This is a genomic window from Lachnospiraceae bacterium GAM79, assembly GCA_020735665.1.
Taxonomy (GTDB): Bacteria; Bacillota; Clostridia; order Lachnospirales; family Lachnospiraceae; genus Coprococcus.
Genome location: CP085928.1, coordinates 2,725,937 through 2,841,279 on the forward strand (window position 1 = coordinate 2,725,937; position 115,343 = coordinate 2,841,279).

The 115,343-nt window shown below is 40.9% G+C and carries 94 protein-coding genes and 1 other annotated feature (1 of these 95 cut by a window edge); of the genes, 81 read left to right on the forward strand and 13 right to left on the reverse strand.

Annotated features, from left to right (window positions below):
• Positions 1-66, forward strand: partial view of a GHKL domain-containing protein gene (locus tag LK416_12200; protein UEA74404.1) — the end only. It extends 1,065 nt beyond the left edge of the window; only the last 66 of its 1,131 coding nucleotides appear in the window; its start codon lies beyond the left edge, outside the window; the stop codon is at positions 64-66.
• Positions 67-345: 279 nt separating this feature from the next.
• On the opposite strand, the gene LK416_12205 is transcribed toward LK416_12200, so the two are convergent.
• The gene (locus LK416_12205) at positions 346-1,125 is read right to left on the reverse strand and encodes a YlmH/Sll1252 family protein (protein ID UEA74405.1); all 780 of its coding nucleotides are present in this window, start codon (positions 1,123-1,125) and stop codon (positions 346-348) included.
• 1,117 nt (positions 1,126-2,242) lie between these two features.
• Here LK416_12205 and LK416_12210 point away from each other — a divergent pair.
• Together LK416_12210 and LK416_12215 are read left to right on the forward strand one after the other, a co-directional pair.
• Complete coding sequence (locus LK416_12210; protein UEA74406.1) at positions 2,243-2,482, forward strand: hypothetical protein; 240 nt, start codon at positions 2,243-2,245, stop codon at positions 2,480-2,482.
• A gap of 574 nt (positions 2,483-3,056) precedes the next feature.
• Positions 3,057-4,463: a hypothetical protein gene (locus LK416_12215; GenBank protein UEA74407.1), complete on the forward strand. Its 1,407-nt coding sequence runs from the start codon at positions 3,057-3,059 to the stop codon at positions 4,461-4,463.
• Positions 4,464-4,489: 26 nt separating this feature from the next.
• Here LK416_12215 and LK416_12220 read toward each other — a convergent pair whose 3' ends face one another.
• A complete protein-coding gene (locus LK416_12220) occupies positions 4,490-5,311 on the reverse strand; it encodes a MerR family transcriptional regulator (GenBank protein ID UEA74408.1) in 822 nt (273 codons plus the stop codon).
• A 110-nt stretch (positions 5,312-5,421) separates the two neighbouring features.
• Here LK416_12220 and LK416_12225 point away from each other — a divergent pair, with 110 nt between their 5' ends.
• Both LK416_12225 and LK416_12230 read left to right on the forward strand, forming a co-directional pair.
• Complete coding sequence (locus LK416_12225; protein UEA74409.1) at positions 5,422-6,762, forward strand: MATE family efflux transporter; 1,341 nt, start codon at positions 5,422-5,424, stop codon at positions 6,760-6,762.
• Between the two features lie 157 nt (positions 6,763-6,919).
• Positions 6,920-8,293 carry a YARHG domain-containing protein gene (locus tag LK416_12230; protein UEA74410.1) on the forward strand — a complete coding sequence of 458 codons (1,374 nt, stop codon included), beginning with the start codon at positions 6,920-6,922 and terminating at the stop codon, positions 8,291-8,293.
• Here the strand turns inward: LK416_12230 and LK416_12235 are convergent.
• Positions 8,259-9,050 (reverse strand): arginase family protein, encoded by a 792-nt coding sequence (locus tag LK416_12235; GenBank protein UEA74411.1) that lies wholly within the window; start codon positions 9,048-9,050, stop codon positions 8,259-8,261. The two genes, LK416_12230 and LK416_12235, sit on opposite strands and share 35 nt — an antisense overlap.
• Positions 9,051-9,417: 367 nt before the next feature.
• On the opposite strand from LK416_12235, the gene LK416_12240 reads away from it, so the two are divergent.
• The 5 genes from LK416_12240 (at position 9,418) to LK416_12260 (ending at position 16,527) form a co-directional block, all read left to right on the forward strand.
• Positions 9,418-10,776: an AAA family ATPase gene (locus LK416_12240; GenBank protein ID UEA74412.1), complete on the forward strand. Its 1,359-nt coding sequence runs from the start codon at positions 9,418-9,420 to the stop codon at positions 10,774-10,776.
• An 88-nt stretch (positions 10,777-10,864) separates the two neighbouring features.
• Entirely contained in the window at positions 10,865-11,134 is a 270-nt protein-coding gene (spoIIID, locus tag LK416_12245) for a sporulation transcriptional regulator SpoIIID (GenBank protein UEA74413.1), read from the forward strand.
• A 208-nt stretch (positions 11,135-11,342) separates the two neighbouring features.
• The gene (locus LK416_12250; protein ID UEA74414.1) at positions 11,343-12,743 is read left to right on the forward strand and encodes a DUF6034 family protein; all 1,401 of its coding nucleotides are present in this window, start codon (positions 11,343-11,345) and stop codon (positions 12,741-12,743) included.
• Positions 12,744-13,768: 1,025 nt separating this feature from the next.
• Positions 13,769-14,821, forward strand: a complete 1,053-nt coding sequence (locus tag LK416_12255) for a DNA repair exonuclease (protein UEA74415.1) — start codon at positions 13,769-13,771, stop codon at positions 14,819-14,821.
• A gap of 2 nt (positions 14,822-14,823) precedes the next feature.
• The gene (locus tag LK416_12260) at positions 14,824-16,527 is read left to right on the forward strand and encodes an AAA family ATPase (GenBank protein ID UEA74416.1); all 1,704 of its coding nucleotides are present in this window, start codon (positions 14,824-14,826) and stop codon (positions 16,525-16,527) included.
• 264 nt (positions 16,528-16,791) lie between these two features.
• Here the strand turns inward: LK416_12260 and LK416_12265 are convergent, their stop codons facing one another.
• From LK416_12265 to murC, 5 genes are all read right to left on the reverse strand, one after another.
• Complete coding sequence (locus LK416_12265; GenBank protein UEA74417.1) at positions 16,792-17,775, reverse strand: PD-(D/E)XK nuclease family transposase; 984 nt, start codon at positions 17,773-17,775, stop codon at positions 16,792-16,794.
• A gap of 510 nt (positions 17,776-18,285) precedes the next feature.
• Complete coding sequence (locus tag LK416_12270) at positions 18,286-19,482, reverse strand: ribose-phosphate pyrophosphokinase (protein ID UEA74418.1); 1,197 nt, start codon at positions 19,480-19,482, stop codon at positions 18,286-18,288.
• A gap of 99 nt (positions 19,483-19,581) precedes the next feature.
• Complete coding sequence (locus tag LK416_12275; GenBank protein UEA74419.1) at positions 19,582-20,586, reverse strand: ATP-binding protein; 1,005 nt, start codon at positions 20,584-20,586, stop codon at positions 19,582-19,584.
• A gap of 20 nt (positions 20,587-20,606) precedes the next feature.
• Positions 20,607-21,770, reverse strand: a complete 1,164-nt coding sequence (locus tag LK416_12280; protein UEA74420.1) for a DnaD domain protein — start codon at positions 21,768-21,770, stop codon at positions 20,607-20,609.
• 300 nt (positions 21,771-22,070) lie between these two features.
• Positions 22,071-23,453, reverse strand: a complete 1,383-nt coding sequence (murC, locus tag LK416_12285; protein UEA74421.1) for a UDP-N-acetylmuramate--L-alanine ligase — start codon at positions 23,451-23,453, stop codon at positions 22,071-22,073.
• Positions 23,454-23,841: 388 nt separating this feature from the next.
• Between murC and LK416_12290 the strand changes: the two genes are divergently transcribed.
• The 16 genes from LK416_12290 to LK416_12365 all read left to right on the forward strand — a co-directional run bounded on the left by LK416_12290 (position 23,842) and on the right by LK416_12365 (position 45,529).
• Positions 23,842-24,606: a YwaF family protein gene (locus LK416_12290; GenBank protein UEA74422.1), complete on the forward strand. Its 765-nt coding sequence runs from the start codon at positions 23,842-23,844 to the stop codon at positions 24,604-24,606.
• 82 nt (positions 24,607-24,688) lie between these two features.
• Positions 24,689-26,140, forward strand: coding sequence for a 4Fe-4S dicluster domain-containing protein (locus tag LK416_12295; GenBank protein ID UEA74423.1), 1,452 nt, complete (start codon positions 24,689-24,691; stop codon positions 26,138-26,140).
• 168 nt (positions 26,141-26,308) lie between these two features.
• Positions 26,309-27,664 carry an ArsB/NhaD family transporter gene (locus tag LK416_12300; protein UEA74424.1) on the forward strand — a complete coding sequence of 452 codons (1,356 nt, stop codon included), beginning with the start codon at positions 26,309-26,311 and terminating at the stop codon, positions 27,662-27,664.
• A 426-nt stretch (positions 27,665-28,090) separates the two neighbouring features.
• On the forward strand, positions 28,091-29,764 hold the full coding sequence (locus LK416_12305; GenBank protein ID UEA74425.1) for an AMP-binding protein: 1,674 nt from the start codon (positions 28,091-28,093) through the stop codon (positions 29,762-29,764).
• 89 nt (positions 29,765-29,853) lie between these two features.
• On the forward strand, positions 29,854-30,300 hold the full coding sequence (locus tag LK416_12310; protein ID UEA74426.1) for an acyl-CoA thioesterase: 447 nt from the start codon (positions 29,854-29,856) through the stop codon (positions 30,298-30,300).
• A gap of 564 nt (positions 30,301-30,864) precedes the next feature.
• Positions 30,865-32,922: a fibronectin type III domain-containing protein gene (locus LK416_12315; protein UEA74427.1), complete on the forward strand. Its 2,058-nt coding sequence runs from the start codon at positions 30,865-30,867 to the stop codon at positions 32,920-32,922.
• The gene (locus LK416_12320) at positions 32,909-33,895 is read left to right on the forward strand and encodes a DUF4430 domain-containing protein (GenBank protein UEA74428.1); all 987 of its coding nucleotides are present in this window, start codon (positions 32,909-32,911) and stop codon (positions 33,893-33,895) included. Before LK416_12315 ends, LK416_12320 begins: the two co-directional genes overlap by 14 nt.
• A gap of 86 nt (positions 33,896-33,981) precedes the next feature.
• Positions 33,982-34,920: an energy-coupling factor transporter transmembrane protein EcfT gene (locus LK416_12325; GenBank protein UEA74429.1), complete on the forward strand. Its 939-nt coding sequence runs from the start codon at positions 33,982-33,984 to the stop codon at positions 34,918-34,920.
• An 18-nt stretch (positions 34,921-34,938) separates the two neighbouring features.
• Positions 34,939-37,722, forward strand: coding sequence for an ATP-binding cassette domain-containing protein (locus LK416_12330; GenBank protein UEA74430.1), 2,784 nt, complete (start codon positions 34,939-34,941; stop codon positions 37,720-37,722).
• On the forward strand, positions 37,715-38,401 hold the full coding sequence (locus LK416_12335; protein UEA74431.1) for a YkgJ family cysteine cluster protein: 687 nt from the start codon (positions 37,715-37,717) through the stop codon (positions 38,399-38,401). Before LK416_12330 ends, LK416_12335 begins: the two co-directional genes overlap by 8 nt.
• A 34-nt stretch (positions 38,402-38,435) precedes the next feature.
• Complete coding sequence (locus tag LK416_12340) at positions 38,436-41,801, forward strand: response regulator (GenBank protein ID UEA74432.1); 3,366 nt, start codon at positions 38,436-38,438, stop codon at positions 41,799-41,801.
• A complete protein-coding gene (locus tag LK416_12345; protein ID UEA74433.1) occupies positions 41,801-42,184 on the forward strand; it encodes a response regulator in 384 nt (127 codons plus the stop codon). Before LK416_12340 ends, LK416_12345 begins: the two co-directional genes overlap by 1 nt.
• A 13-nt stretch (positions 42,185-42,197) precedes the next feature.
• Complete coding sequence (gene ybaK / locus LK416_12350; protein ID UEA74434.1) at positions 42,198-42,677, forward strand: Cys-tRNA(Pro) deacylase; 480 nt, start codon at positions 42,198-42,200, stop codon at positions 42,675-42,677.
• Positions 42,678-42,691: 14 nt separating this feature from the next.
• Positions 42,692-44,026 (forward strand): glycosyltransferase, encoded by a 1,335-nt coding sequence (locus tag LK416_12355; GenBank protein UEA74435.1) that lies wholly within the window; start codon positions 42,692-42,694, stop codon positions 44,024-44,026.
• Positions 44,027-44,273: 247 nt separating this feature from the next.
• The gene (locus tag LK416_12360; protein UEA74436.1) at positions 44,274-44,456 is read left to right on the forward strand and encodes a hypothetical protein; all 183 of its coding nucleotides are present in this window, start codon (positions 44,274-44,276) and stop codon (positions 44,454-44,456) included.
• 170 nt (positions 44,457-44,626) lie between these two features.
• Entirely contained in the window at positions 44,627-45,529 is a 903-nt protein-coding gene (locus LK416_12365) for a serine O-acetyltransferase (protein ID UEA74437.1), read from the forward strand.
• Positions 45,530-45,977: 448 nt separating this feature from the next.
• Here the strand turns inward: LK416_12365 and LK416_12370 are convergent, their stop codons facing one another.
• The 4 genes from LK416_12370 to spoVT form a co-directional block, all read right to left on the reverse strand.
• On the reverse strand, positions 45,978-46,217 hold the full coding sequence (locus tag LK416_12370) for an RNA-binding S4 domain-containing protein (GenBank protein ID UEA74438.1): 240 nt from the start codon (positions 46,215-46,217) through the stop codon (positions 45,978-45,980).
• A 69-nt stretch (positions 46,218-46,286) separates the two neighbouring features.
• The gene (locus LK416_12375; protein ID UEA74439.1) at positions 46,287-46,745 is read right to left on the reverse strand and encodes a ferritin-like domain-containing protein; all 459 of its coding nucleotides are present in this window, start codon (positions 46,743-46,745) and stop codon (positions 46,287-46,289) included.
• A gap of 197 nt (positions 46,746-46,942) precedes the next feature.
• Positions 46,943-47,215 (reverse strand): HU family DNA-binding protein, encoded by a 273-nt coding sequence (locus tag LK416_12380; GenBank protein ID UEA74440.1) that lies wholly within the window; start codon positions 47,213-47,215, stop codon positions 46,943-46,945.
• A 187-nt stretch (positions 47,216-47,402) separates the two neighbouring features.
• A complete protein-coding gene (gene spoVT, locus LK416_12385; protein ID UEA74441.1) occupies positions 47,403-47,948 on the reverse strand; it encodes a stage V sporulation protein T in 546 nt (181 codons plus the stop codon).
• A 396-nt stretch (positions 47,949-48,344) separates the two neighbouring features.
• Here spoVT and LK416_12390 point away from each other — a divergent pair, with 396 nt between their 5' ends.
• From LK416_12390 to tuf, 46 genes are all read left to right on the forward strand, one after another.
• Positions 48,345-48,623, forward strand: a complete 279-nt coding sequence (locus tag LK416_12390) for a YabP/YqfC family sporulation protein (protein UEA74442.1) — start codon at positions 48,345-48,347, stop codon at positions 48,621-48,623.
• Positions 48,623-49,003, forward strand: a complete 381-nt coding sequence (locus LK416_12395; protein ID UEA74443.1) for a spore cortex biosynthesis protein YabQ — start codon at positions 48,623-48,625, stop codon at positions 49,001-49,003. The genes LK416_12390 and LK416_12395 overlap by 1 nt, the downstream gene beginning before the upstream one ends.
• An 86-nt stretch (positions 49,004-49,089) precedes the next feature.
• The gene (locus tag LK416_12400; GenBank protein UEA74444.1) at positions 49,090-49,389 is read left to right on the forward strand and encodes a septum formation initiator family protein; all 300 of its coding nucleotides are present in this window, start codon (positions 49,090-49,092) and stop codon (positions 49,387-49,389) included.
• Positions 49,390-49,519: 130 nt separating this feature from the next.
• Positions 49,520-51,589 carry a SpoIIE family protein phosphatase gene (locus tag LK416_12405; protein ID UEA74445.1) on the forward strand — a complete coding sequence of 690 codons (2,070 nt, stop codon included), beginning with the start codon at positions 49,520-49,522 and terminating at the stop codon, positions 51,587-51,589.
• 211 nt (positions 51,590-51,800) lie between these two features.
• Positions 51,801-53,258 carry a tRNA lysidine(34) synthetase TilS gene (gene tilS, locus LK416_12410; protein ID UEA74446.1) on the forward strand — a complete coding sequence of 486 codons (1,458 nt, stop codon included), beginning with the start codon at positions 51,801-51,803 and terminating at the stop codon, positions 53,256-53,258.
• Positions 53,227-53,748, forward strand: a complete 522-nt coding sequence (gene hpt / locus LK416_12415) for a hypoxanthine phosphoribosyltransferase (GenBank protein ID UEA74447.1) — start codon at positions 53,227-53,229, stop codon at positions 53,746-53,748. Before tilS ends, hpt begins: the two co-directional genes overlap by 32 nt.
• Before the next feature lie 49 nt (positions 53,749-53,797).
• Complete coding sequence (gene ftsH / locus LK416_12420; GenBank protein UEA74448.1) at positions 53,798-55,720, forward strand: ATP-dependent zinc metalloprotease FtsH; 1,923 nt, start codon at positions 53,798-53,800, stop codon at positions 55,718-55,720.
• Positions 55,721-56,603: 883 nt separating this feature from the next.
• The gene (locus tag LK416_12425) at positions 56,604-58,709 is read left to right on the forward strand and encodes a glycoside hydrolase family 13 protein (protein ID UEA74449.1); all 2,106 of its coding nucleotides are present in this window, start codon (positions 56,604-56,606) and stop codon (positions 58,707-58,709) included.
• 16 nt (positions 58,710-58,725) lie between these two features.
• The gene (locus tag LK416_12430) at positions 58,726-59,763 is read left to right on the forward strand and encodes a HAMP domain-containing histidine kinase (GenBank protein UEA74450.1); all 1,038 of its coding nucleotides are present in this window, start codon (positions 58,726-58,728) and stop codon (positions 59,761-59,763) included.
• A gap of 52 nt (positions 59,764-59,815) precedes the next feature.
• On the forward strand, positions 59,816-62,986 hold the full coding sequence (locus tag LK416_12435) for a hypothetical protein (GenBank protein ID UEA74451.1): 3,171 nt from the start codon (positions 59,816-59,818) through the stop codon (positions 62,984-62,986).
• Entirely contained in the window at positions 62,987-66,844 is a 3,858-nt protein-coding gene (locus tag LK416_12440) for a hypothetical protein (GenBank protein ID UEA74452.1), read from the forward strand.
• Between the two features lie 14 nt (positions 66,845-66,858).
• Entirely contained in the window at positions 66,859-67,371 is a 513-nt protein-coding gene (locus LK416_12445) for a hypothetical protein (GenBank protein UEA74453.1), read from the forward strand.
• A gap of 184 nt (positions 67,372-67,555) precedes the next feature.
• The gene (locus LK416_12450; protein UEA74454.1) at positions 67,556-68,065 is read left to right on the forward strand and encodes a hypothetical protein; all 510 of its coding nucleotides are present in this window, start codon (positions 67,556-67,558) and stop codon (positions 68,063-68,065) included.
• A 156-nt stretch (positions 68,066-68,221) separates the two neighbouring features.
• Positions 68,222-68,821 (forward strand): hypothetical protein, encoded by a 600-nt coding sequence (locus LK416_12455; GenBank protein UEA74455.1) that lies wholly within the window; start codon positions 68,222-68,224, stop codon positions 68,819-68,821.
• 334 nt (positions 68,822-69,155) lie between these two features.
• Positions 69,156-69,314, forward strand: coding sequence for an SMI1/KNR4 family protein (locus LK416_12460; protein UEA75919.1), 159 nt, complete (start codon positions 69,156-69,158; stop codon positions 69,312-69,314).
• A gap of 36 nt (positions 69,315-69,350) precedes the next feature.
• Positions 69,351-69,863 (forward strand): hypothetical protein, encoded by a 513-nt coding sequence (locus LK416_12465; protein ID UEA74456.1) that lies wholly within the window; start codon positions 69,351-69,353, stop codon positions 69,861-69,863.
• Between the two features lie 180 nt (positions 69,864-70,043).
• On the forward strand, positions 70,044-70,553 hold the full coding sequence (locus LK416_12470) for a hypothetical protein (protein ID UEA74457.1): 510 nt from the start codon (positions 70,044-70,046) through the stop codon (positions 70,551-70,553).
• A 62-nt stretch (positions 70,554-70,615) separates the two neighbouring features.
• Positions 70,616-70,774, forward strand: a complete 159-nt coding sequence (locus tag LK416_12475; GenBank protein UEA74458.1) for a hypothetical protein — start codon at positions 70,616-70,618, stop codon at positions 70,772-70,774.
• Between the two features lie 112 nt (positions 70,775-70,886).
• On the forward strand, positions 70,887-71,213 hold the full coding sequence (locus LK416_12480; GenBank protein ID UEA74459.1) for a hypothetical protein: 327 nt from the start codon (positions 70,887-70,889) through the stop codon (positions 71,211-71,213).
• Positions 71,214-71,321: 108 nt separating this feature from the next.
• On the forward strand, positions 71,322-71,834 hold the full coding sequence (locus tag LK416_12485; GenBank protein ID UEA74460.1) for a hypothetical protein: 513 nt from the start codon (positions 71,322-71,324) through the stop codon (positions 71,832-71,834).
• 144 nt (positions 71,835-71,978) lie between these two features.
• Positions 71,979-72,563 carry a hypothetical protein gene (locus LK416_12490; GenBank protein UEA74461.1) on the forward strand — a complete coding sequence of 195 codons (585 nt, stop codon included), beginning with the start codon at positions 71,979-71,981 and terminating at the stop codon, positions 72,561-72,563.
• Positions 72,564-72,593: 30 nt separating this feature from the next.
• Positions 72,594-73,100 (forward strand): hypothetical protein, encoded by a 507-nt coding sequence (locus tag LK416_12495; GenBank protein UEA74462.1) that lies wholly within the window; start codon positions 72,594-72,596, stop codon positions 73,098-73,100.
• 36 nt (positions 73,101-73,136) lie between these two features.
• Positions 73,137-73,373, forward strand: coding sequence for a hypothetical protein (locus LK416_12500; protein UEA74463.1), 237 nt, complete (start codon positions 73,137-73,139; stop codon positions 73,371-73,373).
• Between the two features lie 143 nt (positions 73,374-73,516).
• Positions 73,517-75,946, forward strand: coding sequence for an ABC transporter permease (locus tag LK416_12505; GenBank protein UEA74464.1), 2,430 nt, complete (start codon positions 73,517-73,519; stop codon positions 75,944-75,946).
• A gap of 62 nt (positions 75,947-76,008) precedes the next feature.
• The gene (locus LK416_12510) at positions 76,009-78,471 is read left to right on the forward strand and encodes an ABC transporter permease (GenBank protein UEA74465.1); all 2,463 of its coding nucleotides are present in this window, start codon (positions 76,009-76,011) and stop codon (positions 78,469-78,471) included.
• Positions 78,472-78,616: 145 nt separating this feature from the next.
• Entirely contained in the window at positions 78,617-79,294 is a 678-nt protein-coding gene (locus tag LK416_12515) for an ABC transporter ATP-binding protein (GenBank protein ID UEA74466.1), read from the forward strand.
• A gap of 2 nt (positions 79,295-79,296) precedes the next feature.
• Entirely contained in the window at positions 79,297-80,217 is a 921-nt protein-coding gene (locus tag LK416_12520) for a hypothetical protein (protein ID UEA74467.1), read from the forward strand.
• Complete coding sequence (locus tag LK416_12525; GenBank protein UEA74468.1) at positions 80,218-81,501, forward strand: ABC transporter permease; 1,284 nt, start codon at positions 80,218-80,220, stop codon at positions 81,499-81,501.
• Positions 81,502-81,619: 118 nt separating this feature from the next.
• On the forward strand, positions 81,620-81,853 hold the full coding sequence (acpP, locus tag LK416_12530) for an acyl carrier protein (protein ID UEA74469.1): 234 nt from the start codon (positions 81,620-81,622) through the stop codon (positions 81,851-81,853).
• A 397-nt stretch (positions 81,854-82,250) separates the two neighbouring features.
• Positions 82,251-83,174 (forward strand): ACP S-malonyltransferase, encoded by a 924-nt coding sequence (fabD, locus tag LK416_12535; protein UEA74470.1) that lies wholly within the window; start codon positions 82,251-82,253, stop codon positions 83,172-83,174.
• On the forward strand, positions 83,167-83,907 hold the full coding sequence (gene fabG / locus LK416_12540; protein ID UEA74471.1) for a 3-oxoacyl-[acyl-carrier-protein] reductase: 741 nt from the start codon (positions 83,167-83,169) through the stop codon (positions 83,905-83,907). The genes fabD and fabG overlap by 8 nt, the downstream gene beginning before the upstream one ends.
• Before the next feature lie 502 nt (positions 83,908-84,409).
• Positions 84,410-85,477 carry a hypothetical protein gene (locus LK416_12545; protein UEA74472.1) on the forward strand — a complete coding sequence of 356 codons (1,068 nt, stop codon included), beginning with the start codon at positions 84,410-84,412 and terminating at the stop codon, positions 85,475-85,477.
• Positions 85,478-85,512: 35 nt separating this feature from the next.
• The gene (locus LK416_12550) at positions 85,513-87,711 is read left to right on the forward strand and encodes an ABC transporter substrate-binding protein (protein ID UEA74473.1); all 2,199 of its coding nucleotides are present in this window, start codon (positions 85,513-85,515) and stop codon (positions 87,709-87,711) included.
• Between the two features lie 3 nt (positions 87,712-87,714).
• A complete protein-coding gene (locus LK416_12555; GenBank protein UEA74474.1) occupies positions 87,715-89,610 on the forward strand; it encodes a fibronectin type III domain-containing protein in 1,896 nt (631 codons plus the stop codon).
• Positions 89,611-89,685: 75 nt separating this feature from the next.
• The gene (locus LK416_12560; GenBank protein UEA74475.1) at positions 89,686-90,534 is read left to right on the forward strand and encodes a hypothetical protein; all 849 of its coding nucleotides are present in this window, start codon (positions 89,686-89,688) and stop codon (positions 90,532-90,534) included.
• 278 nt (positions 90,535-90,812) lie between these two features.
• Positions 90,813-91,823, forward strand: coding sequence for a MotA/TolQ/ExbB proton channel family protein (locus LK416_12565; protein UEA74476.1), 1,011 nt, complete (start codon positions 90,813-90,815; stop codon positions 91,821-91,823).
• A 3-nt stretch (positions 91,824-91,826) separates the two neighbouring features.
• A complete protein-coding gene (locus LK416_12570) occupies positions 91,827-92,582 on the forward strand; it encodes an OmpA family protein (GenBank protein UEA74477.1) in 756 nt (251 codons plus the stop codon).
• 202 nt (positions 92,583-92,784) lie between these two features.
• Complete coding sequence (gene fabF / locus LK416_12575; protein ID UEA74478.1) at positions 92,785-94,020, forward strand: beta-ketoacyl-ACP synthase II; 1,236 nt, start codon at positions 92,785-92,787, stop codon at positions 94,018-94,020.
• 152 nt (positions 94,021-94,172) lie between these two features.
• Positions 94,173-94,310: a sequence feature (ribosomal protein L10 leader region), on the forward strand.
• Positions 94,311-94,365: 55 nt separating this feature from the next.
• The gene (gene rplJ / locus LK416_12580; protein ID UEA74479.1) at positions 94,366-94,854 is read left to right on the forward strand and encodes a 50S ribosomal protein L10; all 489 of its coding nucleotides are present in this window, start codon (positions 94,366-94,368) and stop codon (positions 94,852-94,854) included.
• An 84-nt stretch (positions 94,855-94,938) separates the two neighbouring features.
• Entirely contained in the window at positions 94,939-95,304 is a 366-nt protein-coding gene (gene rplL, locus LK416_12585) for a 50S ribosomal protein L7/L12 (GenBank protein ID UEA74480.1), read from the forward strand.
• 450 nt (positions 95,305-95,754) lie between these two features.
• Positions 95,755-99,594, forward strand: a complete 3,840-nt coding sequence (locus tag LK416_12590) for a DNA-directed RNA polymerase subunit beta (protein UEA74481.1) — start codon at positions 95,755-95,757, stop codon at positions 99,592-99,594.
• Between the two features lie 17 nt (positions 99,595-99,611).
• Positions 99,612-103,376: a DNA-directed RNA polymerase subunit beta' gene (rpoC, locus tag LK416_12595; protein UEA74482.1), complete on the forward strand. Its 3,765-nt coding sequence runs from the start codon at positions 99,612-99,614 to the stop codon at positions 103,374-103,376.
• Positions 103,377-103,487: 111 nt separating this feature from the next.
• Positions 103,488-103,910: a 30S ribosomal protein S12 gene (rpsL, locus tag LK416_12600; GenBank protein ID UEA74483.1), complete on the forward strand. Its 423-nt coding sequence runs from the start codon at positions 103,488-103,490 to the stop codon at positions 103,908-103,910.
• Between the two features lie 188 nt (positions 103,911-104,098).
• Positions 104,099-104,569 (forward strand): 30S ribosomal protein S7, encoded by a 471-nt coding sequence (gene rpsG, locus LK416_12605; protein UEA74484.1) that lies wholly within the window; start codon positions 104,099-104,101, stop codon positions 104,567-104,569.
• A gap of 39 nt (positions 104,570-104,608) precedes the next feature.
• Complete coding sequence (gene fusA, locus LK416_12610) at positions 104,609-106,726, forward strand: elongation factor G (protein ID UEA74485.1); 2,118 nt, start codon at positions 104,609-104,611, stop codon at positions 106,724-106,726.
• Positions 106,727-106,935: 209 nt separating this feature from the next.
• Positions 106,936-108,123 carry an elongation factor Tu gene (gene tuf / locus LK416_12615; protein ID UEA74486.1) on the forward strand — a complete coding sequence of 396 codons (1,188 nt, stop codon included), beginning with the start codon at positions 106,936-106,938 and terminating at the stop codon, positions 108,121-108,123.
• Between the two features lie 201 nt (positions 108,124-108,324).
• Here the strand turns inward: tuf and LK416_12620 are convergent, their stop codons facing one another.
• Positions 108,325-108,939: a helix-turn-helix domain-containing protein gene (locus LK416_12620; protein ID UEA74487.1), complete on the reverse strand. Its 615-nt coding sequence runs from the start codon at positions 108,937-108,939 to the stop codon at positions 108,325-108,327.
• 159 nt (positions 108,940-109,098) lie between these two features.
• Between LK416_12620 and LK416_12625 the strand changes: the two genes are divergently transcribed.
• From LK416_12625 to LK416_12665, 9 genes are all read left to right on the forward strand, one after another.
• On the forward strand, positions 109,099-109,293 hold the full coding sequence (locus LK416_12625) for a DNA-binding protein (GenBank protein ID UEA74488.1): 195 nt from the start codon (positions 109,099-109,101) through the stop codon (positions 109,291-109,293).
• Between the two features lie 14 nt (positions 109,294-109,307).
• Complete coding sequence (locus LK416_12630) at positions 109,308-110,525, forward strand: site-specific integrase (GenBank protein ID UEA74489.1); 1,218 nt, start codon at positions 109,308-109,310, stop codon at positions 110,523-110,525.
• The gene (locus LK416_12635) at positions 110,497-111,498 is read left to right on the forward strand and encodes an AAA family ATPase (protein UEA74490.1); all 1,002 of its coding nucleotides are present in this window, start codon (positions 110,497-110,499) and stop codon (positions 111,496-111,498) included. Before LK416_12630 ends, LK416_12635 begins: the two co-directional genes overlap by 29 nt.
• 127 nt (positions 111,499-111,625) lie before the next feature.
• Entirely contained in the window at positions 111,626-111,847 is a 222-nt protein-coding gene (locus LK416_12640; protein ID UEA75920.1) for a complexin-2, read from the forward strand.
• Positions 111,848-111,997: 150 nt separating this feature from the next.
• Positions 111,998-112,225, forward strand: a complete 228-nt coding sequence (locus tag LK416_12645; protein ID UEA75921.1) for a DUF5348 domain-containing protein — start codon at positions 111,998-112,000, stop codon at positions 112,223-112,225.
• Between the two features lie 199 nt (positions 112,226-112,424).
• Positions 112,425-113,843 (forward strand): plasmid recombination protein, encoded by a 1,419-nt coding sequence (locus tag LK416_12650; GenBank protein ID UEA74491.1) that lies wholly within the window; start codon positions 112,425-112,427, stop codon positions 113,841-113,843.
• 4 nt (positions 113,844-113,847) lie between these two features.
• Positions 113,848-114,222 (forward strand): TnpV protein, encoded by a 375-nt coding sequence (locus tag LK416_12655; protein ID UEA74492.1) that lies wholly within the window; start codon positions 113,848-113,850, stop codon positions 114,220-114,222.
• 263 nt (positions 114,223-114,485) lie between these two features.
• Positions 114,486-114,902, forward strand: a complete 417-nt coding sequence (locus LK416_12660; protein UEA74493.1) for a YjdF family protein — start codon at positions 114,486-114,488, stop codon at positions 114,900-114,902.
• A gap of 52 nt (positions 114,903-114,954) precedes the next feature.
• A complete protein-coding gene (locus LK416_12665; protein UEA74494.1) occupies positions 114,955-115,332 on the forward strand; it encodes an SdpI family protein in 378 nt (125 codons plus the stop codon).
• Positions 115,333-115,343: the final 11 nt, after the last annotated feature.

Genomic DNA, 115,343 nt, shown 5'->3' on the forward strand with positions numbered 1-115,343 from the left:
AAAAGGACGAATTGCGAGTACATAGTAATGATAATTTTGGAGCTTACTTACCAAAAGTTACATTGAGACATACCATTTATTACATTTGTGATAAAAATGCTCCTTTTTTGTGTATAGTGTGGGTGTCGGCAGATATGAAAGGCTGTCGAAGAAAACAGATGAAAAGGAGGGTAGCGAGACATATACAGATAACAGCTGTCGGACATTTGTAATTCCGGTATTCAGGCGCCGGATGCGGGAAGATAAGAATGGATTTGACAGGATGTAAAATTAAAAATTCATAAGATGTCAAAATGGGCAGTACAGGCTGTGTTATACGGACTGTACTGCTTATTATATATGTGTCTACACATATCTTTCCAGAGTGATGTAGATGCGTCCTTTCCGTGTCTCTTTGCCACAGCCTTTATAGATGAATTTGCCGTAGCCGCGGATGGAGAAAGTGTCGTCCGGTTTTAGTGTGTAACTGTTATTTTCAAGAACACGGTTGTTGAGAAAGACTTTTTTCTCCCGAAACAGGATAACGGTCTGGCTTCTGGATAACTTGGTAACAGCTGCAATCACAGCGTCGATTCGCTCGGATGCAGCGATGCATTGACATTCTTCAAGAGTAGAGGTGATGTCAGGTAGATCTGAGTCCGGACATGGGATACAGCGCACGGATGTATGTTTAATGCGGGTCAGATTCTCGGAAATATAGTCAGCGATAGAAGACACACAGAAGACATAGGCTGTGTTTCGGATGCCGCTTCTGGATGATGCTTTCATGATGATATCTCCGGTCATCTCACGTTCAATACCAAGATTCATCAGAGAGCCAAGGACATCACGATGAGATAATTCATCTGAGAATTTGTCCATCAATGGAGTAATTTGTAAAATCGTGATAGGAAAGGGCAAATCATAACCTGTTGTGTCCTCGGAACCGAATCGTATCATTACGCGGTCGCAGCCGTCTCTTCCTCCGAAAATCTCATATGGAATATGAGAAATATCCGGTAGCATACTATAAAAAATATCCAGGTCGGATGCAGACAAAAAATTAGTAAATGTGTAAATGTTCTTTTGGTAGGCTTTGTTTGCCAGATCATTTAAATGACCCTGTAATAAGAAATCGGTGTTCATGCTGCTGTTCCTCCTGTTCCGGTGTGACGTGTGCTTTGAATTCTATGTAGAATGATAAAATTATTGGGTATATTTGTAAAGAGAGATTTGTAGAGAGAATCTTAACTTTTTAAAATTATTCTTGACAAAACAGAATGAAACGTATATATTGTGTAAAGCGTCTGGCGCGATAGAAGAGGATTCCGAACACGGGGTCAGTAAGATTGTGACAGACGTCTTAATTTTGCATAGTATAAAGTTCGAAGAACGGGGAGCTCAGAGTTGAGCTCCTTTTTTCGATTGCTAAAAAACTTTTTGACGAAATTCTATGCCGGATAGATATTGTTAAAATAAAAAAGAAAACGCTACGCGATACATATATTCAAAAATTTTTTAAAAATGGCATTTTTCACAATAAATTCACAAAAAATCGGATGCGCCGGGTCGTTAAATGTCGAAAAACGTCGTACGCAAAATGAAAGTGCTGTGATTGAATTTGATTGAATAAGTAAAGAAGTAGTAAATTTAACAAAACAAGACAGGCAGAATCGGTCAAAATAATCATAAATATTTCATTTTTAGTAAAATTTGTGCAAAAAGAACCATAAAACCCGGAAAACTTTATTTATTATGCAATATTTACAAATATGAAATGATTTGTTATCATAGCACCATAAGAGATGGACAGGAAATAAAAACGAACATCTTGAAAGAAGTTACTACAGTGTAGTAAGTAAAAAAAAGACAATTACTTAACATTTGAATAGATATGATGGAGGATTCCCAATGCACGAATTCGTATAATCCCTATATTACGATGTAATGTACCCCATAACCCCCAAACCCCCCCAAACCCCCCCTTTTTGGAATCCTCCATGACCTCTCCTTTAAGAATGAGCCTCAGTATTAATTACTGGGGCTCAAGCCCTTTCTATAATTAATTTCCCTAAAAATTTTTATTTATGATGTTTCTATACATAATTTCAATTTCCCCCAGGTTTTTATTTATGTTTAATTGATACAGCAGACGGAATGGTATAAATCGCTCTCTGGATGTCGATACTCTTTTATAAAGAAAGGAAACTGGAATGGCTTATATGCATGGTAGTTTCTTTTTGCATGAAAAGAGGAATGGGATATGTTATTTAATAGAAGAAACAGGACTGCAGATCAGGAATATCCGGGGATGCGCCAAAGCCGGAAGCATGGTGTGGATAAGAAGCGTCATTTGGGTAAACAGAAGAGCGTGGATGCGGTTCAGGCAGAGCTGATGGAGCATTATCAAGATTATATGGAAGAATTTGCGGATGAGCTGTCGGCGTTTGGGGTTGTGCAGGAGATGGAGAAGGACCGGGAGATGTTGGAGGATGAGCAGTAGTCCACCGGAATCCGTCAGAATCTACCAGAACCTCAACAGAGCTACACCGGAGTCCCGCCTTTGCTATTGTAGATGTCATGTTCGTACGGATACCTCATCTAGCTGCTCATCCCCTTGTAATTCATGCATTCGATTTCCTATAAAATACACCTGCCTGATTCGCATACGTTCCTGCGCAAACTCGCCTTCGGCTCAAACATGCGCCCACATATGCTGGCAAGCTGTATTTTATAACGGAAATCTTATTAATATTTATTACCGATGACAGACAGAGGGACATACATATGGAGAAATTATAAACATTCTATCAGCAGCAAGGACGGGATTCCGGTACAGTCTTTGATGAGATCATGATGTAGTTTTGATGGAATACTAGTTGAGCTTTGGACATATCGTGAGATTTTAAGGCTTGCTTAATTTGAAAATACATGTATAACATATCATATAGAAATACTAGGAAATAAAAGCGATGAAACAGGAATGGATGGAGAATGAGAAAATAAACAGCGAGATAAACTGGGACAGAGCGAGAAGGTTTTATAGGATATGATAAAGTTACAAAGGAGACGAAGATATGGCAAAGTTGATCACACCGGAGATTTTTCAGAAGAATACAGCAGAAGATTATTTAAAAGCGGCGATTGATACGGCGGAATGGATCGATACGTTGGCGATTAAGACGGAATATGGAAGAATCTGGCAGGCGTTGCCGGAAGGACAGGATGGATATCGGGAGGATGTTCCGTTATTTACGCCGAAGAGTATGTATGACGGTTCGGCAGGTATTGGTATTTTCTTTATTCGGCTGTATGAAGCAACCGGAGACACACGCTGGCTGACTGAGGCGGAGGAAGCGGCGGCGCATATCATTGCAACGAAGGTTGGAGTGGAATGGTATCAGACGACGCTTCATTCAGAAGTAAAGGGTATTATTCCGGTTCCGGGCTGGGCGGCAGGCCCTTATAATGGTCCGGTTGGTGAGGCATATTTCCTTGAAGACCTGTATCAGGTGACAGGAAAACAGGAATATCGGGATTATGTATTATATGTTGCGGATGTCCTGCTTGAAGCAGCAGTAACCGATGAGAGAGGACTGCATTGGAGTGATCAGGAGGATATCACCGCAGATGGCGGATTTATCGTATTCTTAGATATCCTTTATCGTAAGACCGGTATCAGGAAATATCTGGATACCGCATGTGCGGCTGCAGACCGGATCGCACAGGATGCCCTTCCTGCGCCAAATGGTGGAAAGTTCTGGAAGCTGCTTGATCTGTCGATGATCGATTTTGAGAAGGATACGACATTCCCGAACTGGTCACATGGAACGACTGGAACGGCATGGATGTTCGCAGCCTTATATCAGGATACAAAGAAAGAGGAATATCTGGAGCTGGCAAAGGAAGGCCTTACATACGCAATGAATATCGCAGTTGGAGATGAGACCGGACGACTGATCCCATATCAGGATCATCCGGTAACAGGTCCGACATATGACAAATATTACCTCAGTACATGTCATGGCCCGGTTGGAAGTACGCTGGCATTTCGTGAATTATATGAGATTACCGGAGAGGAGATCTACCGGAACTGGACGATCGAATTATCGCGTGGTATCGTCCGTGCCGGTGCGCCGGAGAAACATTCCTGGGGCTTCTGGAACTGCCAGTGCCAGTGCTGTGGAACAGCAGGTATTCTGGAGCATTTTGCTGCCATGTATGAATATACCGGGGAGAAAGAGTTCTATGATTATATGATCCGTACTGCTGATGTAATGCTTTCCGATTCAGATCACCGGACACCGGGACTCCGTACCTGGTATGACAGTTGGTGGAGAACGATCCCGACCAGAGTTGTCAGTTATCCGGGACTGTATGTCGGTGTGGCAGGCTGTGCATCCTCGCTGCTCCGTACCTATGCGGCGCTGACAGGTAAGAAGCTGACTAACCTGTACGAATATCATTTCTTTGAGAAGTTTTAAGCGGAACCCTTATATAAAAATGTAGATCATGCTTCTATGGCTACAGTGATCTCGGTAATGTAGTCTTGCGGGTCTTCGGCAGTGAAGCTGTCTATAACATTGTGCTCCAGATATTCAGAGGAAGTATGTATGTTGTGCTCATGTTTAAAGGTCATCAGGCGGTCGTAAGTATCGCCGATCGTATCCCAGTGACCGGTGTGGTAGGCGGTGAGATATTTTCCTGCAGGCAAGGTATGGACAGGAAGCCCGTAAGGCTTGTTATCTAACAACAGGGCGACATTATCATAGACAGCGTACTTATCTGATTCGATATGGGAAGCATGCTGGAAATATGCCATATCATAATCATTTTTAAAAGTAGAACCGACCGTTAGCAGAAGATTGATCAGGTCATCGGTTTTTCGATACAGTTCAGCATCTGTAGCGGTTGGTGCTTCTGCATAGAGATAGTAGCGTTCCGGGAAGTCAGCAATAAAGATGGCTGTCGGATCGATCTGCATAGCGAAATGGATCTTGCTCTTTTGCTGCGAGATCCATTTTTCCATGGAGCGTAATTTGGCAATCTCTGTATTGATCTGATGTTCACGTTCTTCTAATATATGGAGCATCTTTGCCGGATCACGGTTGGCAAGCTGCTGTTTGATCTCTTTTAACGGCATACCTAGGTCTTTTAATAGAAGGATGGTGTCAAGAATCTCAGTCTGATAGATCGAATAATAGCGGTAACCATTTGGCTGGGTGAGCTCCGGCTGAAATAAACCGATCTCATCATAATGAAACAGGGTTTCTTTTGTTATTCGCATGATCCTGGCGAACTCGCCGGTCGTCATATATATCTTTTTATTCATTTGAATTTCCTTTCATTTTCAAAATTACACTTGACTATAGGGTTACCCTATAGTATATGCTTGGCTTTGTCAATTAGAAAAGTGTTATAAAACGGAGAGGACTTGTTAAAATGGGTAAATCATTAAATCGTCGCATTACGCCATGGTCGCTGCTGAGTTTTGCGGCACCGTCAATCATCATGATGGTATTTATGTCGTTGTATACAATCGTGGATGGTATCTTTGTATCCCGATTTGTCGGAAGTAATGCATTATCATCGTTAAATATCGTATATCCCGTAGTAAATGTGGCAATCGCCATTGCCATGATGCTGGCATCGGGTGGAAATGCGATCATTAGCAAATATCTTGGAGAGGAAAATAAAAAGAGAGCATGTGAGAGCCTGACTCAGTTTGTCACGGTATGTATTCTGGTCAGTCTTGTGATCGTGGTGATCAGTCAGGTGTTCCTGACAGAGATATCCAGACTGCTGGGTTCCAATGAAGTGCTTCTGGCAGACTGTAAAAGTTATCTGGGAATGGTGAGCTTATTCATTCCTGCCTGTATGCTGCAAACGTTGTTTCAGATGTATCTGGTCACAGCGGGACGGCCAACGATGGGCTTGCTGCTTATGATCGGTGCAGGTATTGTAAATGCTGTTCTTGATTACGTATTGATCGTGATCTGTGATATGGGAGTTGCAGGTGCGGCACTTGCAACAGGAATCGGTCAGTGCATTCCCGCGATTGCCGGACTTGTATTTTTCATGTTCTCCAAAGGTGAGCTTCGGTTTACCGGATTCAAGCTTTCCTTGCGGGAGCTTGGACATGCCTGCTATAACGGTTCTTCAGAGATGGTATCAGAGCTTTCAAATTCTGTTGTAACGGTATTGTTCAATCTTGTTCTGATGCGGCTTGCAGGAGAAGCCGGAGTTGCGGCTATCTCAATTCTGCTGTATGGACAATTTTTATTCAATGCATTCTATTTGGGATTTACAATCGGGATCAGTCCGATCGTTGGGTTCCAGTATGGCGCAAAGGATAAGAAAAAACTTCGGAGTATTTATAAGATTGCGTTCCTTTTTGTGGCGGTATCGGCGGTTATTCTGACGGTTATTGCAGAGGTGCTTGCGACCTGGATCATTACGGTATTCACACATGACCCGGCAACATTTGAACTGGCGGAGATCGGATTCAAGATTTTTGCGATCAATTTCCTGTTCAGCGGGTTGAATATTACATCCTCCGGCTTCTTCACTGCCCTTTCAAATGGTAAGGTGTCGGCGATCATTTCATTCAGCCGGACATTTATCTTTACGGTGTTAAGTCTTCTGATCCTGCCGCATTTCCTTAAGATCTATGGAGCGTGGCTGGCTGTACCGATCGCGGAAGCGGTGACGCTTCTTGTGACTGTGCCGTTTCATAAGGTGTATTTTATTGGCAAGGGGGAGAAGAATTATTTGAGAGGATAGATGAATTCTTTTAGACAGTTGCTTTTTAGATTCGTATTGGTATTGTAGTTGATTCAGCATAATCTTTACACGCGGTTCCGATTCTGTTATAAATAAACTTGGAGAATTCAAATGGAATTTGAATGGTTGACTATATATGGAAGGGACAGGTGAAAATATGTTTTGTAGTAATTGTGGATGTGAATTACAGGATGGTTGGTCGGTGTGTCCGAATTGTGGTATGCGGATAGAAGAAGAGGGGCGGACTTCACAGATGAATGTGGGAACGAATCAATATGATCCGAATTCAGTACAGATGCAGGGGCAACCTTTACGATCGCAACCGCCACAGAAACCATCTTCGGGTGGTTTATCGGGATGGAAGAAATGGTTGTTGATCGTTGTGGGGATTGCTGTATTAACAGTGATTGTAGGATTTGTGGTTTATAAAGTCGAAAGCAAGTTATCTGATAATAGAAGAGATGCAGATAAGACTGTAGAGACCACGGAAGCGACGGAGCAGGAAGATACGCAGGTATCAACCGGGCAGGATACAGAAGTGACAACAGAGAGTGTAGTATCGGAGGAGTCAGATGATACGAAAGCGCCATATTCGGCAGATATGGTTGTAGATTCGAATATTTCTACCCAGGTTCAGTGTGAGGGCTATACGGCAGTATATCATTTACCTCATATCAATTATGAGGGAGATGCGTGTGGCAATGTGAATGAGCAGATCGAGAAGCTTGGAAAAAATTATATGAATGAGGATGGAAATGTCTGTATAGGAATCGGCTATAAATGGGCTGTGTATGGAGACATATTATCTCTGCTGGTATCGGTTGATTTTGACTGGGATGCGACGGAATACACGATCTACAACATCAATCTGAAAAAGGATGTCATGTTATCAGAGGACGATCTGCTTGGAGCAGTAAATCTGGATATTTCGGCATATGAAAGCGCGGTAAGAAATGCGTTGGATCAGTATTTCTGGTCATTATATGGCGAAGATAATAAATCAGATGAGGCGTTGAATGAGACTTATAATCAGACAATCGCAGATTCAAATATCAAGGATGCAGTACCTTATATCAATAAAGATGGCGTATTATGTGTCTCAGCGAAGATTTATTCTATCGCAGGTGCCAATTACTATTATCATATGGTAGAGGTACAGGAGCTTGAAGATTCCTGTACATTCAGCGGAGAAAGTGCAGAGTATGATTCAAATGCAAATGTAGATTACAGTGCAAATGAAATTCAGACTTCAGATGACTATATTCTGCCAAACAGTGATTCGGAATACATATCGGACAGTGATCTGGATGGTCTGACAGCAGATGAATGTCGTCTTGCGCTCAATGAAATATATGCTCGTCACGGAAGAAAGTTTAATGATCCGGATTACCGGGCATATTTCAATTCCAAGAGCTGGTACAATGGAACAATCGATCCGGATGATTTTGACGATACCGCTTTATTTAATAAATATGAGATTGCAAATAGAGACTATATCATCGACTATGAGAAGCGGATGGGATATAAGTAGAAATATGCGATCGGATGAAGTCCGCCAATTCATGATTTATCCGTTCGTTCTTTTCTTCGGCTTCCATATATTCCGGTAGTGGCAGATCCGGCTGACATTCACCGCAGATGTCGATGCCGCATATGGTTTCACGGCTTAAGATAATGCCAAGCAGATGTTCCAACATGTCAAGCGTCATGTTACCCTGATTCCAGTTGGTTTCCGTGAAACGAGTGGAGAGAACATCTTTATCAATAGAAATATAAAATGGAACACCTGAAAGGATGTCAGTTGATTTCCTTTGGGCAGTTCCATTTTTTAATTCTTCAGCGGAAAAAGTCAGAAGGCGATCTTTGCGTATCGCATCAATCTGAGAAATATCGGTTGCATCCGGTCCGATCAGAATTAACTGCTTCAGATTCGGATTCTGATCCAGAACAAGACCCGCCCAATCGCCACAGCTCATCATTTCGTTAACGAGTGGCTGCTGCATATCTGTATGGTGGTCGAATACTACGAGCGAGAATGGTTGTTTGATCTGGTCGGTGGTTATCTTTGTTATATAATGAAAATTTCCGGAATCAATAAAATGAATACCTTTAGTGCCATACGGCATGATTCGTTTCTGAATCTCGGCAGCAGCTTCATCTGAACAATACAGATCACAGCCATTGATGTCAGAGCAGTCGATCCAGTGAAACTGCGAGTTGTTCTTCATATTTTCATCACAGTATACATGTGTAAAATCCAGAATGTAGTTTTTTGGTTTGTTGTTCATTATCAAAACTTCTTTCTTCAATGCATTCCGCAAAATCAGCACCCTTGCAAGCAAGCGATTTTGCGTTCATTATATCGTGAGCATAGCTCGCTCAATGCATTCGAAAAATCGCCCTTGCAAGCAAGCGATTTTTCATCATTATATCATGTGCTTCGCACATTCTATGCATTCCGCAAAATCAGCATCCTTGCGAGCAAATAATTTTGCGTTCATTATATCATGGTTCATAAATAATGTACAAACCTTGTATAAACGGACAAAAATATAAAAATAACCTTGTATAAACGGACAAAAATGCAAAAATAACCTTGTATAAACGGACGAAGATATGGCATAATATATATGAAAATATGAAAGAAGGTGTAGAATGAGAAGAAAAATAAAAAATGATATTTTGAATTTTTTGAATCAGGATGCAAAAAAGAAGGCTTTGCTTGTTACTGGAGCCAGACAGATCGGTAAAACATATATAATTAGAGAATGTATAAAGGAAACCACAGCTTCTTTTGTTGAAATCAATTTTATTGAGAATAAAGAGGCAAAAAAATTATTTTCGGATTTTAAAAATACACGCGATTTTTTGCTCAGATTATCGGCATTTACAGAAGGTGAATTAATAAAAGGTGAAACGATTATTTTTTTGGATGAGGTACAGGAGTGTAAGGAGATAGTTACGGCGATAAAATTTTTGGTTGAAGAAGGAAATTATAAATATGTATTAAGTGGTTCTCTTCTTGGTGTTGAATTAAAGGATATTCGATCAATTCCTGTCGGATATTTGCAGGTTATAGAAATGTATCCTATGGATTTTGAAGAGTTCTGTATGGCAAACAATGTGAGCCAACGGATATTGGACTCATTAAAGGATTGCTTTATAAACAAAAAAGTCGTAGATGAAGTTGTACATGAAAAAATGTTGGAATTATTTCGCTTATATTTGATCGTTGGCGGAATGCCAGAGGTGGTTAAGCAATATATTGATACAAATAATCTTCAGAATGTTATTGATTTGCAAAGCCAGATTATAATGCAATATAAAAAAGATATTGCTAAGTATGATCCGGAAAGCAAGTTATATTTGGAAGACATATTTGATCTGATTCCAAGTGAATTGAACAATAAGAATAAACGATTTATTATGAAAAATCTTAATGAAAATTTTAAGCTTTCCAGATATGAGAATAGTTTTATATGGCTGAAGGATGCAGGGGTTGCGCTTCCGGTATTTTGTATATCGGAACCCATGTTACCGTTGCTTATATCCAAATCGACTAATTTATTTAAGTTGTTTCTTGCAGATGTAGGACTTCTTACAGCCATGTATGCAAATGGAATTCAAAAGAAAATGTTGATGAATGAGCTCAATATAAATTATGGTGCAATATATGAAAATGTTGTTGCACAGGAGTTAAAATGTCATGGATTTAATTTGTTTTATTATAACAATAATCGATCTGGAGAATTAGATTTTATTATCGAATATGAAGATTGCGTATTGCCTATTGAGATAAAATCAGGAAAAGATTATGAAAGACATGTGGCTCTTAATAATTGCATGAAAAATCCTAGATATAATATTCATGAGGCGTTTGTTTTCTGTAATGGTAATGTAAATAAAAAAGACAATATTATATATTATCCTATTTATATGGTAACATTTTTGAATAAGGAAAAAAAACTGGGAGATATGCTATATAAGCTTGATCTAAGCGCATTAATAGAATAAAAATAATTCTATGTTCATTCCATCAGATAGACATACACAAAAATTCCTCTGCATACATTGTAAAAATGAGATTTGCAGGGGAATTTTTTTGAGAGATTATATTGAAGAAAGAGCAGAAGAAATTGGACAATATATCGTGGAAAGCGGAGCGACTGTCCGGCAGACGGCAAAGAAATTCGGAGTAAGTAAAAGTACGGTACATAAAGATGTGACGGAACGGCTGGTGAAGATCAATCCATTTCTGGCGGCAAGGATCCGGGTCGTTTTGGATGTGAATAAAGCAGAGCGGCACATCAGGGGAGGAATGGCAACGAAAGAGAAATATCTGCATGAACGGGAAGAACAAGAGGTGCAATGAATAAAAATATTTGCATAGATCGGTATAAGGCGAAAAGATATGGAGTCAGAAGATGACATGATGACGCAGAGAGGCAATTTGAAAAAGATTGCTTCTCTTTTTTAGTTTACTTGTGTTATCAGATGAGATTGGTTAAAATGAAAAATAGATATAACGAGGAGAATGTACGAGAATAAGGGGTAAAAGATAGTTAACGGAGGCGATTACAATGAGACAGAAGTTATGGAGAAAGAAAAAGTTTGTGGTAATGGCAGCGGCATTTGCATGTATTGCAGCCTTGTCCGCGTGTGGAAAAAAGGATACCGATTATAATGTGGATGTAGGTAATGGAGATGGCGGAAGCGTTCAGAGTAAATATAGTATTCCGGAATCGTGTGATACCACATTTGACGCAGGATCGACCGGGCTTAAAGAGATCCGGTTGACAGATTCGGATATTACTGTGCCGAATACCGGTGCAATGTATGTAGCTCCGGTAAAGATGAAAGAGATCGATCCGGAATATCGAAAAAATCTGGTAGAAAAGTTATTTGACACAGATAAGGGTGTCTATGTCTATTATGATATGGAGAATATGGACAAGCTGTCAAAGGAGGATATTCAGGAATATATCGATCTGTACGAGCAGCAGAAAAAGGCAGATCCGTCAAATGCAGCGAATTATGATTCGGATATTGACCGTATGAACCGTTTGCTGCAAACGACATCAAAGCAGAGAGAAAATGCGGGAGATTATTCCGCAGATGAATATATGGGGACAGTTGGTGATCTGGAATACAGAATAAGTTTTCCTCAGGAAGGGGAAAATGATACTCTTTTTCGGATAAAGGAAGATCTTCTGCAGTATCGTCCGATGGAAGGTGCGACCGGTGTATTCACATCCAGCCTGGAAGAATACAATACCGGCTTGGGTGATGAATATGGAGAGTTGGAATCGGATATTAATGAATGTTCACTGTCGGTAGATGAGGCAAGGCAGATTGCTGAAGAATTTCTGTCAAAGATTGGCGGATCGGATGTGATTTTACAGAGTGAATCGGATCTGTGCTGGCTGTATCGGAACGATGGTTCGTCTGACCAGAATCTGCCGACGGTTGTAGATGGATATTCATTTGAATACATAAGATCGGTTATGGATCAGCCAGTGTCGGATGTAGCAGTCTGGACTGCTGATAATCTTCGTCAGGCAAATGGATTTGTGAATGTTCCGATCGAGAAATATACGATTCAGGTAGATGCAAATGGTGTGCTCGATGCTCTATGGAACAGTTATCTGGAAGCCGATGGTAGTGCGCAGGTGGTGGAGTTGTTATCCTTTGATGAGATGCTTAAGAAAGCAAATGAGTCGATAGCAGCGTATTATACCAAATATCCGACAGCATATAAGCAGATTGCATTTAACGATATTACGTTGTCTTACTATCTGAAACAGAAGGAAGATGGAAGCGGATTTGAATATGTTCCGGCTTGGATTCTTGCGGAATACGAAGACCCTGCAGATCACGAACTTCCGGAGCAGGTTGTAATTCTGGATGCCAGAGATGGCTCTGCCATCGACCTGATGAAGCTCGCCGAAGCAGTTGGTGGCATTTCCGGTGCAACCGACTGACTTTCTGAAAATTAAAAATTGCTCGATCAATGCCCGGTAGTTGGTGTTACATTAACGTGTTCCGGTTTCTATTCGGTTCGCACACTTATTTGCCAGCAGTCGCCCTAACTCGTCTTTACGGACTCAGACAAGGGCTTGGTGCTGGCAGGTAGTGCGAACCTCATTGCGAAATCCTCACAATGTTATTGTAATACCAACTACCGGGCATATTTTCGACCAATTTTTAATGTCTGCTAAACCAGCACCCGCATTCGCTGACAATATACACCTCCTGACGAAATGCTCGCTATGTTGCTGCAGAATAGACCATTGATATACAGCAGTCGCTAAACACAGTTGATAAAAGGTGCCTGATTGCCGGTTGGGTATATGGTGTTCCGTTAACATTCGGCGAGATTTTGTAATGAGGTTTGCACTAGCTGCCAGTACTAAGCCCTTGTTTGAACCCGTGAGGGTGAGTTAGGGCGGCTGCTGGCAAATCAGCGTGCGAACCGAATAAAAATCAAGTCGAGTTAATGGAATATCATATAGTCAACCGGCAATCAGGCAATTTTGTATTATGGGAAAGTTGAATGTCCATCGTGTATCGTAGTCTGTCCTGTAACAACATAGCGAGCATTTCGTAGAGAGGGACATACTGCCAGTGAATGTGGGTGCTTGTTTGAGCCTAGAGGACGAGTTAGCACAGGAGCATGAACGGATTGGGTATAGGCTGGAAGGCGAGGAATATTTCATTGTCAAGCCTGCCCTATCTCCATTACAAACGTTGGTGTAGATTTCGTAATGAGATTTGCACTAGCCGCCAGCATCAAGCCCTTGTCTGAGTCCGTAGGACGAGTTTGGGCGACTGCTGGCAAATAGGCGTGCGAATCGAATAGAAATCGAACCAAGTTAGTAGTGGAGATAGGACAGGCTTGATAATGGAATATCCATAATTCCATTGCCAATCAGGGGGCAGGTGGGGTATAATCAAGGGTAAGTTGCCAGAGGTTTTTCTGGTTGAGAAACAGAAAAGGGGTCATCCTATGAGATTTATTCATATTGCGGACGTCCATCTGGGCGCCGTTCCTGACAAAGATAAAAGCTGGAGCAAAGAGCGGGCAGACGAGATCGAATCAACATTTGACCGCCTTTTGACTGTGGCAGAAGAAAGAAAAGTAGAATTGCTGCTGATCGCCGGTGATCTGTTCCATGCACCGCCATCTCTGCAGGAGTTGAAAAGTCTGGACTACAAGCTGTCAAAGCTTACAAATACAAGAACCGTTATGATTGCAGGAAATCATGATTATATCGGAAAAGGTTCACCGGCGGAGAGTTATGAATTTACATCAAATACAGTGTTGATGCCGGCAGATACTTTTAGTAATGCATATCTGGATGATATCAATGTCTGTGTGACCGGATTCAGTTTTGGACAGGTAGAATACACAGAGGATGTCTATGCAGATATCATGCCGCAGATGAAGGATGCGATTAATATTCTGCTGGCGCATGGCGGAGACGAGAAGCACATACCGATCAATTTCAGACGGATGGCAGAAGCAGGATTTGACTACTGTGCACTCGGACATATCCACAAGCCGAAGCATATCGTGAAGAACAAAATGGCATATCCTGGTTCGCTGGAGCCTCTTGATCGGACGGAAACCGGTCGACATGGTTTCATTTACGGACAGATCAAGGATGGCGAGACGAAGATCCGCTGGGAGCCATTTAACTGTCGGAGTTATATTAATCTTGGATTTGCCGTGAAACCGGAATACAGCGGAGCAAAGATTCTGGATGTTCTTGCAAAGCAGATGGAGAGTATGGGTACTCAGAACATTTATCGAATCATCCTGTCGGGTCACATGGCAAATGGATTGAAGCTGGATTTTTCCGGTCTGATGCGGAATTACAGGATCTATGAGATTGTAGACAATACGTTGTGCGAGTATGATCTGGATAAATTGTATCTGGATAATGAAGATAACCTTCTCGGACAGTTTATTGATCGATTTGCGGAAGCAGATGACGAGATCAGCAAACGTGCCCTGAAATACGGAGTAGAAGCAATACTTGCAACTGGAGATAAGTAAACATGTATATAAATAAGCTGTTATTAAAGGAATTTGGAAAATTTAATAATAAAGAAATTCGGCTTAAAAAAGGTTTGAATCTGATCTATGGTGCAAATGAATCCGGAAAGACGACTGTAAAAGAATTTATCGTTGGTATGTTGTATGGAATTGATAAGACCAGAGGTATCGGTGCGCGACTTGATAATTATGAACTTCGCAAGCCGGTAAATGGCGGTGGGTATTCCGGAAAAGCATATGCGGTAACAGATGAAAAAAGCTATCTTCTGGAGCGGAACTTTCTTCGCACCAGTAAGAATGCGACGCTGACGGAGATTGATACCGGAAAGGAAGTCCAGCTTAAGAATCAGAATTCTTATAAGGGCATCTTGTTTGATGTGGATAAGAGCACCTATACAAATACTCTCTGTATCGGAGAGCATGGTGCAGCACCCGGCAAAGAACTGGCAGAGGATCTCGGGAATTATGTGGTGAATCTGACAACGACCCGAAATGCCGATATTGATAAGACAGAAGCGATCCGTTATCTGAAAAACGAGAGACGGAAATTTGAAAATAAAAAACTGGCGGCGGAGATCGATCAGTTAGGGGAACAAATGGATGCATTGGGTGATGTAGACGGTGATCTGGAAGCGATTCGGGAAGAACGTCGTGAAGAGCTGGATGCATATAATATGGAGATTGCCCGCCTGAAACGAGAAGCAAGACAGCTTGTAAATGAAAAGGATGCCGCTATTCCGGATGAGGACGAGGATCGAACCAGAAGCCATATCTTCCTTGATGTAGAAGCTCTTGACGATGAGGAAGACGAGAAAAAGAATCGGCCAAAGGAAAAGAAGAAGTTAACAGATAATATTTTGATCATTATGTTGACCGGTGTATTGGTTGTTGCAGCTGTTGTACTTGCTGTTCATCTTTTGAATTTCCAGAAAGCGATTCAGCAGTTATTTACAATCTGCACGATTGCATTTGTCGCAGTTACGATCATTGATGGTTTATTCCGAAAAGGATTCTTCGATGGACCGGATGTCGTACCGGATGAAAAGGAATTTGACCAGATGATTTATGAGCTTGGACGTGCAACAGAATCGAGAACGGTAAGAATCGAGATTGACCGGAATTTTCAGGAGGCGCATGACGCAAAACTTGAGTTATTGAAGTTCAAAGAGCATGATGCCATGGCAAAACGTGATTCCTATTATGAATTAAAAGGAAAACGTGACGAGCTTCAGAAACGATTCGAGGTCTTGGAGAAGGAACAGAAAGCGATCGATCTGGCGATCCAGACCATCAATGATATATCGGTTGATATTTACAATGATTTTGGCGGACAGTTAAACGAGAATATCTCGGAGATCGTCAGTATCATTACAGATGGCAAATATAATGACGTGAAGCTGGATGAGAACATGCACATTTCAGTATTTGACGACGATCATTATATGCCGATCGAATTCTTAAGCAGCGGAACGATCGAGCAGATCTATCTGGCTGTCCGGCTGTGCATTGCAGGGCTTCTCTGCAAAGACCGTATGCCGATCATTGTAGACGATATCTTTACAACTTATGATGAACATCGCCTGAAAAATGCGCTCTATTGCATGAGCCGTATTGATACTGACCAGATCATTATATTCACATCAAATAATGCCATTGGGGATATGTTGGATGATCTTTCTATGGAATATAATTATGTGGAGTTGTAAATGAATAACAGAATAAATGTAAAAAACCCCTGCCGGTTTCTGAGTCTATGATGGTGGGGATTGAAACATCAGTGGAACTTTCGTTATGAGGTTTGCACTAGCTGTCAGCACCAAGCCCATGTTTGAGCCTGATAAGGCGAGTTTGGGCGACTGCTGACAAATGTGCGTGCGAACCGAATAGAAAGTGCAACGTGTTTCAATCCCCGCCATCATAGACTTGGAAACCGGCAGGGGTTTTGTTATATTCTATGGGAGTAAGAACTGCTATTTCTTTAACGCTGCAAGCTGAGCCTTTAGTGAGGCAATCTCTGCACTCATTTCAGAGACTGTAGCATCCTTTTCGGCTAGAGTAGCGCTCATTTTAGATACTACTGCATCTTTTTCAGATAAAGCGGTGACTGCTTCATCACGTTCTTTTTTCAATTCATCGATCATGTAATTGACTGTATTTTCATCCAATTTTCGTAATGCTTCAGAAAACATGGTAACAACCTCCTCCGGGTGATACAGATATTCTGACATATCCATGCAGATAGTCTCCATCCATGGATAGTCGGATATCAGTGCTGCAAGGTCATCCATGGTAGTTGCCGTTAACAGGGATAACCATGCGTTAAGTTCGTTGATATCTTTAGAATACTTACTTTTTCGGAAGACGTCAAGGGCAACGACATAGTATTCCTGTAGAAGACGAAGGTCGATCCCGGTATCAAATGCTGCTTTTCCGTGATGCAGATAAATGTCAGCCAGGTCGGCAGTTTTACATTCTTTCGGGCTGTTTTCAAACATTACGATCGTATAAACGGTTTTCAGATCCTGATAGGTGAATGTACTTCCCTTTTCCCCTTTTACTCTGGTGTACTGGCGGAGCAGAAGATCAGCAGAGTAGCAGGACATCCGCTCACCGGGGAATGTATATGGGATTTTTTGAATTTCGACATTTGCGATTGAACCATCTTCTAATTGAACAATGATATCCAGAAGTAGGAGAGAGGTTGATGGCAGCATACTGTCTTCATTTGACAGGATACACTTCACGGTTACATTTGTACCGATAATACTGCTGATCAGTCGTGATAATCGTTCCGGGTATACATCCGGGTTAAATAGCTTCTTAAAAAATGGATCATAGGTTAATGGCAGACTTTTCTTTCCTTCCATGAATTCGAGAAAGCGCGATTTCCATTTGTCAGGCCAGTTCAGATATGTCCGGTAAACGATGGATTCTTCTTTAATTCTAATAGACATTCATCGTTGGTTCGGGATGGGAAAAGCTGTTTAATATTTGTAATAGAAGACTTTGACCTGTTACATTCTGATGTGTTTACGATATTATTGTTTTTATTTTCATTGTACATAAATTTATTTCCTCTTAATTTCCGGCGCCTTTTTTGTCGACAAGGTCAGCTTACCAGAAATAAAAAGAAAAAGTTCATAAATGTAATAAATGGTATGTCTGGATGTAACAATTTGCACTTTTTACAAATAATTCCAACTGGAATTATTGACAAAAACCATGCTCATAACACAAAACCCCCGCTTGCTTTCATCTCTATCGTAGGTAGGAATTGAAACATCAGTGGAACTTTCGTTATGAGATTTGCACTAGCTGTCAGCACTAAGCCCATGTTTGAGCCTGATAAGGCGAGTTTGGGCGACTGCTGACAAATAGGCGTGCAAATCGAATAGAAAGTGCAACGCGTTTCAAATCCTACCTACGATAGAGCTGGAAGTAAGCGGGGTTTGGGCTTTTATTAATTACATCTCATAATTATCTGAGATGGTATGTTTTTCTTTATACTCAGCGATACGCGCGTTGATTCGCTCAGCAGGATCTAACAACTCGCTGATAGAAGCATCATGATTCAAGTGATCAATGATCAGAGCGATGTATTTGCTCATATCGGCTGACTCGTACCAGTCTTTCTTGAACAGGTCAGGCATCTGGTAGGTCAGGTTAGTTGTGATGACCTTCTCGATCAGACCTTCTTCATGACACTTGTCGAATACGTCAAGACCCTTTGTAAAGAGACCAAAAGTAGCGATACAGTAAACACGTTTTGCTTTTCTCTGCTTTAACTGTCTTGCAACATCAATCATGCTTTCGCCGGAGGCAATCATATCATCAATGATGATAACATCCTTGCCCTCAACAGAATCACCGAGAAATTCATGAGCAACGATCGGATTTCTTCCATCAACAACGCGTGAGTAGTCACGGCGTTTGTAGAACATTCCGACATCTACACCTAACAGGTTTGCGAAGTAGATTGCTCTGTGCATAGCACCTTCATCTGGGGAGATGACCATCATGTGGTTGTTGTCGATCTCAAGATCCGGTGTAGTACGAAGCAAAGTCTTGATGAACTGGTAGGTTGGACGTACATTTTCAAATCCACTCTTAGGGATGGCATTTACGACACGAGGATCGTGTGCATCAAATGTCACAATATTGTCAACACCATAAGACTTTAATTCCTGAAGCATAACGGCACAGTCAAGAGATTCTCTGGAAGAACGCTTGTGCTGGCGGCTCTCATAAAGGAATGGCATAATTACTGTGATCTTTTTTGGTTTATCAGTCATAGCGGCGATCAGTCGTTTTAAATCTGCATAATGGTCATCCGGAGACATACGCTGTGGCTGGCCGGCCATCATATAAGTACAGCTGTAGTTGCCGACATCAACCATAATGTAGATATCTTTACCACGAACGGATTCATTTAGAACACCCTTTGCCTCACCGGAACCGAAACGTGGACAATCGGCACTGATCAGGTAAGTATCAGCTTCATAACCGTGGAAGACAATGTTGTCTTTGTGTACATTGTCTCTGTTAGCTCTCCATTTTACGAGATAATGATCAACCTTTTCACCAAGGCCTGTACAACTTTTGTGAGCAACGATTCCGAGACTGCCCACGGGTATGGTTTCTAATTTGCTATCGTCTGGCATGATAAATATCCTCCATAATCTTATAGTGTAATGATCCGATACTTTATAGTGTAAGTATCATTGATAGTATATATGCAAATGCAGAAGACTGCAATGGCATCAATTAGAAGATTTATTCTGAATCATATCTTTTCGTTTCGTATAACGGATATTGGTTCCGTAGAGCTGCAACACTTTGAAGTCGCCAATAATCCTCGACATGATTCTTTCGGTATACCGGTCGGAAAGCTCCCGCATACTCAGGTTCGTAGAGATAAGAGTAGCAAGAGAACGATTATTCCGCATATTAATGATCTCAAATAACTGAGAATTGACAAATGTATTTGGCACTTCCGTACCGAGGTCATCAATGATCAGAAGTTCACAATTATATATATAATCGTAAAGTGCCATGTTTTCTTTTTCACGCACATTACCCATTATAATGCCTGATAAAATATTTTCAAATAAATTTATTGAAGTCAGATAAAGAACTGTATGTCCTTTGTCCAGTAATGCTTTTGCAATGCAGTTGGAAAGAAAAGTTTTTCCAAGTCCTGTTTCACCATAGATCAGAACGCCAGGATGGGATTTTTCAAAATGTTCCACATAGTCTTTACAAGCTGCCAGTGTATTCGATGCATTCTCGTATGGCGTATGTTTGTGAATGCCATCCGGTTCTTTCGAGTAGTAGGTAAGTGAAAATGTGGAGAAATTCTCTTGTTCGAGAATCTTGCGGATCGTGGACTGATTGTATAATTCATCAATGATCTGCTGCGTCATGCATTTGCATGGCTTTCCATCCAGATAGCCCGTATCCTTACAGAGAGGACAGTCATAGATGGGTTCCAGATAATTCTCAGGGTATCCGTGCTGCTTCAGAAGTAATCTCTTTTTATCAGCCAGAGCTTTATTCCGGCGGGAGATGTCGCCCGTATCGACAGTTATTTTGCGGATTCGGTTCCTTGCTGCCTGGATAGAAGAGCTTGCAATCTTCTGATCGATCTCTTTGATTTCCGGAATTCTGTTATATACTTCATTTCTTCGGGTATCTGTCAGATTCGCATTTTCCAGTCGCTTTCGCTGCAGACCCGACAGTATACTATCATAATCTATATTCTTCATAATGTGTATATTTACCTTCGTTATCGAGAATTTATTTCATCAAGAAACAATTGCTCCATTTCATCAAGGGCTGATGACATATCCTTCTGCTGGAAAGAATTAAATGCATTTGGCTTGACAGTATATTGGTTTGCTTTCTGTGATGATTTTTTCTTATCCTCATGGAACTGGTTACTTGCTTTTTCGATATCATCAATGGACTTAACGCCCTGCTTTTTCCAACGCTTTAAGATTCCGTTTACATATGCAAATGTAACATCGTTTGGATGCTGTGCGATTCCCCTGTTGCAGGCTTCTATAATAATAGGAAGATCAAAGCCCATTTCTTTATTCCAGGAGTCCATCCACGCGATCTCGCCTGTGGTAGGGGCTTTACGGTTGATTCCAAGAGCCTTGAATACCGCACGGTAAAGGGGAGTCCCGTTTTCGGCGGCTTCTTTTGCTTCATCCAGAGTATGAATGCCTGCCTTATACCAGTTCTTTGCGATGCCCTCCGCGTACCGCAGATCTAATTTATCGATGCTGACACAGTATTCGATCAGGTATTCCATTACTTCTGTGGAAAATCCAAGCTGGTCATGTATATAGATCAGAATTTCTATGTCATTTACTGATAATTCTTTTCGGAAATAAGTCTCTGCCTCAAAGATAACATCGGCAAATGCATCGTCTGCCTTTGCCTTTGCTACCAGAGCGGCAGAATATGGCTGCTTTTCAGGAAATTCAGAGGTCGGCTTCTGAATTACATTCGCATTTGGTACTGTTACTGCTGTATGTACCGGTTCACTGAATGGAGGAGCAGTAGGAGTGACTGCTTTCTTTTCAGGGAACTTTAATAATGAAATGCTGTCAAGAGACAGAGAGGCATCATCCGTTTTCTTGTCCTTTTCATGTAGAGGAAGCAGCGTTATTCCTGTCAGATGACCGGAAGCATCATATTCCAGCCGCAGTACATCTTCGCTGATCCAGTACCGGATCGCACGGCAGATATCTTTTTCCGTAAGGTTAAAATGATCTGCAATACCGGCAACCGAGACCGGAGATTTGGAAGACATCAGTCTGACAAGATATAGATAGACTTTGACAAATTCGCCATTTGCGTCGGTCATGTAATAATCGATAAAATGATTTGATATCAGGGAAAATGTTTCCTTTGATTCTGTTGAAATTGTAATGTAGTCCATGGTAACTTTTCCCGCCTTTCATTGAAAAAAACTTCTATTACTTAAGAAGCGTTCACATTATAGCATGAGTTTTTTAAAAAGCAAATAGAACAAATAGTCGGTTAGAAAAATGAACAAAGATGTTGATTTTGTGGATAATGTGGAAAAGATGATCGATCGAATATTATTTAATACCATATTTTTGAAAAAGTGGGTAACTTCGGTACTTTCCGGTATATATCAGGTAAAATTTATGTAAACAAACAAATAGAGCCAAATGAGGAAAAGTCGCTCATTTGGCTCTGTGGATAATGTGGATAATTATTTTTTAATAAGCTCATTGCCGATAGAATCGACATTTCCGGCTCCCATAGTTATCAACAAATCATTTTTTTTGCAATTTTTTAATAAATAATTTTCAATGTCTGTAAAGGATGGCAGATAGAACGCATCTGTACCATAGGAAGCGATCTTTTCTGCAAGCTGCTTCGAGGATACAAGACCTGTGTCTTTCTCTCTGGCTGCATAGATGTCAGCAACGATGACATGGTCACAGACACTTAAGACTTTTGCAAAGTCATCGAAAAGTGCGTAAGTTCTGCTGTAGGTATGTGGTTGGAATACACACCATAATTCATGGTAATCGGTATTCTTTGCAGCAGCAAGGGTTGCAGCGATTTCCGTCGGATGATGTGCATAGTCATCCATGACCTTTACATTGTCAAGGATCGTTCCCTTGTATTCGAATCTTCGCTCTGCACCTTTGCAATGAAGCAGACCGGCTTTGATCGCATCGATGTCGATGCCGAGTTCTGTTGCAGCAGCAATAGCAGACAAGGAATTGTATACATTATGCTTTCCGAATACATGAAGTGTGATGTCTGTAATATTTTCCCCGTCGATCACGAGGGTATAGGTAGGACGACCGAATTCATCAAAACGGATATTTGCGGCGCTGTAATGATTCTTTGGGTCTTCACCGAAGGTGATAACCTGACATTTCAGATCTCTTGTTACCGTATCAAAATATTTCATATCACCATTTACAATTACCTTTCCGTTTTCAGGTGTCTTTGTTGCAAACGTATGGAATGATTCAGCAATCTCTTCAATACCACTGAAGAAATCCAAATGATCCGCATCGACATTTAAGATAATACTGATATATGGTGAAAATGCATGAAAACTGTTTGTATACTCGCAGGCTTCTGTTACAAAGTAATCAGAAGAACCTACACGGATATTTCCGCCGATATCATCAATGATTCCACCGACAGAGATTGTCGGATCAACATCAGCTTCTAACATAATATAAGAAAGCATGGCGGTTGTGGTTGTTTTGCCGTGTGTTCCGCTGACGGCGACAGAGTATTTGTAATTGGTCATAATCTGACCCAGAAGCTGTGCTCTTGTCAGCATTGGGATATTTTTAGCTTTTGCAGCCTGAAATTCTTCATTGTCCGGATGGATAGCTGCTGTATAGACGACAAGGTCGATCTGATCTGTAATGTTGCTTGCGGTCTGTCCGATGTTGATCAGAGCGCCCATGTCCGAAAGTTTATCTGTCATATTGGATGCTTTCATATCAGAACCGGTAACTTTGAACCCCTCTTTTATAAGGATCTCTGCAAGACCGCTCATGCTGATACCGCCGATTCCCATAAAATGTACATTTATTGGATGATTAAAATCAATTTTATACATGATGTTTCGCCTTCCTGAAAAGAATATTTGTGAGTATTATAGCATAGATAAAAAAGGAGTGGATTATTTTTTCATAAAAATTGAAAAGTTCAGAATTTAGTGTGCGATGCGGACAAAATGAAAACGAAAAATAGAAAATTATACGGTATCATGTCAAATATAGGCAGATTTCCGTGATTATTAACAGAAATTTGTCGCTTTTTTTGACATGAAAAACATAAATAGTTCACAAATCGTTCATGAAATGTTCACATATATACTGTAACATACATCATGAAAGCTTTTCATATATTTGAATCCTTTCCCCCCTCATTTGGAGCCACCATTTTGGTGGCTCTTTTCTTTTTATTATCGGATGAAAAGCATTATTTATGGAGATGATAATGGTATGTTTGGAGATTTTTTTCGATATTGGGATGAACTGCCGCAAGATGGTGGTTTTCAATTATTTGGATGGATTCATATAGGCTGGCTGGTTGGAATTATATTTGTATGTATAGTGACCGGTTATTATTATAGAAAGGCAGATGCTGCTGTTCAGGACAGAATCCTGAAAATACTGACGGGGATATGTCTGTGTCTGGAATTAGGTAAGGATCTTTATCTTATACTGATCGGGGAGATGGGGATATCATATCTTCCGTTTGAGATGTGCGGACTGGCGATTTTTGTGGAACTGGGATTTGCATTTTTCCACCGGGAATTTCTGGGAGAAATTATGTGCGTGATCAGTATGCCCGGTGCAATGGCAGCACTGTTATTTCCAGACTGGACCAGATATCCGTTATTTAATTATATGCACATTAACACTTTTCTGATACATGGGTTGTTGGTTCTTGTTCCGGTTCTTGTTCTGACATCCGGCAGATACAGACCTTCTATAAAAAGAATCTGGCAGATCTTTTTGTTTTTGTTTACGGTTGTTCCTTCTGTCTATGTTATAAACAGGATCTGGGGCTGTAATTTTATGTTCCTTTGTTACCCATCCAATGGTTCTCCGTTTCTGTCTGTCTATCTGCAGCATGGCTATGTTCCATATTTGATCATATATGCCGTTACAGTCATTCTTTGTATTTTGGTTATATATGGAATACTGGACAAAATCGCTTCCTTTTGTGGTAAAAATGTGGTATACATTAATAGGAAGAATTAGTTGAGAAAAAAGTCATAATAAAAGAAAATATGCGCAGAAAGAACTGTGTATACGGAAGATAGAATACGGAGAATGAGAAAAAATGATAACAAACGATGCGACGCTTTTAAAAGTAAAACATGAAGTATTGTATGAAGTTGCCAAGCTTGCGTATGCCGGACGATTGGAGGAAGAAAGAGACAGTCTTCCTTATAAGATGGTTCCGGGACCGCAGCCGGCGTTTAGATGTTGTATCTACAGGGAACGTGAGGTTATCAGACAGAGAATCCGGCTTGCGGAAGGTAAAGCACCGGGTGCTGAAGATGACGGAAATATCGTACAGGTCATTAATTCTGCCTGTGAAGGATGTCCGATTTCCAGATATGTAGTAACAGATAACTGTCAGAAGTGTATGGGCAAAGCCTGTCAGGCGGCTTGTCGGTTTGGAGCGATCAGCATGGGACGAGATAAGTCCTATATTGATCCATCTAAATGTAAAGAGTGTGGACAGTGTGCAAAAGCCTGTCCTTATAATGCGATCGCAGATCTGGTACGACCTTGCATGAAGAGCTGCCCTGTGGATGCGATCTCGGTGGCCGATAATGGTACCGGTATTGCTGTGATCAATCAAGACAAATGCATCCAGTGTGGATCTTGCGTCCACAAATGCCCGTTTGGCGCGATCGGTTCTAAGACATTTATCGTGGATATCATTAAGAAGATGCGTTCGGATATTAAGGTATTTGCCATGCTTGCACCTGCAACGATCGGTCAGTTTGGTGCAGATATTACGATGGCAAGCTGGAGAACCGCTTTGAAGAAGATTGGTTTTTATGATGTTGTGGATGTATCACTTGGAGCAGATATGACTGCCATGAGTGAGGCAAAGGAATGGATCGAAGCCAAGGAGAAGGGTGAGAAGAAGACAACCTCCTGTTGTCCGGCATTTAAGAACTATATAGAGAAGCATTTTCCGACATTAAAGGATGCGATCTCAGAGACAGTATCACCGATGTGTGCTGTATCCCGTTATATAAAGGAGAAATTCCCGGGGGCAGTTACTGTATTTATCGGACCATGTATTGCGAAGAAAGCCGAATCCATGTCAGGAGAAAAGGATACTGCGGATTATGCACTGACTTATGGTGAGATTCGTGCGATGCTCCGTGCAAAAGGGGTAAAGCTGGAGCCGGAAGAAGATACGGATGATCAGGGCAGTATCTATGGTAAGAAATTTGCAAATGCAGGTGGTGTAACCGCAGCAGTTCTTGAAAGTATGAAAGAACTTGGCTGTACCGGCGATGTATCCGTATGCAAATGCAGTGGCATAACCGAATGCAAGAAAGCATTGACGCTGATGAAGGTCGGAAGACTTCCGGAAGACTTCATCGAAGGTATGGTATGTGAAGGGGGCTGTGTCGGTGGACCATCAAGACATCGTGATCCGAATCTTGCAATGCGGGACAGGAACGCAGCACTTGCGAAATCGTCGGATATATTGATCAAGGACAATCTGGACAAACAGAATGCAGAGTCGGTTGACATGATCCGTTAGTTATAAGAAGGTGATCGTAATATCGGATGAGGGGTCTTTCGATATTACAGGGAAAAGCAGAAACTATTAACAACAAAAGAAAATAAAGAAGAAAGTAAGAAAATTAAATGTCGCCAGACGAAACATAAAATAAGCCCGGCGGCATTTTTTTCGATGGAGGTTACACTCATGGTAGCACAGATTTTGGCACTTGCCATTTTTGTAGTTATGTTTGGATTGATCATATCCGAAAAATTTGAGCGCCATGTTATCACATTGGTATGTGGACTGGCAACACTTGTTCTGGTATTTGGTGTAGCAATGCACAGCATGGATGCGATACTTGAAACATTAAATATCAGAAACATTTTTACACTTTCGTTCTGGTATGAGGCAGGAGCCTCATCCGAGAGTACGGGTGGTATCAACTGGGCCACGATTATCTTTCTTGCGGGAATGATGGTTATGGTAGAAGGTATGGCAAAGGCGGGTTTCTTTCGCTGGCTATGTATGACGATCGCGAAAGCCGTTCGGTATAGGGTCATTCCGATATTTATTACATTCATGATCATGTCATTTGTCCTTGCTATGTTCATTGACAGTATCACGGTTATCCTGTTCTTAGCAGCAGTTACGGTGGAACTGGCGCAGCTTCTGGACTTTAATCCGATTCCGCTGATCCTGTCTGAGATCTTCTGCGCAAATCTGGGTGGATCGGCAACAATGTGTGGTGATCCTCCAAATATCATTGTCGGAACATCCCTTCGGTATTCGTTCTTCGATTTTATTACAAATACCGGCCTGATGGCGGTACTTTCACTGGTGGTTATTATTTTTTACTTTTATTTTTGTTTCAGGAAAGAACTCACTGCATCTTCGGCGTCACAGACTTCGGAGAAAGATCATCCATCACCGGTATCTGCGATCACGGATAAACGGGCATTTGCCATTAGCTGTGTGATCTTTTTATGTGCGGTTACCTTACTTATCACACATGCACAGACCGGACTGACAGTTGCATTTATCGGTCTGTTTATAGCAATACTGGTTCTTCTGACATCAGGAAAGAATATCGGACATATTTTAAAAAATGTAGATTATAAGACGATCCTTTTCTTTATTGGTCTGTTTGTTGTAGTCGGCGGTCTGGAGCAGACCGGTATTCTGGAACTGGCAGCCGGATTTATCGGGAAGGTAAGCCATGGAAATGCCAAGGTAATGATAGCCATTATTATCTGGGTATCCGCGATCGCAAGTGCATTTGTAGATAATATTCCATTTGCCGCAACCATGATCCCGGTTATCAAGACTCTGGCAGCATCGACAGGTGTGAATCTCTCGGTTCTTGCATGGACACTGGCAATGGGTACAGATATCGGTGGAAGTGCGACTCCAATCGGGGCATCGGCAAATGTTGTCGGAATGTCGATCGCGGCAAAAGAAGGTCATCCGATCTCTTGGGGCAAATATTGTAAGGTATCGGCTCCGGCATCCGTTATCGTTATTCTGATCTCGATGGTCTGCATCTATCTGCGATATTTCTAAATTATAATAAAGGTGGAATATAACTGCAACCAGCTAATTATATATTGACATTACCAAAGATTTCGTAATGAGATGCATAGTGCCAGTAAATACGAGTGCCTGTTTGAGTCCGAAGGACGAGTTGGCACAGGAGTATTTACGAATCAGGCATATGCAGCGAATAGAAATCGACGTAAGTCAATATATAATTAGCTGGTTGTAGTTATAATTCCCCCGTTTTTTGTAAAAATGAAATGCAAAAAACTGTTGACAGATAAGTGAAATATGGTACTATAGGTAAAGTGGTTTTTAAAACTACGTTTGAAGTTAACGAAAAACTTGGAATAAAGTCTGGAAAAACCGAGAACGAAGTTGCAAAAACGTGAAAAAAGGAAACACATTTTCATTATATAGATCAGATCATTATTTTACGGAGGAACAGACAGTATGATAACAGAGTTAAAACCGGAAGAAGGAATTGCCGGAAAGTTTGTCAAGACAGCATTTGATGAGAATGGTGTATTAAGCAAGATTGAATTTACAAATGATGAGACCTTTAATTTTGCATTTGATGTAGTGGATGCATTAGCAGAAAAGACACCAGATAAGACAGCATTGATCTATGTGTCCAGAGATAAGGAAGAAAAGAAGTTTACATTTAAAGAGATCAAAGAGTATTCCAATATGGCAGCAAATTATTATAAGAGCCTTGGCATCAAGAAGGGCGACAGAGTGCTGCTTGTATTAAAGCGCCATTATCAGTTCTGGTTTACGATCCTTGCACTTCACAAGATTGGAGCAGTAGCAATTCCTGCAACCAATATCTTAAAGGTAGAAGATTACAGATACAGAATTGAAGCTGCAAATGTAAAGGCTGTTGTATGTACAGCTGATGACAAGATTCCGGATGCAATGGCAGCCATCGATCCGGATGATAAGGTGATCAAGGTTATCGTAAATGGTGAGAGAGAGCATTTCCATCCATTTGATAAAGATATCCTTTCATTCAGCAAAGAATTTGCACGTCCGACAGGTGAAGATACAGTCTATGCACATGATACCATGATCATCATGTTCACATCAGGAACAACCAAGCATCCAAAGATGGTAGCACATAATCATCTGTATGCACTTGGACATTATATTACAGCAAGATATTGGCATAACGTAAAGACGGATGGTATTCATTTTACAGTATCCGATACCGGCTGGGGTAAGGCTCTCTGGGGCAAGCTCTATGGTCAGTGGTTATGTGAGACCTGTATCTTTGTTTATGATTTTGATGTATTCAGTGCAGACAATATCATGAAGCTTGTAGAACAGTACAAGATCACAACCTTCTGTGCGCCACCAACCCTTTACAGAATCCTTGTTAAGATGGATCTAAGCAAATACGACCTTTCCGCACTGACTTACTGCACAACCGCAGGAGAAGCCCTGAATCCGGAAGTATTCTATAAATTCAAAGAGATGACAGGATTTACGATCTTTGAAGGCTTTGGTCAGACAGAGACTACACTTGCGATCGGAAATCTGAAAAATACAACACCGAGACCGGGTTCCATGGGTAAGGCAAGCCCACTCTATGATGTTCACATTATGAGACCGGACGGAACACTTGCTGATGTAGATGAGACCGGAGAGATCGTTATTAAGATTGCAGATGGCGAGCCATATGGTCTGTTCTCTACTTATAATAATAATGAGGAAATGACAAAAGAAGTTAAGCACGATGGTTATTACCACATGGGTGATACCGCATATATGGACAAGGATGGATATTTCTGGTTCGTAGGCCGTGTGGATGATATCATCAAGGTTGCCGGATACCGTGTTGGACCTTTTGAGATTGAAAATGAGATTATGAAGATCCCATATGTTCTGGAATGTGCAGTTACAGCTATACCGGATGGAACCAGAGGACAGGCGATCAAGGCAACGATCGTTCTGACAGAAGGAACGGTTGGCGATGATAATCTGAAGAAAGAGCTGAAGCGTTATTTCAAGGAGAATATGGCGAGCTACAAACGTCCTCGTGTGATCGAATTTGTCGATGAGATGCCAAAGACGATCAGTGGTAAGGTAAGACGTGTAGAGATCAAAGAGAAAGACTGGAAATAAGTCCGGACGATTATCTGCCGGGACAGTTGACAGGCAGATGAAATGACACAGCCTGTGAGAAGCAGGCAGGAAATGGAGATGTTCATAAAATGATAGATATGGAAATTAAGCCATATGAGCGTATGGTTTATTACTATGAAACTGACAGAATGGGAATCGTTCATCATTCCAACTATATCAGATGGTTTGAGGAAGCGAGACTGGACTGGATGAAGCAAGTTGGATGGGATTACAAGACCATCGAGGACGACAATATTATTATTCCGGTATTGTCAGTATCAGCGGAATATAAGACTATGTCCAGATATGGAGATAACGTTGTGATCTATGTAAAGCTTGCAGAGTACACAGGCGTCCGTATTGGATTTTCCTATGAAGTACATGACAAGAAGACCGGAGAGCTTCGGTGCGTCGGCACATCCTGCCATTGTTTGTTGGATGAGAAGAACAAGCCGGTGTTCATGCGGAAACGTTATCCGGAGAAGGATGCGTTCTTCAAGGAACTCATGAAGCAGCAGGCTGAAGAGAATGCGTAAATTACACAATGTAACAAGGGGATAGTCAATATCCATTTTACAGCACACTTGCGTTCGTGTCTCACGTAACGGTACTAAATTCACCGCAGGGGCGGTTCATTAAGGACCGACGTGAGACAAGGTCTGTAAAACGGATATTGACTATCCTCTTTTGTTATATTGTGTAATTTTATTTTGCTGAGCAGTACTGTAAAATGCCCGCACCGTGATCAGATCATTTCTTTATGCAGAACACTTGCGTTCTGTGTCTCACGTAGCGGTACTAAATTCACCGCAGGGCGGTTCATTAAGGGCCGACGTGAAAATAGAACGAAAGTGCTCTGCATAAAGAAATATCTGGACATGGTGTGGGTTTTATAGAATTGCCAAGTTCCCCTGCCAGATCCTCTCTGTTGACACATTGTTTTATAATTGCTAGTATAGGCTTGATATAAGGAATTTTTGTGCGGAATCAGGTATTATGTATGAGCATTATGAATGAGCTTGTTAGGAAAACTTGCTAAGAAAGATTATGAAGATGATGGCTGCAGGGCATGATGTATTTTGAAATGATATGAGGTTAGAATGAGAAAGATGAAGAAAAACAGAGAGAAAATGTATAGATCGCGTTGGACAAAAATAGTTAGTTATATATTGGTAACGGTGATGACTGTTTCTCTGTTTGGGCAGGTTGCTGCGAATGGCACATTTGACGGAACTGGCAAACAGGCAGGCACAGGTACGATTGCAGAGATTAGTCAGGTAGAGGCAGCTTCGGATACTGCCATTGATTATAAGGCGGTTTTGAAAGAGACTTCTGCTGCAATCGAGAAAACATTAGAAATTTCATATGAATATAAATTGCCGATTCATTATGAAAAGAATAAAAAAGGTGAGTATGAAGAAGTAAAGAGAACGGTTAAATGGTGGGGACCGGCAATTGGATCTATTGGTGGGGAATGGACTGTTATCGGCGAGTGCCGTTATGGTATGGAAAATGCACCATGGTATAGGGCATATTATAACAATATAACAGAATATATAAAGGCAACATATAACATAAATAAAGAAAAATATGCAGTAGGAGATTGGGATAATCAGTTTTTAAAACTGCATAAAACAAAAAGTACTGAAAATTCTCGAATTATTCTCGCCCTTACATCTATGGGGCTTGATGCATCTGATATAGAGGGATATGATCTGACCGGTGTGCTGTCAGATATGACATATGTAAAAAAACAGGGAATCAATGGACCAATATTTGCATTGATCGCACTTGATTCGGGTAATTATGAGATCAAACCGCTTGCATCGGGAACAGCTAAGACACAGGTGACAAGAGAGAAACTGGTTACTTATATTCTGAATAATGAACTGAAGAATGGCGGCTTTTGTCTGTCGGGTACATCACCGGACCCGGATGTCACAGCGATGGCATTGCAGGCACTTGTTCCATATTATAAGGGAAGTACAGATGTTAGCGAACAGGTACGCGGTCAGGTGACAGAAGCTGTAAACCGTGGAATCGGTGTGCTGTCAGAGATACAGAATGAAGATGGAACATACAGCAGCTGGGGAACGAAAAATGCAGAGAGTACGGCACAGGTACTGGTTGCCTTATCCGGTTTGGGCTTGGATGGTGATACAGATGTTCGTTTTATAAAAAACGGACATTCTGTACTGGATGGTTTAGAGCAGTTTTATCTGACGGGAAAAGGTGCATTTGAGCATGTGGCTTCCGATGGTGGCAATCAGATGGCGACAGAACAGGCATTTTATGCGCTGGTATCCTATGACAGATATAAGAATAATAAAAATACTTTATACAATATGACAGATGCGGTGGATGCTCGTGTCATGGATCTTGCAGATTGTCAGGTGAAGATTTCCCGGACGACATACACATATGCAGGCAAGGCGATAACGCCTGCCGTCACTGTCCGCATGACAGGAATTGATGGAATATCAAAAGAACTGACTGCAGGAACAGATTATACAGTGACATATAAGAATAATACGAAGCCGGGAAAGGCGACTGTTCAGATATCAGGAACAGGAATGTATAAGGGAATGGTATCGAAGACAGTGTCTGTTTATCCGGCAAAGGCATCTGTGAAATCCGTCACAAATACCAAAAAAGGTCTGACTGTAACATGGAAGAAGGTAACAGGAGCAGACAAGTATATCTTATATCGTAAGGCAGGTTCCGGGGCATATAAGAAATATAAAACCGTTTCCGGTGCAAAGACTTCTTATGTGGATACCGGTGCAAAAAACGGTACGACATATTCTTATAAGGTATGCGCCTATACTGCAGGTCTGCAGGGTAAAAATGCGAATACAAAGGCGGCATGCCGCGTGACTGCGGTTACTGCAAAGGCAGCAAAGGCAGGAAAAAGAAAGCTGTCTGTGTCATGGAAGAAGAACAGTAAGGCGAGCGGATATCAGATCAGGTACAGCTTGAAATCTTCATTTAGCGGAGCAAAGACAGTAATGGTCAGATCAGGAAAGACAACGACCAAAAAACTGACCGGTCTGAAACGAAGAAAACGGTATTATATAACAGTGCGGGCATATAAGACGGTGAAGGGTAAGAAATATTACAGCAGCTGGAGTAAGAAGATAAGATATGGCGTGGATTAAGAAACATCTGAAAAAGATAATAGGAATTCTGGTTGTACTGCTTATACTTGTCGGTGCGTACTGGTATGGAGGAAATGCACCCGGCTCCAGGGGATTTGGAAGGCCGGGAACGACTTCTGAAAATACAGAGAGTACGACACAGGAAGCGGTTTCCGGGGAAGCTTCAGATACAGAAGATGCTGATGCGGAAATATCGGATGATGCGGAATGGGATGACTCATCATCGTCAGGACAGGGTTCAATAAAGAAAAATCATAGTAAAAGGGATACGAAAAAAGACGATAAGGGATCAGAAAAGGACAAGTCCGGAATCGTAACTCCGGATTATTCCGCCACGACGCAGGAGCATAAAAATGGAGATACGGATGTATCGGAGGATCCGGGGACAGATTCATCACAGAGTACGGACAATAAGACTCCGTCAAATGGTGGCGGTTCATCGAAAAAAGACGGTTCAGGAACAGAACAGAGCGGACCGACGGAGCAGCCGGATACAGAGGTACCAACGACGGAGCAGCCGGGAGTACAGTCACCGACCACCACGGAGCAGACGTCGGAAGACACTGTATATACTTGTACCATATCAATTAATTGCAGTAATATTTTATCGAACTGGGATATCTTTGATAAGACGAAGGCATCCTGTGTTCCTTCAGATGGCTGGGTCCTTCGTGAGATGATGGTTGAATTTAAGAAGGGACAGACGGTTTTCGATGTGTTAAAGAATGTGACCCGGACAAGAGCCATTCAGATGGAATATTCATTTACGGCATTGTACGGAAGCTATTATATAGAGGGAATCAATAATCTTTATGAGTTTGACTGTGGTGAGCTGTCAGGCTGGGAATACTGCGTAAATGGGAAGTTCCCTGCATTTGGATGCTCAAAATATGTTCTGAAGGATGGAGATAAGATAGAATGGAAGTATACCTGTGATCTGGGCGCGGATGTCGGAAACCCATATTTTGAATAGGGAATACAGGAAGTATCGGCTTCGGACGACAGAGATTAATAAGGCAGAGGTTAATGGGACAGAATTTGATAAAACAGGAGATATCAGTGGGAAAAGAAAATCAGGATGCATTTGCAGATTGTCATCCAATCGTTAATTTCATATATTTTGTCAGTGTGATCGCATTTGGAATGATGTCATTACATCCGGTGTGTCTGATGATAGCATTTATGGGAGCATTTGCATATTCGGTCTGCCTTGGTGGAAGAAAAGCGGTTTTGCGGAATCTACGATACATGATACCGGTCATAATCCTGACGGCACTGATCAATCCGGCATTCAGTCATCAGGGAGTTACGGTATTATGGCATTTTCCGACAGGAAATGCATTGACGCTGGAATCCATACTGTATGGACTTGCGGCAGCAGGGATGCTTGTGACTGTGCTTTGTTGGTTTGCGTCTCTTAATCGTGTGCTGACATCGGATAAGATGATCTATTTATTTGGAAGATTTGCACCATACCTGTCTTTGGTCATATCTATGACATTGAAATTTTTCCCGGAGTTTGGAGCAAGGATCCGTCAGGTATATCAGGCACAGAAATGTGCAGGATTTATAGTAGAAGGTAGATATTTTAAACGTATAAGGACAGGTATGCGGGTAATTTCATCTGCGACGACCTGGGCACTTGAACGTGCGGTCATTACCGGAGACAGTATGCGCAGCCGGGGATATGGAATCGGAAGACGTACGGCCTTTTCTCTGTTCCGTTTTCACAGGCGGGATGCGGTCTGTCTGGCAGGAATATTGATCCTTGCAGGTATGACATTGGCAGGGTTCTTATCGGGGCAGATGGCGATGCGGTATTATCCGTATGTGGCTGTGGCGGCATGGAATATCCGGTCGAAAGTTGCATTTGGAAGTTATCTGGTTCTGGCAGTATGGCCGACCGGTATGCATATAGCAGAGGTATTGATGTGGAAGAAAAGATGCCGTGTGATGCAGTCGGGAGATACTATTGAGGCGGCAGTAGGCAGCCGGTAATACTTATTGGAGAAGAATATGAGTTTGTATGAGATAAAAGGTCTGACATTTGCATATCCTGATATCATATCAGAGCGTGACGATATATATCTTGATCCCTGTTTAAATGATATAAATATTACGATCGAACAGGGAGAATTCGTTGTGGTTGCAGGTGGTTCCGGGAGTGGAAAAACCACATTGCTCAGACAGTTGAAGCCCGTGCTGACACCGAGAGGAAAAAGAGAGGGAGCAATTACCTTTGCGGGGCAGGAGCTTTCTCAGATGGATGAGAAAATGCAGACGCAGAAGATAGGATTCGTCATGCAGGATGTGGATGCGCAGCTGGTGACGGACAAGGTCTGGCATGAGCTTGCATTTGGACTGGAGAGCCTGAGACTTCCGACAGAGACAATCCGAAAACGTGTTGCAGAGATGTGTTCTTTTTTTGGATTGAATTCAATTTTTCATAAAAAAGTAAATGAGCTGTCCGGTGGACAGAAGCAGTTAGTGAATCTTGCATCTGTGCTTGCGCTGTCACCTGATGTAGTGATTCTGGATGAACCGGCCAGTCAATTGGATCCGATGGCGGCGCGTGATTTCTTCCGATGCCTGGAACGGATCAATAAGGAGCTTGGAATTACGATCATTATTACGGAGCACAGACTGGAAGAGCTGTGGGCGATGTGTGACCGTTTTATACTGCTTGATCATGGAATGGTCTTATATGATGGAACGATACAGGAAGGGGTGCATACTCTGTATGAGACAGAACCATCTATCGAGCTTCCTGCGGCATGCAGGATCGCACTTGGTTTACAGGAAAAAGAACAGGTTCCGGTGACTGTTACAGATGGAAGAAACTGGCTTATCCGATATGACCGGGAACATGAACAAATTGACGAAGTGACCACACGGGCATATAAGGGCGAGCATAAGATCATAGAGATAAAGGATGTATTCTTTCGATATGATCGGATGGCGTGTGATGTGCTGCATGGACTTAATCTGTCTGTCTATGAGGGTGAGATCCTTGCAATTAACGGCAGCAATGGATGTGGCAAATCCACCCTGCTTTCATTAATTGCCGGTGCGGGTATACCTTATCGGGGCAGAATCCGGATTGGAAAAGGGAAAAAGGTCGGACTGCTTCCGCAGGACCCGAAGCTGTTATTTACGGCATCCACTGTACGGGGAGAACTTGGAATTGAAAAAAATAGCAACGGTGCGGTGGCGCAGGATAAGACCGGACAGAGTAGTAGATATCGAATCACGGAGCTTTGCGGATTGACGAAGCTTCTTGAACGTCATCCATATGATCTGTCCGGTGGTGAACAGCAACGGCTGGGACTGGCAAGAGTATTGATCGGGATGCCGGATGTTATATTGATGGATGAACCGACAAAAGGGATGGATGCGGAATTCAAGCAGACCTTTGCGGAAATCCTCAGAAAATTACAGATGCAGGGATGTACCATCGTGATCGTGAGTCATGACATCGAATTCTGTGCACAGACTGCGGATCAGGTCTGCCTGATCTTTGATGGAGAGACAGCAGTTGTAAACGGTGTAACGGAATATTTTACAGGGAATGAATTCTATACCACGGCAGCGGCAAGAATTGCCAGAGGTATTGTGGATCATGCTGTTACGGTTAAAGACGTTCTTGCGGTGTATGGGAAAAACACAGATCGGTCAGGCACGGATGCAGGAGCTTCACGGAAAAAAGCGGATAAAACGCTAACAGATATAGAAGATTCCGAACAGACAGAAAAGAACACAGGCAAGCATAAACAGTCAGGTGTGAAATCCGGACAAATAGAAGATAAACAGCACAAGAGCATAGTGTCAGGTAAGGCTGCATTTGTACACAGACTAGGTCTGATGATAACAACGCTTGTTATGGCGGCCTGCTTTATCATAACGATTCGCCAGTCTGATCTTACCCGCTTGATCGATGATGGCAGGGTGACATCGGAGGGTATTATGTATATAGGGATATATGTGATCTTTATATTGACGATCGGGCTTTTTCTCTGTCTGTTGCGTCCTCTGGCAAAGGCACAGGACAGGGAGATTGAACGAAGAAAACGGTACCATATCAGCCGGAAGAATATGATAGTAACGATTGCCTGTATTCTGGCAGCCGCAGCTACGATCTGGATGGGAAAAGCTGTACTGTCGGATAGAAAGTATTATTTTATCTCGCTTTTGGTTTTGATCGAGATGATGATACCGTTTGGAGTGGCATTTGAAACCCGAAAGGTATCGGCAAGAGATCTGGTAACGGTTGCTGTCTTATGTGCACTGGCAGCAGTAGGAAGAACCGCATTTTTTATGATACCGAATTTTAATCCGGTTATAGCAATTGTGATCATAAGCGGAGTGGCATTTGGCTGCGAAACCGGATTTATTACAGGAGCAGTCACGATGCTGGTGTCAAATATGGTATTTGGTCAGGGACCATGGACACCATGGCAGATGTTTTCGATGGGACTGGTAGGATTTGCCGCCGGGCTTATCTTTAATAATTCAAAGATTCGGGGAGAACAACTGACGCGTCTCTCCCTTTGCGTATTTGGTGGATTTTGTTGTATTATAATATATGGCGGCATTATGAATCCTGCATCCGTGATCATGTGGCAGCCGACGGTCAATCTGCAGATGATCATTGCTGCTTATGTGACGGGATTTCCGTTTGATGTTGTACAGGGATTTGCCACTGTGTTATTTCTCTGGCTTATGGCTTGCCCGTTTCTGGAGAAATTAGACCGAATCAAGATAAAATATGGAGTATTGTGTGAGGTAAAAGAACATGCTTAGAAATTGTAGCTTGGATGAGATATCGGATGGACGTCTGTATGAAGCAAATGATATGGTAAAAGCATATTGTAATGAATGTAAGGGATGCCATGCCTGTTGTGAAGGGATGGGTGAATCGATTATTTTAGATCCTTTAGATATATACCGTCTGACGAAGGAGACAGGAAAAAGTTTTGAAGCCCTGCTTGCCGATACAATCGAACTGAACGTAGTGGATGGACTGATCCTTCCGAATATCAAGATGGTAGATGGGAAATGTTCATTTTTGAATGAAGCGGGAAGATGCAGTATCCATGCGGCACGTCCGGGCTTCTGTCGTTTGTTCCCTCTTGGACGATATTATGAGGATGGCGGTTTCAAATATTTCCTCCAGATTCATGAGTGTGAGCGTGCGGGAAAGGTGAAGGTGAAGGTGTCAAAGTGGATCGATACACCGGATCTTCAGAAGAACACGGAATATATCAATCGTTGGCATGATTTTCTGAAACAAGTGCAGGAGTATATGTGCAAACTGCCTGCAGCAAACGATGAAGCAAAAGCGGATGACCAGACCAGACAGATCTGTATGCTGATATTGAATCTGATGTATATTGCGAGGTATGAGGATCAGAAGGATTTTTATGAGCAATTTGAAGGTCGAATCGTAAATCTGGAAAAACTGATAGAACATTTGGGGTAGGAACGGATATCAGTGTTGGGGAAGGTGATGGAAAATGGAAAAACGATCATTTCAGAAATTAATTATGTATATTAGTATTGTTCTGATATTTATAGCGGCTGTGGTTCTTGTGTTTTGTGCAAGAGAGGTAAAAAACACGACAGAACAGGTGAATGATACTATAAAGAGTAATCTGGATTATGCTTCTGTTTCCTGTGAAAATATCTTAACGGATGCGGTTAATGTACTGAATGTAAATTATTTTACCGCTCAATATATTCATGAGAAAAATGAGGATAATGCTATGTTGAAGGAATATTTTGTTGAGCAGACAGAATATCTGAAGGACAGACTTGGATTATCTTATCTCGGCATATATGGATATATTGATGGAGAATTGATGCTGAGTGGGCAGTGGATGCCGCCGGCCGATTATCATGTAGAGGATCGGCTCTGGTATCGGGAGATCGTAGCAAATGGAACAGATCTGACATTTGTAACGCCATATATCGATATGAAGACGGGAAAACAGGTATTGACCATTGGAAGAACAATGGAAAACGGAACAGACATGGTCGGGGTAGATCTGGACATAAAAAATCTGTCAGAAATGCTGCAGATGCTGCAAAATGATATTGGCGATTTATATATTGTCAATTCATCCGGAATTATTGAGGCCGGCACTGATTTTGATATGGTTGGAAGCAGCCTGACGGATTATTACGGAAAAAATGAAAAGACGCAGTCCTATGAAGATAAGATAAATGAAGAATTGGAACAGAATAGCGACATTGTATCCTATAAGACGGCTTCATCATGGATATCGGTCAAGCCTATCATGAATGATTGGTATGTAGTATCAATTATCAATAAAGATAGTATTAATTGGCTTATAGCAAGAAATGCGATACCATCTGCGGTTAATCTTATAACTGTTTTGGTCGTATTTTTCATGCTCTATCTGAATTTATTTGTTCGGTTGCACAGAACTAAAGATCAGACAGGAACAGAGAAGCTTGAAGTATATCGATATTCCTCCGGAGCGGTACTGGAAGATGATAAACGCTTAAAATATATGGTATTTTACACATATTTGTTACTGATCTGTTTTTTTGTTACGGCATTTCTTCGTTATGAAAGCGGAGCGGGTTTTGTCATTATAACATTTTGTACGGTCCCCGTCTGTATATATGTGACTTGTTCCAAAAAAACACCCGTTAAGGCGCATGGCTTCTGTATGACGGGCTGCCTGTTTATGATAATTGCCATGTATGGACTTCTGCCGGATGGACACAATCGTTTGACGGATATGTTCCTGACAGCCATGGTTATTATTTCGTTATACCAGATGGTTGAATTGAATATATTTATGCTGGTCAGTACAGAGATTTATTATCTGTATGCTCTGTTGTCAGATCATATGCAGGATGCATCAGGTGGAAGAGATATTGATGACTGTATAACGGATATGATAATTATTTTGCTTGGAAGCTTAATGCTGTTAGTGGTAATTGCCTGGAATAAGAGGCTTCAGATCCGGTTGAAACAAAATGCACAGGAAGCAGAGGAAGCGGCAAACAGTGAGTCGGCGTTTCTGGCAAATATATCTCATGAGATACGGACTCCTTTAAATGCGATACTTGGTATGAATGAACTGGTTTTGCGTGAGAGCAGACAGCCTCATATCAAAGAGTATGCAATGTATATAAAGAATTCAGGCAAAACATTACTTACGATCATCAGTGATATTCTGGATCTGTCGAAGATTGAATCCGGAAAGGTTGATATCATAATAGAGAGATACAGCCTGAGCAGTCTGATAGAAGATGTTGAACGATCGATCCAGAAACGGGTAATGGAAAAAAACCTTCAGTTTAACATATCGGTTTCGCCATATATGCATGAGTATCTGCAAGGCGATGAAGTCCGAATTAAACAGATCATTATGAATCTTCTGACAAATGCAGTGAAATATACAGAAAAGGGATGTATCAGTCTTCGGATCACGGGTGAAAGTCAGGATACTATCCAGAAACTGTTCATAGAGGTGGCGGATACCGGCATCGGAATGCGGGATGAGGATCTCGGAAAATTATTTACGAAATTTGAACGGTTTGATCTGAAACGGAATCGTTCGGTAGAAGGAACCGGTCTGGGACTTCCGATTGTAAAAAGCCTTCTTGATGCCATGGGAGGAACTATACAAGTACAAAGTGTATATGGAAAGGGATCAACATTTACCGTAGCTCTGACACAGAAGATTGCAGATGAAGAACCGGTTGGTGACTACAGGGAAAGATACAAAAAACAGATTCAGACGGAAATAGCTTATCACGAAATGTTTCATGCAGAGCGAGCACATGTTCTTGTTGTGGATGATAATGAGGTAAATCTGAAGATCATAGAAGGGCTTGCTAAAAGAACCGGAATACAGATGGATATGACTACCAGTGCAAAGCAGGGACTTGCCATGATCAGAAAGCAGGAATATCAGTTATTTTTAATTGACCATATGATGCCTGAGATGGACGGACTGATCATGCTCCAGAAGATAAAAGGTATGGATGGTGGAAAATACAAGCATATCCCGGCAATCGCCATTACGGCGAATGCACTCTCTGATGCGAAACAGATGTATCTGGATGCAGGTTTCAATGGATATCTTTCGAAACCGATCGATCCGGAACGATTTGAACGTATTCTGATGGAGAATCTTCCGGATGAGTATATTACAGTATGTGATAAAATGGATGCAGAAGCTCATAAATCTGATGTTCCGGCAACACAGATCAACATTCCCGGAATTGATGCAGAGAAAGGTCTGTCTTATATAGGCAATAGCGAGGAACTCTATATCGATCTTTTACAGACTTATTTGACCGGAAGCGAAGAACGTATACAAAAGCTGGACGCCGGCAGAAAAAACAGAGATCTGCAGGCATACGAGATTGCGATCCATGGCCTGAAAGGAATCTCGGCCAGTATAGGAGCGGATGATATGGCTCAAGCGGCTGCGAGACTGGAGGTTGCATGCCGGCATGAAGAAACGGCATGGACGGAGATAGACCGGGAACATGCGGATACAATGCGTCGATACAGAGACCTTTTGAGACAGATAAAAAAATGGCTTGCGAATATAGAATCAGATGGTACAATAGAAACTACAGGAGTCACAGATATAACAGAAGTGCTTATAATACTCGACAGAATGAAACAGGAAGTCTATGATTACCGGGAACAGGCGGCATGTGAGGATTTGAAAAAGCTATATCACATTAAAGTGCCGGCGATCCAAAAAGAATTGGGAACCGGATATTTTGGCATTCTGGACAGACTGCATACATATATATCAGATTATGATATGGATAAGGCATATGATGTGATTGAAAAACTCGAGACGGATATTAGGAGGATGCTTTAGTGAAAAGGACAGTTTTGGTTATAGATGATGACAAGGTGATATTGGATATGATACAGGGTGTTCTTGCAGACAAATTTGATGTGTCTGCGGTAAATGATGGACAAAAGGCATTCCGCGTACTGGAGCGTGTACGTCCGGATATTATTCTTCTGGATCTGAAGATGCCCGGAATGGATGGGTATGATGTGATATCCAGACTGAAGGTAAATCAGGAGTATAAGAATATTCCGGTAATCTTTCTGACTGCGGTAACAGATGAATATTCCGAAACGAAATGTTTTGAAGCCGGTGCAGAAGATTATATCTGTAAACCATTTACAGCGAATGCGCTCACAGCTCGTATAGAGCGCGTATTAAATATACAGGATTGTGTACTTTCATAATAGGGTAGAAACCATGGGAAAAGAAACTAAGACAAATGCTATGCGTATTCTGGATCGTATGAAGATTCCATATACGCTGAATCAATATCAGTGTGATGAATTTATAGATGGTGTTCATGTAGCAGATCTGCTTGGACAGAGTTATGACGAAAGCTTTAAGACGATTGTAACGATTGGGAAAAGCCGGTCATATTATGTATTTGCACTTCCAATCGATAAGGAGATTGACCTGAAAAAGGCAGCTAAAGTAGTAGGAGAAAAGAATCTGGAACTGCTTCCGGTCAAGGATATCAATAAAGTGACCGGTTATATCAGAGGCGGTTGTACACCGATCGGAATGAAAAAGCAGTACAAAACAGTTATACACGAAAGCGCAAAACTGCTTCCGCAGATGATCGTATCAGGTGGAAAACTGGGAGAACAGATTTTGTTGAAACCGGATGACCTGCTTCGTGCGGTGAACGGAGTGTATGCGGATATTATAAAGGAGTAAGTTAGGGAGTTCTTATGATAAAGGTATCAGTAATCGTACCGGTATATAATGGAGAAAAATATCTGGAACAATGTCTGGACAGTATTTGCAATCAGACATTGCAGGAGATTGAGATCATATGTGTGGATGATGGTTCAACCGATTCATCCTGGGATATTTTAAATCGATACAAAGATCAGGATGATCGTATTCAGTTGTACAGGCAGCAGAATCTGTATGCAGGTGTTGCCAGAAACACAGGAAAATCACATGCAACAGGTGAATATCTGGTATTCTGGGATTGCGATGATTTCTTTGAATCGGATGCATTGGAAAAAATGTATGGTAAAGCAAAGGCTGTAGATGCAGATGTTTGTGTATGTGGTGGAAATCAATTTCTGGAGTCAAAACAGAAATTATATCCATGGCCGCCGTATCTCTCGGTCAAAAATATACCGGAGACAGATACATTTAATCGTTTTACAAATCCGGATTATTATTTGAATTTTACGAACGCAGCAGCCTGGAATAAGATATTCAAACGGTCTTATATTGAACAGCTAAAACTGGATTTCCAACCGGTTCGTAATGGTAATGATGTATATTTCACAGTAAATGCGATTGGACTTGCGGATCGAATCACTGTATTGGATGAAAAACTGGTTAATTACAGAGTAAATCAGGCGAGTGGACTTGTTTGTTCTATTTCTAAATCACCTCTGTCGCCGATTCAGGCATGGATGGATATTGCTGAGAATCTGGAAAAATACGATGGGTTTGGAGAACGTAGTTTTGCCAACAAAGCAATTGGAAGTATGATCTATATGCTCCAGAATTTTCAGAAATGGGATGCTTTCAGACAGGCAGTTGAGGCTTTAAAGGAATATGGGCTTGAAAAAATGCATATTCAGATACAGGAAGATGGTTACTATTATAGTGTATGGAATGGAGAATGTGTCAGACATCTGTATCAGGATACACCGGAAGAATTTGCCGTTTTTTTTGCATATTCCGTATATGTTCAAAAATCGGAAGCGTATGCTGAGAAACGTGGAATGAGTCAGGATCTGTCATTGCAGAAGAAAGCATATAAAGATCTGACGAAACAAAACCGCGCAAATGAAAAGAAAATCGCACGAGATGAGAGCAAGATTACAAGACTTGAAGAAAAAAGAGATGTATTAAAAGAAAAAAATGCTGATCTTAAACGTCAGCTTACAGAACAAAAGAAAAAGAATGAGGCTCTTGGGAAGAAGCTGAGGACTGTTGAACAGGAGAATCAGAAGATAAGAGCATCCTGGTCTTTCCGGATCGGAAAAGTCCTTGTGTGGCTGCCCGGTAAGATCAAGCGGTTATTTCGAAAGCAATAAAACAATTTAAAATCGCACTGCGATAGGAAAAATCTTATTTTAAGTAGAAAAAATGTTGCATTATGTCGAAAAGTTGAGTATAGTATAAACAGATGTACGCAGATTGAAGCGTGCATCTGTTTAAATGAATACAAAAGTTATAAAAGAAAAGTGGGGGGAGAATCATGAACGCAATTCTGAAAGTTCACAATCAATTCAGCAAGCAAGAATTAAATCTGATTCATGTTCTACATCGGGAGATGGTAGCATGATGGTCGCATTAGCCTTAGCAGTTGTTGTATTAGTCATAATTATCTGCATTCTTCTGGTAGCTTTTGCAGAGCAAAGAGTGCAGTATGAGACCAGAATTTTAAACCTGCAAAAGGAACATAAACAGTTTTTAGAAGAATTAAACCGTAGGATCGAAGATATGAGAGCGGAGAATCTGTAGAGAAGTTTATCTGTGACCTGTTCAAAAAAGAATCCGGTAATGAAAAACAAAAATATTTACATTTTCCATTGAAATGTTATACTAATGCTGTATATTGTGCAGTATTTCCGAGGACATATCGTGACTGCCGCATATATTGATATTAGGAAACGAAATGGAGTAAGTCTGAAATGGAATTTGAAAATGATGTTAAAACAGTCATTGCAGAAATGGCTGAGGAATTAAATAAGAATTATTCAGATCAAAAATTATTTGATCTTTCACTGGGTGAACGCCTTCCGCAGAAAGATGAGATCATTGATTTTGTAGATGAACTTCGGAAAGTAACATTTCCGGGCTTCTTTGGTAGAGAGAATATGGCATATGCTAATAAGAAATATTTTGCAGGACATAAGTTATCGTTGTTATATGATAAGTTGTTCCGTCAGATCAAGGTAGCATTGAGTTATAAAAACGATGCCAAATCCTATCAGGAGATCACAGAAGACGCACAGGAGAAGGCACTGGGCTTTATCCGAAGGATACCGGAGGTGCAGGCGTTGCTTTGCAAAGATGTAGAAGCAGAATATAATGGAGATCCTGCAGCGAACAGCAGGGAAGAGATCATCTTCTCTTATCCGGGTTTATTTGCGATATTTGTATATCGATATGCACATGTGCTCTATCAGATGAAGGTACCATTTATTCCAAGAATCATGACAGAATATGCGCATGGCGAGACAGGAATTGATATTAATCCGGGTGCAAATATCGGCGAATATTTCTTTATTGATCATGGAACGGGAATAGTTATCGGTGAGACCACCGATATCGGAAATAATGTAAAGATCTATCAGGGAGTTACTCTTGGTGCACTGTCGACCAGAAAAGGTCAGCAGCTATCCGGCATAAAACGTCACCCGACCATAGAAGACAACGTAGTCATCTATGCAAATACAACCATTCTAGGTGGTGAGACCATTATTGGTGCAAATTCCGTAGTGGCGGGAAATACCTTCGTAACGAAGTCCATCCCTGCAAACACCAAAGTTGCCTCCACTATGCCGGAACTCGAAATTAAAACCTCGAACTAAACGGACAAAACAGATGAACTATCCACAACAGCCTGACTATAATTGATTCGCGCAATTTCTATTCGATGTACATGACTGATTCGTAAATACTCCTGTGCCAACTCGTCCTTCGGACTCAAACAGGCACCCGTATTTACTGGCAATGTGCATCTCATAACGAAATTTTCGCTAATGTCAATATATAGTCAGGCTGTTGTAGATAATTTATCTGTTTTTGTCTTTGATACAGATATAAAGTCTGCGTATCCGGCTGCTATATAAACAATGACATTCATGTAGTTTCGTGATGAGATACACTCTAGCCGTCAGCACCAAGCCCATGTCTGAACCCGTAAGGGTGAGTTTGGGCGACTGCTGACAAATGGGCGAGTGTATCGAGTAGAAACGAAATGAGTCATGTGTTTATATAGCAACCGGGTATGCAGACTTTATATCGTCATGAAAGACATTACAAATACCGGAACATTTCTTTGGCGTCTTCTTTTTTGGTGGAGTCGGCGATCATTGTCACTTCAACCTTGACGGTCTTGTTGCCGAATCCAATCTCGATAACGTCGCCAACTTTTACATCGGTGGATGCTTTGGCGACTTTATCGTTTATCATAACACGTCCGGCATCGCAGGCTTCATTTGCGATGGTTCTTCTTTTGATCAGTCTTGAAACCTTTAAATATTTGTCTAATCTCATTTGTATATCTCCTTTTGTATTTTAAATGATAGTGTTCTATATAGTCATAAAAGTATTTTGTTGGAGGTCTTATGCCATCCCGTTTGCTGTTTTGTATTTGAAGAGCATCTCGGCATGATTCTGTTCTTCAATCTGGATGTCGGCAAGAAGCTTGCGGATTGCACTGTCGCCAAAGATGAATACATCACTGTTATATTCAGAGGATGCGAGCTTTTCACTGGTGATACAGTCCGTTGCAAGAAAGGCATCGTCCTTCTTGTCCTGAGACTGTCCGAGCTGGCTGTAGGTAGCTTTTGGGTCGTAGTCTCTGCCATCACTGTCATTGCAGTTGCAGCTTGGCACGGTTCCGGTCAGAACCTGCTCCAGACTGTCGTAGTGCTTCTGTTCATTCCTTTTCAGCGTGGTAAATAATTCCTGTAACACAGGATCCTTTGCCTGGGCTGCATATTTGCCGTATTTGTCAATGCAGGCCTGTTCCAGTGTCTGAAGATCCTTGATAGCCTGTTTTTCTTTCTCTTTTAAAACCATAGTTTTTGCCTCCTGTATTTTATATGGGTTGGTACATATAACAAGCACACATAGATAAATGAGTGGTGCTCTGTTTTTTGCATCTGTAAGAAGTATTACCAGAAGACAATCGGATTATTCCGGAAAACAGAAAAACAAAAGGGATGCTGATTTATACGATGCAGCATCCCTTAAGTACTTGATTCATTCTATAAAAACTAGTTAAGTGAATCCTTTAAAGCCTTACCAGCTTTGAATTTTGGAGACTTAGAAGCAGCGATTGTCATTGTTTCGCCTGTTCTTGGGTTTCTACCTTCTCTTGCTTCTCTTTCAGCAACTTCGAATGTACCGAAACCAACTAACTGAACCTTCTCACCCTTCTTTAATTCTTCAGCTACAACGTCTGTAAAAGCCTTTAAAGCCTTCTCAGCATCTTTCTTTGATAATTCTGTCTTTTCTGCCATAGCAGCAACTAATTCAGTCTTGTTCATCGAAAAAATCCTCCTAAAATACTCATAATATATTATCCTGGTGAGCTAAACCGGATAACTCCTGGCGTAGATCACGCCCCAACATGTATATTTATACCTAAAATGCCAGTATTTGTCAAGGTTAGAACGCCATTTTGCCTTGAAAAACCTAGATTTTTCGCTACTTTTCAAGGCAAATGACACAGAATTAGTTCTCCATCTGTTTTCCGAGAAAATTAGCAGCAATGATCGCGGTTTTTTGTTCTGTTTCACCGAAACGCATTTTGTCATCCTTACTCAACACAATGACTGCACCGATCGCGTCGCCCTCACAAATGATTGTCTGAATTACCTGACCTGCATATGCAGTATCATCTGAAGTGATATTGACATATCGTGTATCACCATGTCGGGCAATAATATTTTCTCGATCGTTAATGACTTCCTCCAGATCTTTGTGGATTGCTTTGCCTACCAGATCTTTCTTGGGCATTCCGGCGACAGCAATGATCTGATCACGATCGGCGACACAGACCGGACAACCAAGGATCTGTGAGATGGAATCCACATACTGTTGAGCAAAGGTTCCGAGCTCTCCAAGCGGGGAATATTTTTTTATGATAACTTCGCCGTCTTTTCCGGTAAAGATTTCGAGTGGGTCGCCTTCCCGGATACGGAGCACGCGGCGGATCTCTTTTGGAACAACGATCCGGCCAAGATCGTCGATACGTCTGACAATTCCAGTGGGTCTCATACTTGTATTTTCCTCCAATGTCATATTTTGTAAGAATGTCTTAACTGTTCAGTTATGATACATTCTCTTTTGCTAAGTTTTAGCTTTGTAGTTAGTATGTGGCAAATATGTGGATTTATGCATTTGCGAAGATACTTAAGCAGCAAAGCTATTATTATAAATAATATATAATAATATAAAATTATTTTTTTATATGCTTGGTACAGATATCAGGATTACGTCATAATTTAAGCAGTGTGAATGACCATCTGTCAAAACCTATCAATATCGGCAAGATGGAAGAACTGTTTGTTGAGATATGGAATTGAGAACATGTTCTACTGCAGAAATAAGCTTCATATATTGTTCTAACAGACTTAAGAAAGCTTCTGAAGGCTTTTGGCGGAAGGGTGGAGCATGGAGAAAACGCAGAATACTACGAGCGGGCATAAGCTTATTATGGATGCAAGAAAGGAGGCCAGAATAACCGGAGTGGAGAAGGTCATCTCATTTGAGCCGGATCTGGTATTCCTGATCACTGAAGCAGGCAAGATGAAAATAACCGGAAAAGATATGCATATGACGAATCTGGATATTGAGAAGGGGCTGCTTGATCTGACAGGTAAGGTTGACTGTATCTGTTATATGACGGATAAAGAGAACGGAACATTTTCAATTAAGAGGCTGTTCAAATAATGACAGAGATGTTGGAGCAGCAGTCAACAGCCTTTGCAGTATGCGTATTATTCGGGGTCGGGATAGGATTTATCATAGGCTTGTTTAATGCTTTTAAAAAAGTGATAAATATAAAAGACGCTTGGGTTGGCTTTATAGATCTCCTTTTTTGGCTGGTATTATGTGCGGCAGTGATTTGGACGACATTTACCTATAACAGCGGCGTGATACGTTTGTATATTTTTTTAGGATTTTTTTCTGGAATCGGGCTGTATTTTTCTACTATAAATTGGGCTGTTTCCAGACTCTTGAACTATATATTGTGTGAGTTGAAAAAGGGGTTGAGAAAAGTGATTTTTCGGGCAAAAATGCTTGTTGACATAATTTGTTCGAGAAGGTAAAATTATGTCAATACACTTCGAAAGCACTGTTTTTTTAGGAAAACAATGCATCGAAAAAAAGAAGCCGGACAATAGGGGAATGGATCATGGGTAGAACAAATACCAGAAGAAAACAATCAAAGATATGTACAGCGATCATTATTGTTTCGCTTTTGCTGTTAGCAGTGATCGTGGTAGTAAAATCTATCTCACTTCGTGAACAGAAAGCAGAATTAAAGGTTCAGGCAGCAGAGATCTCAGCACAGATTGAAGAAGCACAAGATGAACATAAGAAGCTGGAAGAAAAAGAAGAATATATGAAGACGAAAAAGTACGTTGAGGAAGTAGCCAGAAATCAGCTCGGTCTGGTATATCCTGACGAAATAGTGATTCGTCCGAAGGAATAAGTACATAAAAGAGCCGGAAAAATAAAAAATAGTCAGAATAAAGCGATTGCTGTTTTCAGCATTCGCTTTTTTTTTACGTGTTATCTCCGTATAATGTCTGACACTTAAGGCGAAAAGGGAGGACACATATATGAATGAAAAAAAAGTGAATCGTATGCTGTTATATCTGATCGGATTTCTATGCGGACATTCTGCGATCGTTGGTATGCATCCGTTTATGGTTCCGATGCTTATTGCAGTTTATTATATGAGACAGAGTACGTTCGGTCTGTTCACAGCAATGCTTTTTGGCGGGGCGGCGTTATATGGCGGACCGGGTTGGAACACGGAACAGATATTCCGGATGGGACCGTATGTGATGGGAATGGGTGAAAACTCTGCTGCGTATTTCTTGATAAAATACAGTGTGATCCTGGTGGCTGTTCTGGTCTGCATGAACCTGGAAGGTGGATTGAAATGCAGGCGATCGGGAGGAACTCGTACATATCTGATACTTGCCGGAAGCTGTGGATTAATAATATTCGTCTGGTCGTTTATATGTGGTATGTACATTTTCGGTATGCAGGATGCGGTGCTTATGGCTTTATTTGAAACAGTGATATCTGTCGGAACGATACCTGTATTTCAGACAGGAACACAGGTTTTGTTGTTACAGAAAAGAGAGAGAGATAAGTACAATGAGGAATTGCTGGGGGTTCTTGTTCTGACTGCTGTCTGTATGTGGGGAATGCCATATATGATCGGTAGGGCAGTGAGCTGGCTGTTAATGTGTAGTCTTTATGTGTCGTGGTATACACTTCACAGGTTTGGTGCAGGTTACGGAATGGCTGTCACAGGCGTATGCGGATTCATTGCGGCGGTTAAGAGCGGAAGACCGGAATTAGTCGGTGGATTTTTTATATTTGCAATATTGATCCTTGCAGGGCGCGCACTTTCGGATAAAAGAAAAATGGGAACCATTATGGCGGTAACTGTAGCCTGTATTCTGACGGGACTTATGTATGATGATTATTTCCTGACATTTGATGGAATCAAAAGTGTGGGAAGTGCGCTGCTGATCTTTGCGGCGACCCCCAAATGGTTGCTTACGGTTCAGGATGGATGGATTCAGTCACAGTATAATCTTCAGACGGCGACTGAGATGAACCGTATCACAGCAGAGAAGATACGGGAATTATCCGGGGCATTTAAACGGATCGAATATACGCTGGCAGGATGTGGACCTGCTGCAGCAAGAGTGGATCTGGGTGAGGTCGGAGATATGATCGGAAGATTTTCCGATAATCTGGAAACTGCTGAACCGGTTTCATTGAACAGGGAAGAACGGCTTCGTGCAAGCTTTATGGAGCATGGGGTTATCATGACACATTTATCATCTATGAAGAATGAGATGAATCATATTCAGTATTATATAACAGCAAGAACGAAGAATAAGAGGATCATGCTGTCGAGGGATGCGGCAGAAATCATGTCTGAGGTATTGGACAAGCAGATTCGCGTGTCAGAGGATACACCTGCGATCATATCGGAAAATGATCGTGTGATCGTATTTGAGGAATGCGCAAAATATCGTTGTACATATTTTGTCCGTAGAATTAAAAAATATGGGTCAAATGTCTCGGGGGATAATTTTTCGGTAAAGGAGCATGAGGATGGCAGGCTTATTATGATGATATCAGACGGAATGGGCAGCGGAAGCCTTGCGTCCTGCGAAAGTACATTGATGATCGATACAATGGAGGAATTGCTGGATGCCGGATTTGATCCCTCTTATGGAATAACATTTTCAAATGACTGCATATCGGCAAAGAACAGTGGGAGGTGTTTTACGACATTTGATATGGGAATCATAGATCTGTACAGCGGAGAATTGACACAGTATAAGCAGGGGGCAGCACCGACTTATATTATTCATGAAGGGGATACGGAGGTGCTGCGGGGAGCATCCCTGCCGATCGGTGTCCTTGAATCTGCGGAATGCGATGTGATCCATCAGGAACTACAGCCGGAAGATCGGGTAGTAATGGTAAGTGATGGAGCTTTGGGAGATGAGGATGAGATGCAGGAGATCATTTCCACGCTGAAAACGGATGACTGCAAGGAGACACTTGATCGTATTGTCTCACAGGTGCTTTTCCGCTGTAAAGGTAAACTTGAGGATGATGTGACGGTGATCGTGGCAAAATTGGAAATAGCATAAACTTTCCGGTTTGTTACTTGAAATTTATAGTTGGCTTGTATTAAGATAACGAAGAAATGTATATGACCGGATGTAAAATAACGAAGCTACATATATCGGTGAATGTAGGATTTTAAAGAAACGTATATACAATATGCATACAAAGATACAGGTAATGAATATAGATGATCGAATATCCGAATCATAGAAGACGGACAGGTGTGGAAAACAGATGACAGAAAATACATTAGAAGAACAGATTTATCAATTTATAAAAGAACAGAATTTGCTTGAAGCAGGAGATAACTGCATCGTTGGTGTGTCCGGCGGAGCGGATTCCATCTGCCTGCTGACGGTTCTTGCAGGACTTCGGGAGAAAATAGAACTCAAGTTATATGCGGTCCATGTTAACCATATGATCCGCGGAACAGAGGCAGATGCAGATGAATCTTATGTGGCAGAGTATTGTAAGAAGCTTGGAATACCATGTGACTGTTACCATATCGATGTGCCGCAGCTTGCAAAGGAACAGAAGCTGACGGAGGAAGAAGCGGGAAGAAATGCACGGTATGGGGCATTTGCCCGGGCAGCGGACAAGTATGGCATCACTGATTATAAGGTGGCAGTTGCTCATAACAAAAATGATGTAGCAGAGACGGTATTGCTCAACATGGTAAGGGGAACGGGGATTGCCGGAATGGCCGGAATACCGGTAAAGCGGGACCGGATCGTGCGTCCGTTACTTTCATGTACCAGAACGGAGATTGAGGCTTATCTGGAACAGCAGGGGATACAGTATTGTACGGATTCCACAAATCTGGAAAATGATTATGCCAGAAATAAGATCCGTAATCAGGTGATTCCGGCATTTAATGAGATAAACACACAGGCAGCGGCACATATCAGTCAGGCAGCAGCCTATGCGGGTATGTATGATACCTATGTGATGAAGCAGGTAGGATATTTTCTGGATGAACATATGGAGATACGGAAACAGACCGGAAAAACAGATGCATATGTATTGGAAATCGGGAAGCTACGGGAACAGGATGAACTGATCGAGGATCTTGTGATCTTAGAATTGATTGGCAGAGTCAGCGGCGGAAGAAAGGATATCGGTCAGAACCATGTAAGAGAAGTGAAGAAGCTGTATCAGGCAGCTGCGGGAAGCCGGATCATGCTTCCGCATGGTGGAATGGTATATCAGAATTACGGATATCTGTGTTTTGAGAAGGCAGCAGAGGGCGCACGCGATGTCGACTGGCAGGAGATAGTTATAAAAGGTGCAGGTGAATATATCCTGCCCGGAATGGGAAGGATGAAGATTGAAATATTTGAGAAATCTGTTCATTTAGATTTAACAAAAAAAGAGTATACGAAGTTTGCAGATTATGATAGAATACAGAATGGCATTACTATCAGGAAATATATGGAAAATGACTATATGGTGATTGCATCAGACGGCTCAACGAAGAAGATAAACCGGTTATTTTCATCCTGTAAGATACCGGTGGCAGAGCGTTTGCAGATACCGCTTGTAGCTTCCGAACATGACATCATCTGGGCAGTAGGCGTCCGGTTGAGTGAGAAGTACAAGGTACGGCCTGATACAAAAAGAGTAATATGTTTAGAATATATACCAGAAGGAGAAAATGAAGATGAAAGAGCAGATCAAAGTCATGATATCTGAAGCTGAAGTAGATAACAGAATCTCAGAGATGGCAGCAGCTATTGATAAAGCATATGCAGGAAAGACCGTTCATCTGATCGGAATATTAAAAGGGAGTGTATTCTTCATGTGTGAGCTGGCGAAGAAGATCACGGTTCCTGTAACCATGGATTTTATGTCAGTCAGCAGTTATGGAGATGATACGAAATCATCAGGAATTGTGAAGCTGAATAAGGATCTGGATGAATCAATAGAAGGAAAAGATGTGATCGTAGTTGAAGATATTCTCGATTCAGGAAGAACGCTGTCGTATCTGATCAAATTATTAAATAACAGAAAGCCGGCGAGTATGCAGGTAATAACTCTGCTTGATAAGCCGGAGAGACGTGTGAATCCGGTTGAATTATATATGACAGGATTTACGATCCCGGATCGTTTTGTAGTAGGATATGGACTTGACTGTGCGCAGAAGTACAGGAACCTTCCATATATCGGAGTGATTGAACAGTAGATATCAGACTGTTTATATAAAAAGACAGACCAAGATGAAGGAGTAGACAATGAATAAGAAGAGAGCAAGAAGTGCTGTTGTGATCTATGCGATCATCCTTATTGTCGGATTCCTGCTGATCAACAAATGGCTGGGTGGCAGCAGTAATGTTGCGACCAATTACAGCTATACGGAATTTTCGGCAGATCTGAACGCGGGAAATATCGCAGCGGTAGATATTACACAGAATACAAATGTGCCGACAGCAACCGTAGATGTGGAGTTTGTTTCCGGAAAACAGCTTACATTCTATGCGGCAGATGTTAATGAGATTATTAAGATCTATAATGACTATGAAGCAGCAGTTGATAAGAAGAATGCGACAGCTTCTGCAGAGGATCAGGTAAAACTGGCAAAGTATAATCTGTACGATGTGCAGAAGGAAAGCATGCTTGGCATGTGGATCCCATATCTGATCATTATGATCATTATGGTCATTATCATGACATTCATGATCGGACGAATCCAGGGTGGTGGATCCGGCGGACAGATGATGAACTTCGGAAAGAGCCGTGCCAAGAAGAATGAAGATATCGGAAAGACGGTTACATTTAAAGATGTAGCAGGATTGGATGAGGAGAAAGAAGATCTGGAAGAGATCGTCAGCTTCCTTAAGAATCCGGGAAGATTCGTAAAGGTTGGAGCCAGAATCCCTAAGGGTGTTCTGTTAGTAGGACCTCCGGGAACAGGTAAGACATTGATGGCAAAGGCGGTTGCAGGCGAAGCTGGTGTACCGTTCTTCAGCATTTCGGGATCTGATTTTGTGGAAATGTTTGTCGGTGTCGGTGCTTCCCGTGTAAGAGATCTGTTTGACGAAGCAAAGAAGAATGCACCATGTATTATTTTCATCGATGAGATCGATGCTGTTGCAAGACAGCGTGGTACCGGACTTGGCGGTGGACATGACGAGAGAGAGCAGACCTTGAACCAGTTACTTGTTGAGATGGATGGTTTCGGTGTAAATGAAGGAATTATCGTTCTTGCAGCAACCAACCGAGTAGATATTCTTGACCATGCGATCTTGAGACCTGGTCGTTTTGACCGTAAGGTATTCGTAAACCGTCCGGATGTCAAGGGCAGAGAAGAGATCCTGAAGGTTCATACAAAGAATAAGCCACTTGCAGAAGATGTAAATCTGAATGATATTGCAAGAACAACGGCAGGTTTTGCAGGTGCTGATCTGGAGAACCTGATGAACGAAGCTGCCATCTGTGCAGCAAAGGATAACCGTGCTTATATCGTAAAAGAAGATGTAGATAAATCATTTATCAAAGTAGGAATCGGTGGAGAGAAGAAGAGTCGTCTGGTACCGGAGAGCGAGCGCAGAATCACCGCTTATCATGAATCCGGTCATGCGATCCTGTTCCATCTGCTTCCTCATGTGGGACCGGTTTATACCGTATCTATCATCCCGACCGGAACCGGTGCAGGTGGATATACGATGCCGCTTCCTGAAAATGATAACGTATTCATGACAAAGGCAAAGATGTTAGAGGATATCAAGGTAAGCCTTGGCGGACGTATCGCAGAAGAACTGATTCTTGAGGATATCACAACAGGTGCTTCGCAGGATATCAAACAGGCAAGCCAGTATGCCAGAGCAATGGTTACCAAGTACGGTATGTCTGAGAAGCTTGGTCTGATCAATTACGAAAGTGATGATCAGGAAGAAGTGTTCCTTGGACGTGATCTTGGTCATGCAAAGAATTACAGTGAGAAGGTTGCGGGAGCGATCGATAAGGAAGTTAAGCGTATCATCGATGAATGTTACGCAGATGCCAGAGCGATCCTTGAAGCACATGAAGACATCCTTCATAAATGTGCAGCGCTTCTCCTTGAGAAAGAGAGAATCGACCGGGCTGAGTTTGAAGCATTGTTTGATGATGTTCCAAATGCAAACTCTACTGCAAACGCAGAGCCTTCAACAATATAGACAATAGTAACACGAACAAATTGATTGAAAACCAATAAAAATTTGTACATGTTGCACAAAAACGGCGTTTTTTGAATAATTTCAAAAAACGCCGCTCTCTGTTTTGCACAATAAAATTTTTAAAATAAAAAAATGTTTGGGCAGACTTTTAGAAGCATTTGTATATAATAATACTTGTAACCCCCCAATACATTATATAGTTTTGGCTACACCCCATAAGTAACAAAATACCTTCTCCAAAAGAGGCAGTCGTGCGTTGACTGTCTCTTTTATTTTTTGGCGGGCACCACCGATTCATCCTGACGGTCTGGGGCTGCCTGTCTATCTGCATTATAAATAACTTTCTGCGGTTTCTGTTCACTGCACATGTCTGATTCGTAAATGCTCCTGTGCAACTCGCCCTTCGGGCTCAGACAAGCACCCGCATTTACTGACAATGCGCAGTAAACGACGAAATCCTCAAAAACGTTATATTATAATACAGATAGACAGGCAGCCCCAGACCTATATGTCTTATCTTTTGCCTAGACAATTTTCATGGCAATAGTCCGTATAAAAAGCCCCACAGCATCCTCCGCCGCTTCCCGGGGGTCTGCCCCTGTTATAAATACCTTGCTACGTTTTCTATTCACTGCACATGTCTGATTCGTAAATACTCCTGTGCTAACTCGCCTTCGGCTCAAACAAGCACCCGTATTTACTGACAATGTGCAGTTCATAACGAAAGCCTCGCAATGGTATTTATAACAGGGGCAGACCCCCGGGGAGCGGTGGAGGATGCTGTGGGGCTTAGTTTTTGCCATTGGTTGTCAGCATAAAAAGGTTGTCTATTTATTAAAAAAGTATTAGAATGAAAAGGCATAAACGAAAGGGAGAGTTTTGAATGTCCGACAAATACACGAACGCAGAAAGAATTCATGATTATATATATGATCTGAAGCCGGTTATCAATGTAGGGGGATTGTTTTCCGATGGTTCTGAATACTATAGAATACCGCAGGAGCCTGGAATCAATGACCAGGTGAAGGTTAGATTTCGAACATGTGCAGATAATGCCGATGAAGTTTATTTGATCTACAATGGCGAGAAGCTCGTCATGTCTGTTGAAGAATCCGATGATTTATTTGATTACTATACGGCGGTGATCCCAGCCGGAGAGAAATATATATCCTATTATTTTGAGATCCATTCGGGCTGTGTGACCTGTTATTATAACAGGATCGGTGTACAGAAGAATGTGAATCCGGACTATAACTTTGAAATCTGTCCGGGCTTTGATGTACCGGATTGGGCAAAGGGAGCTGTCTTTTATCAGATCTATGTGGATCGTTTCTGTAATGGAGATCCATCGAACGATGTACTGGACAACGAATACTGCTACATCGACAGTCCTACCAGGCAGGTGAAGGACTGGTATGAATATCCGGCAAATATGGATGTCGGACGTTTCTATGGCGGAGATCTTCAGGGTGTTAAGGATAAGTTAGATTACCTGCAGGATCTGGGTGTAGATGTTATCTATTTTAATCCGTTATTTGTATCACCATCCAACCACAAATACGATATTCAGGATTATGATTATATTGATCCGCATTTCGGAAAGATCGTTGTGGATGAGGGCGAATGTCTGCCGGATGGCGTAAAAGAGAATAAAAGAGCAACGAAATATATCAGCCGTGTAACCGACAAACGAAATCTGGAAGCCAGCAATCAGTTTTTTGCAGAATTGGTGGAGGAGATTCACAGTCGTGGTATGCGTGTTATCTTAGATGGTGTATTTAACCATTGCGGTTCCTTCAACAAATGGATGGATCGTGAGTGTATCTATGAGAATCAGGAAGGCTACGAGAAGGGAGCATTTGTATCCTGGAGCAGTCCGTATAAGTCATTCTTTAAGTTTTATAACGAAGAGGTATGGCCGTACAATACCACCTACGATGGTTGGTGGGGGCATGATACACTTCCAAAGCTGAACTATGAAGATTCCCCAAAACTGGTGGAATATATTTTGAATATAGCAAAGAAATGGGTGTCCCCTCCATATAACGTGGATGGCTGGCGACTGGATGTTGCAGCAGATCTCGGACATTCGGAGGAATATAATCACAAGTTCTGGAGAATGTTCCGTAATGCAGTCAAAGAGGCAAATCCAAATGCAATCGTACTGGCAGAGCATTATGGAGATCCGAAGCCTTGGTTAAAGGGCGATCAGTGGGATACCGTTATGAACTATGATGCATTTATGGAGCCGATCACCTGGTTCCTGACCGGTGTTGAGAAGCACAGTGATGAGTTCCGTGGCGATCTGTTAGGTAACCCGGATACATTTATGGGAGCCATGAATTATCATATGGCGAGATTCCAGCGTCCATCCCTTGAGATTGCGATGAATGAATTATCAAACCACGATCATTCCAGATTCTTAACCCGTACAAACCGGAGAGTCGGACGTACGCATACGATGGGGCCGCAGGCGGCAAATGAGGGTATCGATAAGAGTATATTCCGTCAGGGCGTTGTATTCCAGATGACCTGGCCGGGAGCTCCGACGATCTACTATGGAGATGAAGCAGGACTTTGTGGCTGGACTGACCCGGATAACCGTAGAACGTATCCGTGGGGCAGAGAAGATATGGAACTGATCCGGTTCCATAAGGACATGATCCGTATTCATAAGAACTATGAGGCTCTGATCCGTGGCTCAGTTATGTTCTTATATGGAGCACATAAGATTATCGCATATGGACGGTTCACAGATACAGAGCAGCTGGTTGTGATCCTGAATACGAATTATGAAGATATCGATGTGAAGCTGCATGTCAGACGGATCGGTGTCAAGAATCATGAGGTTATGCGCAGAGTGATGTTCACAAATGAAGAAGGCTACAGTCTGGAAGCCTGTGACTACAAGGTAGAGCATAATATGCTTTATCTGAAGGTACCGAAGATGTCGGCTATGGTTCTTGCAAACGTGGGAAGGGATATTTAAAGAGGAAACTAAAGCCTTGAAAAGTGATTTTGAGAGAAAAAGATTCATACAACGATTTGTGATCCTGTCTGTAATACTGTTGGCAGTGGTTGGAATCGGTATACGGTTCCTGTTCGGTGGCGATGAAAAGAGAATTGCGGTTATCCTGCTGATATTAGCGGTCGGGCTTGTAATTCTGTTTTTCATCAGTTATCGGGAGATCAACCATACTTATCGGGAGATTGAGCATGTGTCGGATGAGATGCTTCGTGTAGTTCAGGGAGAAGATGAGCTGCCGGAAGAAGAATACATGCAGGGTACGATCGGAATCTTATATACGAACTTTTATAAGATGGTGACATTTTTAAAAGAAAGCAAAGAGCGGGAAATGTCAGAGAAAGTATTCTTACGTGATATCATGTCAGATATCTCTCATCAGCTTAAGACACCGCTGGCATCCTTAAATGTATTCATCGATCTGCTGTTAGATGATTCCTTTACAGATGAAGAAAAACGGATGCGGGTGCTTAACGAATCAAAAAATCAGCTTACCAGAATGGAATGGATGGTATTATCTCTTTTAAAGCTTGCCCGGATTGAAGCGGGAGCAATCCAGTTTGACCGGAAAGAATGTGATCTGAAGCTGTTGTTATTACAGGCAAGAGACAGCGTAACCTATCTGACGGAGAGTAGGGAACAGGAGGTTCATGTGATCTGTGAGGATGGCAGGAAGCTGGTCTGTGACGGTGACTGGCTGGTAGAGGCGATCATCAATCTTTTGAAGAATGCATCAGACTACTCACCGGAGAAAACAGAGATCACGGTTGAGGTAGAACACAATCCGGTCTTTACCAGGATCTATGTCAAGGATCATGGAATGGGGATCGCAGAGAAAGATCTCGGAAATATATTCAAACGATTCTACCGTGTACACCATGATGTGAATCCAAACAGTGTCGGAATCGGCTTATCCCTTACAAAGTCTATCGTAGAGGGAATGGGTGGCAAGATCACGGTACGGAGTGAAGAAGGATCAAATACCTGGTTTATCATTACATTTGTACATGTAGATTAAGTTGATTCTAAAAAGAAGTCTAAAGAAATTATAATTTAAAAGGGGGGGTAGTATGAAACGCATACAAAAGAAAAGCGTAATACTTACAAGTCTTATATTCACCATTATTTTATTATTAAACTTAATACCATTTTCTGCCAAGGCAGAAGAACAAAGAGGAAAACCGCAGGCACTTTCATGGCTCAAAGAAATGGGTGAAGAAAGTGGGGAATGGAAAAATGCAGGACTTCCGAATTTCACCTGTAATGCAATGGCAGTATTGCGTGAAGAAAAAAATGAAACAGACAGTACGTTTTTAACAAAATGGGAGCAGGAACATACGGTGCTTAACGTAGATGAACTGGCACATCTTGCATGGGCAAGGGGATGTCAAAGCTATCTGGATACAGCCTGGGAGTGGCAGAATGAGGATGGCGGATTTGGCCTTACAGAATCCTATACGAGCGATGTGTATGATACTATGCTGGTATTGCTGGCACAAGAAGCAGTATGGGAAAAAGACGGACTGGAAGAAATCACAGATAGTACGGAACAGAAATATCATTCAGATAGGATGACGAAGGCTGTTAATTATCTGATTGGACAGCAGAAAGCGGACGGAGGTTTTGGTTATACAAAATTTGACATATCCGTACCGGAATTATCTGCACAGGTTGGTATCGTTTTGTTATTGGCGAGTGTTGACAATGCTTCTGTGTACGAAAAGTTGGACAGCTACTGCCAGAATGTTTTTACTGCAGATTTTTCTGAAGAGACATTTTTGGAACAGGCAAAACTGGCAGGTTATCTGTACAAAAGGGAATTAATAAATGATACCGATGATGTGGAAAAGAAGTTAAATGCTGTACAGGCAGAGGATGGCAGCGTATATGGAAGTGTAAAGGATACCATACAATATATTCTGTTGGTACGGGAAATCGAGCAGTACCATTCATTGAAGTTTGAAATAAAGAATCTGATAACGGAAGCAGACAATTATGTACTGGAAGCAGACAGGAAACAACAGGTATCATTACAGACAACCATACAATATACCATTAACCAGGAGATGAAGGCTGTTATTCGTTACACTTTACTGGAAGATGGGGAGATCATAAAGACAGAAGAAAAAGAATGTCTTTTTATCCCGAAACAGGAAGAACAGAAGATAGACGCTGTTATGGATATTGTTGCGACCGAAGGCAGGACATATGTACTCCGTACTGAAGTGCTGTCTAAGGAAGATGCGGGAATAGAGAATATATGGAAAAGTACTGAGTTTAATTTTACGGTGCATAAAAAGGAAAAGCCTGAACTGAAATTGACATGTACAGTTAAAGACGGTGAAGATTATGGTATAGAGCTTGACTGGAATGACATAACAAATGATGAAGAAAGATATGGTTACAGGGTATCTAGAAAGCAGGGAGACGGTGTTTGGGAGACACGCTCTACATGGAACGGAAATGAAAAGGTAAGGGTGCTTAATATATATCCTCGTTTAACGGCGGAAAATTATCTTGTCGACTGGATGGAAACGACTGTAAGCGGAACAGGTGAGCCGGCAGGAAAAGGCTTATTTGATATAGATACTGTTTATATAGATGATTATAATACCGAGCCTGAAGAATATCTGTTTGATGAGGACGGAAATTATAAATATGATGTTCTGATGTTTGGTTCAAGTGATTACAACGGACCTATAGGATCACCAAAAGATTTAAATGAAAAATCATATATAGAAACTAAGAAATTCATAGATTCAGGCAGAGGTGCTTTGTTTGGACATGATACGCTTTGGTACATGCCTTATTTTTTAAAATTTTCAGATATGCTTGGAATGAAAATGGGAGGCGCTTCATCAGGATTTTCAAATAAAGTAAAAGTAGTAAAACAAGGGTTCCTTACAGGCTATCCATGGAATCTGTCAGGTACACTTGATATTCCATGGACACATACACAGGGACAATGTTCGGGCGGCAGTCTGGGATCGACTGTGTGGATGGAACTGGAGACGAATGGGAACTGTACGGATTCAGCTACCGGTGTGACATCAAGTGCCTATTTATTTACAAATAATCAGCTTGCGATGATACAGACAGGACACAGTAATGGACTTGCTACAGATGATGAGCGTAAGGTACTGGCAAATACACTTTTTTATTTAAAACAGTTTACATACAGTACAGGTTCAGCTGATAAATCATTTTACGATCTGGACGCGCCTGTTGTTGATGATCTGGAAATTTCGGATAACGGTATAGCAACTATATATGGCGAGGACAGGGGGACAACATATCAGTATTACGTTGAAGGAATAGCGGCAAGTTCTGAGACGGAGAACATACAGTCAAATATAGTGACGGCAACAGCTTTTTCAGGATTAAAGGGCTATATAGTGGAGGTAAGCGATAAGGAGTATATAGAGGATATTGCAGAGTATGATGAGAAAGGAAATCTTATATCTGACATAGTTCCGGCTAATCAGGATAAGGCAACTGTGAATCTTGGAGAATGTACCCCGGGAACTACTGTATATATTCATATACGTCCTGTTGATAATGCGGGAAATATCGGGGAAGAATTTGTTCAGGAGATAGAAATACCTGATAATGAATCGTATTTTGATCTTCCATATGCATTATTTGCAAGTGAGGAAGAAGTACAATTATTCTGTTGTCAGGCAGATGTAAAAGGTATTGTGTATGGAAACGAAACATTCAGATTTCAGGGAAGTACCTTAAATCTTCTTGGTACGGCATATTCTGCGGGAAAATTGCAGATAGCGGGAGGAGATCTTCATATAGCAGAGAAAATCGAAAATGCTTCGCAGATAGAACTTCCGAATTATATGACAGACATATTGGACAATATGAAACAGAATACGGGAATTGAAGAAATCGCAGAGTACAATATGGCAAATGTAACCAATCCTACTATATGTAAAACGACTACGAGAGCATGGTGCAATAGGGTTAATATATTCGCAGATTTAGTTTCGAACGGAGATATATCTTTTAATGCAAATGTTATGACTCTTGGATATAAAGATCCTGTAGTAATAGCTTCAGAAAATGGTGACATAACTATACAGGCGACAAACGTAAATGGAAACGGATTGATATATGCTCCAAATGGTACTGTTACAATAAATGTGTGTGATTTTGACTATAAAGGAAGCATAATTGCAAAGAAAATCAATATACAGGCAACTTATTACCAACATAAAATTGAGGATAAATAAATGATAGAAAAAATTAAAACTTATAAATATGGATATAAATGCATAGCAATGCTGCTTGTATTTGCGTTAAGTCTGAACATGCTTGCCGGCTGTGGAAAAAGCGGCAGTGTAAATAATACGGTGCAGGATGAATATAAAACGGAGAATACTGCGCCTGAAAAAGATACAGAGAAAGAGTCGGCGGATAGTCAGGAGAATACTATGCCTGCCTCAGAACTTCTTGGCACAGAACTTGATACGCTGGAAGATCAGGTAAAAAGTGGAAATGTGGAAGAGACAGCCACACATCTGTATGCTGTCGAAGAAGCCTTTGGACAGATGGCAGAAGAAGCTGAAGAAATAATCGGAAGCAGTGATGAATTAAGTAACCTGTCAGATGAAGCACAGTCTCTTCTGGAGAAAAGAAAAGGGGAATTTCAGGCAGAACTGTCGGAGAGAAAGACAAAGGCAGAGGATATAGAGAAAGCCCTGAAGGAGAACATATCATCAGAAGATGCCGCTGAGGTATTGGGGCTCATAGAAGAAGCGAGAGAGCTGCTTAGAGCTGATGAAGATGTACATACATATGGATCAGAGATTTCGGATAAGCCGGAAGTATACAGGGCGGTTGAAGCGGAGCTTTATAATGCGGAAAAAAGTGATGTGGAGAATTTCACAGCAAAAGACTACACTTCGGAGATTTCAGATGAGAAGCTTATTTCCTGTACAGGGATTATGGAACTTACCGAAGAAATGAAGAAGCTTGCCGGTGAGCTTGATACGCCGCTTAATATATATAATTACATAAAGAACAACATAGATTATGAATATTACTATGGTAGCAGGAAAGGTGCTGCAGGAACATTTGAGTCAAAGGGCGGAAATGATGTAGACCAGGCAGGGCTTCTTATTGCTATGCTTCGATATAAGGGATATCCTTCAATGTATGTAGAGGGCAATATACTTCTTGAGCCTGAAAAAGCCATGTCACTTATGGGAGCTGATACAGCAGAGCATGCGGCGGCTGTACTTGCATCAAATGGGGTGCCTGTAACAAGGCTTACATCCGGGGGAAAAACCGTATATCTAAAAATAGAGCATGTATGGGTGAGAACCCTTGTACCTTACGGCAACTACCGGGGAGCGGGAGATGCAGATGGAGAGAGCGTATGGATAGACCTTGATACGGGAATTAAGGAATATGAGAGTGTACATAGTGTATATGATACGGTGTCAGGAGATACAGATGAAATTGCGGCAAAGCTTGATGAGGCTGTATCGTCGGGAGCTGCAGAGACATTCGAAAATGTTTACAATGATATTTATGCGGAATGTGAAGATTCATTGTCCGGAATGGATTTAAATAGTGTCTATTTCAGAAAACGTATAATAAAACAGAGAGATGAAGTGTATCTTCCACTTTCTCTGCAGTATGAGGTAGATAGTGAAGAGGGAACATTTGCGGAATTACCTGACCGATTAAGGGATCAGGTGACATTTGAAGTGGATGGCTGTACTCTTGGAAGTTTCAATGCGGATGAGCTTTCGGGCAAGAGTATACTTCTCTCTTATGAGGCTGCAACTGATGCTGATGAAGAGATCCTTTCGGGATATGGGGATATATTTACAACTCCATCGTACGCAGTACATATGACGCCTGTACTTTATGTGGATGGGGAGGCTGTAAGTGATAAGGAAGAGGAGCTTTTATACAGCCCTCTTGGAACGGACAGCAGCTTCAGCATAGTGTTCCATACAAATGAAGGGAACAACAGAATAACGAATACAATTACAGCAGGTTCGATGTATGCGGTAACCATTGATGTACAGAGCATAAGTGATGCGGATATGGAAAGTCTTTATGATGAGATAATCACTCTTAAGGACAGTGTGTCAGAGAAAAATGTCTATAGCCCTGAATATATGGGAAGATATCTTGAGATGACGGGCAAACTGTATTTTGCCCAGTTGGATTTGACATATGCCGCAGCAGCGGACAGTTATAATGTTGCAGCTACAAGAAATATAAGTGAAGCAATAACAGGTTATGAAGCTGAAAAGGAATACATCTATGGAATGGTAAGCGGAATTGATTTCGGCTATATGTTCATGGATGTGGATAAGGACAGCCACAGTGTGGTGAGCCTTCTGGGTGATGAGAATGCGGAGCGGGAATATCTGCTTACGACCGGTATAATGGGTTCGGAATATGAGAGTGGAATTTTTGAAGAACTTATGGGGGAACCTGCTGTTTCTACTATAAGTATACTCGAGGATGCTGTGGAAAGTGGAGTTGACATTCTGGCTATTAATTCTTCAAATCTTGAAGATGCTCTGATATTACTTGACACAGCGGACGAGGTGGTATCGGAGATAAGAACTGCGGCACAAAATGGCTATACGGTTTTCATTCCTCGTGAGGAAATGGTGTTTGGAAGCTGGAGTGGAACGGGTTATATAGTTCTCTCGGAAGACGGAACGGCTGCGTACAGGATATCGGGAGGGTTAAACGGCGGAAGTACCCAGAGCGAAGTAATATATGACACTATGGTTGAATTTGGACTTACACTTGTTGATATAACAGAGGGTATGCTCCTTATTTTCCAGTCAATAAATATGATGGCAGCAGCTGGGGCTGTATCGTTTCTTGGATCAGCGCAGATAGCTCTTGCTGGTGTGTGCATAGGTGTGAGTGTATGGTCGTGCATACAGACCTTTAAGCTGTTTGATGCGTATATGGATGGTAATGAGGAAGCGGGAGAAATCATTGTCAAACAGACTATATTTGATGTGATACTTACCGTAGGACTTTCATTATTTTCAGAGCTTGCAAAACCGATATTGTCTCTTACACTGAAAAATAAACTTGTGAAGTCTCTAGGTGCTGATGTAGTAGAGGAGCTATTGACAAACGGAGCCAAGCTGGAAGACATCAGCAAGCTGGTAACAAATCTTAAGAAGCTGGGACTTTCTGATGAAGTGATAAGTATGTTTGCAAAGAACTTCGGAGATACAGGACTTGACTGGCTGAGAAAGGCGAGAGGTCTTGGGGCGTCTCCTGATGTGTTGAAGCAGCTTTCACAGATGGATGGTTTTGCGGATAAGATGGACGAGATCTTCGAGCTGATGAAGAGTTCTTCGAAAAGCGCAGACGATGTAGCAGAGTGTCTTATCAAAAACGGAGATGAAGCAATAGAGATCATCCGAAAATATGGAGATGATGCAGTCGATGCGATTATAGTACATGGTGATGATGCTGTCACAATCATAGGGAAATACGGTGATGATGCTGTCGACAGACTTAAGCAGGGAAAGACGCCTGATGAGATTGAGAAGGAGCTTGGAGGCAAGCCGGGAGAGAATGTAACTTCTGGATTAACCAGTGAAAAGATAGCGGATATTTTAAATACGCCTAAAGGAAGCAGACCGAACCCGTCAGAATATCTGAGCAAAGAGTATATAGATAATCATTTGTCAAAATTTGATGATGGTGCAGCATATATTTTATCAAAGAAAACATATGATGATTACTTTGATGGTATGGATAAATTAGGGTGGCCGGATGGAACACAGTTTGTACTTCCTAAAAATGAGGTTGATAATGTGTTAAATAACGCAGGAGGTGATCTAACTAAATTAGAAAAAGAGCTGGGGTATAATATTGGTTCTCTAGAGAATGGTGATTATATAATAATGTATATAAATAATCCTAAGAAATACAATATTTCACTTCCAAGCGGTAACGAGATGGGGGCAAATAATAACTGGATACCGGGTGGTTATACATCAGGGGGAATACCGGAGGCGGTTGTATATGATCTTGATAATATACCGGAAGAAGTATATTTTAGCGAGCCGATAAAATTTAAAAGAAAATAAAGGAGATTAAGAGCATGATTGATTATGTAGGAATTGCAAGAAAAGCCGTAGAATGTGATGATATGGTCAAACTGTTAGAGGGAAAGGGTGAGTATCGTTGCGAATTTTATTATTATGGATTTCCACCTGATGCGGATGTTACGGATTGGAATAATCTTATATCAAGAGGAATTTATGCACTGTATAACGAGGGCGGGTATGACTGTATTCCGGATATGATTATTGAAGCAATTAAAGAAATGTGTGAGGGAGATGTTGAAGAGGTATACTGTGCGTTTCGATTTTTCTTTAATTCTGTAATGAATGAAAAAGAAAATTTCGAACCGGTGCCATTTCATATATCAGAGCAGATAAAACCTGTAGTTATGCAGGCGGTTTTTAATAATAAAGAAAAGTTAAGTAAATGCTTTGACTGGGAAGGATGGAGACATTCTGATGGTATGTGGGGAGCTATAAAGCGATGGGTGAAAATACTAAAAGAAAAATATGGGAAATGTTTAGAATATGACATGGAAGAAGCGGAATGAAGGTGGGTTATTAATTAATTGATTATTATCTTTATATATTCAAATATTAATTAAAATAACCTGTTTGATGCGTATATAAACGGCAATGATAATGCAGGAGAAACCATTATCAAACAGACAATATAGACAGGGGAATATTATAATTGATAAGTAGTATTGATAACTGATAAAAGGGAGTGCGAGCATGATTGATTATGTAGGAATTGCAAGAAAAGCCGTAGAATGTGATGATATGATAAAGCTGTTAGAGGGAAAGGGTGAGTATCGTTGCAAATTTTTTTATTATGGCTTTCCACCTGATGCGGATGTTACGGATTGGGAGAATCTTATACCAAGAGGAATTTATGCACTGTATAACGAGGGCGGGTATGACTATATTCCGGATATGATTATTGAAGCAATTAAAGAAATGTGTGAGGGAGATGTTGAAGAGGTATACTGTGCATTTCGAGTTTTCTTTAATTCTGTAATGGATGAAAAAGAAAAATTCAAACCGGCGCCATTTCGTATATCAGAGCAGATAAAACCTGTAGTTATGCAGTCGGTTTTTAATAATAAAGAAAAGTTAAGTAAATGCTTTGACTGGGAAGGATGGAGCCATTCTGATGGTATGTGGGGAGCTATTAAACGATGGGTGAAAATACTGCAGGAAGATTATGAGACGTGTTTAGAGTATGATATGGAAGATGCCTGATGAGTTTTATTTAAAATATAAAGATGTTTTTGATAACCCTAAGTAGTTTGATTAAGTAACAGGTGAAATGATATATCCTAGTACTGGAATAGTTGATGCAATACTAGAAAACTTAATAATTAATATGTGAAAGTTATTAAGGAGTAGAAAATAACTATGAATATTAAAACATTAAAGGAAGTTTTTGAAATAATTAATATTGATATGTTATATGATGAAGGCATAATTCGAGAAAAGAAAGCTGGTAATGAGGAATACTATGGTTTTCAATTTTCAGAAAAATTATGGAATATTTTTTCATATCAAAGAGGAAATAAAAAAATTTTATATTCGTTTGATGAGAAATCTAAAGCTGTAAAACATTTTATGATTTTTATGATAAAGAAAAAGATTTTAAAAGAATATTTAATGCCAATAATATCAGATAACCCGATAATATATGATGCAAATGTTTCTTATGCCGATATAATAAATATATTCAATAGCAATAATATCAAAATTGAAAAATTATATATTTATAGTTTAAGTCTTATAAATTGTGATAATTATATTAGTTTAATTGTTATTAATAATATGGAAAAAAAGAAAATATATGTAAATGATATGACTGATATAACTGATGCATTATTTGTTTTTCTGCAATTTGGAGTTGTTTTATATAACTATATTGCATTGATTAGTACCATTGAAAATAGTGGGATAAAAATAAACGCATTAAATGATAAAGATATAATTACTTTGCTTAAAGATTATTAGAATTGAGGTATATAAATAAGCTGGAGAAACTTTTCATGAAATATATTGATGAATTAATAAGAAAACTGAATAATGAAAATATAATTATGAATGGTTGTACAGAAAAACAAATAAGTGAATTACAACAGCTTTGTAATGGTTTTTGTTTACCACAGTCATATATATAATTTATGAAATGTATGGGAAATGGAACTGGTGGACAATTTATGAGAGGTGACTCTTGCTTTATGAATGAAATATTTTATTTAAAAGAAGGAGCAAATGAATTACTTATTGAAAATAATTCTAAAAATACATTATTGGATGAAGATTTTGTATTTTGGATGAGTCAGGGGTGCATGTGTTTTTTTTTAAACTGAATGAGGGAGATAATCCCCCAATATATTTTTATAATGAACATGGTAATGATAAGTTTGTAAGAATTGCTTATTCATTTACAGATTTTTTAATATCTCGCTTAGAAATGAATGGTTCATTATTTGAAGAAAAATGAATAGAGAATTGATAACTGATAAAAGGGAGTGCGAGCATGATTGATTACATAGGAATTGCAAGAAAAGCCGTAGAATGTGATGATATGGTCAAATTGTTAGAGGGAAAGGGTGAGTATCGTTGCGAATTTTATTATTATGGATTTCCACCTGATGCGGATGTTACGGATTGGGAGAATCTTATACCAAGAGGAATTTATGCACTGTATAACGAGGGTGGGTATGACTATATTCCGGATATGATTATTGAAGCAATTAAAGAAATGTGTGAGGGAGATGTTGAAGAGGTATACTGTGCATTTAGTGTTTTTTTTGATATTGTACTGGAGGAAAGACAGAATTTCAAACTGGCGCCATTTCACATATCTGAGCAGATAAAACCCGTAGTTATGCAGGCAGTTTTCAATAATAAAGAAAAGTTAAGTAAATGTTTTGACTGGGAAGGCTGGAGACATTCTGATGGTATGTGGGGAGCTATTAAACGATGGGTGAAAATACTGCAGGAAGATTATGAGACGTGTTCAGAGTATGATATGGAAGAAGCAGAATGAAGGTGGGTTATTAATTGATTATTATCTTTATATATTCAAATATTAATTAAAACAACCTGTTTGATGCGTATACAAACGGCAATGATAATGCAGGGGAAACCATTGTCAAACAGACAATATAGACAGGGGGATATTATAATTGATAAGTAGTATTGATAACTGATAAAAGGGAGTGCGAGCATGATTGATTATGTAGGAATTGCAAGAAAAGCCGTAGAATGTGATGATATGGTAAAGCTGTTAGAGGGAAAGGGTGAGTATCATTGTGAATTTTTTTATTATGGTCTTGCAGGAATAGATATAACCGATTGGGGCAGTATTTTATCAAGAGGAATTTATGTATTGTATAATGAGGGGGGATATGACTATATTCCGGATATGATTATTGAAGCAATTAAAGAAATGTGTGAGGGGGATGTTGAAGAGGTATACTGTGCGTTTCGATTTTTCTTTAATTCTGTAATGAAGGAAAAAGGAAATTTCGAACCGGTGCCATTTCACATATCTGAGCAGATAAAACCTGTAGTTATGCAGGCGGTTTTTAATAATAAAGAAAAGTTAAGTAAATGTTTTGACTGGGAAGGATGGAGCTATTCTGATGGTATGTGGGGAGCTATAAAGCGATGGGTGAAAATACTAAAAGAAAAATATGGGAAATGTTTAGAATATGATATGGAAGAAGCAGAATGAAGGTGGATTATTAATCAATTGATGATTGTGTTAATATAAGTGATGAACTAGAAACTATAAATATGCAAAAAAGTCCATTTATTTTGAGAGTTGCTGACATTATTGGTTTAAATGCAATGGAAATAGCAGAAAAATATTCATTACCACAAATCCCAGATAAAGTAGTATATATTGATATACCTAAGGATATTATTTTAGAAGTAAGTATTGTAGGCCCATAAGAAATTTGGGGAACTCTTGGGGGATATATACAGTATGCTATCAAAGATGTGCTTTTGGAGGACAAGTGGTTTAGTAATATAATTGAGCTGAAATAAATGGGAGCAAGATGATATGATAAAAGTATATAATAAAAAAATTCAAATAAATAATAAGAGTATAATTTTTGATACAACTATTAAAAAAATTATTTATTTCTCTGATATTTTTGTAGTGTTGATAAGAGAAAATAAAGAAATTCCTAATAATATTATTGCGTATGATTATTATGGAAATGAAGTATGGAAAATTAATGATATAGTTTGTGCAAAGGTATTACGGGGATATGATAATATTATAAAAAAATCGGAAAATGTCTTAGTTGCATATTGTGAATTGGGAATAATTTTTGAAATTGATATATTTAAGAAAATAGTTATCCATAAAAACTATATGCGTTAATAGATATAAGATATTAAAAAATAGCAAAGAGGCTTGACTCTGATGTAGTAGAGGGGCGATATTGTAATTAATAAGTAGTATTGATAACTGATAAAAGGGAGTGCGAACATGATTGATTACATAGGAATTGCAAGAAAAGCCGTAGAATGTGATGATATGGTCAAACTGTTAGAGGGAAAGGGTGAGTATCGTTGCGAATTTTATTATTATGGCTTTCCACCGGATGCGGATGTTACGGATTGGGATAATCTTATATCAAGAGGGATTTATGCACTGTATAACGAGGGTGGGTATGACTATATTCCGGATATGATTATTGAAGCAATTAAAGAAATGTGTGAGGGAGATGTTGAAGATGTATACTGTGCGTTTCGAGTTTTCTTTTGCGCTGTAATGTATGAAAGACGGGATTTCAAACCGGCACCATTTCATATATCAGAGCAGATAAAACCTGTAGTTATGCAGGCGGTTTTCAATAATAAAGAAAAGTTAAGTAAATGTTTTGACTGGGAAGGCTGGAGACATTCTGATGGTATGTGGGGAGCTATAAAGCGATGGGTGAAAATACTAAAAGAAAAATATGGGGAATGTTTAGAATATGATATGGAAGAAGCGGAATGAAGGTGGGTTATTAATTAATTGATTATTATCTTTATATATTCAAATATTAATTAAAATAACCTGTTTGATGCGTATATAAACGGCAATGATAATGCAGGAGAAGCCATTGTCAAACAGACAATATAGACAGGGGAGATATTATAATTGATAAGTAGTATTGATATATTAGATAAATATGGTTTGTCATTAAAAGGATTTAAAGATAGATTAATTGTGGGTAAAAGTGAAATAAGTGAAATAGAAAATTATATTTATATAAGAAAAAATGTAAAAATGCTATATGATGTTTGTGAAAGACATCGTAATAAAGATATTGTTAAAGTACAAGATTTGTCAATGGAAGCTGCAATAATAATATCTATCGTTTTGTATAAAAGAATGTATGATAATATTTTGGATTATAATGCAACACGTGAACTACGGAAATTATTAGATGAAAATAATATTGATAAAGTTATTACATATTTTAAACAGTTTTCAAGTGATATATATGTTATTGGTGGTGTAGAAGTTAATAAATTATCTTTAATAAATAATACCTATGGTTATGATATATTATTTAATGGGAAAACAATTGTAGAAAATGCGTCATTATCAAGGGCATATATAGTTTTGTATAATTATTGTAAGGCAATATCGGAAATAAGAAAATTTTATTTTGAAAATAAGGATTATTATATTAAAAATAAAATTGATATTACAGATATGATAGAGTTGTATATATTATAGTATTGATAACAGATAAAAGAGAGTACGAATATGATTGATTACATAGGAATTGCAAGGAAAGCCGTAGAATGTGATGATATGGTCAAACTGTTAGAGGGAAAGGGTGAGTACCATTGTGAATATGTTGAATATGGTCTTGCAGGAATAGATATAACTGATTGGGGCAGTATTTTATCAAGAGGAATTTATGCACTGTATAACGAGGGAGGGTATGACTATATTCCGGATATGATTATTGAAGCAATCAAAGAAATGTGCGAGGGAGATATTGAAGAGGTATACTGTGCATTTAATGTTTTTTTTGATATTGTACTGAAGGAAAGACAGAGTTTCAAACCGGCGCCATTTCACATATCTGAGCAGATAAAACCCGTAGTTATGCAGGCTGTTTTCAATAATAAAGAAAAGTTAAGTAAATGTTTTGACTGGGAAGGCTGGAGACATTCTGATGGTATGTGGGGAGCCATAAAACGATGGGTGAAAATACTGCAGGAAGATTACGAGACGTGTTCAGAGTATGATATGGAAGATGCCTGATGAATTGAAATGATATATTAGAAAACGGAGATATTTGTGAAAGTATTTGAATTAGAAGAAAAATTGAATAAACTAGGTATTCCTAAAGATACATATTCTATTTTAAAAGGAGGTTTGCCTAACGAAAGATTATGTATAGTAAAAGAAGAGGAATGGTGTGTATATTATAGTGAGAAAGGGAGAAAATCTGGTTTAAAGAAATTTCAAACAGAAACGGAAGCATGTGAATACTTTTTTGAAAAAATAAAACGCCTGAGATATGCTGGCAAATGAATTATTTGCTTGTTATCTCTTTCTTACAATATTGTAAGAAAAGAATACACAGATATTCACGGGAATGTAAGATAGAAGTGAGAAGATAGATACAACGAAAATGTATCTATCTTTTTTTCATATATATCACGGGGAGGTAATGAATGACAGATTATAAAAAACTCGCGCTTTATTATCTGAAAGCAGGCAAAAGGCAGTGTATCGTTACGATCATTGGGGTGATGATCACGGTAGCTGTATTATATACGGCATTGAATTTTGGATATTCGTATGTGCTTCAGACACGGCAGGAAGTGAGAAAAGAAGCAGACTATGAGATCGTTTTTCTGTCTGATGATACAGAGAAATTAGCGCAGATCGCTGCAGATGACCAGATACTTCAGGCATATAACGGGGCGTATACAGGGGAAGAATATGTCAGTGATGAAGAAAGGTTTGTAGAAGTAAATTATAAAAATGCTTTATATGTGAATGTCAGACATCCTTATAAGATGGAGTCGGTCATGGAGGATATGAAAGCCGATTATGGGGTGGATGCAAGATTAAATAATGAACTGGCAGTGTTATATCTTCAGGATGAAGATGGGCTGATCGGTGTCCTGCTCATCCTTGTTCTGCTGATAGCATATATCTTTGCGATCTTCGCTGTCGGAATGATCAGGAATACGGTTCAGATGTTTGTCCTGCAGCAGGTGAAGGACTATGGAATCCTGCGATGCATCGGAGCAACAAAAGGACAGTTGAACCGGATCATATACAGGATAGGGGCAGGCATGGAAGTGACAGGCATTGCAGTCGGTGTACTGCTCGGAACCATCATCAGTGTGATCCTTGGTTTTTTAAAGGATGTAAATGTCGGATTCCATATCGGACCGGCTATTCCGATCCTGATCGCATATCTTGGAGATCTGTATTTTGTTATGCAGGAGTGCTCAAAGCTTGTGACGAAGACATCGCCGGTCAGTGCGGTCCGTGGGGAGTACCGGATCAAAAAGGAAAAGATCAAGGTTCGTGGAAATGGTCTGATGGGGCGGTTGTTCGGTGTTGAAGGCGCCTATGCAAGAAAAAGTGTACTGCGGAACAGCGGACGATTTGCAAAGACAGTAACAGCCATGATGCTCAGCATAACAGCGATCATTATATGCTTAAGCACCGGGAGTATGGTTCATGATACGAAAAAGAATATTAATGATATGTATGGCAGATATCTGGAAGAAAACCAATCCCCTGCCAGCATATTTAATGATGTGGAATGGATACAGAGTGAGGATTTGCCTTCTGTCGAGGAGATCAAAGAGAATTCTTTGCATTACTATGTAACAGAAACAAAAATGGTATACAGTGCCAGAGGAAATCTGGTAGATCCTGAAACCTATTATGGCAAGTTTAACAAAGATTATGCAGAACAGACGAGTTTGGGAAGTTACATCGAAGCAATGATGCAGAGATGGAGAGAACGGAATACAAAGGAATACAGCGAGAAAGATGATGTAGAATATGAAAAGGCTGTTGACAGTCTGAATAGTTCATTTATAAGCATTGAAGGTTGTGATCAGAATGATCTGGACTATCTGTCCGAGTTTATAGAGAGTGGAACTGCGGAGCTGGATGATGATGGTATTCTGGTCGTTGGCGGAGGAAGCGTAATGGATTATTCCGGAAGCTATGATGACGGAGTGACGTTGTATGATCTGGGAAAGCATTTTGATACATATGATCTGCAGGTAGGAGATATGATCCAGCTGGTTGATTACAGGGAATATGAGAAACGATATCAGGCGGCTTATGAAAAGATGATGGCAGACAGTATTCTGGTCAGTCCTGAGGTAGATACGGGAGATACCTATATCTCAGAAGAACGGGCAACCAAAGAGGGCAGATCAACCTGGCGTGAACAGTATGTGATCGCTGAGCGTATCCGTCAGGAACTTATTGAGGAAGGATATTATCGAACCTATACAGTTCAGGGAGTTCTGGATTTTGGAGATCAGCTGCTTCCGGACTGGGGAGATATCTATATGAAAAGAGATTCCTACTTTGACCTGACCGGATATGGCGAACAGGATGTGACAGGAGTAAAGTACGCGATCGATCTTGACAGTGTGCCGGTATCCTATTTTGAAACCGGAATAGGCGATATTACAGATGTACTGTACGGATATGCTTATGCCAGAAATATAGTTCGGTATGCATTGGCGTTTGCTGCTTTTATATTTGTGTTGAGTTCGGTGAACATTATTAATACCACAGCAGGAAATCTGCATATGAGGCGAAAAGAACTGGCGCAGCTCCGGGTGATCGGAATGTCCAGAAAGAGACTGATCTATACGGTCATGTTAGAGGGCACGATGGCGACGGTCCTGTCAAATGTTCTGGGATTCTTATTTGGTTCGATTTTTACGATATATATTTATACATATCTCAGTATGTTTTTATATATAAAACAAACCATTGCCTGGTGGGCATTTGGAGTCGGGCTGGTCGCCTCCACATTGGTGATCTTTGGAAGTATCTATGCATCCCTTAAGGATCTTCCGATTGATATTGTAGATGACCTGAAGCTTGAGGAATAAAAAATCGATAATGATGAAGAGAGGCCAAAATTATCGGGGTGAAATAAAAAGGAGAGGTGAAAATGACAGACTATAAGAAACTTGCAGTATATTACCTGAAAGCAAGCAAAAAACGATGTGTGATCACGATCATCGGTGTAATGATCACAGTAATCGTGTTGTATGCGGGACTGAACATTTTCTATTCTTATATGTTGCAGCAGCAAAAGGATGTAAGAAAGGAAGCGGACTATGAGATCGTGTTCCTGACGGATGATCAGGAAACCTTATCACAGATCGCGTCGGATGATCGTGTCACACAGGCATACACAGGAAAGTATGTGGTGAGTGAGTGGGAGATGATCGATGGAACGGATGGCAAATATGTAGAAAAGGTATATGACAATGCATTGTATGTAAATACCGGACATCCTTACAGGATGGCTAAGATCATGAACGAGATGATAGAAGATTATGGGGTGGATGCAGAACTCAACTGGGATCTGTCCACCTGGTATCTGCAGGATATGGAGGAAGGATTTGACGTTATATTGATCGTGGTTCTGTTAGTTGCATATATATTTGCAGTCTTTGCAGTCGGAGTTATCAGAAATACGATCCAGATGTTCACATTAGAGCAGGTAAAGGACTATGGAATCTTACGATGTATCGGAGCGACGAAAGGACAGTTAAGCGGCATCATCTATCGGATGGGAGCCATGCTTGAGATCGCCGGACTGCTTGCCGGCATTGTGATGGGCGGAATTGTCAGCATGATCCTTGGATTTATATTTAAGATAAGCGCAGGCTTCCATATCATTCCGATGATACCGATCCTGATCACTTATCTGGGAGATATGTATTTCGTAATGCGTGAGAATGCCAAGCTGGTAACGAAGATGACACCGGTCAGTGCGGTTCGTGGTGAATACAGGATCAAGAAAGAAAAGCTTCGTCGTCATGGTGGTGGTCTGATGGGAAAGATATTTGGAATCGAAGGTGCATATGCCAGAAAGAGTGTTCTTCGAAATAAAGGAAGATTTATAAAGACAGTCACAGCTATGGTATTCAGTATATCAGCGATCGTACTGATATGCAGCTGCTGGGGACAGATTCGGAAATATTGGAAGGAAACGGGTGAAAAATATGGGGAATATCAGATCAATCTGACATCGTATTCGTCAGCTTCAACGAGCCTGGAAGAAGCACAGAGCACCTTGCCATCTGCGGAGGTATTTCGGGATCTGTCGAAGAATAACAATGTGGTAGCGTCCAAAAAGGTATATGCCTGTGTGGGGGATCTTGTAAATACGGATTCTTATACAGGAAAGATCACAGATGAATTCCGGACAAAGGTCACGATGGGATATTATTACGATCTTTATATGGATAAGTTAAATGGAACAGGAGATACATCAGAGGATAAAGATCCGGAAGTTACCAAAAGTGTAGCGGAAAGTATAGTAAACAGCACAGATGTGATCGGATGTGACGATTCTGATCTGAATGACCTTGCAAGATATCTGAAAGCAGGAACGACAGAACTATCCGAGGACGGTATTCTGGTCGTTGAGGGAGGAAGCTTTAACAGTTGGGATCTGAAAGAGGCAGATGATACGAATGATACCTTATATGATAAAGCGTATCATTTTGATACTTATCATTTCGAACTGGGTGATACGGTTCAATTAGTTGATTTTGCTTTATATCAGAAAGAATGTCTGAAAGCAAAGGAGAAGATCGATCAGGAATTTGAAAAACAGCAGAAAAAGGCAGGTACGACAGAAGATAGCGACAGTGAGTACGGCACAGTAAAAAACGCAGAAGAACGGACTTCCGTGCGGCAGGAATATGTGGAATATAAGAAGATTAAAGACCGGCTGATCGCGGAGGGTCATTATAAGACCTATAAGGTAGAAGGTATTCTGGATCTTGGAACGCAGGTATTTGAAGGGGATTCTGACCGACAGATCTATATGCGGCAAGGTGATTATTTTGATCTGACCGGGTACGGAGAAAATGATATTGCCGGTATGAAATATAAGATCGATATGGATCATATATCAGTTAGTGCTGTAACAGAATTGCTGTCCTATAACGAGGATTCATTATATGGAGAGGCTATGCAGATCTGTGTATACCTGAAAAGCTTTGTTCGGTATGCAGTCGCAGCAGTACTGTTTATCTTTGTATTAAGTTCGGTAAACATCGTGAATACGACAGCCGGAAATCTGCATCTGAGACGAAAAGAATTCGCACAGCTCCGGGTGATCGGAATGTCCAGAAAGCGTCTGTTAAAAACCGTTATGTTAGAGGGTGTTATGACGACGGTCGTTGCGAATGTATTCGGCTTTATTATAGGTGTTGGCATATCATATGGATTCTTTATCTATCTTAATATGGTGCTCGATGTAGGAAAGTCTATAGCCTGGTGGGCATTTGGAGTCGGACTTGTGGCATCGGGGCTGATCATCTGTGGAAGCATCTGGCTGGCGATCAGAGATCTTCCGGCAGCAATGGTAGAAGATCTGAAACTTGAGGAGTAAGCGTGACATATAAACCTGATACAGCGGACGAAGGGCTAAACGGAGTTGCTGCATTGCAAGGTAAAAAACAGAAACGTAATAAATATGCAGGTAAAAATTATAGATAGAAAGATCTGCGGGGAATGCAGAGGAAAGAGGGTAAGCTATGGAAATCGTAAAAATGGAACATGTAACAAAGATATACGGAGAAGGAAATACCAGAGTATGGGCGCTTGATGATGTGAACCTGACAGTCAATAAGGGCGAGATCGTGGCGGTTGTCGGTGCATCCGGTTCCGGTAAATCCACCCTGCTTCATGTTATGGGTGGTGTGGATACTCCAAATGAGGGAAATGTCATTGTAGACGGAAAGGATATCACAAGACTGACCGATGAGGAGATGTCGGTCTTCCGTAGAAGAAAGATCGGATTTGTATTTCAGGCATATCACCTGATCCCGGTACTGACAGTAGAGGAAAATATCAAGATGCCGATCCTGCTCGATCACAGAAAACCGGATCGTGATTACATCGATCATATCATCGAGATGTTAGGCCTGAAGGACAGACGGAAGCATCTTCCAAACCAGTTATCCGGTGGACAGCAGCAGCGCGCAGCGATCGCAAGAGCACTGGCAAATCGCCCGGCACTGATCCTTGCCGATGAGCCTACCGGAGCACTTGACTCCAAGAATGGAAATGAAGTTATCACTCTGCTTCAGGATTCTGTTAAGAAGCTGGATCAGACGCTGGTACTTATCACACATAACATCGATCTGGCGAGAGAGGCAGACCGTATCGTGAGGATCACTGATGGGAAGATATCAGAAGGAGAGGAGATGTAGAGATGAAACGAATACTTACAATCTGTATGGCATGTGTACTTGGATTCCTTGCTGTATTTGGATATAAGGATACAATGGCTTCTGTATCAGCAGCAGAGCCAAAGGTTATGGTAACTGATTATAAGATCAAAGAGAATGAAGTAGTGGCAGGCGGAACCTTTACACTTGAGGTTACGATCAAGAATACTGCAGATAAAAAGATCAGTAATCTGAAAATGGCAGTTGCTTCCGAAGGAGGCGAACTGATTCCGGCATCCGGAGCCGGAACCGGATATCTGGCAAGTCTGGAAGGCGGAGAGACTTATACATTTGAGTTCCCGATGCAGGCAGCAGCCAATCTGGAAGAAAAGGCTTATAAGCTGACAGTGACAGATGAGTATGAAGACCGCTATGGCAATCCATATACCGTGACAGATACGATCTATCTGCCGGTTACGATCAAACAACGTGGCGAGATCACCGGTGTATATGCAGAGTCGGATGTGACACTCGGAGATTCCATCGAGATCATGGGAAGCGTCAGCAATCTGGGAGCATCTACCCTCTATAACGTAAAGGCAAAGATCGATACAAGATTTACATCTGAAGGTGATGTCTATATCGGCAATATCGAACCGGGTAAGAATGGCTCGATCGATATACTTGCAAACACAACGAAGACGACAGGCACCGGCGGCGAGATGGGTAAGCTTATCGTTACATATGAAGATAAATCGGGAAATGTAACAACACTGGAAGAGAATTTCTCGATCAGCGTAAATGCACCTGTCTATACAGACATCGAAAAAGTAAAGGATGTACAGAAGAAGGATTACAGTAAGATGATCATAGAGATCGTTGTTGCTGTGGTTGTTGCAGCGTTCATTGTTATCTGGATCATTCGCAGAAGAAAGAGGAAGAAAGAGATATTGGAGGAGTTCTAAATGGGTTGGATCAGTCATTTATGTTTGATGAATATGAAAAGACGGAAAACCAGAACCTTTCTAACCATACTTGGAGTTGTGATCGGTGTGATCTCTGTTGTGACCCTGCTTGCAGTCGGTATCGGCGTAAGACAGGAAATGATCAATACCATGGTGGACAGTGAAAGTATTTGCCAGATTCGGGTGGCCGGAGCAACCGGCGGCAAGCACAAAGACCGGATGATCATGGATCAGACCGTGAAAACTTTTCAGGAGCTTGAATATGTCAGTTCCGTATATCCGACCTATGAGATGTATGTGACCATCACAAACGGAAAATATTCTTATGATGGTGCGATTACAGGTATTCCACAGTCGGAGCTTGCGAAGCTTAAGTATACAAAGACGTCAAAGCAGACAACATCGAGCGTGAAGCCGGTGCTTATCATGGGAAATAAGGTCACATCCTTATTCTATAATCCGGAAACGGAGCAGACCTATGATGTGACAGAGAAGAAAAAAGCAGAAACATGGATCGGAAAAAAAGTGGATCTGTCCTTTTGGGATTCACAGGAGATGGCACCGGTGAAGATAGAAGTCGGAGCGGTTATTGACAGTGGAGAAGATACATATAACAGAGACTCACAGAGTGTTTACTGCGATCTGGATGTGTTAAAGAGCTTTTTAGGCAGAGTATCCAGTGGGGGAACGCTGCCGGGACAGCCGCTTGATGCAAATGGAAATCCGTACAAGGATTTCGTATATTCCGGAGCGGTTGTGACTGTTGATAATATCGATCATGTCGATTCTATCGTGAAGAAGCTTCAGGATATGGGTTATACGACAGAAAATGAGAAAGAGTATCTGGATACGATACAGAAATATCTGAAGATGGTACAGCTTTTACTGGGCGGTATCGGAGCGATCGCACTGATCGTAGCCGTGATCGGAATCAGCAATACCATGACAACATCGGTATTTGACCGGATCAATGAGATCGGCGTATTAAAGGTTCTCGGATGCGATCCGGATGAGCTGCAGATCCTGTTCCTTACAGAGGCAGGAATCATCGGAGCAGCAGGCGGCATCATAGGAGTGCTTTTATCTTATGGTTTTAAGGGTATCGTAGATAAGATTGCTATTAAAATGTTCGATCTGGCAAAGGGAACGCAGATTGCAATGATCCCATGGGAGCTTGCAGTCGGAGCCGTTGTCGGAGCGATTCTGCTTGCGATATGTGCCGGATATTTTCCTGCGAGATTTGCATCGAAACTGCAGCCGTTAGATGCTGTCAGAAACAGATAGAAAAAAAGGAAAAAAACGGAACAGTATTTTGTTGACTTTACTGTATCCATGCGTTATATTATAATCGTCCGCGGGGCAGTGAGATAAACATTTACTATATTTAGGAGGAATTATTAATATGTTCGATAAGGTAAAAGCTATTTTCGAAGAGCAGTTAGGAGTATCACAGGATGAGATGCAGCTCGATACTAACTTCAAAGATGATTTAGGAGTAGATTCATTAGATTTATATGAGATAGTAATGAAGATGGAAGATGAATTCGACGTTGAGATCCCTGCTGAGGAGCTTGAAGACGTTGCTACATTCGAAGACGTACTTAACTATCTTAAGAGCAAAGGTGTAGAAGAATAATTCACATCAGAAGCAGACAAGAGGCAGCGAAGATGTCTACATACCAGATTTGCCCGGCGCAGGTTGGTGGATGACAGACTGGCTGCTTCTTTTAGTATACAGGGATGGGCAATTGTGATGTTTAGATATTGTGTGATGTCCAACCATCTTGACTTTCCCAACCAGAGGACGCTTCCGCTCGTTTCGTCCTGCAGCGGTACTAAGATGCCGCTTGCAGCGCCATCCACACCACAAGGGCGCGCTTTCGTTCTAACCTCGTGCCAAAAGGCACTCGCTAAGTACGAAATGTGACGACCGGCGGACTCAAATGCCTCTGTGTTGGCAAATCAAATGATTGAACATCATCTACTCTTTGAACATCGCAATTGCCGATAAATAGAATAGACAGGTGAGAAAAATGGGTAAAACAGCAGTTATTTTCCCTGGCCAGGGTGCTCAGTATGTAGGCATGGCTAAGGATTTTTATGACAATTTTGAAGACAGTAAGGCAGTGATCGATACAGCAGACAGTGTGCTTGACATTGATCTGAAGAAGATCTGCTTTGAGGAAAATGAAGATATCAACAAGACAGAATATACACAGCCTGCTATGGTAGCAGCAGAACTTGCTATCTATGAGCATGTAAAGAATGCAGGTTTGAAGGCAGATGTATTCGCAGGTCTGTCACTTGGTGAGTACAGCGCACTTACAGCTTGTGGAGCTATGAAGCTTCCGGATGCGATCCGTACCGTAAGACAGCGTGGTATCCTGATGCAGAATGAAGTTCCGCTTGGTCAGGGTGCTATGGCAGCCGTTATCGCTACAGATGCAGAAGTGATCGCAAAGGTCTGCGAGGAGACTCCGGGCAATGTTCAGATCGCAAATTATAACTGCCCCGGACAGATCGTTATTTCCGGTGAGACAGAAGCCCTTGACAAAGCATGTGAAGCCCTTCAGGCAGCAGGAGCCAAGAGAGTGATCAAGTTAAATGTTAGCGGCCCATTCCATTCCAAGATGCTGGAACCAGCCGGTGAAAAGTTATATGCATACTTAAGAGATGTAGAGATCGCAGACGATTTCCTTCCGTATGTATGTAATGCTGATGCATGTTATGTAACAGATGCTTCAGAGGTTAAGACTTTACTGATGCGTCAGGTATATTCATCTGTCAGATGGCAGCAGAGTATCGAAGCTATGATCGCAGACGGCGTAGATACATTTGTAGAGGTTGGACCTGGAAAGACCCTGTCCGGCTTCATGCGAAAGATCAACAAGGAAATGAAATGCATCAACATCGCAACTGTTGATGATCTGAAGAAATTGGAGGAACTGAATGCTTAAGGATAAGGTAGCAGTCGTAACAGGTGCCGGACGTGGTATCGGCAGAGCCATCGCAAAGACATTTGCAGGATATGGCGCAAAGGTAGTTGTCAATTATAATGGCTCAGAGGAGCGTGCAAACAGTCTCGTAGCAGAGATCAAGGAAGCCGGCGGAGAGGCAGTTGCTTATAAGGCAAATGTAGCTGATTTTACAGAGGCAGAGGGACTTATCAAGTTCGCACTGGAGCAGTATGGCAGAGTTGATATCCTCGTAAACAATGCAGGTATTACAAGAGATAATATCATGCTCGGTATGAAAGAAGAAGACTTCGATCAGGTTATCAATATCAACCTGAAGGGTGCATTTAATTGTATCAAGCATGTGTACAGACCGATGATGAAGCAGAAGTATGGCAGGATCATCAACATGTCATCCGTAGTCGGTATCGAGGGAAATGCAGGACAGATCAACTATGCTGCATCCAAAGCCGGAATCATTGGCATGACAAAGTCTGTAGCAAAGGAGCTTGGCAGCCGTGGTGTAACAGCAAATGCGATCGCGCCGGGATTCATCAAGACAGATATGACAGACGCAATGTCAGATAAGATGAAGGATGCGATGCTCGACCACATCACAGTTAAGAGACTGGGTGAGGTGTCAGATATCGCTGAGACGGCAGCATTCCTTGCATCCGACAAGGCATCTTACATTACAGGACAGGTTATCCGTGTAGACGGTGGCATGAGCCTGTAAGATAGAATAGAATATAGCTTAAAGAATATAAATGCCAGATACAAAGTATATATTTGTATCTGGCATTGTTTCGTTATAGCATTTTTATTTTCCAAAAAATTGTATTTATTTTGTAATGAAATTATCATTAATATTGTTTTTTGTCAAAATTAAATGCTTACAAGGATATTGATTTTGCGAAATATTGATAAATAAAAGATCCAGATATGGCAGAAATGCTGTATCTGGATTTTTTTATTTTTTTAAAACTTTTTTGCAAATTGACCTGTCTGTTATAGTAGATGCTTTCGTTATGAAAAAATATGCGACTATTATAGAAAGAAAAAGTAAAATGTGCAAAACATCTAAAAAGCAAGAATTTTTTTGTAGACTATTGACAGCCGTTTTTTTTTTTTTATAATATTTGTGCTTTTTTACAGACATCAATGAGGTTTACATAAGTATAAGAAAAGCAGTGTAACCGATAGAAGGCATAGTGTATAAGAGAAAAGGAGAGAGATGGATGAAAAAGAATAAGATGAAAGAACGCATCATGTGTCTTGTATTAGCCGTGATGCTGGGTATCAGCGGTATCATACCTACGGCACCGGTATTAAAGACGGAGGCAGCATCATTATCAGCGGCGGATGATTCCCAGACAGTGATAGGATGTCATAGATTGCATGATACATCTTATGCTGCGGTACAGGTAGGCAATAAGATTTATTATTCAAGTGACAGAATGGGTTATATCTTTTGCTATGATGTCAAGAAAAAGACAAACAAGAAGTTAGCAAAGCTGCCAAAGCAGGTAAGAAATAAGAATACATATTATTCCTATAAGAATTATGCCAATATCAGCAACATGTTTTACTATAAAGGATATCTTTATTGTGGTTTAAAGGATGATCTTATGTGTTATGGCATTATTCGCGTAAATGTGAAAAATGGAAAGGTGAAAAAATTATTTTTTGAGCGTTCATCAATCAGCGTTTCGCCGGAGCCGGGTTTTGAGTTTTCCATTTATAAGAATAAGATATATTATGCATATTCAAATGGCACTTCAAACTATAATTATTATTTTGCATCTATGAATCTGGATGGCTCTCATAAAAAAGTAATCAGTCAAAAAGCGCTTACGAAAGTGTGTCGAAATGTAAAGGACAGCCGCATAATTGTTTATAGAGATGCGGTGTATGTCTATAACAACTTTGATGTTTTCTACAAAATAAACAAAAAAGGGAAAAAGACAAAGATCAAGAATCTGCCGAAAACATATATGAAGGTTAAGGTCAGCACATCCGGCTGCGTAATTGACGGTGAGAAAGCACAGTATAAGGGATATGAATATGACTCAATGGGATCTTTTGGCCTGTTAAACAAAAAGAATATTGCGACAGGAGAAGAAAAGGTCATTAATTCCAGCTCAAGCGAGAGAAGAAGCTATATTGTGCTTGGAGACTATATTCTGTTAAGAAAGAATAAAGCAAAGAAGAAACTGGGTGAATGTAAAATCACCCTTCAGCTTCTTAATAATAAAGGTAAGAAGATTAAAGATCTGTATAGCTACAATGTAAATTATAATGAGTAATATATCACAATTTTAAAAGCAAAGGAGAGATGATTATGAAAAAAATGAAGAAACTACTGGCGCTTATGTGCATCGCTATAGCTGCACTCATATGGCTGCCGGGACTAAAGTTTCCGGTAGAGGCGGGAAGTGTTGATTACGAGGAGACGGTGTTGGTAGAATCCGGAGCAGATGTCACCTTATCAATAAATCTCAGTAAGTTAAATCTACCGGCAGGTTTTGAGGTGGGTAGTTGTAACTGGCTTACAGATGGTGGAGCTGTCAGTGCAGATGGATTGTCATATACATTGAGAAATGTTACAAAATCCCAGTTTGTTTATGTATCTATATCCGACAAGAATAGTAGAGATGGAAAATTTTGTGAATTTTATATTTATGTAAATTCTTCAAATATAACAGCTAAAGCAGTTGGCAATAATACGGTGATAGCGAACTCAGGAGAGAAAGTAACACTAAAGGTATCCGCAAGCAGTAATCAGGGGAAGCTTACATATACATGGTATAAAGGACAGTCATACGGGGGAGATGTAGGACAGTTAGGGCATAGAGCATCTTATACCTGTACAGCACCGGTAAACAAAACAAAAAAGCTGAAGACTGAGGATTATCACTGTGTGATTTCTGATGAAATGGGTAATTCAAGCACAGTTTCCTTTACTGTATATGTAAACAGTATAGCCAAAGAGAGCAAATTAAAGACAAATAAGGTCTATATTCTGACATGGGATAGTCAGGTGGAACAGGCGATAAAGGCGGTTAATAAGAAATATCCGTCTTATACAAAGAATATCGAAGTGATCAAATATGAAGTTGGCGGAGGATCAGCTGAATATTATGCATTAGTACAGCAGAAGCTTGCAAACAATCCCGAAGCTACGTTTATCGTTTTGATGGATTCAGCAAAGCTGGATGTACTTTTATCTACAGGAGTATTTACAGATTTGGACAAGCTTGGACTTACAGATGCTTACAGCCAGTCTTATCCATATACCAGAAAAGCAGGAACCTATAAGGGCAAGCTTGTAGCGATGACACCGGAAGCAACACCGGGAGCATTTATGTTTGATCCGGATATTGCACAGAAGGTTCTTGGAACTTCAGATCCTGAAAAGGTTCAGAAGATGATCGGAACAGCTGATGGCTATCTGTCTGTTGCTGCAAAGATGAAAGAGGCCGGTTACTATATGACCTCCGGAGCATCAAAATATACAATGAGTGGTTGTGAGGGTATTCTCAATAACATGATAGGGGATACATCGTATTCTTACGAGGATAATAGCAAGGTATTTATGTTATCTGAAGCAGATAAGAAGACTGTGGAAAAGATCGCGAAGGCGACCCGTAGAAATGGATATGATACAGGAAGCTCGATGTGGAGCAGTGCTTGGGTGGCTGATATGACATCCGGTAAGGTATTTGGCTGGTTCTCTGGCACCTGGGGACAGTATAGCATTACATTTGACAAGCCGATGGCTGCCTGCCAGGGACCATTTGCCTATAACTGGGGTGGTACATACTACGCAATTAAGAGTGGCAGGCAGGATGAAGCAGCAGTGCAGTTCCTAAAAGCCTTATGTTGCGATCCTTCTGTAATGAGTTCTCTGGGCGACCTTCCAAATAATACCGTTGCAGCTCAGAAGGTGATCAGTAAGGGTAAGAATCCTGCAGCTATGAAAAATAATCAGAATATTTATAAAGTATTCGATAAGATGGCAAGAAGCATTAATGGTGGTTCTTATAAGATCTCAAAACCAAAGGTATCCCTTACAAGTAATGGCATTGTAAAGGGATCTGACGGAAAATATTACTATGTAAAGAAAGGTCTGATCCAGTCAGGCAGAAGCGGATTCATCAAAGTTGGCAAGAAGACCTATTACATCAAGAAGGGTGTAGTGCAGAATAAGAAGACCGGATTCGTGAAGAAAGGCAAGAAGTACTACTATGTAAAGAAGGGTGTCTGCAGTACAAAGAATGAATTCGTAAAGGTTGGTAAGAAGACCTATTATCTGAATAAGGGCGCAAAGAACACCAAGACCGGATTTGTAAAAGTCGGTAAGGCAACTTATTATGTTAAAAAAGGTCTGAAGACAGACAAGACAGCATTCATCAAAAATGGTAAGAAAGAATGTTATGTCAAGAATGGTGTATGGAAGAAATCTTACACTGGAAATGTCACCTATAGAAAGCATGTTTACTATGTGAAGAAGGGTGTAAAAGTAAAAAAGGTGAGATAATACATGAAGAATAGATTGAAGCAGATCATTGTCTGGTGCATGGTGGCAGCATTGCTATGCGTGAATTGCTCATTTACATCAGAAGCGAAAACAGGCAGTAAGGTTACAGTTCCAAAGACATCTATTACGTCAGTAAGATCCAGATCAGCGGGACAGGTGACAGTAAGATTTAAGAAATCAAAAAAGGCGGGCAGCTATCAGATTCAGATCAGTACAGACAAGAAGTTTAAGAAAAACGTAAAAAGCCAGAAAGTCAGTGCTAAGAAAACAATGGTAACGTTTAAGAAGCTGAAGCAGGGCAAAAAATATTATGTCAGAGTGCGTGTGTACCGGACTGTAAAGAAGAAAAAATATCACAGCGCATGGAGTAAAGTGAAGTCTGTTAAAGTGAAAAAGAAGACGACAAAGAAGGACTCCGGTCAGAAGAATACTGGTGATAGCAATAAGTCTGAGAACACCACAGATGTAACGGATGCCACTGAGAACGCAGGCACCACCAAGGATACAGACATCACTGGAAACACAGGTGCAACTAAGGATACAGATACCATCGGGAACTCAGGCACTACCGGGGACACGAATTCCGGCGGACAGGAGTCCGAGGATCAAAAAAAAGAGTGGGATGGCACGGCAGAGCTGGAAAAAATGGAATATGAAGTGGGAGAAGAAATAAAGGTTCATTATTCCAAGCAGCCGGAATGTGCAGGAGAAATAAAGGAATATTATACTTATGGTAATCAGGGAGAATATATCGATTATACAGAAAGATATACCAAAAAGAATGAGAACGGAAATGTGGTATGTACGAGTGCCGGACATACCAGCCTGTGTATTATATTCCCTGAGACAGAGCATTATAAAGAGACATGGATTGCTTTGGGAAAAGTGAGAATATACAATAATGAAGACCCGCTTGGAGGATTTAATCTGTCCGGTTATAGGTACGGGGAAACCATGAAGAAAGAGGTTGAAGATATAACCGTAACGAATGGTACAGGTTCTTTTTGTGAATGGTTTGCATGTGAAGGTAATGCTGCATGGTTAAATGAACATATAACCTTTAAGGTATCCGATGTTACACCGAAAGAATACAGAAATCTGATGGATTGGGCAGGCTGGAATACTTCAGAATCGGAAATAAAAGTAGAAACCTATAATCTGAAGGGGGTATATGGAGAGACAACATCCGTTACGACTTCGACAACAAGTGGAAAAATAGAATTTTCCGGCAAGGCAATGTCACAGTGCAAGCTTACTGTAACAGCTGGTGCAGGTGTGCGCGTGTGCAGACTGGATGCTTACAGGGATGGTGTTTTATATGACACTATGTATGTTGCTCCGAAGCCATATGATGAAGATGGAAATCTTCTTGATACAGAATTGTATACAAAGGTTCGGAGAAATGTAGAGGCAAAGCTGTGGACAGATGATATGTCGAATTATGATAAGCTGAAAACTCTTGCAGATTATATTTCAACGACAGCGCATTATCCGGGATATCAATGTACTCAAAAAGATGTAAATCCGACTCTGTGGGATGGATTCTCAGTCGATGGTATTGCGCTTTATTATAATATGTTCAATATGCCGGTTTTAAACCGCGCGATGGCATTGCGTGGCGGTATCATAACCTGTGTGGCTATAGATATTGTCTGCGCTGCGGCAGAGGAGGATCTGAGACTGAATTATCTGTATGATAAAGCGACAGATACTGTTGCAGAAGGCGAAGGCGTATGGCTTACGATCGGAGATGCCAGTACCAATCCAAGCGCAGGAGCGCATGAGTCTCTGGCATACAAAGATGCCGATGGCAATATTGTATATATCGATGCGCAGGGAAGAATGGCAAGAAATTCATGTGAAGAACATGGCTGCCTGGATAAGGTCATCAGAGACTAGAGCCGCGCCGGACATGAAGAGGCGAAGAATATAGAGGCAGATATTTAATCAAATAATGAAGGAGATGGATAAGATATGAAACAATTTTTAAAATCACATGCAATTTTATTCAGTATGCTTGCAGTCCTGATCGGATGCTTAATTTACCCGAATCAGGCAGATGCAAAGACATATCAGACACAGGATAACTATATTGGTGGTGGCGGATGTTCAGTTGTGATCAGTGGTAATAAGGTTTATTATTCAATCACGGAAACTGGAAAAATCTTCTGCTATGATATCAAAACGAAGAAGACAAAAACCATTGCCAAAGCAGGTGGAAAAGGATTTAGAAGCTTGAGAAAAAAAGGAAATTATCTGTATGCAGTCTATGATAATTATGGCGGATCCGATGGATCAGATAAGTATATCGTGCGTGTATCTATTAAGAATGGTAAGAAAACAAAACTTGCAAGAGGCCGTGATTTTGTATTTGCAGGCAAAAAGATCTACTATACAAAGACGCAGCATGTAAAGACCAGTGATATAGAATATGATAAAACGGTTGGTACATATTCCATGTCACTTACCGGAAAAAATAAAAAGAAAGCAAAATCTGTTGTATTAAGTACAGAACGGGATGCAAGAACGCCGATCAAGACATCAAAAGGTTCACTTACCTCCAGAGGAAAGACAGTGGGTAGTTTATATTTTCCACAGGCGATAGATTATACGACGTCAAAGGGAAAGAAAACGGAGATCTATAATGTATTGAAGGATAAGAATGCAAGCAGTACTTCAACGATACAGTATTATACATTACAGGGTGATTACATTGTGTATAAGAAATGTGATAAAAATGGATATTCCAAACTGATACTCGTGAAAAAGAACGGGAAAGGATCCAAAGTTTTATATTCAGAACCTTCTGCAAGCGGTTGGTAAAATGAAAATACAGGCGTTACAGCCGGTCGGTGTCAGGTGAGGGTCAGAACTTATAGCGTCAGATAGACAGTTAGAGCTTATGGCATCAGATGGACGATGTTGTATTTAGCATACGGCATCAGATACAGATAATAGAATTTATTTGTATCTGGTGCCGTTTTTTTACGCATTGTGATGGTAAAAAATGCGGATTAATGCTACAATAAAACGAATGGGGAAACGCTTTGGCAGATACGAATGAAAAGGCTGAATGAGATCATACGAGAGGAAACGAAAAAATGAACAAACGAAACCGGTTAAAAACCATTCGGCCGCAGAATGAACGTGCGGCAAGAGCATTCCGTAAGAAGCAGAACATGAAGGTAGAGCTGAATAAAAAGTGGCTGCCTGTTGTCTATGTGGTGATGCTCGGTATCTGTATTTTACTGAATGTGACAAATGATAGTCTGGATCCGGCAAATGTGCTGATCAGTGTCTGTATGTTTGGAATCGTGGGAGCGATATTTGTCTATGCATATAAGCATTTGAAGCATATCGACCAGATGGGGGAAGATTTTCGTATAGCCATCAGCTATATCAAGGGCGACTATGCAAAAGAAAAGAAGCTTCTTTGGGATCTGTATCGTACCGAGACCCGGTATGGTATCTTTAATGAGGAACATCTGAGAAATTCCTATGTAGATTATGTGGAAGAAATGAAACGTCTGGAGCAGGATGAGGAAGGAAAATATGCCTGCGATATCGAAGATTTTATCAATTACCAGCTGATCGATGATGCGGTTGAAAAAGGTCGTCTGAGTCTGGTTCCGGGAGCCATGACAGGACTGGGTATCCTTGGTACCTTTATCGGTCTGTCAATCGGACTTCAGGCATTTAATACAGGTTCAGCAGAGGAGATTACGAACAGTATCGGACCTCTGATGGATGGTATCAAGGTTGCGTTCCATACATCTATCTATGGTATGATCTTTTCCCTGACATTTAATCTGATCTTTAAGACGGTTCTGGAACAGGCATATCACAAGCTGGATGAATTTGTAGCAGAGTTCAAACGGTATGTGCGTCCGGATGCTACCTACGACAATGGCAATCTGGAACTTGATTTCCAGAAGAAACAGTTGGAAGCAACGATAGCAACACAGAAGGCAATCGAAGAAACACTTGCATATCTGAAATCCATGCATGAAGATATCGAAGATATCCGTATCCTGACGAAAGATCAGAATGACATCTTCCGGGGCAGACTGAACCGCCCGAGGGCGATCGAGCAGAGCAGCAGGGAGGGATAAGGCATGAGTAAGAAACGAAGAAGACCGGAGGAAGAAGAAACCTCTTACTGGCTGTCGTATTCCGATATGATGGCGGCGCTCCTTCTGATCTTTATTCTGATCATTTCTTTTACACTGATGCAGTCAAAGAGCCAGTATGAGAGTAAACAGGCAGAGCTTGATAAGCAGAAAGAAATTATCAAGGAACAGGAGCAGTTGTTAAAAGACCAGCAGGAGGAGCTTGACCGTATCGCAGGCATCCGAAGTGATCTGGTGGCGGCACTCCGTGATGAGTTCGCAGACAGTTCGTTAAATGTCAAGGTAGACGAGAAAACGGGTGCGATCACCTTTGATGCAAGCGTTTTGTTTGATGTAGCAGACAGTGATCTGAAGGAAGAAGGAAAGACATTCTTGAAAGAATTTCTTCCCAAATACTGTAAAGTGCTGCTGGATGAAAAATATCGTGATTATGTATCGGAGATTATTATAGAAGGTCATACAGATACGAATGGATCTTATATTTATAATCTTGAACTTTCCCAGCATAGAGCCTTTTCTGTTGCAAAGTATTGCCTGACCGAGAGTAACGGGATCATAAGCTCCACGGATGTTGAACTGCTTCGAAGTGTGCTGACGGCAAATGGAAAGTCCTACAGCAATCCGATTTATAAGGAGGATGGAGCTGTCGATCTGGAAGCATCCAGACGAGTAGAGATTCTGTTCCGGCTTCAGGATGAAGAAATGATCGCTGAGATGATGGATATTCTGAAAGAGAAATAGATATTTTGAAAGAGAAACAGACCAACACTTGCGGTTTTAAAAACGAGATGGTACAATGAGCATTGCGATGGGATGTGTTTGTACATACCAGCATAATGCGAAACCAACATTGAACCGACAGGTGAAATGGTACAATGAGCATTGCGACGGTACATATTTATATGTACTAAATGGATAGATTGTCTTTTGAAAGGAAAACGAGATGAAAAGAGTAGTTGTAACAGGAATGGGCGCTGTAACCCCGATCGGAAATAACGTAGAAGAATTCTGGGATGGCATTAAGAAGAATAAAGTAGGTATTGGCGAGATTACAAAATTTGATGTATCCGAATATAAATGCAAAATGGGTGCTGAAGTAAAAGATTTTGATCCAAAACAATATATGGATCCAAAGGCAGCCAGAAGAATGGAGCCGTTCTGCCAGTATGCAGTTGCAGCTACAGGCGAAGCAATCAAGAATGCCGGTATTGATCTTGAGAAAGAAGATCTGACAAGATTCGGAACCTGTATCGGTAACGGACTTGGCGGTGTAGCTACGATCGAAAAGGAACATGCCAAGGTTATGAATGGTAAGGCAAACCGTGTCAGTGTAATGATGGTTCCTATGATGATCTCGAATATGGCAGCCGGAAATGTAGCGATCGCATATGGCTTAAAGGGCAAATGTACAGATGTTGTAACAGCATGTGCGACAGGAACAAACAGCATTGGCGAGGCATATCGTTATATTCAGGTCGGAGATGCAGATGTGATGGTAGCCGGAGGCGCTGAATCACCGATCTGTGAGACAAATGTTTCAGGATTTATCTCCATGACAGCTCTTTCAAGTGCAACAGAAGCAGATCGTGCGTCGATTCCGTTTGACAAAGACAGATGTGGATTCGTTATCGGTGAAGGCGCCGGAGTCGTAGTTCTGGAATCTTTGGAGCATGCGCAGGCAAGAGGAGCAAAGATCCTTGCCGAGGTTGTCGGATATGGTTCCACCTGTGATGCATTTCACATTACATCCCCTGCCGAGGATGGAGAGGGTGCAGCAAGAGCCATGACACTTGCGATCAACGAGGCTGGCATTACACCGGCAGATGTTGATTATATCAATGCACACGGAACAAGTACCCACCACAATGATCTTTATGAGACAAGAGCCATTAAGAAAGCATTTGGTAAGGATGCATATAATGTAAATATCAATTCTACAAAATCCATGATCGGTCATTTATTTGGCGCGGCCGGAGCAGTTGAATTTATTACATGCGTAAAATCTATCGAAGATGGATACATTCACCCAACAGTAGGTCTTCGTGAGACAGAAGGCGAGATCGACCTGAATTATACAAAGGGTGAGGGCGTTCATAAGGACATTACATATGCACTGAGCAATTCTCTTGGATTTGGCGGACACAATGCAAGTATCCTTGTAAAGAAATGGGAAGAATAAGATCCAGACAAAAACAGATATAAAAGAATTACACATCATAAATAATGTGAGCAAAAGTATTTGCACGAAAAAGTGTAAATTTACATGGAAAAGTGAAAATTTACATCAAAAAGTGAAAAAACGTATTGACATATTCCTTGTGTTATGGTAAAGTATCCCCCGATGAACTGCCGAAGACAGTAGGTGCCGGATGGCATAAGTTGAAAAACACCTACCGAGGAATATATCGTTAATATTATTTTAACTATATGCTCTCTGTCTTATCGACAGAGAGCTTTTCTTATTTTAGCAGAAGATGCTTTCTGTTAACTATGTGCAGTCATTAGTAAAACAAGGAGGCGCATTATGGCAAAGGTAGAGATTAAGAAGCCAGTAGTTGAAGAAATCAAAGCTAACTTAGATGGTGCTCAGACAGCAGTTGTAGTTGACTACCGTGGACTTACAGTTGAGCAGGACACACAGCTTCGTAAGCAGTTAAGAGAAGCTGGGGTTGTTTATAAGGTATACAAGAACACCATGATCAACTTCGCTATTGAAGGCACAGAGTTCGAGGGACTGAAGCCATGTCTCGAAGGACCTACCGGATTAGCTATCTGTAAGACAGATGCTACAGCAGCAGCCAGAATCTTGGCTAACTTCGCAAAGACTGCTCCGGCACTTGAGCTTAAGGGTGGCGTTGTAGAAGGTACATTCTACGATGCAGCAGGTATCGCAGTTATTGCAAACATTCCTTCAAGAGAAGTACTTATTTCCAAATTCCTTGGAAGTATCCAGTCACCTATTGCAAACTTCGCTCGTGTTATCAAGCAGATTGCAGAACAGAAGGAAGCTTAATTATTTGTGCATACAGGCACATCGGCTTCTATTTAATAGAAGCAGCAATTATTAAACTATATTATATTAATGGAGGAAATAATAATGACAACTCAGGAAATTATTGAAGTAATCAAAGGTTTATCAGTATTAGAATTAAATGACTTAGTTAAAGCATGTGAGGAAGAATTCGGCGTATCAGCAGCAGCAGGTGTTGTTGTAGCAGCAGCAGGCGGAGACGCTCCAGCAGCAGAAGAGAAGGATTCATTCGATATCGAACTTACAGAAGTTGGTCCTAACAAGGTTAAGGTTATCAAGGTTGTTCGTGAGATCACAGGTCTTGGCTTAAAGGAAGCTAAGGATGCTGTTGATGGCGCTCCAAAGGTTATCAAAGAGGGAGCTTCAAAGGACGAGGCTGAGGAAGCTAAGACTAAGTTAGAGGCTGAAGGCGCTAAGGTTACATTAAAGTAATTTTATTCCTTGTATTTATGAATATCTTTCGACCTGGCGGGAGAATTACCTGCCAGGTCGTTTTTGTCAAAGTTCCGGCGAACTGATCATTTTTATCAATAAGAGCAGTTGAGACCGAATAAGTGATTTTAAGATTCTGAACACAGATACGACATGATATAGTCGGCGTTATGTATCTGTTCTGTAATAATACCGCTGCAGGCTGTTTCAAAAGAATGCAGAGGGGCATATAAATATGGATAAAAGTTCATATTCAATTCTTTTTCAAAAATATTCCAAATTTTTCTTGACATGCACCTTGAAAACGTGATATGATGTAGACTGTCTATACTATGGGTTGGTTTGCTTTCAAACCAGATGTATAATGACACGGCTAATATATTTCGGTTAAATGTAAGCATTTCAACAGAATATACGCTTAAAAATAAATTCCAAGGGGTGAATGTGTCGATGGAAAAAAACAGAATTAGTCCTGTTCAATCTGGTAAAGGTATCCGAATGAGTTATTCCAGACAGAAAGATGTCCTGGAGATGCCTAACTTTATCGAAGTTCAGAAAAACTCATACCAGTGGTTCCTTACCGATGGTCTGAAGGAGGCATTTAAAGATATCTCTCCTATTACTGACTATACAGGACAGCTTAGTCTTGAGTTTGTAGATTTCCAGTTATGTAGAGATGATGTGAAGTACTCAATCGAAGAGTGCAAGGAAAGAGATGCAACATATGCTGCACCGCTTAAAGTAAAAGTAAGACTCCATGCAAATGACGCAAAGGAAATGTCAGAACATGAGATTTTCATGGGTGATCTTCCTCTTATGACCGAGACAGGTACATTTGTGATCAACGGTGCAGAGCGAGTTATCGTAAGCCAGTTGGTGCGTTCACCTGGTATCTACTATGATATTGCACATGATAAGATTGGTAAGAAGCTGTACTCCTGTACAGTTATCCCAAACCGTGGTGCATGGTTAGAGTACGAAACAGATTCGAATGATGTTTTCTATGTTCGTGTAGATAGAACCAGAAAGGTGCCTATCACAGTACTTATCCGTTCACTGGGAATCGGAACAAATGCAGAGATTATCGATCTGTTTGGCGAAGAACCAAAGATTTTAGCAAGTATTGAAAAGGATCCTTCTGAGACATATCAGGATGGTCTTCTTGAGCTGTACAAAAAAATAAGACCGGGTGAGCCTCTTGCAGTAGAGAGTGCAGAGAACCTGATCAATGCAATGTTTTTTGATCCAAGACGTTATGATCTTGCAAAGGTTGGACGTTATAAGTTCAATAAGAAGCTGGCATTCCAGAACAGAATCACAGGTCAGATACTTGCAGAGGATGCGATCGATCCGGCAACCGGTGAAGTGATCGCAGAAGCAGGCACGACACTTACAAGAGCACAGGCAAAGGATATCCAGGATGCTGCTGTACCATATGTTATGATCCAGACAGAAGAACGTAACGTAAAGGTGCTTTCAAATATGGTAGTAGATCTGTCCAAGTATGTTGGATTTGATCCTGCTGAAGTAGGTATCCATGAGGGTGTATACTATCCTGTCCTTGAAACCCTTTTAAATGAATATTCAGACGAAGAAGAATTAAAGGCAGCTATCGCAAGAGATGCATCTGACCTTGTTCCAAAGCATATAACAAAAGAAGACATTATCGCTTCAATTAACTACAACATTCACCTTGAATATGGTATTGGAACAAAGGATGATATCGATCACCTTGGTAACAGACGTATCCGTGCAGTCGGAGAACTTCTTCAAAATCAGTATAGAATCGGTCTTTCCAGACTGGAAAGAGTTGTAAGAGAGAGAATGACGACTCAGGACGTAGAGACGATCACTCCACAGTCTCTGATCAACATCAAGCCTGTAACAGCAGCAGTTAAGGAATTCTTCGGAAGTTCCCAGTTGTCACAGTTCATGGATCAGAACAACCCATTGTCTGAGCTGACTCATAAGAGAAGATTATCAGCCCTTGGTCCTGGTGGTCTGTCACGAGACAGAGCAGGATTCGAGGTTCGAGATGTACACTATACTCATTATGGTAGAATGTGTCCTATCGAGACTCCTGAAGGTCCTAACATCGGTCTGATCAACTCTCTGGCTACTTATGCAAGAATCAATGAGTATGGTTTTGTAGAAGCACCATACAGAAAACTGGATAAATCAGATCCTGCAAACCCTGTAGTTACAGATGAGGTTATTTATCTGACGGCAGATGAAGAAGATAATTACAGAGTTGCACAGGCAAATGAACCTCTGGATGCAGATGGTCATTTCGTAAATAACAACGTATCAGGAAGATACAGAGAGGATACAACAGAGTTCCCGAAATCAAGAGTTGATCTGATGGACGTTTCTCCTAAGATGGTATTCTCAGTTGCTACATCCATGATTCCTTTCCTTGAGAACGATGATGCAAACCGTGCTCTGATGGGATCAAACATGCAGCGTCAGGCAGTTCCGCTTATGCTTACCGAATCAGCCGTTGTAGGTACCGGTATGGAAGCAAAGGCAGCTGTTGACTCAGGTGTATGTATCGTTGCAAAGAGAGATGGTGTAGTTGAATATTCCACAAGTAAGGAAATCTGTATTAAGGCAGATGAAGATGGAACAAAGGATATCTACCACGTTATCAAGTTCGCACGAAGCAATCAGGGTAACTGTATGAACCAGAGACCTATCGTATTCAAGGGCGAGCATGTTAAGGCCGGAGAGGTTATCGCAGACGGACCGTCTACTTCAGGTGGAGAGATCGCACTTGGAAAGAATCCTCTGATCGGTTTCATGACCTGGGAAGGTTACAACTACGAGGATGCTGTTCTTTTAAGTGAAAGACTTGTAAAAGATGATGTATATACATCTATTCATATTGAGGAGTACGAATGCGAAGCAAGAGATACCAAGCTCGGACCGGAAGAGATCACAAGAGATCTTGCGGGATTGTCCAATGATGCATTAAAGGATTTGGATGAGAATGGTATTATCCGTATCGGTGCTGAGGTTCGTGCCGGAGATATCCTTGTCGGTAAGGTTACTCCTAAGGGAGAGACAGAGCTGACAGCAGAGGAAAGACTCCTTCGTGCCATCTTTGGTGAGAAGGCAAGAGAAGTAAGAGATACTTCCCTTAAGGTTCCTCATGGAGCATTTGGTGTCATCATGGATACCAAGATCTTCACAAGAGAAAACGGTGATGAACTTTCACCGGGTGTTAATAAATCAGTCAGAGTATACATTGCTCAGAAGAGAAAGATCCAGGTAGGAGATAAGATGGCCGGTCGTCATGGTAACAAGGGTGTAATTTCCCGTGTACTTCCGGTAGAAGATATGCCATTCCTTCCAAATGGTCGTCCGCTCGATATCGTGTTGAACCCACTGGGCGTTCCTTCACGTATGAATATCGGACAGGTTCTTGAAATCCATCTTGGTCTTGCTTCACAGGTTCTCGGATTCAAGGTTTCAACTCCTGTGTTTGATGGTGCAGACGAGTTTGATATCATGGATACTCTTGAGATGGCGAATGATTATGCAAATACCGAGTGGGAAGATTTCTATGAGAAATATAAAGACTCTGTTTCGGAAGAAGTAATGAATTACCTCTATGAGAACAGAGACCACAGAGAAGAATGGAAGGGCGTTCCAATCGACAGAACCGGTAAGGTACAGCTTCGTGACGGTAGAACCGGTGAAGAATTTGACAGCCCTGTAACAATCGGTTACATGCATTATCTTAAGCTCCACCATCTGGTTGATGATAAGATCCATGCACGTTCAACCGGTCCGTACTCATTAGTTACACAGCAGCCTCTGGGTGGTAAAGCTCAGTTCGGTGGACAGCGTTTCGGTGAGATGGAAGTTTGGGCACTGGAAGCATACGGTGCATCATATACATTACAGGAAATCCTGACTGTTAAGTCGGATGATGTAATCGGACGTGTTAAGACATATGAAGCGATCATTAAGGGTGAGAATATTCCTACACCTGGTATCCCTGAGTCATTCAAGGTACTGCTGAAGGAATTCCAGTCACTTGGTCTCGATGTCAGAGTTGTAAAAGACGATATGACAGAGGTTGATCTCGGTGAGACGATCGAAGCGTATGACGAGAATGTTAAGAGCATGATCGATGATGATAAACGGGAAGCTGATGGACGTGAATTTGAAGAAGCGGGCTTCAGCGGAACAGATGAAAATGATGAGCTGACATCATTATCAGACGGAGAATATCTGGATGATTACAATGACGACTATGATGGCAACTCGGATGATGAATTTTAGAAAGGAGATTTTGTAAGATGCCAGAATTTAACATGGAAACTCCAGAACAGGAACAGGCTTTAAGCTTTGACGCAATTAGAATCGGACTTGCATCTCCTGAAAAAATCAGAGAATGGTCACATGGTGAGGTTAAGAAACCTGAGACTATCAACTACAGAACATTAAAACCGGAAAAAGACGGTTTGTTCTGCGAGAGAATATTTGGACCTAGCAAGGACTGGGAATGTCATTGCGGTAAATATAAGAAGATCAGATATAAAGGTATTATCTGTGATCGATGCGGTGTAGAGGTTACAAAGGCCAGCGTTCGTAGAGAGCGTATGGGTCATATCGAGCTTGCAGCACCGGTATCCCATATCTGGTATTTCAAAGGTATTCCTAGCCGTATGGGACTGATCCTTGATATTTCTCCAAGAGTACTTGAAAAGGTATTATACTTTGCATCTTATATCGTTCTTGATCCAAAGGACACACCGCTTACTTATAAGCAGGTTCTGACAGAGCAGGAATACAGAAAGGCTGAAGAGGACTTCGGATACGGCTCCTTCCGTGCAGGAATGGGTGCTGAGTCCATTCAGGAGCTCTTAAGAGCAATCGATCTGGATAAAGAAAGCGAAGAATTAAAGGCTGAGCTTAAGAATTCAAGCGGACAGAAGAGAGCCAGAATCATCAAGAGACTGGAAGTTGTTGAAGCATTCCGTAATTCTGAGAATAAGCCGGAGTGGATGATCATGGATGTTATTCCGGTTATCCCACCGGATATCAGACCTATGGTTCAGTTGGATGGCGGCAGATTTGCTACATCTGACCTGAATGACTTATATAGAAGAATTATCAACAGAAATAACCGCTTAAGAAGACTTCTTGATCTGAACGCTCCTGACATCATTGTCAGAAACGAGAAGAGGATGCTTCAGGAAGCTGTTGATGCGTTAATTGATAATGGTAGAAGAGGCCGTCCTGTAACAGGTCCGGGTAACAGAGCATTAAAGTCTCTGTCCGATATGTTAAAGGGTAAGCAGGGACGTTTCCGTCAGAACCTTCTTGGTAAGCGTGTTGACTATTCAGGACGTTCCGTTATCGTAGTAGGACCGGAACTTAAGATCTATCAGTGTGGTCTTCCAAAGGAAATGGCTATCGAATTATTCAAGCCATTTGTTATGAAAGAACTGACAGCCAGCGGCAGAGCGAATAACATTAAAGCTGCTAAGAAGATGGTAGAAAAGCTTGAGCCGGAAGTTTGGGATGTACTTGAGGATGTAATCAAAGAGCATCCGGTTATGTTAAACCGTGCTCCTACACTTCACAGACTGGGTATCCAGGCATTTGAGCCTATCCTTGTAGAAGGTAAGGCAATCAAGCTTCATCCACTGGTATGTACAGCGTTCAACGCCGATTTCGATGGTGACCAGATGGCTGTTCACCTTCCACTTACAGTTGAGGCACAGGCAGAATGTAGATTCCTGCTCCTGTCCCCGAATAACCTTCTGAAGCCTTCAGATGGTGCTCCGGTTGCCGTTCCTTCACAGGATATGGTCCTTGGTATCTACTATCTGACAATGGAGAAGGATGGCGATATCGGAGAAGGCAAGTTCTTCAAGTCAAAGAACGAAGCACTGCTTGCATATGAGAACAAGGAGATCACTCTCCACTCTAAGATAAAAGTAAGAAGAACTGTTACGACAGAAGACGGAGCAGAGGTTACAGGTATCATCGATACTACACTCGGTCGTTTGCTGTTCAACGAGATCATTCCTCAGGATCTTGGATATGTTGACAGAACAAATCCTGACAATATCCTGAAACTTGAGATTGATTTCCATGTTGGTAAGAAACAGTTAAAGCCGATCCTTGACAAATGTATCAATACACATGGCGCAACCAAGACTGCTGAAGTTCTGGATGACGTAAAGGCAATCGGTTACAAGTATTCAACCAGAGGTGCTATTTCAGTATCTATTTCAGATATGAAGGTGCCGGACGAGAAGAAGCAGATCCTTGCAGATGCTCAGACTCAGGTTGACAAGATCACAAAGATGTTCAGACGTGGTCTTATGACAGAGGAGGAGAGATACCTCGCTGTTGTTAAGGTTTGGGAAGAAGCCGATAAGGTTCTGACAAAAGCCCTTCTGGACGGACTTGATAAATATAACAACATCTTCATGATGGCAGATTCCGGTGCCCGTGGATCTAACCAGCAGATCAAACAGCTGGCTGGTATGCGTGGTCTGATGGCAGATACAACCGGTCGTACGATCGAACTTCCGATTAAGTCAAACTTCCGTGAAGGTCTTGACGTTCTGGAGTATTTCATTTCAGCGCATGGTGCTCGTAAGGGTCTGTCCGATACAGCGCTTCGTACAGCCGATTCAGGATACCTGACCAGACGTCTGGTTGACGTATCACAGGATCTGATCATTCGCGAGACAGATTGTTGTGCAGGAAAAGCAATTCCTGGTATGGAAGTAGAAGCATTCATGGAAGGCAAAGAAGTAATCGAATCCTTCCAGGAGAGAATTACAGGTCGTTACCTTGCAGAATCTGTATACGATAAAGATGGTAACCTTTTAGTTAAGGCAAACCACATGGTATCACCAAAGAGAGCTGCTCTGATCGTAAATCAGGGTGTAGATTCAAACGGTGTTCCGTTCCTTGATCCGGATACAGGTGTTACAAGACAGGATGCAAAGCTTAAGATCAGAACGATCCTGACATGTAAGTCACACCTTGGTGTATGTGCAAAATGTTACGGTGCCAACATGGCAACCGGACAGCCGGTACAGGTTGGTGAAGCTGCCGGAATCATCGCAGCTCAGTCAATCGGTGAGCCTGGTACACAGCTTACCATGAGAACGTTCCATACTGGTGGTGTTGCCGGTGATGATATTACACAGGGTCTTCCTAGAGTAGAAGAGTTGTTCGAAGCAAGAAAGCCAAAGGGACTTGCGATCATTGCAGAGTTTGGCGGTAAGGTTCAGCTTCGTGATAATAAGAAGAAGAGAGAAGTTGTTATCACAAATGACGAGACAGGCGAATCAAAGGCATACTTAATTCCTTATGGTTCCCGTATCAAGGTTCTGGACGATCAGGTTCTGGAAGCCGGTGATGAATTAACAGAAGGTTCTGTTAATCCACATGATATCTTAAAGATCAAAGGTATCCGTGCAGTTCAGGATTACATGCTTCGTGAAGTACAGCGAGTATACAGACTTCAGGGTGTTGATATCAATGATAAGCATATCGAGATCATTGTTCGTCAGATGTTAAAGAAGATCAGGATCGAGGATAACGGAGATTCATCCTACCTTCCGGGAACACTGGTTGACGTTCTTGATTTTGAAGATACAAATGAGCAGCTCATCGCAGAAGGCAAACAGCCGGCAGAAGGCTCACAGGTAATGCTTGGTATTACAAAGGCATCGCTTGCTACAGATTCCTTTATGTCAGCAGCGTCCTTCCAGGAGACAACAAAGGTTCTTACAGATGCAGCTATTAAGAGTAAGGTGGATCCGCTTAATGGTCTGAAAGAGAACGTTATTATCGGTAAGCTGATCCCAGCAGGTACAGGTATGAAGCGCTATCGTTCTGTAAAGCTTGATACAGAGATGGATGAGATCAACTTCTTTGATGATGATGATGATGACGAGATCGACTTCGGAGATGATCTGGAAAGCACAGAGTTAGAAGATGCAGTTGATACCGATGCAGATGCAGAGGATGAGGCGGAAGAAAATGCTTCAGACTTGGAATCTGTAGAGGCAGAGACATCTGATAACGAATAAATAAATTTGAAAAGTGCTTGACACGAATAATTTCAATATATATAATGGTAAGGCATGCGTGAGAACGTATGCCTTATATTATTTTTTATTTTGAAAGTAGGAGGTGAAAACATGCCAACATTTAACCAGTTAGTTAGAAAGGGAAGACAGACAGTAGAGAAGAAGTCAACTGCACCAGCTCTTCAGAGAAGTTTCAACTCATTAAAGAAGAAGCCAACTGAGACAAGCTCTCCACAGAAGAGAGGAGTTTGTACAGCAGTTAAGACAGCTACTCCTAAGAAGCCTAACTCAGCTCTGAGAAAGATCGCCAGAGTTCGTTTATCAAACGGTATCGAAGTTACAAGTTATATTCCAGGTGAAGGTCACAACCTTCAGGAGCATAGCGTAGTTCTTATCCGTGGTGGTAGAGTAAAGGACTTACCTGGTACAAGATACCATATCATCAGAGGTACTCTTGATACAGCAGGTGTTGCAAAGAGACGTCAGGCTCGTTCTAAGTACGGTGCTAAGCGTCCAAAAGATGCTAAGAAGTAATTAAAACCGTATTATTGGAAACATTCCAAAAAAATGTGCTGGTTAGGCCATGTTTTTGCTATGAGATAAGGTGTTGATGCATAAAATGCAGAAAACATCAGATAGATAGAAGAGATGGAAATAACAGCACGAACACATTTTATAATGTGAGTACCGAAGAATTAATAAATATTAAGGAGGGAAGAACCGTGCCACGTAAAGGACATATCGCAAAGAGAGACGTATTAGCGGATCCAATTTACAATAACAAGGTGGTTACCAAGCTTATCAACAACGTAATGTTAGATGGTAAGAAGGGTGTTGCTCAGAAGATTGTTTACGGTGCATTCGACCGTATCGCAACTGAAACTGGTAAGGACGCTATCGAGGTATTTGAAGAGGCTATGAACAACATCATGCCATTACTCGAGGTTAAGGCAAGACGTATCGGTGGTGCAACATATCAGGTACCTATCGATGTAAGACCAGATAGAAGACAGGCTCTTGGACTTCGTTGGTTAACAACATTTTCACGTGCCAGAAGTGAAAAGACCATGGAAGAAAGACTTGCAAGAGAAATCATGGATGCAGCTAATAACACAGGTGCATCTGTAAAGAGAAAAGAAGATATGCACAAGATGGCAGAAGCAAACAAGGCGTTTGCTCACTACAGATTCTAATCTGTGCTGTCTACAGAATAATAAAAGGAGGACAATCCGTTGGCTGGAAGAGAATATCCATTGGACAGAACAAGAAACATTGGTATTATGGCTCATATCGATGCTGGTAAGACAACTCTTACAGAGAGAATCTTATACTATACTGGTGTTAACTATAAAATCGGTGATACTCATGATGGTACAGCTACTATGGACTGGATGGAGCAGGAGCAGGAAAGAGGTATTACAATCACTTCCGCTGCTACAACCTGTCACTGGACATTAGAGGATCATCACAAACCAAAGGCTGGTGCTTTAGAGCACAGAATCAACATCATTGATACTCCAGGTCACGTAGACTTTACTGTAGAAGTAGAGCGTTCACTTCGTGTACTTGATGGCGCCGTTGGTGTATTCGATGCAAAGGCTGGTGTAGAGCCTCAGTCAGAAAACGTATGGCGTCAGGCTGACACATACAACGTTCCACGTATGGCATTCATCAACAAGATGGATAAAATGGGTGCTGACTTTTTCTACTCAGTTCAGACAATTATTGATCGTCTGGGCAAGAATGCAATTCCAGTTCAGATTCCTATCGGTAAAGAATCCGATTTCATCGGTCTGATCGACTTATTTGAGATGGATGCATACTATTATAAAGATGATAAGGGTGAAGACATCGAGATCACAACGATCCCTGATGACTTAAAAGAGCTTGCTGATAAATGGCATGAGAATCTTGTAGAGAAAATCTGCGAGTTAGATGATGACTTAATGATGATGTACCTTGAGGGTGAAGAGCCTTCAATCGACGAAATGAAGAAAGTTCTTCGTAGAGCAACTATTGCTTGTGAAGCAGTTCCGGTATTCCTTGGTTCCGCATACAAGAATAAGGGTGTTCAGAAGATGCTTGATGGTGTTATTGAATATATGCCAGCTCCTACAGATATCCCTGATATCACAGGTGTAGATCCTGAAGGAAATGATGTAGTTCGTCATTCATCAGATGAAGAACCATTTGCTGCATTGGCATTCAAGATCATGACAGACCCATTCGTTGGTAAGTTAGCATTCTTCAGAGTATATTCAGGTACATTGAACTCAGGTTCATATGTATTAAATGCAACAAAAGACAAGAAAGAGCGTGTAGGACGTATCGTACAGATGCATGCAAATGCTCGTAAGGAAATTGATAAGGTTTACGCTGGTGATATCGCAGCTGCTGTTGGTTTCAAAGTAACAACAACTGGTGATACAATCTGTGATGAGCAGCATCCGGTTATCCTTGAGTCAATGGAATTCCCAGAGCCAGTTATCGAGCTTGCTATCGAGCCTAAGACAAAGAATGATCAGGGTAAGATGGGCGAGGCTCTTGCAAAGCTTGCTGAAGAAGATCCTACATTCAGAGCACATACAGATAAAGAAACAGGACAGACAATCATCGCCGGTATGGGTGAGCTTCACCTTGAGGTTATTGTTGACCGTCTGCTTCGTGAGTTCAAGGTTGAGGCTAACGTAGGTGCACCTCAGGTTGCTTACAAAGAGACATTTACCAAGGCTGTTGATGTTGATAGCAAATATGCTAAGCAGTCAGGTGGTCGTGGTCAGTATGGTCACTGTAAAGTTAAGTTCGAGCCAATGGATCCAAACGGCGAAGAGACATTCAAGTTCGAATCCACAGTTGTTGGTGGTGCTATTCCTAAGGAATATATCCCAGCAGTCGGTGAAGGTATCGAAGAAGCTGCTAAGGCTGGTATTCTTGGTGGATACCCAGTACTTGGTGTCCATGCAAATGTATACGATGGTTCATACCATGAAGTCGATTCATCAGAAATGGCATTCCACATCGCTGGTTCTATGGCTTTCAAGGATGCTATGGCTAAGGCAAACCCAGTTCTTCTGGAGCCTATCATGAAGGTTGAAGTTACAATGCCTGAGGAATACTTAGGTGATGTAATCGGAAGCTTAAATGCTAAGAGAGGCCAGATCGAAGGTATGGATGATATCGGCGGTGGTAAGATCGTCAGAGCATTCGTTCCACTTGCAGAGATGTTCGGTTACTCAACAGAGCTTCGTTCATCTACACAGGGACGTGGTAACTACTCAATGTTCTTTGAGAGATACGCTCAGTGTCCAAAGAGTGTTCAGGAGAAGGTTATTGCAGAAAAGTCAAAATAATAGTTTGACAACTCAGAAAGGCATTTTGCCGTGCCTTTCGACTTAAAAGAGTAAAATAAATCATATCAGCAGGTAAAAAGGTTGAAAATCCTTGTGCCTGCTGGTATAAAGAGATAAAAAAAGGTTGAAAATCTTTTATATATTCTATATAATGAGTTTTAGCCAAGCATAGCCCTTAGGGGTACGAAATTTAAGGAGGATATTAAAAAATGGCAAAGGAAAAGTTTAATAGAAGTAAGCCACATTGTAACATTGGTACAATCGGTCACGTTGACCATGGTAAAACAACATTAACAGCAGCTATCACAAAAGTTCTTTCAGAGAGAGTAGCTGGTAACGCAGCTGTTGATTTCGCTAACATTGATAAGGCTCCAGAAGAGAGAGAAAGAGGTATCACTATCTCTACAGCTCACGTTGAGTACGAGACAGAGAAGAGACATTATGCTCACGTTGACTGTCCAGGACATGCTGACTACGTTAAGAACATGATCACTGGTGCAGCTCAGATGGATGGTGCTATCCTTGTTGTTGCTGCTACTGATGGTGTTATGGCTCAGACAAAGGAGCACATCTTACTTTCACGTCAGGTTGGTGTACCTTACATCGTTGTATTCTTAAATAAGTGCGATATGGTTGATGATGACGAGCTTATCGAACTTGTAGAGATGGAAGTTACAGAACAGCTCGAAGAGTACGGATTCAATGATTGCCCAATCGTTAAGGGTTCAGCTCTTAAGGCTCTTGAAGATCCAATGGGACCTTGGGGAGATAAGATTATGGAACTTATGGATACAATAGATTCATACATTCCAGATCCTCAGAGAGATACAGATAAGCCATTCATCATGCCTGTAGAGGATGTATTCACAATCACAGGTCGTGGTACAGTTGCTACCGGTAGAGTAGAAGCTGGTGTTATCCACTTAAATGATGAAGTTGAAATCGTTGGTATTAAGCCAGAAATCCAGAAGACAACTGTAACAGGTATCGAGATGTTCAGAAAGCTCCTTGATGAAGGACAGGCTGGTGATAACATCGGTGCTCTTCTTCGTGGTATCAAGAGAGAAGATATCGTAAGAGGTCAGGTTCTTTGTAAGCCAGGTTCAATCACATGTCATACAAAGTTCACAGCTCAGGTTTACGTTCTTACTAAGGACGAGGGTGGTCGTCATACACCATTCTTCAACAACTACCGTCCACAGTTCTACTTCAGAACAACTGACGTAACAGGTGTTTGTAACCTTCCAGCAGGTACAGAGATGTGCATGCCTGGTGATAACGTAGAAATGACAATCGAACTGATTCACCCAATCGCTATGAGCCAGGGTCTTACATTCGCTATTCGTGAAGGTGGCCGTACAGTAGGATCAGGACGTGTTGCTACAATTATCGAGTAATCACTGACTAATATATATTGAGTATCGCAAGGTACATGTGTCCAAACGTAAGATACCCCGGAACCGTAAGGTTTCCGGGGTTTTTCTGTTGTGTAAAAAGTTTAAAATAGGGCTGTAAAGAATAGCGAATAAATTAAAAACAGGCAGGTATGGGAAGAAAATGAAAATCTTCGCATATCTGCCTGTGATACTGTTATGATACTATTTCTGTTCGTTATTGGAAAATTTCTGTGCTAGAAGTTCATCTCGTTTACGGATTCGTGTCTCAAAATCCAGTTCTTCAATTTCTTTATGGGTAACAGGTTTGGAAGTGTAGTATTCCAACGTCTGCTTTTTCCACATATCAAACATATCTTTACCTGTGAAATAAGATTCCAGGCTTTCTCTGTTCTCCTGCAGATCAGCAAGAAAATTACACATATCTGCGTTTAAAGAGTGTTCCGGATCATTTCCATAAAAGCGAAGTCCGGCATACCATTTCTGTGTTTCTGTTTCTATATCACCGGGAAGTTTATTATTTATATCCAGTTCATACCGGAGTTCATTGGATTCATTCATCTGCAGTAAAACCCAAAGAATATCGCTGAGAGTAGAAATCTGTACTTTATTTTCAGATAATCCAAATAACCAGTCCAGTGAGACATGAAATTTCTGAGCAATAGTCAATAACACATCATTAGAGGGAGTAACTACACCATTTTCATAACTGGATAAAGTTGACTGACGTATACCGATAGCTGCAGAAAAGTTTTTCTGATTCATCTTCAGATCAGTTCGCAGCTCTTTTATTTTTTCTGAAATAGATGATTCCTGCATATTATCCACCTCCTTAAAAGCTATGATTAGTATATCACAAATGATAAAAATCAACAATATAGAAAAATATCATTTAAACAGATAAAAATTATTGACAATGATTATTTAAAATGATATAGTATCAGTGAAAATGATAATTATAGACAAGGAGGAAATGATATGCGGAGACAGAACTATATGATTACAGCGGAAGAAGTTGCAGAGAGCATGGGGATTTCACTTGGATATGCTTACAAGCTGCTTCGCAAACTGAACAAAGAGCTTGCAGATCAGGGATATGTAACCGTTGCGGGCAAGATACCGAGGGCATTCTGGGAAAAGAAATTTTATGGATATTCCCAGATTGCAATGTAAGGGGGTGAGAAAGTATGGCAGCATACAAAGATGAAGAAAGAGGAACCTGGTATGTTTCATTTTATTATGAGGACTGGACAGGAGCCAAAAAGCGAAAAGTAAAAAGAGGATTCCGCACTAAGAAAGAAGCATTAAATTTTGAAGCGGAGTATAAAAGAACAGCGAAAGCAGACATGGATATGACAATGGGAGAGTTTGTAGAAGTCTACTTCCGAGACAAGTCTCAGTCATTGAAGGACAGGAGTATCAAGAACAAAAGAGATACGATGAATGCTCAACTGTTACCGTATTTTAAGGACAGACCGATGAACAGTATCACACCAGCAGAGATTATCCAGTGGCAGAATACGATTATTGAAAAAGGATATTCAGATGATTATCTGAAAACAATACAGAATCAGATGACGGCATTGTTTAATCATGCGAAGAATATCTACAATCTGGCAGATAATCCCTGTGACAAAGTAAAACGTATGGGAAAGACTTCAAAAAAGAAAATGAAGTTTTGGACAATTGAAGAATATCGGCAGTTTATGACCGGAATAGAACCGGGAAGCAAATATTATGTGCTGTTTGAATTATTATTCTGGACAGGAGCGAGAGAAGGCGAAGCACTCAGCATTACACCTGCTGACATTGATTTTGAAAGGAATCTACTTCATATCAATAAAACTTACTACCGTATGCATGGAGAGGACGTGATTACATCTCCCAAAACAGAAGAATCGAACCGCACGATTTCCATACCGGAATTTCTGAAAAAAGAGATTCAGGACTATATTAGCAGACTGTATGAGTTGCCCGAAGATGAACGGATTTTTCCAATGGTTCATGAAGCGGTACAGCATAAGTTAAAACAGGTGGTTCAAAAGACCGGAGTAAAAAAGATAAGAGTACACGACATTCGTCACAGTCATGCGGCATTTCTGATTAATAAGGGAGTGCCACCATTGATGATTAAAGAAAGGTTTGGACATACGGACATTCGCATTACATTGAATACTTATGGGCACTTATATCCAGATCAGCAGAAAGTGGTGGCAGATATGCTGGATGATGAAAATATAAAAAGCTCCGGAAGTACGAACAACCGGAGCAATGTGACAAATGGGGACGAATCCACAAATGTCAACCCTAGACAAGTTGATTATAGCAGGGATTCTTCCAGAGAACAACAGAGAATTGGCGAGAACAGTTGGGAAAATGGAGGAATTTATGGAACAGAGAAATGAGAATAAAACAGAATTGAAAATGATAAAGATGTCAGATGTCCAGTCCCAGACAGTGGACTGGCTCTGGTATCCATTTATCCCTTATGGGAAATTAACGATCATTCAGGGTGATCCGGGCGATGGAAAAACTACGCTGATATTAAATATTGCAGCGAGATTGTCTAAAGGAGAAGGTCTGGATAACGATATGAAAGTAACAGAACCAGTAAATATTATTTATCAGACAGCGGAAGATGGGCTGGCAGATACGGTAAAACCCAGACTGGAGCTGGCAGAAGCGGTCTGTGAAAGAATCATGGTTATAGATGAAACAGAAAAATCACTTTCCATGATAGATGAGAGACTGGAAACTGCTATCAAACGGACTGGTGCGAGAGTGCTTATTTTAGATCCGATTCAGGCATACCTTGGAGGAACAATGGATATGAACCGGGCAAATGAAGCAAGGGATATGACAAAAAGATTGAGCTTGCTGGCAGAAAAGTATAAATGTGCAATTTTATTAATCGGACATATGAATAAAGCTGGTGGAAATAAAGCTGCATATAGAGGAATGGGTTCGATTGACTTTTTTGCAGTAGCCAGAAGCGTATTACTGGTAGGAAGAATAGAGGGAGAAACGGACTTAAGAGCAGTGGTTCAGATTAAAAATAATCTGGCTGCATTTGGACATTCCAAAGCATTTCGCCTGACAGAAACCGGATTTGAGTGGATAGGTGACTATGAAATCACAGCAGATGAGGTGCTTGGTGGAATTGCGCCAAAGGTAAATAAACTGGAACAGGCAAAAAAGATGCTGAGGGAACTGGCAGAAACATCAACTTCTGTGCAAAGCAGTGAAATCTTTGATATGGCAGAAGATTTGAATATTTCTAAAAGAACACTGGAAAATGCAAAAAAGGAACTTGGAATTAAGGCAAGACGAATCGGTAATTCCTGGTATTGGGATTTAAATAAAGTTAAGCCGGAATAAATTAAGGGTGCAACATTGCAGAGTATATAGAAAATGCGGAATTAAAATGCAAGGTTGCAATCTGTAAAGACATTGCAGTGTTGCGTCCTTACATAAATTGTAAGAAGGTGAGAACTTGAAAAACGTTATGATTCCAGAGGAGTTATTTGGAAAGATTATAAAATATCATTTACTGGATCAGGAACAGGAAGCAGATGATATAAGAAAAGGTTTGGAGAAAAAGCTGGATGCAATGGTAAATCGTGAGGTATACAGTAAATCCAAAACTGCACCAACAGAAGAAGAACGGGAAAAGTTCCGGCAGGAGTATCTGGACAGAAAAGGAATGCAAGAGAGCTTTCGATGGTAACAGTTCGTGTTGATTACCTTTTTACAGGAGCGTGTCACGCCCCTGTGAGAAGTAAACAAGGAGAAAGTTGGTAAGGTGCAGACGGAAAACTATGGCTGGAATGTGAGATTACTGTAAATTTGATAGTTGTGAAGAAGGGAGAAAGATATGATGAAACAGGGAAGATTAGGATATAACAGCAGTAATGACAGATATGGATTGTTGGCATCAGACTTATGGATTGATACGGGATTTCACTGTGGAGAAGGTCTTGAGGTGCTGGTTGATGATAAGTGGGTACGGACAAGAATGGAGATGAATCCGGCAAGAGAATGGTATCTGGTGGGAACATCATATTGCGGAGATCTGGAATATGTACAGGCAAGAATACCGGAATAATTTGATTGGATAGCCCCCGGCAGGGCGCAAGGGTACTTTTGATGGACGGTACGGCTGTCGAAAGTGCTTTTGCGTTACTTTTGACAAAAGTAACAAAACCGCCGTATCCGGCGAAAATTTCTTAATATCGCCATGACTGGCGTAAATAAAAATTATGTGTCATATCTGGCACTTGCTCAGAGAAGAGGTGAGAAATATTATGATAAAACGAACAATTAGCGGTATGATTGGGAAAGGCTCTCTGGCTCATAACAGGAGAGAGTTTTTCGCAGAGAATGTAGAACCGGACAGAGTACAATTAAATATTTGTTACCAGAATGAAAATCTGAAGGAAGTCTATAAAGAGTTATTTGATGATGCTGTGGGGAGATACAACATCGGAAAAAGAAAAGATCGGCAGATTACAAGTTACTATGAAAAAATCCGGCAGGGAAAACAGGAAAAATTGTTCCATGAAGTGATTTTCCAGATTGGAAATCGAGAAGATATGGCTGTCGGAACAGCAGAAGGAGGTCAGGCTGTAAAAGTACTGGATGAGTATGTAAAGGACTTCCAGAAACGGAATCCAACGCTACGGGTATTTGGGTGTTATCTACATCAGGATGAGTCTACTCCACATTTACATATTGATTTTATTCCTTATGTGACTGATTGGAAAGGAAAAGGAATGGACACTAGAGTTTCGTTGAAACAGGCATTAAAAAGTCTTGGATTTCAAGGTGGAAATAAGCATGATACAGAGTTGAACCAGTGGATGAACCATGAAAAAAAGGTTCTGGCAGGGATTGCAAAACAACATGGCATTGAATGGGAACAGAAAGGTACTCATGAGGAACATTTGGATGTTTATAACTTCAAGAAGAAAGAGCGAAAAAAGGAAGTACAGGAGCTGGAGCAGGAGAAAGAGTATCTAACTGCAGAAAATGAAGAACTGACAGCACAGATTGCGGAATCCAGAGCAGATATCCAGATTTTAAAAGACGATAAGGAACAGGCAATTAGGGAGAAGCAAGAAGCAGAACAAAGGGCAGAGGACGCAGAGAAAGAACTAAAAAGTCTGGAAGATCGTCGGAATGTGCTACAACCAATCATGGATAATGCCAGTAAGGAAATAAAAGAATATGGAATGATTAAGACGTTTTTACCGGAGGCAGGAACATTTGAACGTGCAGTACCTTACAGGGAAAATAAAATCAAACCATTGTTTATCAAGATGAAGAATCAGATTGCTGCATTAGCTGGAAAGGTTGTAGAACTTAACAAAACGGTAGAAAGCTGGAAAAACAAATATCAAAAATCTGCGGAGAAATGTGTTGATATTCAGAAGCAGTTAGATGATGTGCGTAAAGAAAATGGAAAATTATCAAATGATAATCAACGTTTACAAGAGAACTCGGATAGATATGACAGAGTGGTGCGTATTCTGGGAACGGAAGCTGTAGAGGATGTGGTGCAGCAGGATATTAAAGAACAAAAGGAATTGGAAGAGCAGCGTCGAATGGAACAAATGCCAAAGGGAAGCGTTCTGAAACAGTTGGAATGGGCAACTCAAAAGAGGCAGATGGAAAATCAACAGCATAAAAAGAACAAAACAAAATATAGAGGATTGGAGATTTAATGCTATGAAAAAACAGATTTATGATGAGAAAAACGGAATGAGTTATACGTTGCATGGAGATTACTATTTGCCGGATCTGGTTTTGAACGAAGCAGAACCGACATATGGAAAATATGGAATGTTACGAAAGCAGTTCTTAAAAGAACACAGATCAGCAAGGTATCAGTATCTGTTATTGACTGGAAAACTGAATGAACATCTGAATCAGATAGATCAGGAAGCCAGAGAACAGGTGGAAATGCTTATGAAACAGATGGCAGAAAAAAAGGGTGTAACTGAAGAATTAAAGGTACAGGATCAGATGAAGTGGGTTAGGTTAATGAATAATATAAAAGTTAGTGCAGAAGAGATTATATTGAAAAACATGGTATATGTGTGAGATCGTCCTTTTACACTTTTGTATATATTAGAATAGCACTTTAGAAAGCACTATGGTAAAATAAAGTGAAGGTAAATCGAAAGTTACCGAATTAAGTTAATCGTGCCGTATGGCTTGATTATCAAAACAAAGATAAAAACGCAACGTGCATCTTTAATGTGCCAGAGCCGGTAGGTAGCCCGGCCGTCCTATATAAATAGGGTAAGTAACCTGCCCCTCCGGGTTGTCCATTCTTTGTTCAATAAATTTCAGGAGGGATTTTTATGGACAAAGTAAATGGAAAACTGACGGTATATTTTGAAGAACCATTTTGGGTAGGCATATTTGAGCATATTGAAGATGGTAAATTATCTGTGGCAAAGGTAACGTTTGGCGTAGAACCAAAAGATTATGAAGTGCAGGAATATATTCAAAAATACTATTTCGGTTTGAAATTCAGTCCGGCTGTTGAAGCTATTGTAAAGGATATAAAAAGAAATCCGAAACGGATGCAGCGTTCAGCAAAAAAGCAGATGCTGGAAACTGGCATTAGTACAAAATCACAACTGGCGTTGAAATTACAGCAGGAACAGAACAAGCATGAGCGTAAAGAGAGAAGCCGAAAGAAAAAAGAAGCGGAAGAACAGCGAATGTTTGAACTAAAACAGCTAAAGAAAAGAGAAAAGCATAAGGGACATTAAAAGTCCCTTGGGCTTTTTCTCAAATCGGGAGTTGTAGTAAAGGAGGTTTACAATGGGGTTTTGGATTTTTATGTTGATTATGGATTTGCTTCTTCCATTTACGATGATTGGTTTTGGAAGATATTTTATGAAAAAGGCTCCAAAGGAAATAAATTCAGTATTTGGATATCGGACTTCGATGTCTATGAAGAACAAAGACACATGGGAATTTGCTCATAAATATTGTGGTAAAGTCTGGTATGTCTGTGGAATGGTTATGTTGCCGATAACAGTAATATTCATGCTTTTAGTGATTGGAAAAAATGAAGATTGTGTTGGGAGTATAGGAGGGATTATCTGTGGTGTTCAACTTATTCCTTTAATTGGGTCTATTCTCCCAACAGAAATAGCATTAAAAAAGAATTTTGATAAGAATGGAACAAGACGATAAATTCAAGTTTG

Bases quoted from the DNA above. Each gene is read 5' to 3' on its own strand.
- LK416_12205 (UEA74405.1), bottom strand. From the start codon at position 1,125: ATGAACACCGATTTCTTATTACAGGGTCATTTAAATGATCTGGCAAAC.
- LK416_12210 (UEA74406.1), top strand. From the start codon at position 2,243: ATGTTATTTAATAGAAGAAACAGGACTGCAGATCAGGAATATCCGGGG.
- LK416_12215 (UEA74407.1), top strand. From the start codon at position 3,057: ATGGCAAAGTTGATCACACCGGAGATTTTTCAGAAGAATACAGCAGAA.
- LK416_12220 (UEA74408.1), bottom strand. From the start codon at position 5,311: ATGAATAAAAAGATATATATGACGACCGGCGAGTTCGCCAGGATCATG.
- LK416_12225 (UEA74409.1), top strand. From the start codon at position 5,422: ATGGGTAAATCATTAAATCGTCGCATTACGCCATGGTCGCTGCTGAGT.
- LK416_12230 (UEA74410.1), top strand. From the start codon at position 6,920: ATGTTTTGTAGTAATTGTGGATGTGAATTACAGGATGGTTGGTCGGTG.
- LK416_12235 (UEA74411.1), bottom strand. From the start codon at position 9,050: ATGAACAACAAACCAAAAAACTACATTCTGGATTTTACACATGTATAC.
- LK416_12240 (UEA74412.1), top strand. From the start codon at position 9,418: ATGAGAAGAAAAATAAAAAATGATATTTTGAATTTTTTGAATCAGGAT.
- LK416_12250 (UEA74414.1), top strand. From the start codon at position 11,343: ATGAGACAGAAGTTATGGAGAAAGAAAAAGTTTGTGGTAATGGCAGCG.
- LK416_12255 (UEA74415.1), top strand. From the start codon at position 13,769: ATGAGATTTATTCATATTGCGGACGTCCATCTGGGCGCCGTTCCTGAC.
- LK416_12260 (UEA74416.1), top strand. From the start codon at position 14,824: ATGTATATAAATAAGCTGTTATTAAAGGAATTTGGAAAATTTAATAAT.
- LK416_12265 (UEA74417.1), bottom strand. From the start codon at position 17,775: ATGTCTATTAGAATTAAAGAAGAATCCATCGTTTACCGGACATATCTG.
- LK416_12270 (UEA74418.1), bottom strand. From the start codon at position 19,482: ATGCCAGACGATAGCAAATTAGAAACCATACCCGTGGGCAGTCTCGGA.
- LK416_12275 (UEA74419.1), bottom strand. From the start codon at position 20,586: ATGAAGAATATAGATTATGATAGTATACTGTCGGGTCTGCAGCGAAAG.
- LK416_12280 (UEA74420.1), bottom strand. From the start codon at position 21,770: ATGGACTACATTACAATTTCAACAGAATCAAAGGAAACATTTTCCCTG.
- murC (UEA74421.1), bottom strand. From the start codon at position 23,453: ATGTATAAAATTGATTTTAATCATCCAATAAATGTACATTTTATGGGA.
- LK416_12290 (UEA74422.1), top strand. From the start codon at position 23,842: ATGTTTGGAGATTTTTTTCGATATTGGGATGAACTGCCGCAAGATGGT.
- LK416_12295 (UEA74423.1), top strand. From the start codon at position 24,689: ATGATAACAAACGATGCGACGCTTTTAAAAGTAAAACATGAAGTATTG.
- LK416_12300 (UEA74424.1), top strand. From the start codon at position 26,309: ATGGTAGCACAGATTTTGGCACTTGCCATTTTTGTAGTTATGTTTGGA.
- LK416_12305 (UEA74425.1), top strand. From the start codon at position 28,091: ATGATAACAGAGTTAAAACCGGAAGAAGGAATTGCCGGAAAGTTTGTC.
- LK416_12310 (UEA74426.1), top strand. From the start codon at position 29,854: ATGATAGATATGGAAATTAAGCCATATGAGCGTATGGTTTATTACTAT.
- LK416_12315 (UEA74427.1), top strand. From the start codon at position 30,865: ATGAGAAAGATGAAGAAAAACAGAGAGAAAATGTATAGATCGCGTTGG.
- LK416_12320 (UEA74428.1), top strand. From the start codon at position 32,909: ATGGCGTGGATTAAGAAACATCTGAAAAAGATAATAGGAATTCTGGTT.
- LK416_12330 (UEA74430.1), top strand. From the start codon at position 34,939: ATGAGTTTGTATGAGATAAAAGGTCTGACATTTGCATATCCTGATATC.
- LK416_12335 (UEA74431.1), top strand. From the start codon at position 37,715: ATGCTTAGAAATTGTAGCTTGGATGAGATATCGGATGGACGTCTGTAT.
- LK416_12340 (UEA74432.1), top strand. From the start codon at position 38,436: ATGGAAAAACGATCATTTCAGAAATTAATTATGTATATTAGTATTGTT.
- ybaK (UEA74434.1), top strand. From the start codon at position 42,198: ATGGGAAAAGAAACTAAGACAAATGCTATGCGTATTCTGGATCGTATG.
- LK416_12355 (UEA74435.1), top strand. From the start codon at position 42,692: ATGATAAAGGTATCAGTAATCGTACCGGTATATAATGGAGAAAAATAT.
- LK416_12360 (UEA74436.1), top strand. From the start codon at position 44,274: ATGATGGTCGCATTAGCCTTAGCAGTTGTTGTATTAGTCATAATTATC.
- LK416_12365 (UEA74437.1), top strand. From the start codon at position 44,627: ATGGAATTTGAAAATGATGTTAAAACAGTCATTGCAGAAATGGCTGAG.
- LK416_12370 (UEA74438.1), bottom strand. From the start codon at position 46,217: ATGAGATTAGACAAATATTTAAAGGTTTCAAGACTGATCAAAAGAAGA.
- LK416_12375 (UEA74439.1), bottom strand. From the start codon at position 46,745: ATGGTTTTAAAAGAGAAAGAAAAACAGGCTATCAAGGATCTTCAGACA.
- LK416_12380 (UEA74440.1), bottom strand. From the start codon at position 47,215: ATGAACAAGACTGAATTAGTTGCTGCTATGGCAGAAAAGACAGAATTA.
- spoVT (UEA74441.1), bottom strand. From the start codon at position 47,948: ATGAGACCCACTGGAATTGTCAGACGTATCGACGATCTTGGCCGGATC.
- LK416_12390 (UEA74442.1), top strand. From the start codon at position 48,345: ATGGAGAAAACGCAGAATACTACGAGCGGGCATAAGCTTATTATGGAT.
- LK416_12395 (UEA74443.1), top strand. From the start codon at position 48,623: ATGACAGAGATGTTGGAGCAGCAGTCAACAGCCTTTGCAGTATGCGTA.
- LK416_12400 (UEA74444.1), top strand. From the start codon at position 49,090: ATGGGTAGAACAAATACCAGAAGAAAACAATCAAAGATATGTACAGCG.
- LK416_12405 (UEA74445.1), top strand. From the start codon at position 49,520: ATGAATGAAAAAAAAGTGAATCGTATGCTGTTATATCTGATCGGATTT.
- tilS (UEA74446.1), top strand. From the start codon at position 51,801: ATGACAGAAAATACATTAGAAGAACAGATTTATCAATTTATAAAAGAA.
- hpt (UEA74447.1), top strand. From the start codon at position 53,227: ATGAAAGAGCAGATCAAAGTCATGATATCTGAAGCTGAAGTAGATAAC.
- ftsH (UEA74448.1), top strand. From the start codon at position 53,798: ATGAATAAGAAGAGAGCAAGAAGTGCTGTTGTGATCTATGCGATCATC.
- LK416_12425 (UEA74449.1), top strand. From the start codon at position 56,604: ATGTCCGACAAATACACGAACGCAGAAAGAATTCATGATTATATATAT.
- LK416_12435 (UEA74451.1), top strand. From the start codon at position 59,816: ATGAAACGCATACAAAAGAAAAGCGTAATACTTACAAGTCTTATATTC.
- LK416_12440 (UEA74452.1), top strand. From the start codon at position 62,987: ATGATAGAAAAAATTAAAACTTATAAATATGGATATAAATGCATAGCA.
- LK416_12445 (UEA74453.1), top strand. From the start codon at position 66,859: ATGATTGATTATGTAGGAATTGCAAGAAAAGCCGTAGAATGTGATGAT.
- LK416_12450 (UEA74454.1), top strand. From the start codon at position 67,556: ATGATTGATTATGTAGGAATTGCAAGAAAAGCCGTAGAATGTGATGAT.
- LK416_12455 (UEA74455.1), top strand. From the start codon at position 68,222: ATGAATATTAAAACATTAAAGGAAGTTTTTGAAATAATTAATATTGAT.
- LK416_12465 (UEA74456.1), top strand. From the start codon at position 69,351: ATGATTGATTACATAGGAATTGCAAGAAAAGCCGTAGAATGTGATGAT.
- LK416_12470 (UEA74457.1), top strand. From the start codon at position 70,044: ATGATTGATTATGTAGGAATTGCAAGAAAAGCCGTAGAATGTGATGAT.
- LK416_12475 (UEA74458.1), top strand. From the start codon at position 70,616: ATGCAAAAAAGTCCATTTATTTTGAGAGTTGCTGACATTATTGGTTTA.
- LK416_12480 (UEA74459.1), top strand. From the start codon at position 70,887: ATGATAAAAGTATATAATAAAAAAATTCAAATAAATAATAAGAGTATA.
- LK416_12485 (UEA74460.1), top strand. From the start codon at position 71,322: ATGATTGATTACATAGGAATTGCAAGAAAAGCCGTAGAATGTGATGAT.
- LK416_12495 (UEA74462.1), top strand. From the start codon at position 72,594: ATGATTGATTACATAGGAATTGCAAGGAAAGCCGTAGAATGTGATGAT.
- LK416_12505 (UEA74464.1), top strand. From the start codon at position 73,517: ATGACAGATTATAAAAAACTCGCGCTTTATTATCTGAAAGCAGGCAAA.
- LK416_12510 (UEA74465.1), top strand. From the start codon at position 76,009: ATGACAGACTATAAGAAACTTGCAGTATATTACCTGAAAGCAAGCAAA.
- LK416_12515 (UEA74466.1), top strand. From the start codon at position 78,617: ATGGAAATCGTAAAAATGGAACATGTAACAAAGATATACGGAGAAGGA.
- LK416_12520 (UEA74467.1), top strand. From the start codon at position 79,297: ATGAAACGAATACTTACAATCTGTATGGCATGTGTACTTGGATTCCTT.
- LK416_12525 (UEA74468.1), top strand. From the start codon at position 80,218: ATGGGTTGGATCAGTCATTTATGTTTGATGAATATGAAAAGACGGAAA.
- acpP (UEA74469.1), top strand. From the start codon at position 81,620: ATGTTCGATAAGGTAAAAGCTATTTTCGAAGAGCAGTTAGGAGTATCA.
- fabD (UEA74470.1), top strand. From the start codon at position 82,251: ATGGGTAAAACAGCAGTTATTTTCCCTGGCCAGGGTGCTCAGTATGTA.
- fabG (UEA74471.1), top strand. From the start codon at position 83,167: ATGCTTAAGGATAAGGTAGCAGTCGTAACAGGTGCCGGACGTGGTATC.
- LK416_12545 (UEA74472.1), top strand. From the start codon at position 84,410: ATGAAAAAGAATAAGATGAAAGAACGCATCATGTGTCTTGTATTAGCC.
- LK416_12550 (UEA74473.1), top strand. From the start codon at position 85,513: ATGAAAAAAATGAAGAAACTACTGGCGCTTATGTGCATCGCTATAGCT.
- LK416_12555 (UEA74474.1), top strand. From the start codon at position 87,715: ATGAAGAATAGATTGAAGCAGATCATTGTCTGGTGCATGGTGGCAGCA.
- LK416_12560 (UEA74475.1), top strand. From the start codon at position 89,686: ATGAAACAATTTTTAAAATCACATGCAATTTTATTCAGTATGCTTGCA.
- LK416_12565 (UEA74476.1), top strand. From the start codon at position 90,813: ATGAACAAACGAAACCGGTTAAAAACCATTCGGCCGCAGAATGAACGT.
- LK416_12570 (UEA74477.1), top strand. From the start codon at position 91,827: ATGAGTAAGAAACGAAGAAGACCGGAGGAAGAAGAAACCTCTTACTGG.
- fabF (UEA74478.1), top strand. From the start codon at position 92,785: ATGAAAAGAGTAGTTGTAACAGGAATGGGCGCTGTAACCCCGATCGGA.
- rplJ (UEA74479.1), top strand. From the start codon at position 94,366: ATGGCAAAGGTAGAGATTAAGAAGCCAGTAGTTGAAGAAATCAAAGCT.
- rplL (UEA74480.1), top strand. From the start codon at position 94,939: ATGACAACTCAGGAAATTATTGAAGTAATCAAAGGTTTATCAGTATTA.
- LK416_12590 (UEA74481.1), top strand. From the start codon at position 95,755: ATGGAAAAAAACAGAATTAGTCCTGTTCAATCTGGTAAAGGTATCCGA.
- rpoC (UEA74482.1), top strand. From the start codon at position 99,612: ATGCCAGAATTTAACATGGAAACTCCAGAACAGGAACAGGCTTTAAGC.
- rpsL (UEA74483.1), top strand. From the start codon at position 103,488: ATGCCAACATTTAACCAGTTAGTTAGAAAGGGAAGACAGACAGTAGAG.
- tuf (UEA74486.1), top strand. From the start codon at position 106,936: ATGGCAAAGGAAAAGTTTAATAGAAGTAAGCCACATTGTAACATTGGT.
- LK416_12620 (UEA74487.1), bottom strand. From the start codon at position 108,939: ATGCAGGAATCATCTATTTCAGAAAAAATAAAAGAGCTGCGAACTGAT.
- LK416_12625 (UEA74488.1), top strand. From the start codon at position 109,099: ATGCGGAGACAGAACTATATGATTACAGCGGAAGAAGTTGCAGAGAGC.
- LK416_12630 (UEA74489.1), top strand. From the start codon at position 109,308: ATGGCAGCATACAAAGATGAAGAAAGAGGAACCTGGTATGTTTCATTT.
- LK416_12635 (UEA74490.1), top strand. From the start codon at position 110,497: ATGGAGGAATTTATGGAACAGAGAAATGAGAATAAAACAGAATTGAAA.
- LK416_12640 (UEA75920.1), top strand. From the start codon at position 111,626: ATGATTCCAGAGGAGTTATTTGGAAAGATTATAAAATATCATTTACTG.
- LK416_12645 (UEA75921.1), top strand. From the start codon at position 111,998: ATGAAACAGGGAAGATTAGGATATAACAGCAGTAATGACAGATATGGA.
- LK416_12650 (UEA74491.1), top strand. From the start codon at position 112,425: ATGATAAAACGAACAATTAGCGGTATGATTGGGAAAGGCTCTCTGGCT.
- LK416_12655 (UEA74492.1), top strand. From the start codon at position 113,848: ATGAAAAAACAGATTTATGATGAGAAAAACGGAATGAGTTATACGTTG.
- LK416_12660 (UEA74493.1), top strand. From the start codon at position 114,486: ATGGACAAAGTAAATGGAAAACTGACGGTATATTTTGAAGAACCATTT.
- LK416_12665 (UEA74494.1), top strand. From the start codon at position 114,955: ATGGGGTTTTGGATTTTTATGTTGATTATGGATTTGCTTCTTCCATTT.